Source organism: Seleniivibrio woodruffii (assembly GCF_004339245.1).
GTDB lineage: Bacteria > Chrysiogenota > Deferribacteres > Deferribacterales > Geovibrionaceae > Seleniivibrio > Seleniivibrio woodruffii.
In genome coordinates this window covers 575,857-689,611 of the sequence record NZ_SMGG01000003.1, presented here as the reverse complement: position 1 = coordinate 689,611, position 113,755 = coordinate 575,857, and the positions used below count along the sequence as shown (strand labels likewise).

Genomic DNA, 113,755 nt, shown 5'->3' with positions numbered 1-113,755 from the left:
TCGGCGGAGCGGGAGCCTATTCCGACGGTAAGCTGACCCTGACAACGGAATACGGCGGCTGGCTCACAGATTATATGCCCGAAGATGAGCTTGAAAAGCTGATAGACGAAGCTGACGACATGTGGAAGAACCTCAGCGAGGTTCTGGAGACCGAGTCAGGCTTCAACTACGAAACCACAAAAGACCTTGAATATCAGTGCAGCAGACACAAGCTGAAACTTATTCCCGCAAAGATACGCCATATGGGAACAGACAACTGCCTGCTCTTCGTCAAGCGCATCTCGGCAATGATAAAGCAATCGGACAATATAAAACTCCACTGCGAATCACCCGTAACAGATCTTATCGTCGAAGGCGGCGAGGTTAAGGGTATCGTTGTGCTTGAGAACGGCGAAGAGGTTAAAAAATACTACGACAAGGTCATCCTCGGTGTAGGCCGTTCAGGCAACGGCTGGATGCAGGATATCGTCCGCAAATACGGAATCGAGAACGGAATCAACCCAGTTGACATAGGTATCCGTGTGGAGGTTCCCCGCTCGGTGACCGACAGCTTCACCGACAACCTCTATGAATTTAAAATAAAATACTACACCAGCGAGTTCGAAGACGAAGTGCGCACCTTCTGCGTGAACCCCGGCGGCTTCATCTCCGTTGAGAAGAACACAGGCGGCCTGCTCACTGTTAACGGTCACAGCTACAAAAACAAAAAGAGCGACAACACCAACTTCGCCCTTCTGGTATCAACAAAGTTCACCGAGCCTTTTGACGAGCCTGTACAGTACGGACGCTACATAGCCAACCTTGCAAACCTGCTGAGCGGCAACAACGTTATCGTTCAGCGATACGGCGACTTCATCAGAGGCAGACGCTCAACAGAGAGCCGCATCCGCAAGAACTTCGTCGTGCCCACTCTGAAAACCGCCCTGCCCGGCGACCTGTCGTTCGTTCTGCCCTACAGATATCTCCACAACCTTAAGGAGACCATCGAACAATTGGACAAGGTCATGCCCGGAATGGCAGACCCCAACACCCTTATGTACGGAGTTGAGGTGAAATTCTATTCCGTCAGAATAAAGATCGACTCCAAAATGAGATGCGCCAGCCTCGACAACCTCTACTGTACAGGGGACGGAGCTGGGATCACCAGAGGCATAATTCAGGCTTCGGTATCCGGTCTGGTTGCGGCAAAAGATATAATTGAGAACAAATAAGGAGAATATACATGATAATAAGAGTCAGCGAGCTTCAGGCTCAGGAGATGGAGAAACCCAGAGGCGGCAAAGGCACTGCCATCAGACTTGCGTATGAAGCGGCCTGCGGTTTCAAAGGCGAAGTCACCAACTTTGCCATGATGTCCCTTCAGCCCAACAGCGCAATCGGCATGCATCAGCATCAGGGCGACATGGAGATCTACCTTATGCTGGACGGCAACGCAAAGACCATCGACAACGATGTGGAAGCGGTTCTGAACGCAGGCGACATGCTGGTGACAAAAGACGGCGAACAGCATTGCCTTGTGAATGAAGGCGACACGCCCATCACATTCCTTGCAATGATAATTAAGCATTAACAGCGGACAGATAATGATAGACGTACTCCTGTCTGCATATAACGGTGAAAAGTATCTGGCGGCACAGCTTGATTCGCTTCTTGACCAGACATATGCAGACATGCGTATCGTCATACGGGACGACGGTTCCAAAGACTCTACCCCTCAGATAATAGAATCATACAAAGATAAATACCCGCACAAAATATTCACTCCCGACATCCCGAAAGGGAACATGGGCGTTAAAAACAGTTTTTTTGCCCTTCTGGAATCCTCCACAGCGGAATATGCAATGTTCTGCGATCAGGACGATATCTGGCTTCCCGAAAAGACCGCAATAACACTGGCGAAGATGAAGGAGGCTGAGAACGGGAATACGGACATGCCCGTACTTGTCCACACCGACCTTGCGGTTGCGGCGGAAAATCTTGATATAATCGCAAAATCCATGTTCGCACACCAGAAACTCCGCCCCGAAAACGGCGAAGAATTAAATATACTCGCTTTGGAGAACGTTGTTACAGGCTGCACGGCGATGCTGAACAGGGCACTGGCCGACAGGCTGAAAAGCATTCCCGAAGAGGCTGTCATCCACGACTGGTGGGCGGCTCTGACCGCTCTGAAACACGGCGGCAAGGTTGTTTTTGTGCCTGAACCTACAATCCTTTACAGACAGCACGGCAAAAACACCATAGGTGCTGAAAAATTCGGAATTAAGTCGCTTTTCGGACGGCTGTCACGCATCAACGCACTGCTGGCCAATGCAGAAAAAGGCCGCAAACAGGCGGAGGCACTCGGTCTTCGTTATTCCTCTGCCGGATATATCATCAGAAAAGCCCTGCTTCTGGTCAAAAGACAGCTCTTCTCCTGACCTGCCCCTGTCAGGCCTCCTGCCTAATATAGATTGACAACCGTTTACCCGTTTGATAAAAATACATCATCTCTACAAAGGTATAAACCAACCTCATGCTCAATGCCAAAACAACGACCGATATTTTCGGCAGCTTCTACAAATCGCGCCGTCTTCTTGCCAAACTTGTACTGAACGACTTTAAATCCAAATATCTCGGTTCGTTCCTTGGTCTTCTCTGGGCTTTCATTCAGCCCTCGGTGACAATATTCATATTCTGGTTTGTATTCCACATAGGCTTCAAATCGCAGCCTGTTCAGAATGCGCCCTTTCTGCTCTGGCTTCTGGCGGGCATCATCCCGTGGTTTTTTTTTGCAGATGCTGTGAACAACGGAGCAAACTCCATAACGGATTTCAGCTATCTGGTAAAAAAGATCGTTTTCGACGTTAAACTGCTCCCTTTCATAAAGCTTTTTTCATCGCTGATAATCCACATATTCTTTATAATGATCCTCTTCGGTTTCACAGCCGGATACGGCATAAAGCCGTCCGCCCACTGGTTTCAGATTTTTTACTATCTTTTTGCGATGATTTTTCTTCTGACAGGAATATCGCTAATAACATGCTCCGTAACGGTTTTCCTGAAAGATATGGGGCAGATTGTGGGCATGCTGACCCAGATAGGCTTCTGGGGAACACCTATTTTCTGGTCGATCAACATAATTCCCGAAAAATATCACTGGCTTATAAAGCTTAATCCGGTTTTCTACATTACCGAGGGCTACAGAGCCTCCCTTATCTACAAGGAATGGTTCTGGGACAATATGAAACTGACGATCTATTTCTGGTGCGTATCGATAATTATCATGGCGGTGGGAGTTCTTGTTTTCCGTAAGCTCCGCCCCCATTTTGCGGATGTGCTGTGATGAACGAAATCGCCATCAGGGTTGAAAACCTTTCAAAGGTATACAGACTTTACAACAGACACGCAGACAGACTGAAAGAGGCTCTGCATCCGTTGCGCAGATGCTATCACAAAAACTTCTACGCACTGGACAACCTCTCTTTTGAAATAAAAAAGGGCGATACAGTAGGCATAATCGGAAAGAACGGAGCGGGAAAAAGTACCCTGCTGAAAATTCTGACCGGAGTGCTTACCCCCAGTTCCGGCAGTGTTTCAGTCAACGGTAAGGTATCGTCACTTCTGGAGCTTGGCGCAGGGTTTAACCCGCAGATGACCGGAATAGAGAACGTTTATCTGAACGGTGCCATAATGGGCTTCTCCACTGAGGAGATGGACGCCAAGATTGATGAGATACTCTCATTCGCCGATATCGGCGATTTCGTATATCAGCCCGTAAAAACCTACTCCAGCGGGATGTTCGCCCGTCTGGCCTTTGCTGTGGCTATCAATGTTGAGCCGGAGATTCTTATTGTCGACGAAGCACTCAGTGTCGGCGACGTATTTTTCCAGACCAAGTGTATGGCAAAGATGAAGGCTATGGTCAACAAAGGCATAACCGTTCTTTTCGTCACCCACGACATCCACGCTGTCAGAACCTTCTGTTCAAAAGCCATGTATCTGGAAAACGGACGGATAATCGGTTTCGGCGATGTGGAGCAGCTGACCTCGGACTATATGCGCATTCAGCGTGACAGTGCCAACTCGGCTCTGCAGAGTTCCGAACTTAAGATTTCGGATATGTCAGACCAGCCTGCGATAGAGACTCAGGAAGCGAAAAGCTCCGAATATTCCGGCATTCTAGACCTCTCGGGCAAAAAAGCACTTCAGGGTATCCACTCAGGAAACGGCAAGGCAACAATTCTGGACTTTGCCATTCTGGACAAAAACGGATTTCAGGTTTCGGAAATCGAATCCTGCGCTGAATATTCGATTCTCATGGGCATAAAGTTCCACGAGGATATGGACAGTTTCGCTGTTGTGGCTCCTGTAAGAAGCCTGAATGGCGAACAGCAGATAGGTGTTTCAAGCTCAGCCAGCAAAGCAGTATTTCCGCCCGTGAAAAAGGATTCGGTGTTCGTCGTCAGGATAAACTCCGTTATGAACATAAAGCAGGGCGCATACACCCTGACCCTTGCCGTTGAGCTTCCTATAATACTTAACGAGATACACGAGTTTCTTCATGTTATTGAGAACTGTGCGGCATTTAAAGTTGTCTGGGGCAGCCACAGATTCCCCACGACCTTCTTCACAGACGGCTCATTTGAAATTACTGCGGTGTCCTGATGGAAAATCAGAAAAATTCCGTATCAATGGTCAGAGCTTTAATCGAAGCCGTTAAGTCAATATACAGACTGCTTATCCCAAAACCTGTCAGAGCCAGATTTCTGGCACCGATAATCTTTGAGATCCGGCAATACAGAATAAAAAAGTCCATAAGAAAACTCCCGTCCTCCTGCCATCTGATAGTCTCCTGCGCTCAGGCCGGAGAATACGAAAACCTGCTTTATTCAAAAACCAACCGCAAAAGCACAATGGGTTCCCCTGTTCTGTGCGATCCGGAAAAGGGCGAGACAAGGCTCTCCTCTTTCACAGGAAGCGTGCCTGATGTTTTCGTTTACCGGTTTAAAAACGCCGAAGCGGTCGGTTCCACAGACAGCCTTATCTTCGGGGGTAAAGTTCTTCATTATGAACTCTCAATGTTCAGGGACAAACACGACCTGAAACGACCGGATATATTCAGTCTGTCCCCCGACAAAAAGTCGGCGGAAATTTTTTACACTTCGCTGAAAATCTATGACAATCCCGACACACTGTTCATACACGGGCTTAAGGAACATTCCATAAACTATTATCACTGGCTAACCGAAGAGATGCCCAGACTGATAACAATTTTCGATGCTCTGAAAACACCCGAAGGCAGGCAGATCTCTGGCGGAAAAAAGCTGACGGTGCTTCTGGATGAGGGAATGCCGCCTCAATGCATTGAAGCGCTGAAAATAGCCGTGGATGCGGATTTCAATATAGAATATGTGCCGAGAGGGGTCAGGGTTAGATGCCGTGAAATTATCTACTGCACCCCGTTCTGGCTCTCGCTGGACAACACAAGAAACGAACTTGAGCTTTACGAGTTTTTTGTGGACAGCGAAGCCGTAGCCATATCCAGAAACGCCGTGATGAAGCATTTTCCCCAATCCGGAAAACCTCACCGCAAAATATATATGAAGCGCAGAACGAACCAGATGCGCTCAATAATAAACAACGCAGAGGTCGAGAAGCTCATGGCCTCGCTGGGGTTCGAACTGGTGGAGACCGGAGGAATGAGCTTCAGAGAACAGGTGGAGCTGTTCTCTCAGGCAAAGATAATCGCAGGAGCATCCGGAGCGGCGTTCACCAACCTGCTCTTTATGAGGGATTCGTCTTCGGCTGTGAATTTTTACCCATCCCACAAATCCACCAACTATTATGTGTTTCAGCCTCTGGCAGAGTGCTCCGGCACAAAACTTATTCATTTTCTCACCACACCCGGAACAAAAGAAGACTCCGTTCATTCGGATTTCTATGTTAAACTGGACTATCTTGAGGAAAAAATAAAACAGACGGAAGGATGCCTGAATGACTGAACCGATCAGAACTTTTAAGATATTAGGCGATGAACGGGGTTCTCTCGTAGCTCTGGAAACGGGCAAAGAGATCCCTTTCGACATAAAAAGGGTCTATTACATTTTCGATACCCAGCAGGGGGTCGCCAGAGGTTTTCACGCCCACAAGGAGCTTCAGCAGATTCTGGTGTCGGTGAGCGGAAGCTGCAAGGTCAGTCTGGACAACGGTAAAGGCTCCAGAGAAGTATATGAACTGAACAGCCCCGACAAAGGGCTCTACATTGGGCCCGGATCATGGCGGGAAATGTTCGATTTTTCTCCTGACTGCGTGCTGATGGTCATCGCCAGCATGCTTTATGAAGAGGATGACTACATTCGTGACTACAGCAGATTTGTAGAATATGTAAACAACGGAAAAGACAGCATATGATAAGTTTTCTTGATCTCAAATCAATCAACGGAACATACGGCGAAGAGCTGAAAAAAGCAGCCGCAAGAGTTATCGACAGCGGCTGGTATATCCACGGAAAAGAACTGGAAGCGTTCGAAGCGGAGTTCGCATCCTATTGCGGAACAAAACACTGCATAGGGGTCGCAAACGGTCTGGACGCACTGATCCTTATATTCAGGGCATACATGGAAATGGGCATAATAAAACCCGGCGATGAGGTTCTTGTTCCTGCGAACACCTACATAGCTTCAATGCTTGCGGTTTCGGCAAACGGCCTCGTTCCCGTTCCTGTGGAGCCAAGAGCCGATACCTGTCTGCTCGATCCTTCAAAACTGAAAGAGAAAATAACCTCGAAGACCAAAGCAATTCTGCCCGTACACCTTTACGGACAGGTATGCGATATGGATGCAATAAACGCTGTTGCAGCTGAATACGGCCTCAAGGTTGTTGAAGACAGCGCACAGTCTCATGGGGCATACTGCGGAACAAAAAGGAGCGGAAACCTCGGCGATGCATCAGGCTTCAGCTTTTATCCCGGAAAAAATCTGGGAGCACTCGGCGACGGCGGAGCTGTCACCACCAACGACGACACACTGGCGGATATCGTCCGCACTGTCGGCAACTACGGAAGCAGAGAGAAATACATAAACACATATAAAGGGCTTAACAGCAGGCTGGACGAGATTCAGGCGGCCATGCTCAGGGTTAAGCTGGCGCATCTGGATGAGGAGATAGAGGACAGAAGGCGTATTGCCCATTTCTATCTGGAGAACATCAGAAACGAAAAGATAGTTCTGCCCACGCTCACAGCCAGAACCGCCCATGTCTGGCATCTTTTCACCATCAGAACAAAGGACAGGGACGGACTGCAGAAGTTCCTGAAAGACAGGGGCATAAACACCCTGATACACTACCCCGTTCCGCCCCACAGACAGGATGCATACAAAGAACTGGCGCATCTGGATCTTCCCATATGCGAGTCCATACATAAAGAGATTCTCAGCCTGCCCATGGGAAGCCACCTGTCGGATGAGAATATTCTGTACATAGCCAGAACGGTCAATGAATACTGACAGCAGACCCCTTGTCTCTGTCATTATTTCCGCATATAACCATGAGAATTTTGTGGTGCAGACCCTCGACAGTATCCTTGCGGACAGTTATCCGGACAAAGAGATCGTCATAATAGATGACGGCTCAACGGACAGAACCGCAGAACTTATAGCATCATGGGTTGAACTCAATTCCGGCAGAATTGCCATAGACTACATCTCAAGACCGAACAAAGGGCTTACAGGGACGCTGAACGAACTCATAGACAAGGCGAAAGGCAGATATATCCTGCCCATAGCCAGTGACGACTGTCTGATGAACGATACCCTAGGCGAAAGAATAGAAATTCTGGAAAAGAGCGATAAGCTGATACTGGTTTCGGATGCAGAAGTCATAGACGATAAAGGAAAAACAATCTCACCCAGCGGAATTTTTCAATATTACCGTGGGCAAAAGGATAACTATTTCACCGAAAACGGACTTGTTTCAGAAATTCTTTTCAACTGGTCTCTGGTTGGGCCTGTGTGCATCATGAAAAGAGAGGTCTATGACATCATAGGCCGATATGACACAACGCTTATTCAGGAGGACTGGGACTTCTTTTTCCGTGCCGCCGCCGCAGACTGTCTGATGTTTTATGACAGGATCGTTGCCGGATACCGTGTCCACGGTGCAAGCACGCACAAAAACAAGGCAAAGATCATCCGCCTGAAAAAGGACACCGCAAAGACAATAATAAAAAATATAGGACTTCTGAATTTCAGCAAAAGACTTCGGATGATATTGAAGCTGTGCAAGGTCTATATCTCTATTCTGAAGACCGCACTGGGGTTCTGATCACTCGGTTATCAGATAATCCGGAATCTTCGTTATAAACTTCGCAGGGTTGCCCGCAACCACTGAAAACGGTTTCACATTCTTCTTTACAACTGAACCTGCCGAAATGATTGAGTTTTCACCCAGAACAACAGAGGGCATAAGAATGCATGCCGCCCCCACAGACACGTTGTCGCACACGGTGGGTCCTGTTATCTCCCCTTCTGTGTATCCCGCACGCCCGATATTGTTGTCGTTGACGCTGACGACTCCGGCGCTGATGAACACGTTCCGGCCTATTTTGCAGTTTCCGGTGATATGGGTGTTGTCAAGAATCTTAGTTCCCTCGCCCACCGTAACGTTGTAGTTGAAAGTAACATTTCTGCTGATGAGGCATCTGTCGCCGATAACGGCACCTTCTCTGATAGAGGCATGGTCGCCTATGAGGCAGTTGCATCCGATTGTTACACCGGCATATATCACCGCTCCCGGAGAGATCACGCTTCCGCTGCCGATGACCACAGGCTCGAAATCCGAGCTGAGCTTTCTGGCTGTCACTCCGGCACTTTTGGGCAGTCTGCCTATCACGGCGAAGGAGAATATCTCTACGTTATCGCCTATGCTGACGTTATCTTTTATCACAGCGTAGTCGTGGATAACCACGTTTTCGCCTATCTCAACATCACAACCTATCTTAACAGTGTCTGCTATTTCAGCAGATGCCGCAATCCTGCTCATACAAGTGTCCCGCCGCCGTCAATTTTTATAAGTGAACCTGTCATCCATTTTGCTTTGTCCGAAAGAACGAAAGCAACCGTTTCCGCCACATCTTCCGGTTCGCCCATTCCCAAAGGATACTGAGCCTCCAGTCTGGCCAGAATCTCCTCTCCGTGCAGCTGAACCATCTCGTCCAGCATATCGGTTTTCACAAACCCCGGAAGAACTGCGTTCACCCTGATTCCTCTGGGCGCAAGTTCGCCCGCAAGGGAGACCGTAAGGGAGTTTACCGCTCCTTTTGAAGCGGCATATACCGCTCCGCCCGGAAATGCTTTTTCTGATGCTATTGAAGATATAAAAACAATACCGGAGCCTTTGCCGACACAGGCTTTCCTGTCGGAAAAGCCTCTGGCAAGCTCTGCACCCGCATGAAAATTCAGTTCGAAAAGCTCTTTATCCCTGTTTTTCAAAGATCCGAAACTGATGGTCTGCAAAATGCCTGCGCAATGCACCATTCCTTTCAGTTTGCCGCATTCGGCAGCTATCTTCTTCACAAGCGGGACTATTGATGCCGTATCCATGAGGTCGGCAGGATAGACGAAAACGTTCTCCGGTGCGGGAGATTCGTTTTTCATCTGTTCAAGACCTTCCGCACTTCTGGCGATGGCGGCAACCTTTGCCCCTTCCGCCAGCAGTTTATAAGCTATGGCCTTGCCGATGCTTCTGCTGGCTCCCGATACCAGAAAAATGTCTTCGGATGAAAAAAGGCTCAAGACAGCTTGCCTCTGACGAGATCAACGATATCCGAAACTTTTTTAAGAGCCATAAGAGCCGCTATGTTGGCCGAAAAATCGAACTCCTCCTTAAGGAAGGTGTGCAGAGACATAGCCGCAAGTGAATCCCATTCGTCTATATCGGCAAGCTCTGTGCCCGCTTCCACATCACACTCAGTGTCAAGTATGGATTTAAATTCATCCAGAAATTGCTGTTCGGTCATATCTAGCTCCTTAAACCCTGTTCAGAACGCCGGAAGCCCAGGAGAGCCCGACTCCGAAACCGGATATGTATATTTTTTTGATCTCTTCATTGTTCATTACTTTTTCAAGGAGAACGGGAATGCTGGAAGATACGGTGTTTCCGTAGTCCTCTATGTCAAATACCACCTTTTCCTGAGGCAGTCCCAGTTTTTTGCGAAGCGTATCAACGATGTATTTACTGCCCTGATGGAACATGAAACAGTCGATATCGTCTTTTGTTATGCCGTTTGCGGCGAGTGATTTTTCAAAATCCACCGGAACATAGCCGGAAGCGAAGTTGAAAATCTCAAAACCGTCCATGAAAAGAACGCCGTCACGGCATATCAGGTTTTCATATTTTTTGCCTATGGTTCCGAAAGACATTTTGCCGAGTGTATAGACCGGATCATCTGTGAAAAGTGTCACAGCGGCGGCATCGCCGAAAAGCAGAGATGTGTTTTTATCCTCAGGATCTATAACTCTGGAATACTGGTCGGATGTGAACAGCAGCCCTGTCCTGAAGCCGTTCTCCTCCATAAATGATTTGATCACGGACGCACCGTAGACAAATCCGGAACAGCCGAGGGATATATCGAAACAGGCACAGCTTTCGGGCATATCTAGCTTGCCGTGGACAATTGCCGACGTGTGGGGAATGTTGTAGTCAGGGTTCTGTGTTATTACGATGAGGCACTCAACAGTGCTCCTGTCCAGTTTTATCTTCTTTTCAAGGTTTTCGTAGGCCAGAACGCACATGTCAGAAGCGGAAATATTTTTGTCTGTAACTCTAACATTCTTTATGCCTATTTTTTTCTCGATGAAAGATTCGTTGATGCCGAACTTCTCCATCCTTTCATAATTGGAAACCCTGTCCGGCGCATAATATGAAGCGACTTCTTTTATTCCTATCACAAAATCACCTCTGATAAGCCCGCCTGAGCGGAATATGGATTAATATTACACTTTATAATTATCTCAATCAAGGGCAGATGTTTAAGCCGGAATCAGGATGAACCCAGCACGGAAATGAGCGATCTGTTGACGGACTTCCGTTCACTGTCGAACACCCAGCCCCACTTGTTGAAATATTTGATGGCGGAGTTGATGTGTATCATCCTCTGTTTGAAATATTTATAAGAGCCTCTGCCCCTGTGGTGATAAATGAATACCGAAGGTACGTAATAGCTCCCGGCGGCTGTGTTTATGCGTCTTGAAAAATCAATATCCTCCATGAGGATAAAAAATCTCTCGTCAAAAAATCCGGACTTCTTTAGAACTGATTTTCGAAGGAACATAAAACAGCCTGAAAGATTGCCTGTGCGCAGGCTTTTGTCGCCGCTGTAGTCCTGAAGCTCGTAAAGCCTGTTGAACCTTTCCACAAAGCTGTCGGGAAGATACTGGTGGAACATCCTCACAGCAAGATCGGCAGGGGTGGGCAGCAGTTTAGCGGCATACTGATTTTCTCCGTTAACCGAAAGAACCTTAGGAACGGCCAGCCCCGCATCCGGGTTTGAATCCATAAATACCGCAAGGTTTCGTGTCACATCACCGTCAAAATATACGTCGGGGTTGCAGATGAGGTGGTAATCACCCAGAATGTCATATCTGTCACGGATTATCAGGTTGTGCCCCGCTCCGAAACCTATGTTTCTGTCGGGTGTGATAATCTCTATCCTTCCGCCGTCGTCATACTGCGGAATTTCACCGCCGGAATTGTTTACAATGTAAATTCTCGAAACACAACTGCTGTTTAGAAGGCTGTTCACCGTTTCGGAAAAAACATTAAAATCAGTATCGTAATATACTATAGAAACCGTAATTTTATAATCCATTATATGCTCGCCTGAATTTCTGACGTCTGAATATACATGCCTTTAGAATATGTTATCACAGAAAAGTTCAGAAACTATTTAATTTGCGCAGATATTTCTTTGCGAAGGTGCTCTGTCAGCTTGGGAAGTGCCGCACTGACCTCCGGCGAAAGTGTCATATCCATCTCAATACTTTTCGTCTGAATGCCGTACAGCCGAACCTCTTTCGGGCGCACACCCATGAGAGCCGCCGTTGCCAGCATATCCTTCATACCCATCTGATGGGCTGAGAGTTTGTTTTCAAATACCGTATCGATGTCGTCACCATCAACACAGACTATCGTCCCCGCTTCCAGTCCGAAATCCACCGCATCGGCGATTATCAGCCTGTCCGCCCATTCAATATAAACAAGCAGATCAAGCCCCAGAGTTCCGCCGTCCATTATCCGCAGGGTCTCTGTCTCCTGAAACTCCTTCATAAGCTCCTGAACAGCCAGAACACCCGCTCCGTCGTCGTTCATCACCAGATTTCCGATGCCCAGAACAAGAAGTTTCATCAGCCCCTCCTGAAAACCAGCGCCGAAGCAAGGGCGGCTATGCCCTCCTCCCTGCCTGTAAATCCCATTTTTTCCGTTGTGGTGGCCTTTATGGTTATATCGTCAAACTCAAGTCCCATGACATCCGCAAGGGTCTTCCGCATCGCAGGGATATGTGGAGCCATCTTTGGTTTCTGCGCTATTATCTGCGCATCTACGTTGGAAATCTCGTATCCTGCAAGGCGTATCTCATCCACTGCTTTTTTAAGGAGGATCTTCGAATCTATGTCTTTGTAGGCTTTGTCGGTGTCGGGAAACAGATTGCCGATATCTCTGCCCAGAGCAGGTCCTGCAACCGCATCCACAATGGCGTGTATCAGAACGTCCGCATCGCTGTGGCCGTCAAGCCCCAGTTCATGCTCAATCTCAACCCCGCCTATGATGAGCTTCCGCCCGGCGGCGAACCTGTGCGCATCAAAACCTATCCCGCTCTTAATTTTCATCAGATCATCTCCATAACACATTCTATACATTTTAACGCAAAGATAAAACATTTTATGTTGATTAATAGCTTCATACGGATATTATTGACTGACGGGGGAAATTTTATATGCAGATACCGATTCTTGCCGACATCACCATCATATTCCTTTTTGCCGCCATAGCGCTTTTCATCTGCGGCAAGCTGAAGATACCTGAGATCATGGGCTACCTGTTTGCAGGCGTTCTGGTGGGACCTAACGGTCTCAGGCTGATACACGCCGTTGAGCAGGTGGAGATGATGGCGGAAATAGGTGTTGTTCTTCTGCTGTTCACCATCGGCATAACCTTCTCTCTGTCCACCCTGCTGTCGCTTAAGCGTCCGGCTCTTGCCGGCGGAGGTCTTCAGGTTGCGGGCTGTATCGCCGCCTTCACAGGTGCGGCATATCTGGGCGGATACGAGCTTAACACCGCAGTGGTAATAGGCATGATGGCCGCCGTTTCGGGTACGGCTATTATGCTGAACGTTTTTGCCGCCAGAGGCGAGGTCGACTCGCTCTACGGACGTATATCTCTGGCAGTATCCATCTTTCAGGATATCGCAGTGATCCCCATGATGCTCCTTGTTCCCCTTCTGGCAGGACAGGGCGGCAAATTTTCAGATGTGGGCATAATCCTCGGCAAGGCTGTTGTCGTTGTCGTGCTGCTGTTCGCTTTTGCAAGATTCCTCGTTCCGAAACTGCTCTATCAGGTTGCAGCCACCAGAAGCCGTGAGCTTTTCATGATAACCGTGGTTCTTGTTTGCCTCGGAGTTGCATGGATGACATCCAAAACAGGACTTTCGCTGGCTCTGGGAGCGTTTCTTGCCGGAATTGTGGTCAGCGAATCCGGATACGGTCAGCAGGCGCTTGGCGATGTTATCCCCTTTAAGGATGTCTTCGCAGGATTCTTCTTTGTTTCAATAGGCATGCTGCTCAACCCCGAAGTGGTGCTGAACGCACCCGTCCTCACTATAATCAGCCTTATTCTTCTCATTATAATAAAATTCGCCGTCACAGGCTTTGTGATAAACATAATCGGCTACCCTGTCCGAACCTCTGTTCTGGCGGGCTTGTCCCTTGCGCAGGTGAGTGAGTTCTCGTTCATCCTCGGCGCAGTGGGTGCGTCCACAGGTATTCTTACTTCCGATCAGTATTCTTTTTTCATAGCTGTGACCGTTCTTTCAATGGCCTCGACCCCGTTTCTCATCATCTCAGCCCCCCACGTGGCCGAACTGGTGACTAAACTGCCGATGCCCAGAGCTTTCAGGGGCGGCTACCTCTCAGAAGAGGAGAAGGAACCTGAAAAAGAACTCATAGATCACATAATTATAGCCGGATTCGGTATGAACGGACGAAACACCGCCCGTGCCGCCAGAGAGAAGGGCATCGAATACGTCGTTATCGAAATGAACCCCGACACTGTCAGAAGGGAGAAGCGGAACGGCACACCCATTTTCTTCGGCGATGCCTCTCAGGCAGCAGTTCTTGAGCACGCTGCGCTCAAAACGGCAAGAGTGATGGTCATAACCCTGCCCGACCCCATCGGCGTACGCAAGATAGTGGAGACCGCAAGGCGTGAGAACCCGACAATATACATAATTGCCCGAACAAGATACCTCACCGAGCTTGAACCTCTCAAGGCACTTGGTGCTAACGAGATTGTAGTGGAAGAATACGAAACGTCCATAGAGACATTCTCCAGAGTGCTGAAAAAATATTACATCTCTCACGATGAGATCGAGGCACTGGCAAACCAGATAAGAACGGAGATAATGGGCAGACCCGGCGAAATGATTTCAAACAGCACAGAAGGCACAACCTTTGCCGACATGAACATAATAAACATAACTGTGCCCGTAGGCTCACAGATAGCGGGAAAAACAGTCAGAGATGTTGATATAAGATTCAGATACAGGCTTAACCTGCTGGCAGTGAACAGAGGCACGGATACCATCTCCAACCCCGGAAGCGATTTTGCTATTCAGGAGCGGGATGAGCTGATGCTGATGGGTGAACAGAATGATGCAGATATTTTTATGCAGGCTATCCGCCAGAGGCAATAGAACAGGAAAAGGACATAGGCAGGTCTGTCTATGTCCTTTCTTTTATAGATTAATAGTCAATTCCGGCCGCCTGAACGTGGTCGGCACTGAAAGCATGGCAGGGCGTTACACCGTAAACCATTCCGCATTCGCATTTTGACTCGAATGTATACATCTGAAAATCTTTTCCGCAGTTTTCGCAGGTCATTTCAAGGGGAAGAGGCATAAGCCCTTCTGAAAATCCCATCACTCGAAGTTTATCAACCACCTGTTTTCCCGATTCGAAAGAACCGCTGCATCCTTCGTGCATAGTCTCCTCCTTATTTGTTTTTTGTTAAGATAGCGGATTTTCGGGAGATGAAATTGATGTCAGTCAAAAAACAGTGAAAAAAATGTCCAGAACCAAATAAGGCCTGTGATTATGAAGCTCATGAACACCAGCGCACTGCCCGCATCTTTGGCTCGCTTGGCCTTTTCGTCATACCGCATGGTCACCAGATCCACCGTGCGCTCGATTGCGCTGTTTGCAAGCTCTGCGGCGAGCGGAATGAGCATGGATGTGCTGAGTATACCTTTATGCAGAATCGGCAGAGGAGCGGCGATTATTCCGGCCAGAAGGGCAAGAACAATATAAACCTCTATCTTGAATGAGCTTTCATTCGTAAAGACCTCTTTAAGGCCTTGCAGGGCGAAGCCCCAGTTTCTGAAAAAGTTGAATTTCTGTTTGTTCAGCATGGAGATATTGTATCACAGATTTTAAATGGGGAAATAAAATTATGGTGAGAAGATTATCAGTTCACGTCACTGTTGTATTGTCACTCACTTCAAACTGAGACTCTTCACTTCGTTCAGAGTGACATATATTATACGTCATTGCGAACCCTGTAAGGGTGAAGCAATCTCATCATATGAAGGTTTCTGTAAAATTGTTTCAGATTTTTTTGCATGTTATGCGACTGCCACAGCACCTGCGGTGCTTCGCAGTGACGGGAGAATAGAGGACACAAAATGCAGCAAACAAAAAAGCCTGTCCGAAGACAGGCTTTTCGCTTTTTTAACAGGACGGGGACGAAGGGACTCGAACCCTCGACCTCTGACGTGACAGGCCAGCGTTCTAACCAACTGAACTACGCCCCCTGTTAAAAAAATGGGTAGTGCAGGGATCGAACCTGCGACCCTCGGCTTGTAAGGCCGATGCTCTCCCAGCTGAGCTAACCACCCGTATACTGTTTTTAAACATCTTTGTCAAAGAATTTCTCTGACGTTAAAGTGACTTTTGCAGTCGTTTAAAAGAAAGCGTCTCCAAGGGGATTCGAACCCCTGTCGTCGGCGTGAAAGGCCGATGTCCTAGGCCGGGCTAGACGATGGAGACGTTTTTACAAAAGTGAGCCATGTTGGACTTGAACCAACGACCCATTGCTTAAAAGGCAATTGCTCTACCGACTGAGCTAATGGCTCGTATCACTTTAGTTTTTCCTCTCAGGCACCTTTTCGGTGTTCCCTGCGAGAGGTAGGTTATACCAAAGTGACAAATCGATGTCAACTACTTTTTATCAAAAAAGTTCATTTAATTTTATTGTCTGCTCTCTGTCAGTTCCAAGGCTGATTATAGCATAGGGAACTTTCAGGAAATCGCTGATATATTGGATATATTTTTTAGCGTTCTCAGGCAGTTCATCATAGCTTTTAACGGTGGTGAGGTCCTCTTTCCATCCGTCGAATTCTTTATAAACGGGTACACAGCCGTCGAGATATTTAAGTTCTGCGGGGAATCTGTCCAGAACTTTGCCGTCATATTCGTATGCGGTGCACACTTTGATTTTTTCCATTCCGGAGAGCACATCCAGTTTCGTCAGGGCGATAAGGTTTATGCCGTTGATGGCAACTGAAAACTTAAGGGAAACGAGGTCGAGCCAGCCGCAGCGTCTGGGTCTGCCTGTTGTTGCGCCGAATTCGTGTCCTGCCTGACGCAGATCTTCGCCGTCCTGACCGAGAAGCTCAGTGGGGAAGGGACCGCCGCCGACACGGGTGGAATATGCCTTAACAACGCCGAGAACGTTGTCTATCTTGCGGGGAGAAAGGCCTGTGCCTGTGCATGCTCCGCCTGCGGAAGCGTTGCTGGATGTAACATAGGGGAATGTGCCGAAGTCAAGATCGAGCATTGTTCCCTGTGCACCTTCCATCATTATCTTTTTGCCTGCGTCATACAGCTCTGTGACCATTTCGGCCGTCTCTGCGACGAAAGGCTTAATATACTCAGCGTATTCTTTATACTGCTTAAAGATCCTTTCAGCGTCGATTTTATCCTGTTTAAAGAGGTGTTCCATAAGGTAGTTGACCTCACGGACGTTCTGCTCCAGTTTCTCACGGAAAACTTCATCATCGTAAAGGTCGCAGATTCTGATACCTGTTCTGGCGGCTTTATCGGCATATGTGGGTCCGATTCCTCTGCCTGTTGTACCTATCTTCTTCTTACCTTTAAGCTCTTCTCTGAGAAGATCCATTGTTTTGTGATAGGGCATGATAACGTGTGCACGTTTGCTGATGTAGAAGTTTTCATCGAAAACAACGCCCTGTTTCTTAAGGATCTCCATCTCTTCGATGAGCGCATCGGGAGCGATCACCACGCCGTTTCCGATGATGTTTATCTTTCCTCTGTGGATAATGCCCGAGGGAATAAGGTGGAGGATGTATTTTGTGTCGCCGACAACAACTGTGTGACCTGCGTTGTGACCGCCGGAATAGCGGACAACCACATCTGCATCAACCGTGCTGAGGTCTACGATCTTTCCTTTTCCTTCATCGCCCCACTGGGCGCCCAGAACTACTGTACAGCTCATTTTGCTACCTCACGAAAGTGTATTTAAGAAATTGTAACTCGTTTCAAGTTCGGATTTTTCAGCCGCATCCTCTGCAAAGAACACTGAAAACCCTTTGTCTCTAAGCTCCTCGCATCTGCCGAGGTTCTCTCTGCCCACCACCAGCCAGTCTATCTCTTTCAGGCTGATGTCGGTTTCGTCAACACTGTATATCTCTTCCACAAAAAAGACCATTCCGCATGCGAAGGCCTTTCTGCCGAAGTTTTCGGTCAGGTTGTCATAGCGGCCGCCCACTGCGAGGCTTTCGCCTATCTTAGCATGGAGGACGCTGAAGGTTATTCCGGTGTAATACTCCAGTCCTGCGGACTCGGAAGCATCGAAAACCAGAGATTTCGCATCGATGCCGAGGCTGATGAGCCTTTTGAACAGAGTGGAGATGTAGTCCACGCACTCCGCAAGCTCTTTGTCGAACCTGCTCACCTCTGCCAGTTTTTCAACGGTTTCAACGCCGCCGAATGCCTTTGGCAGATGCCTAAGGAATTTTTCGGGGTCGTTGTCGCCTGTGAAAAGGTTTGCCACAGCGGTGATGTTCTTAGCATCAAGATGTTTATGGTACTCGTCTTTATCCTTACCGGCAAGCTCAAGGGCTCTGCGGGTGAAGCCGCTGTGTCCGAAAACGTATTTGCATCCGTCAATGTTCAGCTTATCGAAGACCCTTCTGGCCATGAGGAGCATTTCGGTGTCCGCCTCAAGCTGGCTGTTGCCGAACAGCTCTGCGCCCACCTGAAGTTTTTCCGATTTAACGCCCTTGTCAAGATCCACGTTGCGGAACACCCTGCCGTTGTACGACAGACGGATGGGCAGAGGGAAATCGCTCATATAGTTGGCGAAATATCTTGCCACCTGGGGGGTGAAGTCCGGACGCAGAACAAGCGACTTGCCCGTGTTGCGGTCTATGAAACGGATGATGTTCTCATCACGGAAGTTATGCATGGTGTCTTTGAGCATGTCGTAATACTCGTATATGGGCAGAAAGATGTCCATATAGCCGTAACTCTGCACAACCTCTTTAATGGTTCTCTCGATGCGGTTCATTTTAACCGCTCTGCCGGGGGCAATGTTTCCGGCGGAGTTCGGCATCATGTTTCGTACCATTTATTCACCGATGTAGTTTTTCAGAATTTCCTGTGCGGCTGCAACGCCTGCACCCATCTGGAATTTAACGCCGAATCTGGACAGTCCCATCTCAAGGCCGCTTATGGCGACGATGGTGTCGAAGGCGTCGTGGTAGCCGAGGTGAGACACACGGACGATCCTGCCTTTAAGGTGATCCTGTCCGCCTGCGTAGGTTATGCCCACTTTCTCACGCATGAACTTGACAAACTTTCCGCCTTCAAAGCCTTCAGGCAGATAAAAACCTGTTGCGGCGTTTGAGGGGGTGCCCGTAGGCAGGAGTTTGAAGCCCATCGCCTGAACGGCCGCACGGGTGGCGTCGCCGTTTATCTGATGACGTTTGTAAACGTTTTCCAGTCCCTCTTCGAGCATCATGTCCAGAACGACTTTAAGTCCGTTGATGATGGTCACAGCGGGAGTGTATGCTGTGGTTGATTCAAGCTGGTTTTTAAGCTCACGCTTGAGGTCGAGGTAATATCTGGGAATTGTGGCCGTTTCGCAGAATTTCCACGCTTTTTCGCTGAGGGCGATGAAAGCGAGACCGGGGGGCAGCATGAAGGCTTTCTGAGAGCCTGTCACAGCCACGTCGATTCCCCATTCGTCCATTTTTGTCTCGTGTACGCCGATGGAGGTGATTCCGTCCACTATAAATATAGTGTCGGGTCTGGATGAGATTATTCTGCCGATGGCTTCAATGTCGTGGTATGCGGTGGTGGAGGTTTCGCTTCCCTGAATCATGACAGCCCTTGTGTCGGGGTTGCTTTTCAGGAAATTCTCAACCAGAGCGGGATCCACGGATGAACCCCATTCAAGCTCAATGACCTGAACGTCCATTCCGAAGGTTTTTGAGATGTTTTTCCATCGCTGGCCGAATTTGCCCGCATCAACGACAAGAACCTTGTCTCCGGGGTTCAGGGTGTTGATGATGGCAGCTTCCATGGCGGCGGTGCCGCTTCCGGCGAGCATCAGAACCTCATTTTTTGTATTGAATACCTTTTTAAGACCTGCGGAGGCCTCGGCAAAGGTTTTTGAAAATTCGTCTGTTCTGTGGTGGATCATGGGCTTCGCCATTTCCAGAAGCACTCTCTCAGGCACAGGTGTCGGCCCGGGAGCCATAAGGTATTTTTTCAGCATATATGCACCTTCAATTTGAGAAAATTACTTTTCACGATACTACAGTGCTGAAATATAGTCAATGGCGGGAAGACGGAAATATTAATTGCATATTGATGTTTTCCGCCCATTTATCGATATTGATTTTTATTATCAAAAATCTTTCAGAACACCTTGACCGCAGACTTTTCAGAACTATATTTTAATTATTGAGTGAACATATCCGGAGCGGCTGATTCCGGATACGCTTCTTCAGGATTCCTAAGCGGCATCATTATTATGTCAAGTATCATGTTTCAACCGTTATTGGAGGCAACAATGGGAAAGATTTACGAAGCACCGGGAAAAGTAGGAAGTATAGTATCACTAAAACCCCGTTACGATAACTTCATCGGCGGAGGGTGGGTAGCCCCCGTAGGCGGACAATATATGCCCGACATCAGCCCCGTTACGGGAAAAGTATTTTGCGAGGTTGCCAAGTCAACATCTGCGGATGTGGAGCTGGCTCTCGATGCTGCACATAAAGCAAAAGACGCATGGGGCAGCGCATCTCTGGCAGAGAGAGCGGCTGTTCTGAACAAAATAGCTGACGCCATCGAAGCGAATCTTGAAATGCTGGCTGTGGCCGAAAGCTGGGAGAACGGAAAACCCGTGCGAGAGACACTGGCGGCGGATATTCCTCTGGCAGTTGACCATTTTCGCTATTTCGCAGGAGCCGCAAGGTCTCTTGAAGGGACAGTGACCGAGATCGACAAGGACACCGTGGCATATCATTTCCACGAACCCCTCGGCGTTGTGGGACAGATAATCCCCTTTAACTTCCCCCTGCTGATGGCCGCATGGAAGATAGCCCCCGCACTGGCGGCAGGCAACTGTACCGTGCTGAAGCCCGCATCGCCCACGCCGTGGTCGATACTGAAACTGATGGAAGTTATCGCAGGGGTCGTACCCCCCGGCGTGATAAACGTTGTCACAGGTCCCGGCGGAGAGATAGGCAAAGCTCTGGCAACCAGCCCCAGAATAGCCAAAATAGGCTTCACCGGAGAGACAACCACCGGAAGGCTGATAATGCAGTATGCTGCGCAGAACCTGATACCGTCCACAACAGAGCTGGGCGGCAAGTCACCCAACATCTTCTTTGAAGACGTTATGGCGGCCGACGACGCATTTCTTGACAAAGCCATCGAAGGACTGGTGCTCTATGCTTTCAACAAGGGGGAAGTGTGCACATGTCCCTCCCGTGCGCTCATTCAGGAATCGATCTATGACAGATTCATGGAGCGGGCACTGAAACGCATTGAGCAGATAATTCAGGGCAACCCCCTCGACACATCCACCATGATCGGAGCTCAGGTTTCCGTTCAGCAGATGGAAAAGATAAGCGGATACGTTGATATCGGCAGACAGGAGGGTGCAAAGTGCCTCATCGGCGGCGAACGCAACGCAATGGGCGGCGAGCTTGCCGAAGGCTACTACTACAAACCCACAGTTCTGCAGGGCAACAACAAGATGCGTGTATTTCAGGAGGAAATCTTCGGCCCCGTTCTGGCTGTGACCACCTTCAAGGACGAAGCTGAAGCCCTGAGCATCGCAAACGACACCCTTTACGGTCTGGGCGCAGGAGTCTGGACGAGAAACGGCAGTCTGGCATACCGCATGGGACGAGCCATCAAGGCCGGACGTGTATGGACCAACTGTTACCATATGTACCCCGCCGGTGCGGCTTTCGGCGGATATAAGATATCAGGCGTCGGACGTGAAAACCACCGCATGATGCTTGAGCATTATACCCAGACGAAAAACCTGCTGGTGAGCTACAGCCCGGATCCTCTGGGATTCTTCTGAAAGGAGTTTAAAGATGAAAACGTCAACAGGCGAACCTGCGGTTGTTGCAACGCCTGCGGCTCTGGAAGCCATAGAGAACCTGCTTAAAGAACATGAATCCGTCATGTTTTATCAGTCCGGCGGATGCTGTGACGGCAGCCTGCCTCTGTGCTTCGGCAAGGACGAGTTCATCATAAGCGATAATGACGTTCTTCTGGGCGAGGTCGGCGGATGCCCGTTCTACATCGATTTCCGGCAGTATGAGGTGTGGAAGCACACCCAGCTGATTCTGGATGTAGGCGAAGGTTTTCCGGAAGGGTTTTCACTGCCCGCAGGGGAGAACGCTCACTTCATAACCAAATCGAGGGTATGCACCATACCTACATAAAACAAAAGGCAGACCTGCGGGTCTGCCTTTTTTAATTTCTTTATGTCACTCTGAGTGCAGCGAAGAGTCTCAGTTAAAACAGATCCTTCGCCAAGGCTCAGGATGACTCTGTAATCAGAGAACCTTAACCTTGCTTATCTCGACACCCTTTTCGTCGGTAACGTGTACGGCGCATGCCAGACACGGGTCGAAAGAGTGGATCGTGCGGAGAATCTCAAGGGGTTTGTTCGGATCGGCTATGGGCGTTCCGATGAGGGACTGCTCATATGGACCGTGGATGGCTCCCTTGTCCATAGGTCCTGCGTTCCATGTTGAAGGAACCACAGCCTGATAGTTCTTTATCTTGCCGTCCTCAATGACTATCCAGTGACCGAGCGCACCTCTGGGTGCTTCATGCCAGCCATAGCCCATGGCCTGTTTCGGCCATGTTTCAGGCTCCCATTTCTCGCCCGCATGGATGCTGTAGTCTCCGGCCTTTATGTTGCTGGCCAGATCGGCTATCCATCTGTCGATGCGGTTGACAATTACCAGTGTCTCAATGGCTCTTGCGGCTGTACGGCCGAGAGTTGAGAAAAGAGCCTCGGGGCCTGCTCCCAGTTTTGAAAGCACGGAATCCACAACCGGTTTTATCTCAGCATGGCCTTTCGCATATGCCACCAGCACCCTTGCCAGAGGACCTACCTCCATGGGCACGCCGTTGTAGCGTGGAGCCTTGACAAACGAGTAGTCCTTTTCAACGTCAAGGAACTCATAAGGCGGCTTGGGGCCTGTGTAGCGTTTTTCGCTGGCACCTTCAAAGGGGTGTTTTGAATCTTTGTCAACATACCACGAGTGAGCCGTATCCTCGGCTATCTTGCTCTGGTCGACCTCCATAACGTTTGAAAGGTCGCCCGCCATGATGATACCCGCAGGCAGCCACAGGTCATAGGGATAGCCCTTGTTGGTTTCGGGATATTCGCCGTACGACATATAATTTTTATGTCCGGCACCGATCCCTGCCCAGTCCAGATAGAAGGGAGCAACCGCAAGCACGTCGGGAATATAGACCTTTTCAACAAACTCTTTGGCCAGTTTGTTGTACTCCATGATCATGGCAATGCGGTCGGCATTCAACGCATTCTGGCTGTTTGGGTCTATGGGAAGAGACATACCGCCCACAAGGAACGTCTGCGGGTGGGGGTTCTTCGAACCGAGCACAGCATGAATTTTGATTATCTCCTTCTGAAGCTCAAGAGCCTGAAGATAATGCGCCGCAGCCATAAGGTTTGCCTCCGGCGGCAGTTTATATGCGCTGTGTCCCCAGTATGCATTTGCAAAGGGGCCGAGTCTGCCTGTGTTAACAAAGGCGGTCAGCCTGTCCTTTATAGATTTAAAATAGTCCTCACTGCTGTATTTCCAGTCGGATACCGCCTGCTGCAGCTGAGCTGTCTTTGCGGGATCGGCCTGAAGAGCGGAGGTTATATCCACCCAGTCCAGCGCATGGAGGTGATAAAAATGTATCACGTGATCCTGTACGCACTGGGAGCCCATTATTATATTGCGTATCAGCTCTGCGTTAAAAGGCACATGAATATTCAGTGCATTTTCGACAGCACGAACCGATGCGATGGCGTGTACCGTGGTGCAGACACCGCAGAATCTCTGGGTGATGTACCACGCATCCCTGGGGTCTCTCCCCTGAAGGATTTTTTCGATCCCTCTGAACATCGTGCCGCTGGAAAAGGCGTTCGTTATGACGCCGTTCTCAATCTTTGCCTCGATGCGCAGGTGACCCTCAATCCTGGTGATGGGGTCTACAACTATCCTGTCAGACATTATTTACCCCCTTCGCCTTTCTTTTCGGAGTTGTCAAGGTGTTTCGCCTCGACCCTCTTTACCATGCCCTTGTTGCGTATCATGTTGACGATTCCGTGTACGAAGAATACCGCTGTCACGGCGCCGACAAGTTTGATACCGATCTTGGTGGCCTGAGACTCAACGCCGAAACCAGGAATATCCGGCAGACGTTTGTAGAAGGGAGCCATAGTGTCCATAAAGCCCGGCTCCGCACAGCCGACACAGCCGTGTCCTGCCATTACGGGCCAGCTGAGACCGTCGTTATAGCGAATGGTCGGGCAGTTGTGGAAGGTTTCGGGGCCTTTGCATCCCATCTTATAGAGGCACCAGCCTCTCTTATGGGCATCGTCTCCCCATGCGTCAACATACTGACCTGCATCGAAATGACCTCTGCGTTCGCAGTTGTCGTGTATACGCTTGCCGAATGCGAATTTGGGGCGAAGGTGTCTGTCAACGGCCGGCAGGTCGCCGAACACGAGATAATGCACCACGAGAGCCGTGATGTTATCAGCATTGCAGGGACATCCGGGCAGGTTGACGACAGGTTTTCCGCTGAACAGGTCTTTAACCCCTTTTGCACCTGTGGGGTTCGGATGTCCTGCGGGTATTCCGCCGAAAGATGCGCAGTTGCCCACCGCAATAACAGCGGCGGCATTGGCTGCGGCCTTTTTGAGATGGTTAAGTGCGGTGTCGCCCGCAACACAGCAGTAAACTCCGCTGTCTTCCGTGGGCACTGCGCCCTCGATCACCAGCAGATATTTTCCCGCATTCTTTTCCATGGCCTGATTTTTTGCCTCTTCGGCAAGATGTCCCGATGCGGCCATTACCACTTCGTTGTAGTCGAGTGATATGACATCGAGTATCAAATCTCCAATCTTCGGACGACCCGAACGCAGAATCGCTTCTGAATCACCGGAGCAGCTCTGAAACTCCATCCATATCACGGACGGACGCTTGTCTTCATTTTCCAGAGCCTCGGCAATCTGCGGAGCGAATGTCTGCGGCAGCGCAAGGGTTGCACTGATGGCCGTGCAGTATTGCAGAAAATCTCTTCTGCTGACACCGCAGGTTCGCAGGACTTCTTTCAGACTCATCACAGACCTCCTGAAACGGTATTCTATATAATAACATTATAAACTCATTCTTGTGTTTTTGCACAACAGGATTAAAATAAATTTAAACTTTTGTCTAAAACACAGGTGGAAGAATGTACGATAAATCCAAAGGCTACAGGTTTTTGTTCGGACCCGTCCCCTCAAGGCGTCTGGGGCGTTCTCTGGGCATTGATATAGTTCCGTCGAAAGTGTGCTCATTAAACTGCGTTTACTGCGAAGTCGGGAAAACAACCCAATGCGCAATAACAAGACAGCGTTTTAATAACCCAAATGAGGTAATTTCAGAGTTTTCCGAACACTATCCGCCATTTGCACAAAAGCTCGATATCGTCACCATAACAGGTTCCGGCGAACCGACCCTATGTTCAGATTTAGGTTTGCTTATCAGCGAGATTAAGAAAATAAGCAGCATCCCAGTTGGCGTACTGACAAACAGTACACTTTTTACCGACCCGCAGGTGCGTGCCGAGCTTATGGAAGCGGACGTGGTCGTTCCCAGCATCGATGCTGCAACACCGGAGGTTTTCAGAAAAATCTGCATCCCCCACCCTTCTCTTGATATATCAGCGATAAACGAAGCCTTGGTGACCTTTTCAAACGAATATAAGGGCAGGCTTCTTATAGAAATTCTGCTTTGCGAAGGTATAAACGATAATTTTGAGGAGCTGGGAAAGATTGCGGACATCATTTCCAGATGCAGATACGAAAAGGTTCAGCTGAACACCGTCCACCGCCCGCCTGCATTTTCATCCGCAAGGTCTGTGGGCAGTGCGTTCCTGCTGGAGGCGGCACTGTTTCTCTCTCAGAGAGGCATCAGTGTTGAACCCGTCAGCAACTATATAAAGGACTTCTCAGGGGGCAGCATGACAAGGGCTGAGCTTGAAAGGCTCATCACCATGCGTCCGTGCAGTGTTAAGGATATTTCGATGGTGTTCGGGGTGCCCTCTTCCGAAGTGGAGGCGATTCTGGCGCAGATCCCCGCCGAAAGACTTGAGATACGGGATATGAGCGGCGAAAATTTCTATTTTATGAAGTGACGGCAGGATTCAAGAATTATTTCAGGTGCTTGATGGGCTGTGCTCCTGAATTCAGCAAAGGGAGATACTATTTCAACCTCTTCGGCATATTCCACCCTGTCCAGCTGTTGAAGAGAGCTACAGAGCACCACTAAATCATCCTGACAAATAAGCTCTTTGCCAAGCAGCAATTCTAAGCCTTCAGGATTTTTCTCCAGATAGACCGCAAGGTCAATTATATCTCTGGCAAAGTTATCCTCTTTTCTGTAAACAATCTTTTTCGATATGATGTTTTCCGCCGATTCCACATAAACAGTGTCATTAAAAACAAGCATGGAATCATCTTTAAAAAAGTCACCTGTATTGTTTTCAGAAATCAGAATATCTATTTTAATATTACCATTGAGATAAAGCACTCTGATATGATCCGACATATCCCTGTAGGTATCTTTATTAAATAAACTCGTGTTTTCCAGCCAATGCTTCGGGCTGAGATAGCTCATCACCTGACAGTCGGTAACAAAAAGGTCTATGTCAAAACTGAGACGGTGACGGAAATAATAAACAGCGAGTGCAGTGCCGCCGCCAAATCTTATCAGAGAATTGTCCCTATTCGGCAAAAATGGGTATGCATCGGTCATGAACTGATTCAATGCCTTGATCTGCAAATCATAATTGGCTCTGATAAAATCAATATTTTCCAAGTTTTTCATTTATTCTTTTTACAGGAATTTTGTAATATGAGGCAAAGTCTTTCAGTTCTGACGAAAGAGCTTCATTCTTTATTGTTTTCAAAGCATATTTCTCAAGCTGTGTAAGTTCAGTCTTTTTATAGAAGATTTTTTTAAGCGAAATCAGAGTAAAATGTTTCTTTTTATCGCCAATGGATGCATTCACAGTAGATAAAAGCATCAGAGGTTTAGGTTTCTTCGGCGGGGCGTTTAGAATTTTCTGCACATTTTCGGAATCAAGATTTTTCAGGAGTTTTGCCAACTGATTTTTCTGATTGCCAGGCTTGTTCCACTCAAAAAAAGTGGAAGGAGAAACACCCAGCATAGATTGGATATCTTTTGTCTTCATATTACAAATTATACGATTATCGGATAATTTATCAATATAAATTTATAAGAGGGCGGGTGGTCAGCCCGCCCTGTGTTATTGTAAAGCGATGGCCTTGGCCACATTAATAATGTTCGTTTCCCAGTTTTCGGCCAGAGGGTCGATAAAGACAACCCTTGCGCCTGTCTCTTTGGCGATGGTCTCAACCTCTTTTTTCGAGAACTGAGGCTGTGCGAATATCACTTTCAGTTTCTGCTTTTTTGCAGTGTCTATAAGCTTCGCAAGCTCGGCGGGCTTCGGTGACTTTCCTTCGACCTCAACCGCTATCTGCTGAATCTTATAGCGTGCGGCGAAATATCCCCATGAGGGATGAAACACCATGAATTTTTTGTTCTTAGAAGCCTGAGTGATGCGGGCGATATCCTTATCTATGGCTTTCAGCCTGTTGGTGAAGCCGTTCAGGTTTGCGGCGTAGAAGTTTTTATTCATGGGGTCGGCCTGCGCCAGCGCATCTGCGATTACCTTTGCCTGAGATATCACAAGCACCGGATCGAGCCAGATATGCGGATCGGGCATACCGTGGTCATGGTCGTCGTGCCCATGCTCTTCGTGACCGTGATGGTGCTCTTCCATCTCAAGTTTTTTTATTCCCCTGTCGGTCTGAATTATCCTGAGATTCTTGTTAACCGATGCCAGCTTTGAGAGCCATGCCTTTTCAGCGGGGTCGCCGACAGCAAAATATATTGAAGACTGAGCCAGATCGGCCATCTGTCTGGGTCTGGGCTCGTATGAATGCTGATTTGAACCGGGAGGAACCATTACGCCCACCTGCACCTTGTCTCCGGCTATCTGCTCCACAAAGTATTTCTGAGGGGCTATGGTGACAAAGACCTTCATCTGGGCAAAGGCCGGAACAGCCGCCAGAACGGCCATCATAAAAATAATCAGTTTCCGCATGTTTCACACCATCCTTTAAGAACAAGTTCCACCGACCTGACCTCTTTCTGCCTGCCCATTTTCATGAACAGAGCGGATTCGTCAAAGCCGTATGGTTTAAGGCACTCTATCTGCCCGCAGCCCTCGCAGACGAAATGGGGATGGGGCGGATTGTGCTCGCAGGATTTTTCATAAAAGCTGAGTCCGCCGTCGGTGTGCACCGGACGCACCAGACCTTTCTCTGTAAAAAGTTTCAGTGCACGGTATACGGTTGCGAGGTCTATGCCTCTGTCCCTAACCACAGAGTGCAACTCATTTGCGGACAGCGGGCGATCAGATTCGAGTATCATTCTCAGAATCGTCTCTCTGGCTTCGGTTCTTACGGTATTTGTTGTTTTCAGCAGGCTGTCTGCTTTACATTTTTCCATAGAAAACAGAATACATCTTTGCGAATGATTTGCAAGTATTTTCATTCAGGGTATCAGAAATTCTTCGGCTGTGCCTCACCATTAATTGTTGAATAGAATGACGTAAAATACACATCACTGCCAACCCTACACAGAACCTGCCAAAGCGGCGGGTTGACTTGAGTTGGAAGACTGCCACGGGCCAAAGCCCTCGCAGTGACGCACAATCGTCACTCTGAGCGAAGCGAAGAGTCTCATTATAATAGATTCTTCGAGGAAGGCATGCGGACCGGAGCGTTGGCGCATTTTCTCCAAGGATGGATGAAAAGGCAACGAACATAATTGGCATCTCCATTGCTTCTACACATTCCAGGAGCAAAAAATGAAGAAATTATTTCCCATTATGCTTGTGTTTCTGGTGCTAAGCGGATGCGTCGCAAAGGACGTCGGAAAGTCTGTCCTTAAGTCAAATCCTGTCACAGAGCCTCTGATAGAACTGATGAAGCCCAGTTCCGGACTTCTGATGTTTGCCATTGTCCTTGAGACCAACACAAACGTGTCCTCACTGCTCTATGACAAAACCAGAGAAAAGGCGGAGGACTACGCAAGCATAGCAACGGAAAAGCTCCAGCACGGAAGATTCATATATGTTGTGCCGCCAAGAATAACCCATTCCGACGGTACATATGAGTTCAACGATACGCTTAAAAGACAGATAAAAAACTTTCTGGCGGCAGGTGACTACGGAATCCCCGTGGACACCATCGCACAGGCTGAATACATAGTGGTTTTCAACGCCAAAGAATCTTTCAACAGAAACTACGGCACAAACGCTTCTCAGGTTTCGCTCTCCGTTATGAACAAACTGGATGAGCCGGTCTTTGCGGCCAGTCTCAGAATGGAGAGTAAATCCGACAAGAACTTCTGGTATTACTCGGAAAAAACCGCAATGCCCGTCAGAACACTGACAATGAAGGGACTTGCATATCTTATGGCAAACAGCCTTCCCGAAGCACACGGCGACAAGTCGAAGCTGAGGGAAGCCACAGACAAGATTCTGGCCAAAGCCGGAATGGCAAAGGAGGGCTAAGGGGATGCTGAACGGAATCTACACGGCAACAAGCGGACTGCTGGTTCAGCAGAGGCGGATGGATGTCATATCCAACAACCTCGCAAACGCGAACACAAAAGGCTACAAGACCGACACGGCGACCTTTTCGCAGTATCTGGCGAACGCCGGGAAGCATCCGGACGACGTTATCAGAAACAGCCTTTACAACAAGACCATAAACGCCACCGCAAGGCTGGACGGAATACAGACGGATTTCTCAATGGGAAGTATGCAGGAGACGGGACGGAGCATGGACTTTGCGCTGACCAACCCAAAATCATACTTCGCAGTGGACACCCCGTTCGGCATACGTTTCACCAGAAACGGCGATTTCACGGTGGATATGGACGGCGAGCTGACTACGCAGGAGGGCTACAAGGTGCTTTCAAACCTTACTGTGCCTCAGAACGTTCAGGTGCCTCAGGGCGGAGTGCCCTTTGTGGTGTCCGAGACAGGGGACATCCTTGTGAACGGCGTTGCGGCGGGCAGACTGGCCACAGCCGAATTTGACGACATGACCAAGCTGGAGAAGGTGGGAAGCAACCTCTTCGCCGCTGTGGACATGCTTCCCGCTGAGTCCGAGAACCCCGGTATTGAGCAGGGATTTCTGGAAGGGAGCAACGTCAACCCCGTTTCGGAGATGGTGCGTATGATCGAAGCGAACAGAAGTTTCGAGACATATCAGAAAGTAGTGCAGACGATAGACGAACTTAACAGCAAAGCAGCCAATTCTGTAGGCTCGATGAGCTAAGGAGCAGATAAATGTTCAGGACACTTTGGACAGCCGCCTCCGGTATGACGGCACAGCAGACAAACATTGATACCATTTCAAACAACCTTGCGAACGTTAACAACATCGGTTTTAAAAAATCGAGAGCGTTTTTTCAGGATCTGATATATCAGGAGATAAAGCCCGCAGGAGCGATCTCCGCCGCAGGACTCACCCACCCCACAGGCATTCAGGTGGGTCTGGGTACGAAAGTTTCAGCCATTGAAAAGGTTCACTCGCAGGGCAGTTTTCAGAACACCGACGTTGACCTTGACATCGCCATTGAAGGGGACGGATATTTCCAGTTCCAGCTTCCCAACGGCGACATAGGCTACACCCGTGCGGGTTCCCTTAAGGTCGATGCAAACGGCAACCTGACCAACGAAAACGGATATCTTCTTGAGCCGGCAGTAACAATTCCTGAAAACACCACCTCAATAGCCTTCGGCGAGGACGGAACCATCAGTGTAACCACTCCCGATCAGGAGGAGGCTCAGGAGATAGGCCAGATAGAGCTTGTGCGGTTCATCAACCCCGCAGGTCTCAAGTCCATAGGAAAAAACTTCTACATACCCTCCGGAGCCAGCGGTGAAGCCGTTGCGGGAGTTCCCGGCGAGGAGAACTTCGGTACGATAGCTCAGGGCGTTCTTGAAATGTCCAACGTAAGCGTCGTTGAGGATATGGTAAACATGATCACCGCCCAGAGAGCCTATGAGATAAATTCAAAGGCTATTCAGACGGCTGACGATATGCTTCAAGTTGTCAACAGCCTTAAAAGGTAATATGATATAGCCATGAGATTTTTTGCGCTGTTCATCCTTTTGCTGTTTTTTGCCAGAGCCGAGGCCAACGTTATCATTGTGGATTCGGAATGCATCACCCTTCGGGATATCTTTCCGAACCTTCCCATAAACGATAACGTTTTCTGCGGGCTGGACTACGGACAGGAAAAGGTCATCAACAGGCAGATGGCCGTATTCATAATCAACAAATACAAGATAGCCGGAGTCTCCCCCGGCGAGGCAACTTTCCGCAGAAAGGGTGCGGAGGTCAACACCGACAGGTTCAAAGAGGACATCAAAAATCAGCTGACGATTATGTATCCCGACATGGACGTTGAAGTTGAGGAGATACGCATGACCCGCCCGTTCTATGTGGCCGACAGCATGCAGTATAAAATTGACATTCCCGCCAACAGGTTCGGCAACGTCTCCATAGGCGTTGACAACGGCGTGCGCAAATACAGCTTCAGTGTTCTGCTGAAAGCCTACAAAGAGATATACGTCGCCTCCGGACTCATCAGAAAGGGCGAGGACGTGGCATCAAAATCAACCCTTATGCGCATGGACATGGGCAAGGTTCACGGGGATCCGGTCATGAAGCTTAAAGGCTACATTGCAACCATGAACATACCCGCAGGCCGCCCCATCACATCCGGCGTGATAGAGAAAGAACCCGACGCTCTTAAGGATTCCAACGTCACAATAGTCTATAAATCCGGAAATCTGGAGATAGTAGCTCAGGGCAGACTTATCGAGGATGCCTTCGAGGGAAAAATAGTCCGGGTGGAAAACATCTCCAGCGGCAAAATTATCCGCGGTGAATACGCCTCAGGCCGAAAAGTCATTGTAAATTCAAGATAACGCTTGACTGTCAACCCCTGCACATTCTCTTCATAATCTGGCACGCATTTTGTTATTACTGCTTTGACATTAATTTCCGGAGCAGAAAAATGATAAAAAATGCCCTTCTGATGCTGGTTCTTACAGCCCTCCTGACAGCAGGATGCGCCAAAAAACCCACATTCGAAAACGATGCTCTTGCCAACAGCTATAAAAAAGAGCTGGAAGACTATAAACGCATGCAGGAATCCAAAAGACCCACAGCCTCCCTGTGGACCGACACTGCATCACAGAGCAGTCTGTTTCTGGACTACAAGGGCAGACACATAGGCGACATCATAACGGTGAACATCGTGGAAAGCTCTTCTGCCACAAACTCAAACTCAACATCCACAGCTAAGTCACAGGCGGCATCGTCCACCCTGACAAACCTGATGGGTCTTTCCGCAAACCTCGGCGTAACCAACCTGCTGGGAACCGGAAACGCACTCAATCTGGACAACAGCCTCAACTCATCCAACACATTTCAGGGTAACGGAGCAAAATCCAAAACCGACAGGGTTACAGGAACCATCGCCGCAAGAGTGCTTGAGGTTCTTCCCTCCGGCAACCTTGTTATAGAGGGACACAGAGAGATAATCGTGGACAACGAGAAACAGACGATAACTCTGAGCGGAATCGTCCGCCAGAAAGACATAGCAGCCGACAACACAGTTGAATCCATCGCCATTGCCGATGCCAAGATAGCCTACAGCGGCTCGGGCATGCTTTCCGACGCAAACAAGCCCGGCTGGCTGATGACTCTTGTCAACTGGATAATGCCTTTCTAAGGGGGACATGATGAGGACAGTATTTTTAACACTTTTAATCGCAATATTCGCACAGAGCGCATTCGCACTGGTGAAAATAAGAGATATCTCAAACGTTGAAGGAATAAGAGACAACCAGCTCATAGGCTACGGTCTTGTGGTCGGTCTCAACGGAACAGGCGACAAAAGCGGAACCGAGTTCACCGTACAGTCGCTGGTAAACATGATGGAGCGGATGGGAATAACCGTGGACAAGAACGCCGTTAAGGTTAAGAACGTTGCGGCGGTAATGGTAACGGCGAAACTCCAGCCCTTCTCAAAGTCCGGCAGCAAGATGGACGTTATAGTCTCATCTGTGGGCGATGCAAAAAGCCTTGAGGGCGGAACGCTCCTTATGACCCCCCTTTCGGCGGCAAACGGTCAGGTTTTCGCAGTTGCGCAGGGACCGGTTTCCGTGGGCGGAATGAACGTTGCGGCATCCGGAGCGGGAACGGTTAAAAACCACCCCACAGTGGGCATGATACCCAACGGAGCCATCATCGAGCGTGAGATCCCCTTCAATATGGATGAAACCAACATCGTGCTCAACTTCAAAAACAACAACCTCTCCGACATGGTGAAGGCAAAGGATGCCATCAACAGAAGAGTGGGCGCAAACGTTGCGAAGATATCCTCACCCTCAACCATCGAAGTGGTTGTGCCCAGAGCACAGTCAGCCAACTACTATGTATATATGGACAACGTCCTTTCAGCGGAAATTGAACCCACGAACCTTGCCAGAGTGGTTGTTGACGAGAGAACGGGAACCATCGTAATGGGTGCGGACGTGCGCATAAACACAGTTGCCGTATCGCACGGCAACCTGACGATAAACATCAGCTCCACTGTTGAGGTTCAGAAAGATCAGAACTTCATAGGTCAGCAGGGGCAGAACAATCAGGCTCAGCAGCAGCAACAGCAGATAACAGTGACCGAAGAGGACGCAAAACTGATGATAGTCCCCGAGGGCGTTGCCATAAGCGACCTTGTCAAGGCTCTCAACTCAATAGGAGTGACCCCCAGAGACCTGATATCCATCCTTCAGGCAATAAAGTCAGCCGGAGCACTCCACGGCGAACTGCAGGTGATGTAATGAACACGGAAGTAATCGACAGCTCCATAAACTACACCAAAGACAAGACACAGAAGCTGAAAAAAGCCTGTGAGGATTTTGAAGCTCTGTTCGTGTCGAAAATGTTCGAAACAATGCGCAAGTCCGAAATAGAGGGCGGACTGGTGGAAAAGAATCAGGGGGAAGAGGTCTTCACCTCAATGCTTGATTCCGAGATAGCACAGCTTTCCGTAAAGGGCGGCGGCATGGGTCTCGGAAAGATGATGTTTGAGTCCCTCAGCAAATATCTCGATAACGACAAAGGAAATAATTTCCCCGCACAGGAAAAAACAGCCCCGACAGGGAGCGATATATTGAAATTAAGGCAGGAATTAAGTGGCACGGATGTTGCTTCTGATATAGCAGTCAGACAGTAACCCCTGACTATGAGTGCAGGAAACGGGAAACAGATTTTTTTACTGGAATAACCGGATCAAAACTGCTAAAGTTTTTAGAGGGAAGTCCGATTAGAGACTAGTACCGGAGGCTCAAAATGAGAATAGACGACAAAATGAGATTCGACCTGAACAAGGCGAACGAGGCTACAGCAAAAAAGAAAACAGCTTCTTCCTCATACGAGTCCGTCTCTGCGTCCGGCACAGACTCTGTCAGCTTCTCCGACAGCGCCAGACTCCTCTCGAGTGTCAAAAACGGCGTTAAATCTTCGCCCGATGTCAGAACCGATCTCGTGGCCGACCTGAAAAACAGAATCGAAAACGGAACATATAATGTTTCCGGACGTCAGGTTGCCGAGAAGATAGTTCAGAACTCGATAGAAGATCTCTTCTAAAAACTCAGGCAAATAATCCCGTTTAAGTTCCCTGCATCTCATTGCTGCCGAAACATTCGGAGGATGAGATGGAAAACATCAAAGCACTGCTTGAAATAATGGACTCTCAGAAAAAACTCTACAATGAGATGCTGTCCGTTCTTCAGGAAGAAAAAGAAGCCGCAATCAGATGGGACTCCGCCCGCACAAACGAGCTGGCGAAGACCAAGGACACCCTTACCTATAAGGAAAAGTTCATCAATGAGGCTTTTGTCAACTGTATCAAAAAGATAGAAAAAGAGCACGGCCTTGAGGGTCTGCGTGTTGAGATTATCGCGCGTGAACTGGCCGGGGAACACTCAACGGAGCTGATGGCAGTCCGCAACGAGCTGGTGTCCCTCACCAAAAAAGTGAACGATGCGAACACCTCGCTGAAGATTCTCTTTAAGACCAACATGACAATGATCGAAGGACTGTTCCAGAAACTGGGCGTTGCCGGAAGAAACACCTACGGCATCAGCAAACAGTTCAACACGGGAAAAACTTCCACCATCTGTCAGACAGGCTAAGTCGCCCAAAAAAAGGCGGGAGAGGGACATGGGAAATATCTTAGGCATACTGGGAACGGGCGTATCTGGGCTTTTTGCAGCTCAGGCACAGATTGACGTTGCCGGTAACAACATCACAAACGTAAACACCGAAGGCTACTCCAGACAGCGTGTAAGCCTTGTGACATCCAGCTCACAGGTAACGCAGTACGGAGTTTTCGGTCGTGGCGTAACCATCGAGAACATCGTTCAGATATACGACAGCGTTCTCGCAAACACCATCCGTAACGAAACTTCGGATCTGGCGTATTACACCACAACTCAGGATGCGCTGACAAACATCGAGATCTATTTCAACGAGCTTGAGGACGGTTCGGGGCTGGGCGAGGCCATGTCGGAATATTTTGCCGCATGGAGCGACCTTGCAAACACAGCCACCGATCAGTCGGACGAAGCACTCATAAAGAAACAGACCGTTGTTGAAAAAGCCGACCTGCTGGCAGAAAAGATAAGAGCCAGCTACACCGCTATGGAGCAGGTTAAGCAGCAGTCCAACAAAAACGTTAAAGATTACGTCGGCGAGATAAACACCATTTCCCAGAACATATCCTATCTTAACAGCCAGATAGCCATGGTTGAGGCCACAGGCCAGATGGCGAACGACCTGAGAGACAAGAGGGAGATACTCCTGAACGATCTTTCGGAACTGACCAACGTTTCTGTTGTTGAAAGAACATCAGGACAGATCGCAGTTTATGTGGGCGGAAACGCACTGGTGGACGAAGGGGCATATTATCAGCTCCGCACAGCTCAGACATCCGGCTCCGACAACGACTTCTCAATTTTCTGGGGAACACCCAGCTCTGTTGACAAACTGGGCGTGGATGTTACGGAATCTTTCAGCTCCGGCAAAATAGGCGGCGAGCTGACCATAAGAGATTCTGTTGTCCAGAGCTATATGGACTCGCTGAACGACCTTGCAGCCACGCTTATCGTAAAAACAAACGAACTGCACTCGGTGGGTCAGGGTTCGGACAAACTCACACAGATAACCTCATCCAGCGGCGTCAAAAACGCATCATATCCTCTGAGCGACCCTGCGGGCGCACTGCCCTCTGCTGTCACAGCCGGAGTAATGCGTATCACCATCTATGACAGCGACGGAAAGGTTGTCGACAACCTCGACATCGAGATCGATCCCAAGGTCGATACGATGAACTCCATCATAAGCAAGATATCCTATGCGGACGGCAACCCCAACGGAGGCATCATTCAGGCCTCGCTGTCCCAGAACAACACAATAAAAATATACTCCGAGTCCGGATACTCCTTCTCTTTTGCGGAGGATACATCAGGTTTCCTGACGGCATCCGGAACCTACGGTTTCTTCTCCGGTGAAAACGCTTCGAACATAGGCGTTTCATCGCTGATAAAAGAGAACATAAGCTATCTGGCCACATCCAAATCAGGCGCAGTGGGCGACAACCAGAACGCCAAAGCCATAGCCGATCTGAAAGGCTCAAAGGTCTTTTCCCAGAACGTTACTCTGGATGAATACTACGCTCTTTTCGTGGGCAAGATAGCCACCGACAAATCCACAGCGGACACATATGCGACCACAAAACTGCATCTGGTGACCGAATATTCCAAAAAACTGGAGAGCATCAAGGGTGTCTCTCTGGACGAGGAAATGGCTGAGATCATACGCTTTCAGAGGGCATATGAAGCCAGCGCAAGATTTATCAACGTTGTTGATGAGATGATCGACAAGATAGTGAACGGCCTGGGAACAGGCGGCAGGTAATAAGGGGCTGATATCATGAGAATCACTACAAATATGATACATATGACCTACACTTCGGGTAACGCAAAGAGTCTTTCAAACCTGCTGAACGCCAATGAAAGAGTGACCGCAGGCAGAAACATGCTGAACCCCGAGGACGATCCCACATACTACGTCACCGCATACAGCATGCAGATAATCTCCAATGAGGCCACACAGTTCAAAAGAAACGCAGAAAACGCCGTAACATGGCTGGATAACGAGGACAATCTGCTCCAGTCGGCTTATGACTATATATCAAAAGCAAGAAACGAACTCGCAGTTGCGGGAAGAAACGACAGCCAGAACGCAGAGAGCCGGAAGGCGCTTGCGGGCGACGTTCTCTCAATCCTCAATGCTATGAAAGATATAGGAAACAGTAAATATCTCGGCAGATACGTTTTCTCCGGATATCAGACCCAGACAGAACCTTTCGTCAGCGGCGACAGGCAGATATCCGCAGTGGTATCGAGCTATCCCGGAGCCGAGGCCATCACCAGAAAACTTTACGGCGATATGCCGGAGCTTTCCGAAGGCTCATACACAGCCAACATTAACGTTCAGGACGGGGTGGCATACATCTCCATGACCGATTCCAGAGGCAAGTCCGTTCTGATAGACAGCAACGCATCAGACGACACCACAACCGCAGGAAACATAACCACCACAACACTGGTGACAGACTACAACGGCGAAGGCGTCATAAACACAGGCGTGGGCGTGGGCATAAAGCTGCCGGCGGGCATAACCAGCGGCCAGAGCCTTAAGATGCAGTTTTACTACAAGCCCGGCAACGAGATAACCTATGTCGGCGATGACGGAAAGATAACTACCAAAATTGCCTCCAATCAGGAGGTTGCTATTAACGTGAGCGGCCGAGAGACCTTCATGGAGACCTACAGAACCACTAAAGGCACCATGAGAAACACGGTGAACGGTCTGCCCATAACCAACACAACAAAGTTCTCCCAGATAGACGGAGCCAACGCAAGCCTTGCGGATTCCATCTCCTTCACAGGGACAGACCACAACGGCTACAAGATAGGTACTGCCAGAGTGTCAGCCCCCGGCAACGTTACGCTGGACATGACCAAGGCATCCGTATCCGAAAGAACCATAACCGTGAACTACGCCAACAGGGACTATGACATAACCCTGCCTCAGAAAGGCTATTCCGATGTGGAAGAAATAATCTACGACATCAACAGAAGCCTGGACAACCATGGCATAGGCGGAGAAATGACCGCTGTCAGCGACGGCGACAAGATAATGTTCATCTCCAACAGAACCGGAGAGGGCGTTGAACTGTCGGTAACAGGTTCCCAGAACAACAAACTGGGCTTTAAGACAGTACCCGTTACAGCCACAGGAATGGATACCACATTTGAAACAGGATACAACAGCTTCGTGGGGCCCGTTACAACAACCCACAGCGACGTTCCCGTTTCAGCCGCATACACAGAGTTCTATGTTCAGGGGCAAAAGATAGGCTTCACACCCGCCGCAGGCGATGCGAACTCAATCCAGACGGCTCTGAATCAGGCTCTTATGGATGCAGGAATGGGCTTTGACGTATACGCAAGTGTCAGCGATGCGGCAGTGGCAGGCGAATATGACATCTCTTTTGAGCTGATGAACACTGAATACACCAACAGCACATCTCTGGCCACAAAGGTGGACACAGGCGCAGTTGATGAGTATCAGTTTTCGACACCCAGAGGGGTGAACTATCCCACAACGGACGAAAAACGTATCAGCGACATGCTGACGCACATAGAAGGACTCTACGGAAACGCTGTTGAGGCCACGGTTGTCGACGGCAAACTTCAGGTGAAAGACCTGAGAAGCGGAACAAGCAAGCTGACCTTCGGAGTGAACGAAAACAACTCCGGTATAGGATATCCTGAGGTTGAGCAGAATGTTAAATTCTCAGGCTACTATTCCTCCAAAAAGGACGACACATGGAATGTCACTGTCAGCGTAGACGCAACCGACATCTCTGTTCTGGTGAAGGATAAGCTGGGCAACGTCATCTTTGACAACACAGCCAACCCCATCCCCAAATCAACCTATAACGGCGACGCAATAGACATAGGCAACGGTGTGTCCATACAGCTTGGCGATATGGTCTCATCACCCGCCATTCCCATGGTCAACTCTTTCGAAGTTCAGATGAAGGCAAGCTCAAACCTGAGCTTCGGCGACCTGAACGTTACAGAAAAGGGTGAGAACGTTAACGTTTTCAAATCCCTTGAAAACCTCTACTTCGCACTGAACATGAACATTCCCGACTCAGGCATCGGCGCACCCAGCTCATGGAAAGACACGTTCAACTCCACGGCAGTGCCCTATCTTGACGGTGAGTTCAGAGGCAACTACAACGATCTGCTGAATTTCGAGGTGCAGTCCTCCGGACTTAAATCCGAATACTACATCCAGAAAAAGCAGGAGTGGACATCGGAAAAATTCAACAACCTGAACGTCGGCACAGTGGGCTTTGAGGTTGTGGTCAACACTCCGGACGGAAAACTGACCAGATCATACAGCTCGTCCGCAGGTTCCGCATCTGCAAAACTTGACGACTTCGTAAATCAGATAAACAACGACACCGCCCTTCAGCAGGCTGGTGTCAGAGCCTACAGCGAAGACGGAAAACTCAGGATCGACACGGGTTCCGGAGCCAACGAAATATCCGTCAATTATAACAACGATCTCTCAGCATATGTCATGGGCATGAATGATGCTTTCCCCGGAAACGGCGAAACACAGCCCACCCTCGACCTGAGCAAGCTGGGAACGGCAAACAGCACGCTGGACATAAACTATTACGACGGAGGAGCATGGCAAACGGCAACGGTCACAGTGCCCAACGCAACCTATGCCACAAACGCAGACCTGATCGCCGTGATATCCCCCCAGCTCCCTGCGGGAGTCAGCGTTGCAATGTCAGGCGATGTGCTTTCGTTTACAGGCCCCACATCAGATATCATAGTTTCCGGCGACCAGAACGCCGCACTGGGATTTCAGCATAAGGTTGGTGCAGACACTGTTGCCAGCTACGGCACCGTTACGATGGATCTCAGCCAGAAAACAGCTGCCGAAAGAACTCTCACTTTCTCATACAACGACGGTACCGACAAAAAAGTCAGTATCGAGGTTGACGCAGAGAACTTTATGACCTATGACGCCCTCGTTGCCAATATCAACTCCAAACTGGCTGCGGCAGGCATAGGCGGAGTGGTTTCCGCTGAAAAGGTCGGAGTGAACGGTCTTGGATTCTCCTTCAACGGAGTAACGGGAACGGCGGTTTCAGGCGATTATAACAGCACACTCGGTTTCTCAAAGGCCGGAGATGCAGTTAAGATAAAAGTTACCGGAACAGACGGCGAACTGGTCAACAGCTACTCCATGGACACTGCCGGCGAAAAATATTATGTGGCCGACGGTGTGTACCAATACTATGATCCCGGCTTCCTCTACGCAACGGATTCATTCTCTGCGGCGGTAGGCTCGGGGATAGAATATGAACTGGACGTGCTTCAGAAGGCCGAATCGCAGGTGCTCACTTCGCTTACAACAGTGGGCAACAACACCAGCAAAACAGAATCGGCCGTGACCTTTAACGCAAATCTGAAGCTGACCACGGAAGAGATGAAAGCCAAATATACAGGCTCAACCACCATCGACCAGACAAAGGCGGCGGCGGATCTTACGGTAGCCGAGACAGCTTACCAGTATGCATTGAAAACAACTTCTTTGCTTTTAAATGTAAGTCTGCTTGATTATCTGTAAAAAGTGCCGATTAAGTATATGACGCCGACAGAACAGAGGAGAAACACATGGGAGCAAATTCCGTTAAAATATGTGAGGATACAATGGAAGTCAAAAAAATAGTATCCGCTAAACTCGGGGAAATAACCTTCAATGAGAGCGACATAGTAACTCTGTCGTCCCCTATGCTGGGCTTTCCCGACCTGAACGACTTTATTATTATATCAAATGAAAAGTCATACCCTTTCCTTTGGTTCCAGTCTGTTCAGGATAGCGATGTGTGCTTCATTCTTGTTGAGCCTGAGCTTTTCGCTACAGATTATAACCCCAAGCTCAACAAACGTGAGATGAAGATTCTCGGAGCGGAAGAGGACGCAAAGCTGAAACTGTTCTGCATTGTTGTTGTTCCCGACCAGCCCAAAAACGCCACGATGAACCTTCGTGCGCCGCTGGTTATGAACACCGAGAAAAAACTTGCAAAACAGGTGATTCTGGAAGAAGATAAATGGCAGATTAAAACGCCCCTTTTCAATAAATAACCACAGGAAGGCAAATGCTTGTATTATCAAGGAAGATAAACGAAAGCATAATAATCGGTGACAATATCGAAGTGACCATAGTCGAGGTCGCCGGGCGCAACGTTAAGATAGGGATAGATGCGCCCAAAGATGTGAGCGTTCACCGGAAAGAGGTCTACGAGGCTATCAAGGAAGAGAACCTTCAGGCCGTTAAAAAAGAGAACCTCGTCTCACTTGTGGATTTCTTCAAACAGCAGAACAAATAAACATACAAAATACAGGATGAGACTCTTCGCTCCGCTCAGAGTGACAGCTACAGGTCACTGCGAGGGCTTTAGCCCGTGGCAGTCTTCCCACTCAAGTCAACCCGCCGCTCGGCAAATTCTATGTGGGTAATGCGAAGCGTTATAAAAACCAAACTCAATCCAGATTTTTCAGTATCTTGATATCTCTCCCCTGCACCTCTATATACCCCTCTTCCTGCAACTTCTTAAGCACTCTGGAAAAGGTTTCGGCTGTGGTTCCGAGCAGGAGCGCAAGCTCGCCCTTCGGCACAGGGAGCCTGACCACGGCGGATTCTTTCTTTTTCTGATTTCTCAGCCAGTTCACAAGCCTCGCACGGACATCGTTCACAGTAAGGCTCTCTATGAGATTAACGAAATATTTTATACGTTTGGCAAGTGCTCCGATGAGCCGCATGGACACCTTGGGGTCTTTTGAAATGACCTCCTCAAGCTTCATTGCGTCCATCTCCAGAAGGTCGCACTCCTCCAGTGTCATGGATGTCACGGGATATTTCAGCCCCAGCTGAAGAAGAATCTCGGCGAATATTTCGCCGGAACGCACGAAATGAACGACGGCCTCTCTGCCTTCGTCATTTGTTCTGAAAAGTTTTATACTGCCTTTCACAAGGAAATATACCGTGCTGCCCTCCTGCCCTTCAACGAACAGAATGGATTTTTTCTCCACTGTTCTGTGACGGCAGATGGTGTCCAGCACCTTTAAAAGTTCGGGATCGGCTGAGCCGAAGAACCCTGTTGCGAATAGTTTTACTGCTTCCTGTTTGTTCATACCTGCATTATACACATAAACTATTTAAAAGTAAATTTCAGGGTGTCCTCTTTTCTGTTGTCGGGGCAGATATCCACACAGTCGCCGCAGTTGTTGCAGTGGCTGGATGCCCCCATGGTCATGGGGTTTATCATCATGGGACAGGAGCGAACGCAGGAGAGGCAGTCCGAGCACTCGGAACGGACTTTTTCAACAGTCATGCCCTTTTTCCAGCGGAAGAACGACAGAAAGGTTCCTGTGGGACAGAAGAGCCTGCACCAGAACCTGAAATAAAACAGTTCCAGAACAAGCAGAACCAGAACGAAGACCAGTTCGAAGGTTACATAATGAAATTTCACTATAAGCATGGCCTGCGTGGAGATTATCCCCGGTGCGGAGATCAGGTTCAGAATAGGCACTCCGGCAATACACATCAGCACAAGCCCTATGAACAGAAAGATATATCTGAACTTCGACTGGCGGACAGGCACCGTATCCTTATAAACAGGCTTGTAGGGCTTCATCTTCAGCTTTTTTCTGAGCCATGTCATAAGCTCGGCGCAGAGATAATAAGGGCAGAACCAGCTGCACCACACACGCCCCAGAAGGAGCATCAGCACAACAGGAATTATAACGGAACCGAGCATATATTCGTTGACTCTGCCTGCGGCCAGCATGGACTGAAAAACAGCCAGCGGGTCTGCCATTGCGGCATCGCCTATATCCATGGAGATGAAAGTTCCCTTAACGAAATACAGCTCGTAAACGTTTAAAAGCGGTATGAAAAATATTGCAAACACGGTGAGTATCTGCGCCGTGCGTCTGTATGTTTTGATCTTCATGGCTTACCACTCGGTGTCGTAGGTTTCGGTGTTGTATTGGAAATCGGGCTTAACATCCGAGGAGTCTATCTTCTGCTTCTCCTCAAGGAGTTTTTCACCTTTCAGGATATCATTGCCCTTTTTGCGTTCCTCGCCGTGTATTTTGCTTCGTCTGCCGAAATAACCCTCGTTCTTGTCAACGGGCATTCCTTCAGGATAGATGGACATCGCCTTTTCGGGAGTTGCGGGGCACTTTTCGGCGCAGATTCCGCAGCCGGTGCATCTGTCCGTCACCACGGGCAGGATGAATTTTTCCATTACTATCGCTTCATCCGTGTAGGGGCAGACGTTGTAGCAGGTTCCGCAGAGCTGGGCGGTTCCTGTGGCGGATACACCGAGCATCTCATCCTTGTAGTAGAGGAAGTTGAGGCAGGTCTTTTCGTTTATGACCGCTATGCCCATACGAACTTTTCTGCCGTCGGTAAGTTTCGGGTCAAGTGCTCCCGTGGGGCAGACCTTCATACAGCGCATGCAGAGATAGCAGGCTTTTGTATCGGGAAATACATAGGGTGTGCCTATCTGAAGTTTCTCGAAAAGGTCGGCACGTTCGATGGAATCGTACGGACAAACCTCTATGCAGCGTGCACAGCGGATGCACAGCTCCATAAAGGTCTCCTCCGTTGCGGCGCCGGGGGGCCTCAGTCTGTTCTTTTTGTAGAAATTCTTGAACGGGTTGCTGTTCAGAAGCCCTTCAAACAGCTCCGTCAGCCTGTTCCTAGCCATTTAACTTGCGCTCTTCCTTCTTTTTACTTTTGAAAAATCCTTCCATCGAAGGTACTTTGCGTCCGGAGAGGATATCCTCGACATCGTCCTCGAAATGGAAAATATGGTGGGCAACCTCAAGTATCTCCGGATACTCACGCAGACCTGCGCATATCTGTTTCAGATGCTCTTCATCGTCGGCCTCTATTGCCACTATTATCTGGGTTTTGTCGTCGCTGACGGCAAATATCTCTATGTTCTCAACGGCAGATATTATGGTTCTTGCTTTTTCCAGATCCTCCGCCTGAGTGTAAACAACGCTTCCTGAATAAATCATAGCTGACCTTCCTTGTTTAATAAAAAAAGACGCCCCGCCTTAAAGCAGGGCGCCAAGAGGTGTATGTCGCTCCGTCTTAGGAGAATTTAGAGTTTACGTCTCTGATGATGAATTTCTCTGCCACGTTCTTGGGACCGGAGACCTTTTTGATCTTTACGGCCGCAATCTTGAACTCAGGCTCGAAAGACGTGTCGTCCACAGCATCGTTGCACACGAAGTTGATCATACGGACAAATGCCTGATCGTGCCAAGGAACGAACAGAACGCCGGGAAGAGTGCCGCTTACGATATGGGCGGGCATTACGCACTTGCCCCTCTTGCTGGCAACTTCAACCATATCGCCGGATGTGATTCCCGCTTTTTTGGCATCTTCTGGGTGGATCTCAAGGTATGCGTGTGAGTGCGCCCTTGCGATCTCAGGAATACGCATTGTCATTGTTCCGGTGTGCCACTGCTCGATAACACGGCCGGTTGTCAGATAGAACGGATAGTCCGCATCCGGAACCTCTGCCGCACCTGCGAAGGGACGCATGAATATGTTTGCCTTGCCCTCTTTCTTCGCATCGTTGTAGAAGTTTATCTTTCTGGCGGGGTCGAAGGTTATGCCGAATTTCGCCTTGAATCCCTCATGGTTGAACATGGGGTCAGAGCCTCTGACATATCTTCTCTCTGTGCCGGGGTGGTCAAGTGAAGGAATGGGCCACTGAAGACCTGCCTTCTCCTTCTTAAGTCTGGAATAGGTAGCTCCGGCAAGGGTGTGGTCTGTGTCTTTGATTATCTCACGATAGTCGTCCCAAGCCATTTCGTTGGCCTTCATGGAATCGTTTCCGTTCCAGGGGATGAGTTTTTCCATGCCCATGCGCTTCGCTATCTGAGCGGCGATCCAGAGGTCGGGTTTTGCCTGACCAACGGGTTCAACTGCTTTTTCAGTAAGCTGGCTTCTGCGCTCGGAACATCCGTAAATACCGCCCTTCTCATAAATGAAAGCGGCGGGCAGAATAACGTCTGCAAGCTGTGTTGTTCTGGTGGGGAAAATATCCAGCACCACAAGGAAGCTGTCCTGCATACCCTTTATATACTTGTGGAGGTTGGGGAGGGACTGTGCGGGGTTTGTAGTGGAGACCAGCATAGCCTTTATGGGTTTGGATGCATCCGCCTCGCCGCCGAGAGCATCGAACATTTTCATTGTATGGAAGCCGGGTTTGGGATCGATGGTGCCGGGTTCAACACCCCAGCATTTCTCAACGTGGGCTCTCCAACCATCGTTTGCAACGGGTTTTGTTCCGGGGAGCAGGTGAGAAAGTGCACCAGTCTCACGAACACCGCCGCATGCGTTGGGCTGACCTGTCAGCGAGAAAGGCTCTGCGCCGGGTCTGCATATCTGGCCTGTGAGCAGGTGGAGGTTGTGAACGAGGTTGTTCGCCCATACGCCCTTAACACGCTGGTTAAGTCCCATGCACCACAGAGACATTGTTGCGGGGCTGTTTGCGAACCACTCAGCCGCCTTTTTGATGTTCTCTGCGGGGCAGCGTGTGAGTTTCTCGACCTTCTCAAGGGTGAAGTCCTTAAGGAACTCTTTGTATTCCGCAATGGTCTTGACCTCTTTTCCGTTGGTTATCCTTGCATTCTGGGCTACAAACTTCTCATCATAGAGATCGTTGTCCAGAATGTATTTTATCATTGCGTTGAACACCGCAAGATCCGTTCCGGGGTCGCAGGGGAGCCACAGGTCGGCAATCTTGGTTGTGGAGGTTTTTCTGGGTTCGCATACGATTATCTTAACATCGGGATTGGTCAGCTTGTGGCGCATGATTCTGCGGAACAGAACAGGGTGGCACTCGCTGGTGTTTGAACCGGTAATGAAGAGACACTTTGATTTCTCAATGTCCGCATATGAGCCGACGGGTTCATCGGAACCGTATGTGCTGATGTAGCCTGCAACCGCTGAAGCCATGCAGAGACGGGGGTTTCCTTCAACCATGTTCGAACGGAAACCGCCTTTGAACAGCTTGTTGAAAGTGTATGTTTCCTCGGTGGTACACTGGCCTGAACCGTAGTAGGCCACTGCGTCCTTGCCGTAGGTCTGTCTTAAATACTTGAATTTGTCGGTCACATAGTCGAGAGCTGTATCCCATGAAACCTCTTTGAACTTGCCGTCCTTCTGGCGGATCATGGGGGCTTTCAGTCTGTCGGGGTGATACATGCATTTATACGCAAGGAAACCCTTTACGCAGAGGAATCCGAAGTTTGTCTTCGCATCGGGGTTACCCTTCATGGCAACTGCCTTGCCGCCCTTAACGCCCACATAAACACCGCAGCCTGTTCCACAGAAGCGGCAGGTGCCCTTTACCCATTTATCAACCGCTTCGGCCGCTTCAACCTCTTTGGGGAGTGTCACGCCGACAGATGCGGCGGCGGCGGTTGCCATTGCTGCTTTTATAAAATTTCTTCTGGTTAAATTCATCATAGTCTCAGTCCTTCCTTACTTAACATCGGTGGGGGTGTAACCCTTTTTGTGTACAGTGAAAGTGTGTGCCTTATGACAGCTTGCGCAGGATGTTTTGGGTGCTGCGTTCACTTCGGCCTGATGGTCGTGACAGCCGACGCAGGTTATTGTGAGAGGAACTTTTCTGAAGTTCTTCTCGTCGCCGTGGCATACCTGACATTTAACGCCTGTAAAGCTGTGTGCGCTGAGCTCCCACTGAGCTACAAGATCGGGCGTCACATCCTGATGGCAGGTGAGACAGTCCGTATCACCCATTTTTTCGGGATGCCCTTTCACTTTCGAACCCTTAGCCGATGCTGCGCCGAATGCCGCAAGCGTCAGCACCAGAATAAAAACTGCGAGCCTCTTGCCCATAATAAATTACCTCCGGTTCTTTTATATCTCTGCCGAAGACGCACTCAGGCCGCTTTCTGCGCGGCCTCTGGGGTTAGTATTGTCTGCGGCGGTTATTCACCCTTCAAGGTTAACGCTATTTTTGTAAAAGCGGGATTAAGGTTGTAAGCGTACTGTAAATTATGTAAATGCAGTCAACAGCCGGTATTTCTGCATTTTGATTTATTGATTATGGAGTTAGACAGGGGTATAGTGTGTTATAAAACATCAGGAGGATGTCATGGCTCATTTTGACTTTATTGTTGCGGGCAGCGGCGTGAGCGGCATGGTGTTTGCCCAGATAATGGCGGCAGAGGGGAAAAAAGTTCTGGTGCTCGAAAAATCCGAAAGAGCGGGCGGATGCCTCGCATCTGCAACATATGACAATTTCTGGCTGGAGCTGGGAGGACACACCGTCTATGCTTCATATGCCTCATACATAAGCGCAATGAAACACGCAGGGCTTGAAGAGAACTTTCTGCCCCGCAAAAAGGTTCCGTTCCGGATGCTCACATCCGCAGGACTTGTGCCCATCACAAAATGCCTCAACAAACTTGAGCTTGCGCTGAACGTTCCCTCCGCCTTCTTTACAAAAAAGGCCGGAAAGACCGTGCGTGAGTATTACACGAAAATTCTGGGCAGGGGCAACTACGAAAAGATGTTCAGACCCATGATAGCGGCGGTTATTTCGCAGGAAGGTTCGGACTTTCCCGCTGACATGATGCTGAAAAGCAGACCCAAAGATAAATCACTCCCCCGCAGCTTCACCCTGAAAGGCGGAATGACGGAATTCATAAACAAGGCCGCAAAACACGGCAACATAAACCTCAAGACCTCATGCGGGGTTGAGAGCGTGTCGCTCTCCGGCGGAGTATATTCTATCGTGGCGGGCGGCGAGACCTTCACCTCCGACAACTTCGTATCGGCAGTTTATCCTGCGGAAGCGGGCAGACTCCTTGCGGACGTTGCCCCCGAAGCATCAGAGATACTCATCCCCATCTCTTCCGCAAAGGTTGAGAGCATGGGCGTTATAATCAAAAAAGAGGACGTTGCGGTGGAGGAGCTGAGCTTCATCATAGCCGCAGACAGCGAGTTCACCTCCGTTGTCTCCCGTGACGTTGCCGAAGATTCGAAATACAGAGGCTTCGCATTCCATTTCAAACCGGACAGACTCACTTATGAACAAAAAATCGCTGTAGCGGAAAAGGTTTTGAAGACCGATAAGTCAAAATTTGCACACGTTGCCGAAACGGTTCACTTCTGCCCCACCCTTAAACTGGGACACGAGGAGCGCATGGACAGGCTGGACGAAATAATCCAAAAGGTCAAAGGACTTTATGTCACAGGCAACTGGTTCACAGGGCTTGCAATAGAGGACTGCGCATTCAGAAGCACGGCGGAAGCCAACAGGGCTTTCTAAACCATAGAATTATCAGGCTGTTCATACTCGGCGGAGGCGAAGATCTCTCTTCCGCCGAGGAATTCTTCATACTCAATTCCCCAGTCCTTCATCATGTTCAGAATAGGTATCAGCTTTTTGCCGATGTCAGTCAGGCGGTATTCCACCTTGGGCGGTATCTGGTTGTAAATATGGCGGCTGACAACCCCGTCAGCCTCAAGCTCACGAAGCTGTTTTGCCAGCATCCTCTCGGTTATGCCGTTCATCCCTTTGCGTATCTCGCTGAAACGCAGAACCTCTTCCCGTGCGATGTGATACAGTATGATAGCTTTCCATTTGCCGGAAAACACAGTCATGGTAAGCTCGAAATAGCAGTTGTACGATTTGCCGCATATCTCTTTTGTCTTGCAGTTGCCCATGGATGCCTCACTATACTTTTTGTAAGTACATGTATTTTTTTACCGTTCTTGCGTTTACTATAGTATGCGTTTATGATTTAAGCAACAGGAGGAGGAAAAATGTTCATAATTCATGTTAAGGCCACACTGAAAGAGGGTTACGCCGAAAAATTCCTGAACGGACTGCTCAATGTCCGCCCCGATGTTCTGAAAGAGGACGGCTGCAGGGAATATACCATAACAATTCTGGGCGACCAGGTCTTCTGTTTTGAAATATGGGAGAGCGATGCGCACCTTGATGCCCACATGAAACAGCCATATATGGTTGAGTTCTTTGAAAAGTCAAAAGACTGGCACGAAAAAGATATAGAAATTAAAAAATATGAGGTGGCTCAATGAAAGTTTTAGGTATCAACGGAAGTCCCAGAAAGGGCGGCAACACCGAAATAATCATCAACAGAGTTCTTGACGGGCTTAAAAAAAGAGGCTGGGAGACCGACTACGCACAGATAGGCGGACAGGTTTTCAGAGGATGCATAGCCTGTGGAGGCTGTTTTAAGAATCAGGACGGCAAATGCACCATTAAAGAGGACAGATTCAACGAGGTTTTCGCTAAAATGACTGAGGCCGATGCGATAATCATCGGTTCACCAACCTATTTTGCAGACGTTACCTCCGAAACAAAAGCACTGCTGGACAGAGCGGGCTACGTCGCCATTGCAAACGGCCACCTCCTGAAAGGCAAAATAGGCATGGCTGTTTCCGCTGTCCGCAGGGGCGGCTCTATCCACGTTATAGATACCATCAACCATTTCATGCACCTTTCACGCATGATAATGCCCGGCTCGACCTACTGGAACATGGTCTACGGACGCAACAAAGGCGAGGTTGAGGGCGATGAGGAAGGTCTGGCGAATATGGATCATCTGGCAGCCGTCACCGACTGGCTGGGAAGAGCAGTTAAACCTGTTCTCGATAGCTACCCGCTGACAGGAGCATCCTGCGCAGACTGATTTGACTTGATACGAGAGGGATTGGCATTTTTTAATGTTGATCCCTCTGAATTTTCCATTCAGAAACGCTGACTATAAAAAAATCTCACGCATGGAATCCACCGCACCGTCGGCTATTGCCGTATGGTCTTCGTCGGCGAACTCTTTCAGGAAATAGGTGAAAACGCCTGCCGATCTGGCGGATGTTATACCCACTCTGGAATCCTCAACAGCAAAACATTCTGCGGCTTCAATGTTAAGCCTGTTCTGCGCTAACAGATATGGCTCAGGATGAGGCTTTCCGTTCAGGAAATCATCGCATGTCACGATGGTATCGAACCTTGAAAAGTCCACAATATCCGAAAACACTTCGATCTCCGCCCAACTGCTTCCGGTTACGATTGCCTTAATCTCAACCCTTTCCATAAGCTCGTGAAATCCGTCAGCGATACGCACACCGTGCTTTGAGAAGAAATCACCTTTAATGGTTATAAACCTCTTATGGATGTATTCGGGTGAAACTTTGCCGTATTTGTTTGATATGTATTTGAAAATATCTTTCCATGAATTTCCGGTGAAATATATGAAATCATCCACACGCATGCCGTGGCCGTAGATGTCGTGCAGCACATCGTGGAAAGCTTTGAAGTTGCCCTGCTCCGTGCCGAGGATAGTGTTGTCAAAATCCAGCAATGCCGCTCTGTATCTCATTATTCACCAAATATATCTTTGACTGCCGACTCTTCGGCATCTATTTCAAGTGTTTTCAGCCTTGATGCATGACCCGAAACAAGCCTTACAGAGGATTTTGACAGCCCCAGAGTTTTTGCGACGAACCGTATAAGCTCTTCGTTCGCCGCCCCGTCCACAGGGGGTGCGTTCAGCCTTATTTTCGGCCTGCCGTCATGCATTCCGGAATGTTCGGTCTTCTTTGCGCCCGGCTGAACATATATCGACAGTTTCATCAATCCCTTCTGAGAGCTTCCACAGGGTCGAGTTTTGCCGACTGACGTGACGGATAAAGCCCAGCCAGATATGTTATCACCAGTGAACAGACGGTTATGACCACGAACGTCATGACCTCTATCTTAACGGGTATCCTGTCCATAAAATACACGTCCGCAGGCAGTGAGATTATTTTAAAATTAGCCAGTATAAGGCAGATTGCAAGCCCCAGAATGTTCCCGATAAGGGTTCCTGTGATGCCGATTATCATACCCTGACGCTTGAATATCCCGGAAATTGAGCTTTCGGATGCGCCCATGGCACGAAGGATGGCTATATCCCGCTTCTTATCCTTGACTGTAACGGTTATCATGCTGATAACGTTGAAAGAAGCCACTATGATTATCAGTGTCAGGATTATGAACATAGCATATTTTTCAAGCTTGAGAGCCGAAAAAAGGTTCTGGTTCATGCTTATCCAGTCCCTTGCCCAGAAAGGAAAATCAAGTTTATGCTGAATCTCTTTTGAGATGTCCACAGCAAGGTCGAAATTGCTCGTTCCCACACTGAATCCGGAAACAACGTCAGACAGCCCGAAAAACTCCTGAGCCGCCTTAATGTCTATATACGCCAGTGTGTTGTTGTATTCATACATTCCGGTGTCGAAAACACCGCATACCTGAAAATACTTCATCTTGGGGGTGATGCCGAAGGGGCCTTTCTTGCCCAGAGGCGAGACCATTGTCACCATATCACCGCTGAGAACACCGAGATTAGCCGCAAGTTCCTTGCCCAGAGCAATCTGCGGAGCACTGCCTTTTTTGCTCAGGTCGGCGAAAGAACCCTCTTTCATGAACTTGGATATGGTGGTGACCTTCATCTCATCCTGTGCGTTGACACCTCTGATAACAACGCCTGAAACGTTGTTGGGGCTGGTGAGAAGCACCTGACTGATGATGAACGGAGACACTCCGGTGACGTTCCTTACGGAGGCTATCTCCTTCTGAACATCCCGCCAGTTCTCGATGGGGCTGACGTCCACACGGTTTATCACTATGTGTGCGTTGGCTCCCAGAATCCTGTTTTTCAGGTTGTCCGAAAACCCGTTCATGACGCTGATGACCACGATAAGCGTGGCGACGCCGAGAACTATGCCCAGAACCGATACTCCCGAAATGAACGAGAGTATACGGTTGGACTTTCTGGATTTCAGATATCTTTTCGCTATAAAGCGTTCAAAGTTCAAGTAAAATTACTCCCACTCGATGGTTGCCGGCGGCTTTGAGCTTATGTCGTAGGCCACACGGTTGATGCCTCTGACCTCGTTGATTATCCTGTTGGATATCCTGCCCAGCACCTCATAAGGGATGTGCGCCCAGTCGGCGGTCATGCCGTCGGTTGATTCCACCGCACGGATTGCCACTGCGTTCTCATATGTTCTGTTGTCACCCATGACACCGACGGTGTTTACGGGGAGCAGAACTGTGAAAGCCTGCCATATCCTTCTGTAAAGCCCTGCCTTATGCAGTTCTTCCATGTATATTGCGTCCGCTTCACGCAGAACGTCGCATCTCTCTTTAGTTACCTCGCCGAGCACACGCACGCCCAGACCGGGGCCGGGGAAGGGGTGTCTCCAGATGAAGTTATCCGGAATGCCCAACGCCGCACCGACAGCACGAACCTCGTCCTTGAACAGTTCACGCAGAGGCTCAAGAAGTTTGAACTTCATGTCCTCGGGCAGACCGCCGACGTTGTGGTGTGTCTTTATGGTGACAGAGGGCCCACGGAATGATACGGATTCGATAACATCGGGATAGAGTGTCCCCTGTGCGAGGAAATCGAAGTCGCCCAGTTTTTTGGACTCCTCTTCAAATATTCTTACGAACAGGTTTCCTATGGCCTTTCTCTTTTTCTCAGGATCGGAAACGCCTTTCAGAGCCTCAAGGAATCTGTCCTCGGCGTTCACGGCGATAAGGTTCATGTGGAAGTGGTTGCGGAATGCCTCCTCAACCTGCTTTCCCTCGTCCTTGCGCAGAAGTCCGTTGTCCACGAAAACGCATGTCAGCCTGTCGCCGATGGCTCTGTGAATAAGCACCGCCGCAACGGATGAATCCACGCCGCCGGAAAGACCGCAAAGCACTCTTTTGTCTCCCACAAGCTCACGGATACGCTCAATTTCAGCCTCAACAAAGTTTGCAGGCGTCCATATCTGCTGGCATCCGCAGATCCCCACAACGAAGTTTTTAAGGATAGCCGCACCGTTGTCGGTGTGTGCCACTTCGGGGTGGAACTGGATGGTGTATATGGGTCTTGTGTGATGCTTCATCGCCGCAACAGGTGCGTTTTTGGTGTAGGCTATCACATCGAACCCTTCGGGCATCTTCTCCAGTCTGTCGCCGTGGCTCATCCAGACTGTGAAGGATTCCGTGTCTATTCCCTCAAAGAAGGGATCTTTTTTGCCGATGAAAAGCTCGGCTCTGCCGTATTCCCTGTGGTCTGCGGCGGCAACCTTTCCGCCGAAGTATTCACCTGTGAGCTGGTGTCCGTAGCAGATGCCCAGAACAGGTGCTCCGAGGTCATATATCTCTCTGGAAACTGTGGGAGCATCCTCATCATAAACAGATGCGGGGCCGCCCGACAGAATTATACCCTTTGCGCCGAAATTTCTAATCTTTTCGAAATCGGCGTTGCAGGGAAAGATTTCGCAGTAAACGTTCGCCTCACGCACACGCCTTGCGATGAGCTGGGTGTACTGTGAGCCGAAATCAAGTATCAATACCTTCTGGCTGTGTATGTCCAATTTAGCGTACCTCAGTATATTTTGGAAAATCCACCCCGACCCTCCTTTGATAAAGGAGGGAGTTTTAAGCCTCCCTTTTATAAAGGGAGGTTTGGAGGGATTTACATTATCTTTAACCGTACTTTATTCTGTTATGTTGTAACTCACTTCGAGAACTTCATCCTGAAGTTTTATTTTATCAGGTCGTAACCCAGTAGTTGGGTGCCTCTTTAGTGATTATAACGTCGTGAACGTGGCTCTCTTTGAGTCCCGCACCGGAAATTTTTACAAATTTCGCATATTTGCGCAGGTCTTCAATGCCTCTGCTGCCTGTATAACCCATGCCGGATTTAAGGCCGCCCACCAGCTGATAGATGGTTTCGCTCAGTTCACCTTTGTAATGAACCCTGCCCTCGATGCCTTCCGGCACATATTTCTGCTCGTTCATCACTTCATCCTGGAAGTATCTGTCCTTTGAGCCCTCTTTCATTGCGCCCACTGAACCCATACCTCTGTATACCTTATAGCTTCTTCCCTGATAAAGCTCTATGTCGCCGGGAGCCTCTTTTGTTCCTGCGAACATTGAACCCATCATAACACAGGCCGCACCGGCAGCGATGGCCTTCACCACGTCGCCGGAATATTTGATACCGCCGTCAGCTATGATCGGGATACCGTATTTGTCGCCTGCGGCTGAACAGTCCATGATAGCTGTTATCTGGGGAACGCCCACACCCGCAACAACACGGGTCGTACAGATCGATCCGGGGCCTATACCCACCTTAACGCAGTCAGCACCCGCTTTTGCAAGGTCTTCAACCGCTTCGCCTGTGGCAACGTTGCCCGCAACCACCTGAATATCAGGATATTCTTTCTTTATCCATCTGACCATGTCCAGAACTTTGAAAGAATGTCCGTGTGCAGTATCGACAACTATTACGTCAGCCTTTTTCGCAACCAGCCCGGCAACCCTTGCTTTCGCCTCTTCGCCGACACCCACAGCCGCTCCAACGAGCAGTCTGCCCATGTCGTCCTTGGCCGCATTGGGATATTTGATGCGCTTGTTTATGTCTTTAATGGTGATGAGACCTTTCAGCTGATAGTCGCTGTCCACCACAAGAAGTTTTTCTATTCTGTGCTCCTGAAGGTGTCTCATGGATTCTTCCAGAGACGTTCCCACTGGAACAGTGACCAGATTTTTGCTGGTCATATATTCGGATACCTTTGCGGTATATCTGTCAACAAAACGAAGGTCTCTGTTGGTGAGGATACCCACAAGTTTTTCATCCTTAACAACGGGCACGCCGCTGATCTTGTATCTGCCCATAAGGTTAAGCGCATCTTCGACTGTTCTGTCGGGGTCGATGGTTACGGGGTCAACTATCATTCCGCTTTCGGAACGTTTAACTTTGTCAACCTCGTCCGCCTGCGCCTCAATGGACATGTTTTTGTGGATGAAGCCTATTCCGCCTTCCTGCGCCATTGCTATCGCAAGTTTCGCCTCGGTAACGGTGTCCATCGCCGCACTCACCAGCGGGATATTCAGCCTTATCCGGTCAGTGAGTCTGGTTTTCGTGTCCACATCCTTGGGCAGGATCTCGCTCTTTCCGGGTACGATGAGCACGTCATCGAATGTGAGAGCGTCCTTAAGTATCTTCTCGTGGTACATTCAATCACCTCTATAGTGTTATGACTAATTGTTCAGTACAGCATAAAGGCACAGGGATGTGCCTCGCATATTTATGGAATCAATATCCCCAGTCCCTGCAATAGCGGAAGTCGCGGCCTATCGTCCGCTGGCTCACCTTTGCAATGACGGTCATATTCCTCTTAAACTGGTTTCTGCGGATACGCTCCGCAACCTTTTTAACAAATTCCTCTTCAAATCCCATGGAAATAAGCTCAGGGATCCGCCTGCGCTCGTCCACCATGGCATAGAGCAGGTCGTCCGCCTCTCTGTAGGTGAAGCCGAGTTCCTGTTCGTCGGTCTGGCCGACCCAGAGGCCTGCGGTGGGCGGTTTGTCCACCACCGACTGGGGGATGCCCAGATATTCCGAAAGCTCCCACACCTGCGTCTTGTAAAGATCGCCTATGGGGTTTATGGCACTTGCAAGGTCGCCGTACCATGTTCCGTAGCCCAGCAGAAGCTCCGTTTTGTTGCTTGTTCCCAGAACCAGTCCCGCTACCTTCGCAGACATATCGAACAGACATATCATCCTCTGGCGTGCCATAACGTTGCCCATGCGGAGTTTGCTGATATCCTCCTGCATCTCGAAGTACGGATCCACCATAGGGGTTATCTCAAGTACATCAAAATTCAGCCTGAAGGTCTCAGCCACCTTGATGGCATCCTTAAGGCTCTCCTCGCTGCTGAGTTTATAGGGCATGCAGTAGGCAAAAACCCTGTTGCCGCCCAGCGCCTTTGCGGCCAGAGCCGCACTGAGCGCCGAATCTATTCCGCCGGAAAGACCGAGCACGACGTGTTTCAGCCCTATCTTTTCGGTCTCTTCCTTTATAAAGTTCGTGAGTATATCAACCGTGAGGTCAAGGTCAAGCTTCATTTCCTGCCTCCTTCCTCGTTCAGAAAGTTTCTGACCAGAAAGCTCTTCTCATCTCTAAGAAAAGGTGTTTCTATCCTTGCCCTGCGCACACTGTCGATATCGATATCCACAGTGACTCCGGTCTCTTTGAACATATCCGCCGCCGCAAGCCTGCGCCCTCTGGCGTCGTATGCCTCGGAGCCGCCCCAGAAGGATACGCCGTCCTCAACGCCTACCCTGTTCACGAAAACAAGGTTTACCGTGAGCACTCCGGCAATGTATCTGTTCGAGGTCTGCCATGCGTTTGAAGCGTCGTGTCCAAGCTCAAGGTTGCCTCTGGCAGGACTGTTTGAAGGGATGATGATGTTCTGTGCGCCGGACTGGGAAAGAATATAAAGCGAGCTTAAATGGAAAACGTCTTCGCAGATGAGCAGTCCGCATCGGCCGAACTCTGTGTCGAAAGCCTGAATGCTGCTGCCAGCCGCAAAATATCTGCCCTCTTCAAAAAGGGTGTAGTCCGGCAGATAGACCTTTTTGTGTGTGTGTACGGTTTTTCCCCTGTGCACAAACGAGGCAGCATTATAAAAGAGTTTCTCTCTGGATTCGTAAACGTAGCCGAAAACGATGGCTATTTCGTTGGAATAGTCCAGAAACTTCTGGTAGACCGGATGGTTTTCATCCATCGCAACGTCATAGACAAGGTCGAGAAGATAGTAACCTGTGAGTGAGAGTTCGGGAAAAACAACAAGGTCGCAGCCCTCGCTCACAGCCTGCTCAATTATCTCAAAATGCTTCTGGGCATTCTTTTCCAGATTGCCCAGAACGGGTTTCATCTGCGCCAGATGTACTTTCATAAACGCCTCTATAAGAAAATCCACCCTTTTAACCTGAGTAACTCTTACATCCCCCTTTAATAAAGGGGGACTGGGGGGGATTTACATTCTATCGTTCCAACGTGATGAGACTGCCGCGTCAGCCTGAAGGCTTCCTCGCAGTGACGGCTCATAAATACACCGTAACTCTGAGTGCAACGAAGAGTCTCTCTTATGAGATCCTTCGGCTAAAGCCTCAGGATGACAATACTACTCTTCCCTGATATAAGTCCCGCTCTTGCCGCCCGTTTTTTTCATTACCCTGATTCCGCCGATGAGCATGTCTTTGTCCACAGCCTTGCACATGTCGTAGATGGTGAGAGCGGCAACGGAAACACCCGTAAGAGCTTCCATCTCAACTCCGGTCTTTCCGGCCATTTTCACAACAACCTGAATGTCCACCTGAGAGTTGGCTCTGTCCGTTTCAAAATACACGTCCACCTTTGTGATGAACAGCGGATGGCACATGGGGATGAGGTCGGATGTCCTTTTAACCCCCATCACTGCGGCCACACGGGCAACCTCGAAAACGTTTCTGCCCTTAGCCATTTTGCCCTCAATGAGCAGATCCATGGTTTCGGGCTTCATTTTTATGAATCCTGCGGCGATTGCTTCCCGCACGGTTTCGTTCTTATCGGTGACATCCACCATCCGGCTTCTGCCCTCTTCGTCAAAATGAGTCAGCGACACGTATTCCCCCCTATCTCGGATATTCTGCGAAAACATCGCCCAGTTTTCTTGTGGAGCGGACAACAGTCCAGAGGGATGTCGTTCCCTCTTTTATCTCCAGAAGCTCCTGAGCCGAGGGCTTCATCACAAGGTCGGCATAAACGGCCTCTCCCGCAACCTTTCCGCCCATTCCGTATGAAGGCACCATAACGGTAATCTTATATTCCGGTGCGGATGTTACTATCATCTTCCTGAAAATCAGGCTGATGAGCTCCCGCATGTTCTTAGCCAGAGGATTTTTCTTCAGAGACGGAATTTCGTCTCCGTTCTCATCCACTGCGGAATATCTCAGGACAACCTCCTGAGAACCCTTTGCTGAAATGAGTTTCAGCTTCGGATAGACCTTCTCTTTCTTCGCAAAATTCGATTTTTCTACTGTGCTGTTGAATTTATCGAGGATACGGTCAATATCCTTTCCCGTATCCCCGGTTTTTGCTTTTTCTTCGGTCTCTTTCGGTTTATCTTTCGACGTTCTGACTCCGCTGGCTTTAACATAGCCCGTTCCGCCCTCAAGCAGCTTTATTTTGTGCCAGCCGCTTCTGGTGGACAGAATCTCAACGGATGAACCCCTGCCCAGCAGACCAACAACCTCAGATTTTGAGGATGCCTTGGCATAGATGTTCAGTTTCGATGAGGTCACGCTTCCGTAGGTGGCCTTTGCAAAGGCCGAGCCGCAAAGAAGCACAAAAAGCAGGGTCAGAATTATTACAGTTTTATTAAACATTAAACCTGAAATAGATTATGTCTCCGTCCTGAACGATATATTCCTTACCTTCAAGACGCATTTTGCCCATCTCTTTGGCCTTCACCAGCGAGTTGAACTCTTTAAAGTCATTATACCCCGTCACCTCGGCACGGATAAAGCCTCTTTCGATATCGCTGTGGATTTTTCCGGCGGCTTTCTGTGCTGTGGTTCCACGGGTTATGGTCCATGCACGGACCTCTTTTTCGCCTGCTGTGAAATATGTTATAAGATCCAGCAGTTTATAGCCCTGTTCGGTCATTTCGGAAAGTCCTGAGCGTGTCAGCCCGAGACTGTCGAGAAACTCTCTCGCTTCCTCTTCGTCCAACTCAGAAATTTCCTGCTCTATCTTTCCGCAGATGCGGACGCACACTGCGCCCTCTTTCTCGGCAATTTTGCGCACTCTTGCGGCATATTCGTTGTCTTCGAGAATATTGTCCTCGTCAACGTTCATAACATACATCACAGGTTTAGCAGTGATGAATGAATATTCGGAAAGTTCGGCGGTTATCTCTTTATAACCTTCAATATTCCTGATGAGCGTGCCTTTTGCCACTTCCGCCTGAAGGATCTTCAGGTTTTCCAGCTTTTTCAGAAGTTCCTTGTCGCCGCCCTTGCTTCCTTTGGACGTTCTTTCAACGGCACGGTCGATAATCTCCATGTCGCTTAAGAGAAGCTCGGTGTTGATGATGTCGATGTCACGCTCTGGGTCTACGCCGCCTTCAACGTGGGTGATGTCGTTGCTGTCGAAACAGCGGACAACGTGTGCCACTGCGTCCACCTGACGGATGTTGGTGAGGAACTGGTTACCCAGACCCTCGCCCTTGCTTGCGCCTTTAACAAGTCCGGCAATGTCAACAAACTCAACAGTGGTTCTTACCACGGATTTCGGTTTGATGAACTGTATGATATAGTCCTGTCTTTCGTCCAGAACAGGCACGATTCCCTTGTTGGGGTCGATGGTGCAGAACGGATAGTTCGCACTCTCCGCTCCGGCTTTTGTAAGAGCGTTAAAAATTGTGGATTTGCCGACGTTGGGCAGTCCCACTATTCCGCAGTTGAATCCCATTAAAATCTCCGTTTATAAAATAAAGGTCTCCTGTGATGCGGAGACCTCCGGTTCACTCTAAAACAAAAAAGGCAGACACGCAAGTGTCCGCCTTCATTTTTTTTCAAACGCAGCGGTTGTTGTACCCGTTCATGGCTTTTTGCAGCCCTTCTTTGGCGATGCACATCGCCGCTTCCGCAGCCAGCTTTATGAAATGATCCAGCTTTTCGGCCTCGTCGGGTGCAAACTTGCCCAGAACGTGCCCCACTGTCTCCTTCCGCATATCCTTGCCGATGCCCATCTTGACCCTCGGAAACTCCTCGCCGCCCATATGCTGGACGATGGATTTTATCCCGTTGTGTCCGCCGGAGCTTCCGCCCCTGCGTATCTTCAGCTTGCCGAAGTCCATGTCCAGATCGTCGTGGACTGCTATGACATCGGAAAGGGGGATCTTATAAAATGCGCAGAGCGGCTGAACGCTCTCTCCGCTGAGGTTCATGTAGGTCATTGGTTTCAGGATGTAATGCTTGCTGCCGTCGATGGTGACATCGCAGAACTGACCTTTGAAACCGTCCCTGAAACTTCCGCCCAGCTTGTCCGCCAGATAGTCCGCAACCATGAAACCGAGGTTGTGGCGTGTGCGGTCATATTTTTCGCCCGGGTTGCCAAGTCCGACAATAAGCACTTATACCTGTCCTTTTGCAAACAGCGAGCTGATGGATTCTTTCTGCCAGATCCTTGTGATGGCCTCGGCAAAGAGACCTGCCACCGAAAGAACCTCTATCTTGCTGACAGCCTTCTCCTTTGCGAAGGGAACGGAATCAGTTACGAGCACTTTTTCAAGGGGAGACTGGATTATCCTTTCTATGGCGGGGCCGGAGAGGATACCGTGGGGAGCGGCCGCTATAACGGATTTTGCCCCGTGGTTGATACAGGCAACTGCGGCCTGAGTCAGGGTTCCCGCCGTGTCTATCATGTCGTCAACGATGATGACTTTTTTGCCGGAAACGTCGCCGATCACGTTCATTGCCTGAGCAACGTTCGCTTTCTCACGGCGTTTGTCAACGATGGCGAGGTTTGTTTCCAGAATCTTGCTGTAGGCTCTGGCTCTGGCAACACCGCCCGCATCGGGTGATACCACGATGTATTCGTCGCCCATCATTTTATTGATGTTAAAATATTTTTCAAAAACGGGAGAGGAATAGAGGTTGTCCACGGGGATATCGAAGAATCCCTGAATCTGTCCGGCGTGGAGGTTCATGGTTACCACTCTGTCGATGCCGGATTTTGTGAGCAGGTTTGCCACCAGTTTGGCAGTGATGGGCACACGGGGTTCGCTTGTTCTGTCCTGTCTGGCATAGCCGAAGTAGGGCATGATGGCTGTTACGCTGTTTGCAGATGCTCTTTTCAGTGCATCCACCATGATCATAAGCTCCATGAGGTTCTCTTCGGCGGGTTTGCAGGTGGACTGAACAACGAATACGTCACGTCCCCTTACGCTCTCGTTGATCCTGACGAAAATTTCGCCGTCGCTGAATTTGCGGATGTCCGCATCGCCGAGTCTCATCCCCAGCTTAGATACTATCTCCTGTGCCAGCGGACGGTTGGACGTCCCGGAAAAAACAAGATAATCCATTGTGTGCTCCTGCTGTTATAATAATTTGGTTAAAAAGCATTTCCAGTGCGGATTTGCACCCGCAATTTCAGAAAGGGCATGCTGTGCCCTGTCAAAGTCCCTGAACAACCCGAAAACGGTTGCCCCGCTGCCGCTCATCAGAGCAAAATCCGCCCCTGAGCGCATAACGGTCTCTTTTGCCTTCGCCACTTCCGGATAAAAAGGAAGCACCGCAGGCTCAAGCCCATTGTACAGCACTTTGCTGTATTCATCAAATTTTGCTATGTGCGGGATTCTATTCACTTCCGCCCTGTCAGTCAACTGCAAATTACCCGATGTAAAAACTTGTGCGGTTGAAACGTGCACCGCAGGGTTAACAAGCAGAACGTAAGCCTCCGGAAGGTTTCCGTATGGAGTGAGTATCTCGCCCCTGCCTTCGCCTGTCATCGGCTGGTCATACAGGAAGAACGCAGTGTCGGAACCGACCTGAGCCATTATCCTGACCTGCTCTTCAAGGGGCATTTCCACGTTTTCAAGTTCCAGCACAGCTTTCAGATAGACGGCTCCGTTGGAGCTTCCGCCGCCCAGTCCGCCGCCGTCAGGTATTCTTTTGACTATATCCACAGTGTGGTTCGTTTTGATACCGTATTCAGCGAGTATCTTTTTCACCTTGCTTACGATATTGCGTTCGTCCGTGGGTATGTCGGGGTTAGTGCATGTGATCTCAAATTTACCGGATTTTGTTACGGTGATTGTATCGGAGATGCCTATTGGAGCAAAAAGTGTGTAGAGTTCGTGAAAGCCGTCCGCCCTTTTGCCGAGCACATGGAGAAAAATATTGATTTTTGCTCTGCTCTCAAGGGTCAGGGAGGTCATTGCAGGCCTATGTAGATCGACTGCTTCGGCGTAACATATTCCAGCTGTTCCGCTTTGCCGCCGCTGTATTTATAGTTATAGGTTCCTTCGGGTGTCTTTATTGATTTTATGAGGTAGTCGGCTCCTGCCGTCACCACCACATCGTCTTTGGTCATGACATATTCGCCGTTCTTAACTTCCAGCTTATAGCTCCGGTCAACGTTGACGTATGGGTATCGGATAAGCTCCACCATTGTCTCAAGGCCTTTCTGTTTGCTGATGTACTGAGCCAGAAGTGAGATATCGCCCGTTCCGTCCATTGCGGATATCTTGCCGTCTTTGTACTCAACCCTCGCAAGGGTTATGCCTAACGGACCGAGAAGGGTAATGGTGAGGTCGTTGCTGCATTGTTTGTCCAGATAGCCTTTAAACCGCAGGTCCTGCTCTTTATAGACATAGCGCACAACCACTTTGCCCTTATATTCACAGACCACACGGTTGGCCTCTTCTATAAGACGGAGGGTGTCGCTGTCATAATCAGTTACCAGCGATTTGCTTACACAGCCTGTCGCCGCAAGCAGCAGAAGGAGGCAGAGACTAATTCTCTTTAATGACTTCATCTATGGTTTTCTTGATGCCAAGTTTTTTCATTATGGCTTTCATGTGCTCGACTATCTCCTGCTCTTCGGGAGCGAGTTTGACCGCTTTTTTCTGATAGACGTATGCATCTTTGTACTTGCCCTGTTTGTAGAGTATCCAGCCGAGGCTGTCCAGATATGCAGGCTCGTTGGGTTTTGCTGCCAGAGCCTTTCTGATGAGTTTTTCACCCTCTTTCAGGTTGATGCCCATTTCTGCATACATGTAGCCGAGGAAGTTGAGGAACGATTCGTTGTCAGGGTATATCTTAAGCCCCTGTTTCACCACCTCAACGGCTTTTGCCTTCTCTTTCTGACCGTCGTAGAGCACCGCAAGGTCGAGCCTGAGCTTTATGTCCTTGTCGTTCTCCGCCAGCGCCTTTACCAGAGTGTCCTCTGCGGCTTCAAAGTTTTCCTGCTGGGAATAGGCCTCAGCAAGTATCCTGTAAAAATCCACATCGGCATATTTTCTGTCGACACCCTTCAGAACTTCCACAGCGGCATCGGCTTTCTTTTCACGGATATAGATTATCGCCAGACGCTTTCTGGCATCAGCAAAATCGGGTCTTTTTGCAAGAATGGATTTATAGGCGGCCTCGGCCTCCATATCCATTTTTGCGGCTTCGGCCATCAGAGCCATTGAGTAGCCCGTCTGGATGTCCTTGTCTATCTCATAGGCACGTTTGAAATAATCATATGCCCTGTCGAATTTTCTTGCATTATAGCTCAGACTGCCCAGCTGTTTGAGCACATAGAGCTTTTCGTTCCCTTCAAGGTTGGTTAGTATGCTCTCATAGAGCGGGTAGGCGTCCCCTTCCTGTCCCTGCCTTTTCAATATCTCTGCAAGGCGGAACTGGGCGATTATGTTGCCGGGGTTCACCTGAATTATCATTTTCAGATATTTGACAGCGTTTTCAGTGTCGTTTTTGCCGAGATAATAGTCGGCCAGTCTTGAGGCCGCAAAGAAGTTGCTGTCAATGTCTGCGGCGGTGTGATAGTCGCTGAGTGATTCTTTGTCCAGCCCCAGACGGGCATACATTTTCGCCCGTCCGACGTAATACTCTGATTTTTTTTCGGTGGCTATAAGCTGGTTATAGGTGCTTATGGCGCTGTTGAAATCCTGCGTGTCCTCATAGACAGAGGCGATGGATTCCAGATATTTCTGGTCTTTGGAAATATCGTAAGCTTTTTTATAAAGCTCAAGGGATTTGGGAAGAGTGTCTTTGCTCATGCGGTAGATGTCGCCCATCAGACCGATAAGCTCCACAAAGTCGGGGTTTTTTTTAAGCCCCTTCTCAACGGTTATCTTAACGGACTGAAGGTCGTTCATCTTTATGTAGGCCTGAGCAAGCTTGAGATATATGTGCGCATTGTTGTCAGATGCCAGCAGGTGCTCATATATCTCAGCGGCTTCCTCATATTTCCCCTCATTATCATACATGGACGCACGCAGATAGAGTGCATCGTTTGTCAGGTCGGTGATGTTGGTGTCCGCAGAGGACATCAGACTGGTGAGAAACAGACCCGCCAGCAGGATAATGAGTTTTTTTCGCATCAGAAATACCTTTCTATAAATGCCGTGCTTATTTCGCCCTTGATAAACGCATGGTGCTCAAGGATGCGTTTGTGGAGCGGGATCGTGGTTTTGATACCCTCAACAACAAATTCGTCCAGCGCTCTCTGCATTCTGGCGATGGCCATCTCCCTGTTTTTGCCGAACACGATGAGCTTTGCTATCATGCTGTCATAATAGGGGAGAACCGTGTAGCCGTCATAGCATGCCGAATCCACTCTTGTTCCGAATCCGCCGGGGATGTTGTATCCGGTTATTGTGCCGGGACAGGGGCGGAAGGTTTCGGGGTCTTCAGCATTTATTCTGCATTCTATGGCATGACCTACGATACGGATGTCCTCCTGATTCAGGGTGAGGGGTTCGCCTGCGGCGATCCTCAGCTGAAGCTGAAGGAGGTCGATGTTGGTCATCATCTCCGTTACAGGGTGTTCCACCTGAATACGGGTGTTCATCTCCATAAAATAGAAGTTTTCATACTTGTCCACAAGGTATTCTATGGTTCCTGCATTTTCATACTGCAGAGACTGAACCGCCTTAACGGAGGTTTCGCCCATTTTTCTCCTTGTTTCAGCACTGATTCCGGTGCTGGGAGCTTCTTCCAGAAGTTTCTGGTGGCGGCGCTGAATGGAGCACTCCCTCTCGTAGAAATGGAGTCCCTTTCCCTTTCCGTCGCCGAAAACCTGAATCTCGACGTGTCTGGGCTCTTCGATGAACTTCTCAATATAGACCTCGTCGGAGCCGAAAGCGTTCGCTCCCTCAGCTCTGGCCATTTCGAATGCGTTCATGAAGCTCATTTCGTTGTGGGCAACACGCATACCCTTTCCGCCGCCTCCGGCCGCCGCCTTGATTATAACGGGGAAGCCGATGGACTTGGCGATCTCCAGTCCCTCTTTCACATCCGCAACGGAACCGTCACTGCCGGGAACAACAGGAACGCCGAACGCCTTCATGGCATCCTTTGCGGCGGACTTGTTACCCATCATTGCGATGTGCTTTGAGCTGGGGCCTATGAACTTAAATCCGCTCTCTTCGCAGATTGCGGCAAAGTCTTCGTTTTCAGCCAGAAAGCCGTATCCGGGGTGAATTGCGTCTGCATCGGCGATCTCCGCCGCTGCCATGATGCTCTTCACGTTCAGATAGCTGGCTCTGGACTGGGCAGGTCCGATGCACACGGCCTCATCGGCCATTGCAACATGGAGGCTGTCACGGTCTACGTCTGAATATACGGCAACCGTTTTGATTCCCAGTTCCTTACAGGCTCTTATAATTCTGAGGGCGATTTCGCCCCTGTTTGCTATCAGTACCTTATTAAACATGACACGCCCTTATATGGGTTCGACTATGAAGATCGTCTCTCCGTATTCAACGGGTTTGCCGTTCATGCCGACTCTCTTTTTAATAACGCAGTCAAACTCAGCCTCGATCTCGTTCATGATCTTCATGGCTTCGATGATGCAGAGTGTCTGGCCCTTTTTCACTGTTTCACCTTCGGAAGCAAAAGGAGCGGCGCCGGGTGAAGCTGCCTCATAGAATGTCCCCACGATGGGAGATTTTACCTCTGTGCCGGACACAGCGGGAGCAGCGGCAGCGGCAGGCGCAGCGGCAACAGCGGGTGCTGCGGCGGGAGCGGCGGCAACAGCGGGAGCAGCCGCATACTGCATGGGTGCGCCCTGTATTATCTGGGGAACGTCACCGTTCTTTGATATAAAAAGGCTCTCGGTTTCGTTTTCATACTGAAATTCTTTGATGTCTGATTTTTCAATAAACTTGATAAGTTCTTTAATCTCTCTGATGTCCATTTTCCACCCTCCTTATCTGGCGGTTCTGACTCTTTCCATGTATATCTGTTCTCTTGTGTCGATCTTAAGCACGTCGCCTATGTTTATGAACAGGGGCACGTTAACTGTTCCGCCTGTGCTGACGGTTGCGGGTTTGCTGCCGCCGGAAACGGTGTCGCCTTTAAGACCGGGGTCTGTTTCGGTGACTTCAAGCTCAACAAAGTTGGGCAGGTCTATGCCGATGGGCTGGCCGTTGAATATCTGTACGCTGACCATGATGTTCTCAGGCATGAAGAGGTAGTTGTCGCCGACGCCGTCAGTGCCTATCTCTATCTGCTCGTAGCTCTGTGTGTCCATGAAGTAGAACTTCTCGCCGTCGCTGTACATATACTGCATCTCTTTTTCTTCAAAGTCGGGCTGTTTGATCTTTTCGTCAGACTTGAAGGTTCTTTCGATTACAGCTCCTGTGCGAAGGCTCTTAACCTTTGTGCGGACGTTTGCTCCGCCTCTTCCGCATTTAATATGAAGATACTCGACAACTGCATAGGGTTCACCGTCGAGTTCGATTTTTGCTCCTCTCTTAAACTGGTTGGGAGTGATAACGCTCATAAAAAAAAACACCTCATATAGTTTTGTAAATGTATCTGTCAAAAACCGCTGTAAGGTTCTCGCATCCGTTTTCGGTGACCAGCACAGTGTCCTCAAGCCTGACACCGAGGCTGCCCGGCAGATATATGCCCGGCTCCACAGTGACTATCATTCCGGCTTTAAGCACAGTTTCGTCCCGTTTGTTCAGACTGGGTTTCTCGTGAACGTCGATGCCCACGCCGTGCCCCAGACTGTGGTTAAAATATTTTCCGTAGCCCTTTGACTCAATATAGTCTCTGGCCACAGCGTCCGCCTCTTTTGCGGTGACGCCCTCTCTGATAAAGTCAGAAGCCTTTTTCAGCGCAGTGTAGACGATGTCCGCTATCTTTTCGGCTTCGGCATTATCGCCTGTGATAACTAATCTGGTGACGTCGCTGCAATAGTTCAGCCTGCACCCGTAGTCCACCACCACAGCGTCGTTCTTTTCAACGACCTTGCGGGTGGCTATTCCATGGGGCAGTGCGCCTCTGGCTCCGGATGCCACTATGGTGTCAAATGAGACAGTTCTGGCACCGGAAAGTTTCATCTGCTTTTCAAGCTCCGCCGCCCAGTGATCTTCGGTGTTGCCTGAAACGAACACCGACAGGGAGTTTACAAACCCCGCATAGGCAGCGTCATACATAGCCCTTATCTGCGCCGTCTCTTCGGGACTTTTTATTATCCTCAGCGAACCGACGAGATTAGCCCTGTCCACATCGACCTCGCATCCCGCCCCTTTAAGGGTTTCGTAGTCCAGAAGACTGCACGCATAGGTCACATGTATCTTTTTATAGCGTCCGCCCACAGCGGCAACCGCTTCCTGATAGCTTGTTACGATGATTGTGTCAATATTTTCCGGCAGTTCGGATCTTATCTGCTCTTCGTATCTGCCGTCGGTAAGGAAAACAGCGGACTGTCTGTCCGCAAACAGAAGGGCAGTGCTTCCTGTGAAGCCTGTCAGATAATATATATCCGAAAGGGAGCTGATGAACAGGCAGTCTATGCCGCTCTTCGCAATGAGGCTCTGCAGTTTTCCGATTCTGTCCGTCAAGCAAGCTCTCCGAGAAACCAGTCAAGTGCAAGAAGGTATGATTTTGCGCCGAACCCGGCGATAACGCCTTTGGCGATGTCCGATATGTATGATTTGTGCCTGAAGCTTTCTCTGGCATAAACGTTTGAAAGATGAACCTCAACAATAGGCAGTGAGACCGAAAGCAGAGCATCACGGATTGCGATGCTGGTGTGCGTGTAGGCTCCTGCGTTGATGATTATCCCTGAGGCATCAGTTCTGTGTATCATATCTATAATGTCGCCTTCGTGGTTCGACTGAAAAAATTCCAGTTCACATCTGCCGTCCGCCAGCGCACGCATCTGTTCGCAGATAGAATCCAGAGTAACGTCGCCGTATATCCCCTTCTCCCTGCGCCCGAGCATATTCAGGTTCGGGCCGTTGACAACCAGAATCTTCATATCCGTCTCCTGCAAAATAATTCAGCTATTATATCAATTAGTATCTGCAAATCCAGCTATTATAAACGGCAAAGGAGCCGTTTGACCCTATTTTGAATTATTTTTTATAAGCTCCAATAGGTTTTCAAGCCTGTTCACTTGTTCATATGTCTCATCATCCAGATGCGCATACCCTATTTCTTTTTCAGACGGGGCATTTTCATCTGCATCAATGCTCATGTATTCATCCGTGTCCGAAGCGGTTTCCCTGTCCTCCATGGCATCCAGAGCGAACAGGGTAGCAAGCTCGTCTTCAAGGGCAACGTCTTTTGCTATCTCCTGCTGGATCTCTGAAACAAGCTCTTTCTCATCCGCAATAATGTCAGCGGGAATCTCTCCCGTGTCCTCTGCAGTATCCGCAAATGTTTCAGCCCGGGTATGTTCTTCCGCCTCGCTTATCTCTATAACAGGGCGCATGAAGTCTCTGTGGGCGATTATCTCGTCCGCACTTTCAACCTCAACCGCATCGGTTATCTCTTCTGTGGCGGCCTCATCAGGCATTTCTGCTGTTTCTTCTTCAACAGGCTGTTGTTCCAGAACGTCCTTAAGCGCCTCATCTATTCTTTCATCGGTGATTATCTCATCATATATCTCTTCTGCCAGATCAGCCTCAGGCTCCGGTTCGTCTTCCGGCATTTCCGCTTCCGGTTCGATAATATCATCAGTTTCAGCGGCTTCCTCAGCGGCAGGAACTTCATTCTCTTCAGCCGTTTCCTGAATTTCAGGTTCAGGTTCGTCTTCAATCTCCTGAACCTCTTCCTCAGCCGTTTCGGGCATCTTTTCAGGTTCATCTGCGGACACTTCTGACAGAATATCCGCCATGGCCTCCGCAAGGGCTTCGGACTCAAACTCTTCCGGCTGAATCTCTTCAGGCTCGTCAACCTGTTCAGGTTCTTCGGATACGGCAGTCTCAGCCTCTTCCTCTTCAACAACAGGTGCAGGAGCTATGACAACAGGAGCCATGTCCTGTCCGTCCTCCGTCACCGGAACAAAATCGAAAAGATCATCTATGGATGCGAGATGTTCTTCGGCTATCTCCTCAACATCTCCTGATTCATCAAATACGTCCTGCTCAACAACTATGCTGTCTTCAGCACTGGCAAGGAACTCGTCCTCTCCCTGCTCTGCATGCCATTCAGCCTCGTGAGTAGATTCATCGGTGGAATCTTCGGCAAAGACCTCCGCCTCGGATTTAAGCCCTTCCAGACCGAAATCGGCAGAGAGTTCAGCCGCCAGATCGCCTATATCCGCAGAAGGCGCAGTCTCCTCCGGCATGTCGTCCAGAGCGGAGAAGTAATCGTTCTGCTGTTCCTGAACAACCTTTGCGATGGATTCGTGGCTTTCGGTGGGAACAACTCTTTCGTCGGCATCGGCCAGCATCTCCTCTTCAATCTCGTCTGCCGCCTCCGCAGGAGAATCATCCTCTGTGAATCTATCCAGGCTGTCAGCTCCGAAGTCGGGTGACTGGCCTATGATATCCTCAACGGCATCCTTAACATCCATATCCGACAGATCGGGACGTTCTGCGGACGCACCGAGTTCGTTGCGAACCTCGTCCGCAAGTTCCTGTCCGATGGTATCCAGAAGCTCTTCATCTTCCATAAGGTTGCGTTCGTCACGCAGGTCGGAGAACTGCATTCCGCTTTCGGACAGAAGTTCCTCAATGGTCTCTTTCAGTTCAAGATCTTCCGGAGCCGTAAAGTATGCGTTTTTATATGAAACTATAGCTTTTTTATTTTCGCCTTCAGACTGGTAGATTTTTCCGAGGAGTTTTTCGGCAAGGTAGTTGTTCTGATCCAGCACTCTTATTTCGGTGAGCAGGCCTTTGGCCTCCTCAACCCGTCCCATTCCTATATAGCACTGAGCCAGAAGAGTTTTTGCTGTAGCGATATCCGGATTGGCGTCCAGCCCTTTCATCAGAACGTTCGCCGCTTCATCAAAGCGGGTCAGCTCAACGTAGGCCTTCGCCAGGGGCAGAAAAAGCATGGAGGTATGGTCTGCCTCCATCTTGGCAGAAAAATATTCGATGTCGCCCAAAAGTCCGGCTTTGGTTTTATCGTCCATATGGAGATATGTTACCCTGAATTAGAAAAAAGTCAAAGGATAAGACTTTGTGCGGTGGGTCAGATACTTTCGAAGTATTCTATAACCGATTGCAGGCTAATGTTTTTCACAATTCTTCCTGTGCCCGGTGCTGGTGCAATGGCAAGGGTCAGTCCCTTTCTGTCGGCCTTCTTGTCGGCTGTCATTGCAGTAAAGAAAAGGTCTTTGTCCACTATCTTATATTCCAGCGGAAAACCGTAAATTCTGAGAACTTTCCCGACTTCCGACAGAGCATCAGGAACCGCAAGCTTGTGCTTAACGGCATAATCCGTCTCCAGATACATGCCCGTGGCCACAGCGAAGCCATGTTTTACGACATGGTGGGAATCTGTCTCTATTGCGTGTGCAAAGGTGTGCCCGAAGTTAAGCAGTGCCCTTTCGCCCTGCTCCTTCTCGTCGACCTTGACCACCTGCGCTTTCAGCGCACAGCAGCGGGTGACCACATAGTCAAGCACCTCGGTATCCCTTGCCAGAACTTTGTCTTTGTTGTCACAGAGATATTGAAGAAACTCGGCATCGTACACAGCGCCGTATTTTATGACTTCCGCAACACCGTTAAGGTATTCCTCATCGGTGAGGGTTTTCAGGAAATCCATATCTATATAGACGTGTTTAGGCTGGCAGAATGCGCCCACATTGTTCTTTGCGCCTCTGAAATTGATTCCGGTCTTTCCGCCGACACTGGAATCCACCATTGAAAGCAGGGTTGTGGGTATCTGAACAAAGCTTATGCCCCGCATGTAGGTTGCGGCTACGAAACCGCCCACATCTCCTGTTATCCCGCCGCCCACAAGAATGAGCCTGCCGTCTCTGCGGCATTCGCCGCGAAACAGAAAACCGAGAACGGCAACAACAGATTCATGGGTTTTGTTGTGTTCGTCCGCACGGAAACGGTAGACACGGTCTTTAGGCATTATTCCGCTGTATAGGCTGAAAACGTTGTCATCCACCATGAAGAAATCACTTTCGGTGTTGAAGGATTTCAGAACATCGGCAACGAATCCGCTGCCGATGGTTATTTCGTAGGAATAGTCAACCTGCTTTTTCAGATCAACGAAAACTTTGCCCATGACACTCCCGTTATAAGGCTTATCAGCCCTGTATCTCCTGTCTCAGGATAGCGGTTATCTGGTCTGCCGCCTCCCTAGGAGTAATATCGGAAGTTTCTATGATATGATGAGCATTAATATAGAAAGCGGCTCTCTCAAAAAGCAGCCTTTTAATTTCATCAAGCGGTTCAGCAACTTCAAGCAGAGGCCTGCAGGTATCATCCGCTTTCAGTCTTTCGTGGATCGTGTGAGCATCGGCTATAAGGGTGAAAACATGGCCGGAGTTTTTCATGAGGTCAAGGTTGCCTCTGGTGACGACTATGCCGCCTCCTGTTGAGACTATCATGCCCTTCTCTTCGGTTATCTTCCTTAAAACCTCGGTCTCAAGTTTACGGAACTCTGCCTCGGAAGATTCCTCAAAAATCTCGCCGATGGTTCTGCCCGTCATCTCTTCCACCATTTTGTCGGTATCGACGAACTTCATTTTAAAGTCTTCCGCAAGAAGTCTTCCCACAGTGCTTTTGCCTGTGCCCATGAAGCCAATCAGGTAAATATTCTTCATCATTGCCCCTTCGTTGTGTTTTCGCTTTCCATTTTCTCGACTGCCGAGCGGACGCACGGCTCGGGAACGCTGTCTTCGGCAAAGGCTTCAATATAGACCTTTTTCGACTGACATGCACCACCCGTCACCACTCCGCTGTAACTGTCGGCTTCTTTAAATACAACACCCTGCGGAATATTCAAATCTATTTTTTGGCCTTCGCCCCATATTCTTTTCTGAAATGCAGCGACTACGGGTGCGGCAAGACTGCCACCCGTACCCTTCTCGCCCATGCTCCGGTTGTCGTCGAAACCCACCCATGCAACAATGGAATAGGGCGGAGCGATGGCCGCCGTCCATGCATCCTTATATTCGTTCGTTGTTCCCGTTTTTGCCGCAGTTCCAAGCAGGATGCCAGAGCCTCTGGCCGTTCCTATTCTGGGGCCGTCCTGAAGGATATGCATGACCTGATAGGCACTTACCGGAGAAACTATGGGGGTCGGTCTGCGCTTGGCATAGAAAACGGGATCGCCGTTTGTCTGCCTTATGTTAAGTATCAGCCCGCTGTCCTTCCGGATGCCCCCTGCGCCTATAACGGAATATACCTGAGCCAGATTCACCGCCGTCAGCGGGAAAATGCCCAGCGGCATCGCCAGATAGGGCTTAACATCGTATGCCATGCCCATATCCTTTGCGGTGTCTGCAACCTTGTTCAGTCCTGTCAGGGTGGCAAGGCGGATGGTGGCGTTGTTCAGAGAGAACACAAGCCCCTTTCTCAGAGGTATCACGCCCATGTAATAGTCGTCATAGTTCACCGGACTGTAGGGCTTGCCGTGGTTCTTATATTCATATCTTTTATCGTTTATCAGCTGATTCGGTCTGAAGCCATTCTCAAAGGCTGTCAGATAGACGACGGGTTTGAAAGTTGAACCTATCTGCCTTTTCATCTGCATTGTGCGGAAGCGGAAACGGTTGCTGGCCGCCAGTGCCTCTATGGAACCGTCCTCGGTGTTCACCACCGCAAGAACGATATTCGCACCCTCAGGCACCAGAGGCAGCCGCTCGGCTATGGCCTCCTGCGCCGCCTTTATGGTTGCAAGGCTCAGACCGGAGGTGACTGTCATCTCGCCGGAAGGCTGAACCCCTCTGCGCTCCATCTCCTCAAGGATAAGTGACGTATACTGGGGATATTCGTCCGTCATTGCCGTTATATTGTATTCAACAGGGGTACGCAGAGCATCCGAATATGCCTTGTTCCCGTCTTTCGTCATAAACTGAGCTAACTCACCGGTGCGCTTTACGAAGCTCTCTATGTCCTCATACGGCAGGATGTTCAGCGTCATAACTGTCATAAGCCAGAGTATCTGCGGCCTGTCCGCAAACTCCGCACTCTTTCCGAAATAGAAGAGCGAAGCGGACTCCAGCCCCCAGAGGTCGCTCTGCATGTAGACAGTCTGAAGATACGCATCATATATGCCCTGCATCCCGTGCATCTTTATCAGGTCTGCGGCGGTCTTCCACAGTACCAGATCATAGTGCGGGTCGTCCTTGTACATATAGGCGGCCTTCTCCGCCTGATACATAACTATGCAGTCGTCCAGCCCCCCGGCGGGTATCTCATATTTTTTCAGGAGTTTTATTTCATCTTCGGTGTCCGGTCTCTCGCAGGTATAGATGTTTCTGCCAGCATAGGACATGAGTGCATAGAAATCCGCAGGTATGACCGAGGGCATAACATCTGCCCGCTCGTATACCTTTTTATACATAAGAATGTTATCTTTGGAATAGATTGAAACTGTCTTGGTCTTTCTGTCGAAGTAGAACATCGCTCCCATATCGGGAGAATAGAGTTCCAGTTTTATCCTTACCTTTTCCAGATACCACATCGTGCCCGCCGCCCCTGCGGCACCCAACACAGCCAGTATCAGGAAAAGTTTCAGATATCTCATCATTTGTCCTGTTTGGAATCCAGATACTCTTTCAGAAGCTGAAGAGCCATGTTTCTGTGGCTGATGGCGTTCTTCTCTTCGTCCGTCAGCTCGGCCATGTGCCTGCCGTCGGGCAGAAGGAAGATGACATCGTATCCGAAGCCGCCTTCGCCTTTATAGTCTCTGGCAACCGCCCCTTCGCACATTCCGCCGAAGGTTCGCTCAACGTTTCCGCCCGCAGCAAGGGCGATAACGCAGATGTAGCTCGCTCCTCTGGCTTCGTCCGGAACCCTTTCCATTACAGCCAGAAGCTTATTGTTATTGTCCGCATCAGTGGCCTTTGAGCCTGCAAATCTTGCGCTGAAAACTCCAGGTGCGCCGTCCAGCGCATCCACGGAAATTCCCGAATCATCCGCAATGACGTACCCGTCAACCAGTTTTGAAAGCGCCTTAGCCTTTATTGAAGCGTTCTGCAGAAAGGTTCTGCCCGTCTCTTCAACGTCCATATCCTCTTCAATATAGTCGTATGCGCTGACAACCTCGAACCCGCTCAGTATCTGGCCTATCTCTTTCAGTTTATGCTGATTTTTTGTAGCGACATAGAGTCTCATGCAAGCCCCAGCAGTCTCTTCTGTGCCGCCAGAAGGTTTTCAATCCCCCTGACACCCAGATCGAGCATTCTGTCCAGCCCGTCCCTTGAAAAGGCCGCACCCTCTGCGCATCCCTGAATTTCGATGATATCGGCTCCGTTCTTCATGACGAGGTTCAAATCGACGTCAGCCGCACTGTCCTCGGTATATTGCAGATCCAGTAGATACTGCCCGTCCACTATGCCGATGCTCACAGCACCCACAAAGTCCTGCACGGGGTTCTCGGCCAGAACTCCTTTTTCAACCATCCTCTCTGCCGCTATGTAAAGTGCGCAGAATCCGCCTGTGATGGCCGCCGTGCGTGTTCCGCCGTCAGCCTGAAGCACATCGCAGTCTATGATTATGGTATTTTCGCCCAGCTTCTCAAAATCCACCGCCGCCCGCAGGCTCCGGCCTATCAGTCTGGATATCTCCATTGTACGGCCGTCCTCTTTGCCCCGTTTGGATTCCCTCTGGTTGCGGGTGTTTGTGGCTCTGGGAAGCATTGCATATTCCGCTGTGACCCAGCCTCTGCCGGAATCTTTCAGAAAAGGGGGAACCCCCTGACTGAAACTGGCGTTGCAAAGCACTTTTGTGTTTCCGAATTCGCAGAGCACCGAACCTTCGGGGTGCATAACATAATCTCTGGTAAGTGTTACCGGACGCATTCTGTCGCCGGGTCTGTCTGTTCTCATTTTATTCCTTATTCGCTTATTATCAGTGCATTGGGATAGGTTCCGACCTTGGAGTCCTTAAAGGTCACCGCATCCTCTCTCGTGGTAAACCCAACCACACGCACACGGAAATATTCCGTTCCGTTTATGATGGCAGGTTCAATGACAGCGTTTGCGATGCCGGCCGCAACCTCTTCGGCGTTCTGGCGGATTGAGAAGGAGGCGAGCTGAACCGAGAAGTTGCCCATCTCAGGTTCGTTGTCCTCTTCCGTTCCGTTTATGAGAGTTATATCAACCTTGGTAAGCCCCTTGCCTATCAGCTCAAGCTGGCTTGCCGCCGCATAGGACAGGTCTATTATTCTGCCGGGAACGTGGGGACCTCTGTCGTTCACACGAACAACAACCGTCTTTCCCGTCTCCGAACAGTCCACACGCACAAGACTGCCCAACGGCAGCTGTTTGTGTGCGGCGGTCATGTCGAACATGTTATATCTTTCGCCGCTGGAGGTTTTTTTACCGTGGTCGCCCTTGCCGTACCACGAGGCAAGACCCGACTGCTTAAAGCTCTGCACGGATTTCATTCTGTAATAGGTTATTCCCCTGACTGTATAGGGGCGATCGAAAACGGCTCCGAACATTTCCGCACCTGCGGGTGTCCGTGCGTCTGCGACTGCTATAGGTTTTTTTTCTTCGATGGCAGAGGCCATCTTTTTGTCTTCGGGGGCGGCCGCTTTCTGCTGTTCCTGCGGCTGCGTTTGGGGCTGAGCAGTCTCTCCGTCCGCAAAGGCGGGCAGTGCGCTCAGGATCAGAAGATTAAGTATCAGTATTTTCCAAATAAATCTGTTCAAGCTGTTTTCTCCCGTCTTCAATGTTCTCATACCTGATGACATAGTCTGGCTTCTCGGGTATTGACCGCATGTAGAGCGGGTCGTAATAGGACTCAAGCAGAATCTGCGTGAAGGTCTCGTAGTCTTTCTGGTTCAGAAGCCGTGCCAGTTCCTCCGTCTTCGCTGTTCCGATGTACTTTTTCAGGCGAAGTAATGAACACAGTATCTCATCTTTATACAGTTCGGGCTTGTAATTGTCCACCGTAAAGCGTATGCGGGCATCCAGAGACACCTCGGCAACAACGCTTTTCCCCTCCCTCATCCTGTTGAAAAGGCTTCTTGGGATTGACACTTTACCTATCTTCATGCTCTCGGCTTCTGCCAGATACACGCCCTCTTTCCCGCTATATAATTTATACCAGATTTTTGATTCAAAATTCTTCTGAGTAACATTTTTATAGTCCGGTTCGTCCACATCGCCGAAATTTGACCCCTTGTGGGCAGCAGCCTTTTCAAGGTCGAGAACTCTGGCTCCGCTCTCAAGGGCACGGAGAATTGCGGTCTTGCCGCATCCTGTGGGGCCGTACAGATTTATGAAAGAATAGTCGGGTGAAAAGTTCTGAAAAAATGAATTGATGTGATTTCTGAAATATTTGTAGCCGCCCTCAAGCCTGTGGACAACAAGCCCCGCCAGAGTGAGAAGCCCTGCCGTGCTCCCGCTGCGCAGGCCGCCCCGCCAGCAGTAGACCACCAGCATGCGGCTGTCTTTGATATCCATATACTGCCTGATAAGCTGAGGAAGTTTCGGGCTGACAATGTCAACACCCAGCAGTTTCGCCTCTCTGGGGCCGGTCTGAACATAACATGTTCCCACCCTCGCCCGTTCTTCGTTTTTCAGCAAAGGAATATTTAAAGCGGTGGGGATGCAGTCCTCTGCAAACTCACCCTCTGAGCGGACATCAACCAGATTAAAATGGCTGAGCCCCTTCTCCAGAATGTAGCTTAACGATATCTCTCTGCCGTCGGTCACTTAAACTTCAGAAGCGTATCTATGTAATGTTTCAGGAGTTTCTTGTTTGTCCTGTTTTTGCTGTATACAACGTATACCTCTTTTTCCACCACAAGGTCGGTGACGGGGATGGCTTTTATCGTGCCGTCGTTCTCGTCTGCCAGTGCCATTTCAGACATGAAAGCGATTCCCAGCTCCTTCTTAACCGCATTTTTAATGGAGAAGGTGGAGCTTAAGACAGCGACAATATTCAGGCTGTCAAAGTCGTAGCCCTTCTGCTTGAAACCGTGTTCAACGGAAGCTCTGGTGCCGGAGCCTATCTCACGGGTGATGAACTCCTCGGCAAGTATCTCTTCGATGAAAACGCTTCCTCTGGTATAGAACTTGTGGTTCTTGTGGACTATCAGGACTATCTTATCTTTCGTAAGAACTTTGTATTCAAGGTCTTTCTTGGGTATTTTCCTTGCGACCACGGCAAGATCGAGGATACCGTCGGAAAGTCTCTGGATTATCGTCTGAGTTCCTGCATTGTCGATGTTGAAGAAGGTTTTAGGGTAGTCCTCCTTAAACTTTTTAATGACCTCGGGCAGAATAAATTCTGCGGCAACAGTGCTATAGCCTATGTGCAGATTTCCGCTGACCTCGTTCAAAAACTCCTTAACGGCTTCGTGGGAACGCTCTCTCAGGTCGAGGATATCCACCGCATAGGGGAAGAATATCTGGCCTACCTCGGTGAGCACTACCTCTTTTGAAAGCCTGTCGAAAAGTTTAACGCCGAGCTGTTCCTCAAGGGTGCTGATGTGCGTGGATATGGCGGGCTGGCTCAAAAGCAGTTTTTCGGCAGCACGGGAAAAAGATTTGTATTTGGCAACAAACACGAAAGCTTCAATCTGTTTAAAATCCATATCCTACTCCATCAGTTTAATATTAGTTGAAAATAGCATAAACATAGAAAAAATCAATGGCGAAAAGTTCATTTCGTAATTTTTAAGGGGTAAGTGTTTTATTGACAGTGAGCTTTTGCTTTATACACAGCGATATATGGGTACTTGCGATTTTCCAGCTTAAAACAGCCTATATCGGAAGTACCAATAATAAACGATTTCCCAAAAAATGATTCATGTGTTTTATTGTTATAAATTGAAAAAAACATACCATTTTCCGTAATTTTCAAATCCGAATCGAGTCCATGTTCAATATTAGTGAAATCCAGTCCGTTCGCATTGAAATATCCGTGCAAACCTCCGGAAACGTTCATATCCTCCGTAAGCACCAGCCAGAGCGGTTTTTCATCATCAACTCTGCCTGCAAAAGGGTTAGGATCGGCTGATCTCATAAGCTCACGGGTTAATAACCAGCCCTCTTTGAACTGGCTGGCTCCGTCCGAAACCGTCCCCACGTTTTTCAGATACTGGAGCAGAAAACCGTAGTTCCAGTGAGAAACAACCACAGAACCTGCCGGAATATTCAGTTTTTCCATCTCTTCGAAGAGTTGTTTTGAAACGTAGGGAGCGGGTACAAAATACGGATGAATGAGCATTACGGAAATAAAAAGTGTACCTGCGCAGGAGAGCGCAAAACCGAACCGCCTCACCCGACCGAATACGAAAGCGGCCAGAACACCGAAGCCCATACCCGCAAACATCCCCAGATACATCCCGAATCTTTCCCCTTTGAAAAACATAAGGCATCCCAGCGCAAAAAGCGGCAGGAGCAGATACGTCCGCCGGAGTGTTGCCCCAAACAACAGAAGCCCCGCCAGAGCAGACCAGCCGTCTTTGGTGAGCATCCGCAGACTTTCGGCAAAGGTCATTCTCCTCAGCTCGTCAACAGCCGCCGGATAGCTTTTCGCCCCTTCTGAAAAGAAATCGAACAATCCTGTAAAACCGCTGTAAAACTGAAACGGTGAACAGAAAATTATAAAAACAAGAACACTATACAGGATGATATTTCCTTTTTTGCCCATAATTAGCAAATAAATCATAAGAAGTGTGAGCCAGACCGGAGCAAAACCGCTGTGCACGTACCATCTGTAATGAAACCAGCAGAAAAGCCCCGCCGCCGCCGACCAGAGCAGAGTTCTCCCCCTGCCCGCCAGATGAATGAACAGAATTATCGTCAGCGGGAAAAACAGGTTCAGCATATCCGTGTCCGGCTGGAATGCAGTGGTTCTCTGAAGATAAGCAAGACACAGCCCTCCGGTTATGCCGCCGCCGATACCCGCCGCAGGCATGCCCAGACGGTACATCAGAATACCGAGGGGAAATACAAACAGGCCGGAAAGAAAGACCGTGAGCAGGCTGGATGCGGTTTCCATATCAAGCCCTGACGCACCTGACAGCTTGCAGATCATAAAGCTTAAAGGGGGAGTGAACGGAAGCGGAGTGCCTGCAGACAGCGGATCTTTGCCGCTGACGAAAGTTCCCGCTGACATCTCCTTCGCATATCTGAGCCATCGGTAGGGGTCGTTAGCCGCCATAATAATGTGCCCCGCCGCCTCGTGGCTTATGCTCTGAGATATATCTATATGCTGACGGTATCGCACCGCAGTATTCAGCACATATACCAGAAGCAGAAGGATGATAAAAAAAAGGACATCCATGGCAAGATGTCCCTTAATTATTCTTCCAATCGATTCTGTATTAAGCCTCCCTTTCTCAAAGGGAGGTCTGGAGGGATTCTCTTTCAATAACAGGGAAATCCACCCTAACCCTCCTTTCCCAAAGTAGGGGATATGAAATCTTTTACGCATTCTCTGCGTAATGTACTTTTATGAATCTGTTCAGCAGCCTTATGCCGAATCCCGTTGCGTATTTGCCGAATATGGGGTGCTCTTCCTCTATGAATGAGGGGCCTGCAATATCAAGGTGTATCCACGGCCAGTTGTCCACAAACTCCTGCAGGAAGAGACCTGCGATGACAGAACCTGCCTCGCCCTTCTGCTTTGCGATGTTGCGCAGATCGGCAATGTCGCTTTTAACCCTTTTCTGATAGGACTCAAGCAGGGGAAGCTCCCAGATGTCCTCGGCAACGTCGTATGAAATGTCGGTGATGTTCTTCGCAAGGAATTTTCTGTTGGAGAAAAGTCCCGCACAATTTTTGCCCAGAGCTATGATACATGCGCCTGTCAGCGTCGCAACGTCGATTATGACCTCGGGGTCGGACTTTGTGGCGGTGTAAAGCGCATCCGCAAGGATAAGCCTGCCCTCTGCGTCCGTGTTGAGTATCTCAACCGTTTTGCCCATTGCGCTGGTGAGGATATCCCCCGGCTTATAGGAGCATGTGCCGATGATGTTCTCAACCATGGGGATATATGTTTTTATGTTTACCTTCATTCCGGTTTCGGCCGCAGTTTTTGTAACTGCATAAACAGCCGCCGCACCCGCCATGTCGGTTTTCATGTCTTCTATTGAACCTGTGGGTTTCAGGTTGTTTCCGCCGGAATCAAAGGTCACCCCTTTGCCCACGAGCGCTACGTGTTTCTCGCTCTGAGGATTTCCGTTGTATTCCAGCATAACCATGCGGGGAGGATTGCTGCTGCCTTTGCCCACCGCATAGACCATGGGGAATTTTTCAGCCAGTTCCGCCATGTCCTCAACAACGGTCACTTTCAGATTTTCAGTTCCGGCTTCCCTTATCTTATCAGCAAATATTGCAGGCGTAAGGTCGGCGGGAGGGGTGTTCACAAGGTCTTTAGCCAGATAGATATTTTCGAACTGGGTGTTCAGCCCTGCGGCGTTGTCGTCCATACTGCGTTTAAGCTTGGCGTATGAAGTGATCACCTCAACCTCGTCAAACTGCCATCCCTTCTCTTTCTTATATGCATCATAGCTGTACTGGCCGAAGAAAAATCCGTCCAGAAATGCCGCAGTGTACTGGGGATCCTTCTTGTCCATGTATACGTCTTCGAAGGCTATCATGGAAAAGGAGGATATCCTGTCCTTTTTCAGCAGTTTAGAATATGCAGAACCCAGCTCCATGTAATATCTGAGTTCCTGAGGATCTTTGGAGATGTTCACCAGATATATTTTTTTCAGCTTGCGGCCTATCTCGACATAGAAAGAGGTGAACTCCTTCTCATCATAAGAGAAATAGTCCGAGCCGATCATTTCGTTGATGGAATCCTCTATCTTTTTTCCCGTCAGTGACTTCAGGGGGCGCATATTGCGGTACACAGGAATCAGTATCGCATCCTTTTTGGAATTAAGCGCCGTTTTCTTCCTACAGGATATTTTCATGTCAACTACCTCTGGAGCATTTTATATTTCAGCTATTAAGCCGCTTTTTCCGCATAAATTCAAGCATAATCAGTACTGATAAAATTTTTTTTAAATTCCCCATTGACACACCCATATAAAACTGATATTGTTCGTTTCCCTTGACGCGGGGTAGAGCAGCTTGGTAGCTCGTCGGGCTCATAACCCGAAGGTCGTTGGTTCAAATCCAGCCCCCGCAACCAAAAAAATATAGCCCACCTTCTGGTGGGCTTTTTTGTTTTACCTATGTTTCTGCGTGGGGTATTTTTATGTCCGACATGCTCTTCTATATAATGATGGTTCTGGCTATGGTAAGCTGGGGCGAATCATGGGTCTCAGCCAAAGCGGTCGCAGGTTCAGCCAACACAGACATCCTTATGTTCTACCGCTTCCTCCTTACCTTTATAAGCTACATTCCGGTGGTCATTTTCATGAAAGAAACCTTCAGGATCAATCTGAAGGGGCTAGGGTTCACATTTCTGTGCTCAATGGTAATGATAGTTTATAACGAAATGTTCTTCACGGGTCTCAGATACGGCCTTGCAAGCATAGGCGGTCTTCTTGTGACAACCCTTATACCTGTCATGACCTTTCTGATAGTCAGCGTGGCAAACCGCAAAATTCCCGCCGGAAAGGATATTTTCGGACTGGTTCTGGGTATGTGCGGCGCAATGATAATCATGAAGATATGGAATGCTGACATCGATACGCTGTTTTCAAGCGGCAATATATTTTTCCTTGCGGCTTCGGTTGTCTGGGGATTTGTGACCTATCTCGGCGGATATGTGAGAAAATACACTACAGTGCTGACCAACGGATTTTACATGTATCTCTTCTGCACACTCATTGCAGGAGCGCTGGTACTGATCAAAGGCAGCAGCACGGCTGTTCCCCACACGTTCATGTTCTGGGGCAACATGGTGCTTCTGTCCGTGGCGGCAACAACATTCGGAACAACCCTTTTCTTTCTTGCGGCAACACGCCTTGGCTCACAAAAAACCAGCTCGTTCGTTTATCTTGTTCCTGTGAACGCACTGGTGATGAGCTGGCTGTTTCTCGGAGAGGAGATACACCTAAACACAATAGCAGGCGGTCTGCTGGCCTTCTGCGCAATCTATATCATCAACAAAAAGCCTAAACCAACCCTTTAACGGCTTTATAAAGGTGGATGTAGGCATCCGCTGATTTTTTCCAGCCGAAATCCTTTGCCATGGCACGTTTGCGCATGGCTTCTATATGTTTCGGGCGGTCGTAGTAGGTGCTGACTGCCCAGCCTATGGTATTGAAAAGTGCTTCCGCACTGATGGCCTCAAACTTAAATCCCGTTCCGCCGCCGGTTGACTCGTCATAGTTATCCACAGTATCGTCAAGCCCTCCGGTTGCACGGACAACAGGCAGAGTGCCGTATGCCAGACTGTACATCTGGTTCAGCCCGCAGGGTTCATAGAGAGACGGCATCACAAAGAAATCACTGCCCGCCTCCACAATATGCGCCAGTTCCTCGCTGTAGCCGATGAAAGCACCGACCCCGCCCGGATATCTGGCCGGAAGAGCGCTAAAAAACTCCTCGTATTCCTGTTCGCCTGAACCCACCACCACAAACTGGCAGACCATTTCGTTCATGGCACGCACACAGGCATCACGCAGAAGGTAAAGCCCCTTCTGGTCTGCAAACCTGCCTACGAAACCGAACAGAGCGATCTTCTCATCCTGTATCAGGCCGAACCTCTTCTGGAGTTCCAGCTTATTTTTCGTTTTATTTTCAAGTCTTTTCACATCAAACTGATAAGGTATATAGGTGTCCTTTGCAGGATTCCACACGCCGGTATCGATTCCGTTGAGTATCCCCGCAAGGTCGCTTCCCCTTGCATTCAGAAGCTCATGGAGCCCTGACGAGCCTATTGGCCCCCGGATCTCTTTCGCATAGGTGGGGCTGACGGTGGTTATCTTGTCCGCAAAGGCAAGCCCGCCTTTCAACAGGTTAACCGCTCCGAAGTTCTCAAACGCTCCTGCGTTGAAATCATCCTTAGCTATTCCCGCATATTCCATGAACTCAGTTCCGAATATCCCCTGATAGCCTATGTTATGTATGGTGATTATGCTTTTGGTATCCGCAAAGAAAGGGTCGCCCAGACGCTTTATATAATAAGGAACGAGAGACGTCTGCCAGTCGTTAACATGGGCTATGTCCGGTCTGAAATTCAGGTCTTTTGCAACCTGCAGAGCCGCCCGGCTGAGGAACGAGAAACGGAACGGGTTGTCGCCGTATTCCCCTGCCTTTGTGTGATATATCCCAGTGCGGTTAAAGTATTTATCGAACTCAAGGAAATAGAAGTCCACACCGTCAAGAACAGTGTGGTGCAGGGCATAGAACTCTTCGCAGTTGCCCATATGCACACAGCATCCGCCTGTTACAAGCTTTATTCCGTATTTTTCCCTGTTTATGGATGAATAGAGAGGGGAAACGACAATGACCTTGTTGCTGTCGGCCAGTGCCGCAGGAAGCGCACCGCTGACATCGCCCAGCCCGCCTGTTTTCGAAAAGGGTGCGGCTTCGCTGGTTACAAATAATATGTTAAATCCTGACATAGATATACCTCACACCCTATTGTACATTGGGCATGAGGCCATGTCCAATGATTATAAGACGAATCTGACCCCTATCACCGCCAGAATGAATGCGCCGAAGTATTCCGCATAGTGGCCGACATAGCCTCTGCTGCGTTTTCCGATGAACACGCCCAGAAAACTCATAAGGGCACAAACTATACCTATCACGCAGGATGCCCAGATTATACCGCCGTCCCACAGAGCAAGGGATATTCCTGCTCCCAGAGCGTCCATGCTGGTGGCAAGAGAGAGCATCAGAAGTGCAACGCCCACAGTTGGATCGCTAAGATAGACCTTACATTCCTTGTTCTTCCATGCCTCACGGAACATATGGAACGCAACATAGAAGAGGAACGCCGCCGCCAGATATTTTATGTTTCCGGTATACTTCATAAGAAGTCTGCCTGCGTAGGCTCCCGCCACAGGCATAATGAACTGGAAGAAGCCGAAAGCAGCGCCCAGTCTCATATAATTTGCTGGCTTATTATATTTCATACCGACGCATATGCACACGCAGAATGCATCGATGCTCATGGCAAGTGCTATCCCCAGAATGTCGTAGAAAGTAATCATGGTTCACCGTGTTGTTTCGTTAGGATGGAATAATATAGATAAACACTGAAAATTACAAGGCTGTAAAAATATCCGCTGTCAGCCTCTGACAAGCCCCTCACGGGTAAGATACATTATCTGTGCGCCCATTTTGTTCACAAACTCAAAGTCATGGGAGACTATAAGCATGCTCTTGTCGATGGATGCAAGAATGGATGCCAGCTGATTGACCGATTTTTCGTCCAGCCCCGCCGAAGGCTCGTCCAGAAGGAGGATATCGGGCTTCATCACCAGCACGGAAGCCAGTGTCACCAGTTTCTTTTCGCCGCCGGACAGATGCAGGGTTATCCTGTCACGCAGATGGGAGATTCCAAGCTCGTTCAGCATTGCCTCCGCCTGAGCCTCTGCCTCTGCGGGCTTCATCCTGCTGTTCAGCAGACCGAAAGCCACCTCCTCTATCACGGTAGGGGCGATTATCTGGTCGTCGCTGTCCTGAAAAACAAAGCCTATATGTCCTCTGGCCTTGCGGAAATCCTCTTCGGTGACAAGCTTATGGTGAAATATCTCAACTGTGCCCGACCTGACCCTGCAAAGTCCCACGATGGACTTTAACAGCGTCGTTTTACCCGCTCCGTTGTGCCCCATGACTGCTATCTTGTCCTTATGTCCGACGCTCAGCGTCACGTTTTCAAAAAGCACTTCGCCGTTTCTGGCAAGACTCAAATCTCTCAGGGTTATGGAACAGCTCATCGGGTCACTCCGTATGTAAGAAAAATCTGAAACACCAGCAGCGCCGCCGCCGCAACGTCCGCCGGAAAGAACGGGCGGAAGTTGAACGGATAGAGCCTGCCCGCAAATCCCCGCATCTTCATCGCCTCGGTCAGGGCATTCGCCCTGTCCATACTGCGCACCAGAAGCATACCCAGAAGATAGGCGAGGGTGCGGTAGGTGAATCTGTCGGTTCGGGGCTTGAAGTTGCGTATTCTGAGTGAAGTCCGCATCTTTTCGTATTCGTTTCCGATTATTTCGATGTATTTCACCGCAAAAAACAGCAGAACCGTGAATTTATGAGGAAGTTTCAGCGTATAAAAACCGTAGTAGAAATCAGTTGCGTTCATTCCGCAGAACATGGCGGCGGTGACGCAGACTATCAGGTTGTACCTGATGAATATCAGAATTGCGTGCGCAGAATCCTGCCCGAATATGTAAACCGTTGCGCTGATGAAGATTATCATAAGATTCAGCTTCGCTATGCGGAGGGCGTATTTCGGCAGACAGTTCCACCGCAGAGCCATGATCCCCGCCGCAAAAACGGCATCGAAGGGAGTTATGCTCTGTTTAAAGGCGATCACGAAAGAATATATGACGGCGCACAATATGCCTGCCGCAGGGGAAAATCTCATCTCTTCCTTACGAGCACTGCTATTCCGAATATTCCCAGAATATAGCCTATGCCTGCGATTATCTTATCAAGTCTGCTCTTTCCCTTGTCCATCTCAGCCTTAAGCTCCGCAGTCTGCTTCGAAAGCTCCTCACGGATCATCTGCCTGAGCTGTGTGTTGTCAGCAGGTGCGGCGGGTTCGTCCTCCGCTTTCACTTCGGAGGTCTCAGCGGCGGTTATCTTCTCTTCGCCCCTGTGTCCGGCTCCGGCATCAACGATGATGGTCATTTCGGCAGGTGTTTTTCCCGCCTGAAAGAACTCACCCTTTTTGTCCAGCCTGCCCTCGGCAAATACTTTGCCGTCAGAGCCTATGACCTGAAAAGCGCACTCCTGACAGGGCGAGCCGTCGGCGAAATATGCGTTTATGGAAAGGGTGTCGTTCTCCGCAAAGCCAAGGATGTTCAGCTTGTGGGCACTCGCATTAGACGTCAGCCCAATCAATAACATCGCAGCCAAAAGAATTTTAGTTTTCATGGTTTTTACTCAAAAAGTCGGGATAGACCTTGTTTAAAAAATTAAATAAATACATCGAAACCAGCCCCTCTGTCACAACCACGGGGATGTTCATCAGGAAAATAGCTTTTGCTGTATCATACAGCCTGCTGCCGCTGAATGCAAGAACGGCGGAGAGCAGAGCCGCAGACAAAAGCACGGGTACTGCACCCGTAAGATAGTAAAGCAGCCATCTCATTCTGCCGGAGCTTTTCGAACCGAGCGCAAACAGAAAATATCCCGCCAGTGCGGGGAGAGCCATCACCAGAACGTTTGTTCCCAGCGTGGTGAATCCTCCGAACTGAAAAAGAAGCGCCTGAAGCACCAGAGCGATGAGTATCGCAGGAAAGGCGCAGAACCCCAGAACCGCCCCCACCAGTCCGTTCAGCACAAGGTGGACGCTGGCAGGCCCCACGGGAATGTGGATGAAAGAGCCAACAAAAAACAGGCTGGACATAAGAGCCGTTCTGGCCATCATGTCCGCCTTCATCCTGTAAAATCCGTATACTGTTAAAACGGCTCCTGCCGTTCCCGTGGCAACAAGCACAGGAACGGACAGTACGCCTTCGGAGATATGCATAGATTACTTACCGTATGTTTTTACCCAGATAAGAGCACCAAGCTCAACAGGGTATTGTTTTCCGTCTTTTTTCAGCTTCACATCATCCTCGATGAGTGCCGCAAAACCCCACCATCCGGTGAAAGGCATGGCATAGGTGAACACACCGTTTCCGTCGGCCTTCACCACCTGAGTGATATGAGTGCCTGTGGGAGCTTTAACCTTTGAGCCTGCGTTGTAATACTCAACCTCAACTTCAGCATAGGGAACCGCCTTGCCCTTGTAAAGCACCTTTCCGGTGAAAACGTTGCCGGTGTAAAGCCCGTAGGGGCGAGTCAGCGGAACTATCTCGGCCTTAAGTCCGACCGGGGTGTCCCAGCCCTCTTCCATGCCGAAACCGTTCACAACCGTTTTTGTTATATGCTGAATGAACACTGATTCCGCAGGTTCGAAGTAGTAGTCAGGTGTCACCACAAAAATATGGTCGCCGGGCTTTTTCATCTGATATGAGAACTCCCATGCGGATTTCCCCGATCTTTTAACCTGCTTTATGCCGCCCATGAGATTCTCTTTTTTACCGTTCAGATAGAGATCAACCGCCTTGGGCTTCACCATCTCCATCATGGGACCCTGCTCAAAGGGGTGTGTGAAGAACATATCGAACTTGATGTTTCTGTTCTGCTGTGTGGCCGCATCTGTGTTCGGCATCAGAACCTGAAAGTGTGCATGAGCGCAAAACGCTGTCAGCACAAGCATTAGTGTGAGAATTTTTTTCATAATACCCTCCGTTATTCTGAAATCAATGACGGATAGTAGCACAGAATAAGTAATAATAAAACACAAAAAGTATTACGTTCTTATTTTTTCGAACTTTTTATGATATACAGTTTTCGATGATATAATATATCAGACAAATATCAAGGGTTATCAGCATGAAGGGACGCACGCTTTCAATTATTTCTCTGGGTATCCTGACAGCATTTTCATCTGCATATGCAACTCTGCCGAAGTATGCGGACGTTGCGGCTGTCATCAAAAAACCTGTTGACGATGCGCCTGTGGTTTTTCAGGGCTACATAATCAGAAAACTGGACAGCAGTACCTTTGTTTTCTCCGACGGAACAGCGGACATTAAGATTCAGGTGGACAGAGAGGTCTATCCGGATGTGAAGGTCGATCCGATGGTTCGGGTCGAGATTCGGGGCGAAGTTGAAAAAGACGAAATTGACGAGGTTGAGATCGACGTCGGCGGAATGACCGTTCTCGGAGAATAAAAAGGCGGGAGCGAAAACCCCCGCCATATGTTTTAAGTCATTCTGAATGCGATACTTCGACTCTGCCTCAGTATGACGATTATACGCCCAGATATGCTTCTTTGATGTGGGGATCTTTCAAAAGTTCCTGAGCCGTTCCCTCGATAACTATCTGCCCCTGCTCCATAACGTATGCCCTGTCGCTGATTGCCAGCGAGTTCATAACGTCCTGCTCAACAAGAACAATCGTTGTGCCGTATTCAACGGCGATTCTCTTCACCGCAGCAAAGATATCCTTTTTAAGAACCGGAGCCAGACCAAGAGAAGGCTCGTCGAACATCATTACCTTCGGGCTGGACATTATGCCCCTGCCGATGGCAACCATCTGCTGTTCGCCGCCTGAAAGGGTTCCCGCAAGCTGTTTGCCACGCTCTGCGAGTCTGGGAAAAAGCTTATGCACGTCCTCCAGATTCTTTTTGAAATCCTTCTGAGCATGTTTGCTGAATGCCCCCATCTCAAGGTTCTCATAAACCGTCATAAGGCTGAACAGTCTTCTGCCTTCGGGCACATGGACAAGTCCCCGCTCAACTATCTCATCGGCGGGAAGCTGAGTTATGTTCTCGCCGTTGAAGGTTATTGTTCCTGCTGTGGGGCGGATAAGACCGGACATGGCTTTCAGCAGACTTGATTTTCCTGCGCCGTTTGCTCCGATGATACTCACCACCTCGCCCGCCTCCACACGCATGGAGACGTCGAAAAGAACGCCTATCTCGCCGTATCCGGCACTAAGATTCTCAATGGCTATTAGCGACATATTCATCCCCCAGATAGGCTTTGATAACCTCTTCCTCGGCAACCACCTTGTGAGGGTCGCCCTCGGCTATCTTTTTACCGAAATTGATAACGTAGACCTTTTCAGACAGGTTCATAATGGCCTGCATGATGTGCTCGACAATGATGATCGACACGCCCACGGAGTTTATCTTGCGGATAACGGGAAGCATCTCCGAAACCTCCGAAGGGCGGAGACCCGCCATAACCTCGTCAAGAAGCAGAAGTTTTGGCTCCGTGGCCAGTGCTCTGGCCAGTTCCAGCCTCTTGCGCTCGGGCAGGGTAAGGTTTTTCGCCGGAATATCCTTCTTGTCATAAAGGTCGATGAGCTTAAGAACCTCCATAGCCTTCTCTTCGGCTTTGTCCAGCAGGTTGGTCTTCGCAAATGCACCCACTGTGGTGTTATAGAGCACCGTCTTGTTTGCAAAGGGTTTTACCACCTGAAAGGTTCTGGTTACGCCCAGTTTGCATATATCATAGGGCTTTTTGCCCGCTATTTCTGTTCCGTTGAATTTTATGCTGCCCTTTGTGGGAACGTGTGAACCCGCAATACAGCTGAACAGGGTGGTTTTTCCAGCACCGTTGGGGCCGATGATACCGACTATCTGGCCTTCGTGCACTTCCATGTCCACACTGTTCACGGCTGTCAGGCCGCCGAACTGTTTTGTTACGTTTTTAACTTCCAAAAGTGCCATGCTTATGCCCTCCCTCTGTTCTCAATGCGGTCGAAAAGAGCCTTGAGCCACTTGGAAACAGGCTCCACAAGACCACGGGGCTGATAGCGCATTACGATGATAAGCACCAGACCGAAGATGATAAGGTGAAGACCGGGCAGTGTGTCGCCCAGATATATTCTGGTAAGCTCGCCAACGGGACGAAGCAGAAACGCTCCGAGCACAGGGCCAAGAATTGTGCTTCTGCCGCCGATAAGGGCTATAAAGGCTATTTCATATGACATATCCAGTCCCATGATGGATTTCGGATAGAAATAGAGCACCAGCTGAGCGTAGAAAGTCCCGCCCAGAGCTGTCAGGAAACAGCTGATTGCCATTGCGATGAGCTTATATTTTGAAACTTTGATACCCAGAGCTTCCGCCGCTTCCGGCTCTTCACCGCCAGCCGCCAGATAGTAGCCCACTTTGGAGCGCATCATGAAGAAGGTCAGTATCAGAACCAGAACAAGCATCGTCAGGATTATATAGTAGTAAGGCACCTTACTGAGGAACTGGAAATCCACAAAAGAGTTGCCCACAAGGTTGATAAGCAGACCTTTGGGGCCTCTTATCTCGAAAGGGCCTATCTTTTCAAGGTTTTCCACAAGCACCCTGAGACCTTCGGCAAAGGCTATGGTTGCCAGTGCGAAATACGCACCCCGCAGTTTCAGAGTGGGAATACCTATCAGAAGCCCGAAGAACACAGCCACTATACCGCCCGCTATCATACCGATCCACGGGCTGATGTTGTATGTCAGGTAGAGAAGCGTTGAAGTGTATGCTCCCAGACCCACAAAGGCAGAGTGACCCAGAGGCAGAACCCCTGCGAAACCGCCTACAAAGTTCCATGAAGAAGTCAGATACGCATAAAAGAAAATAAGGATGAATATCTGAAGCATAACAGGGCTTTTGATGAATATCGGCAGAGCGTAGAGCACTGCGAGCACAAGAGCCGCAAAAACTTTATGTGTTGTTGATACGTTGCTTAGAAATTTCATTGGTCAGCCCCCTTAATAGTCCTGTTTGAGGCCGAAAAGACCCGATGGTTTAACAAACAGAACCACGAGGAAGAATGCGTAGATAAGCATTTCCGTCCAGGTGGCCGCCATGAACTGCGCACCCACTGTCTCGATGATTCCGATGATTATTCCGCCCAGAATCGCTCCGGGGATACTTCCCAGTCCCCCGAGAACCACGATAACGAACGCTTTGATGTCAAAAGGCACACCGACTGTAGGGTAAACATAATAGAAGGGAACAAGAACACATGCCGCAACACCGCAGCAGGCGCATCCCATTCCGAATACCACGTTGTAAATCCGGCTCTGCTTGATGCCCATAAGGGTTGCCGCCTCTCTGTCCAGACTGGTGGCTCTGACCGCCTTGCCCATTCTGGAGTGTTTGAGGAACCAGTAGAGATATGCACCCAGAAGCAGTGTCAGCCCCAGCCCGATCAGCTTTGCCAGAGGGAAATACATCTCTGCGATCTCAACCATCTTTCCCGTTACGGAAGTTTCAGCCACACGGAACTCGGCACCGAAAACCAGCAGTGCGAGGTTATCCAGAACATACCAGATACCCGTTGTTACAATGATGACAGTGATAGGCTCTCTGACATGCTTCTCAGCCTCAAAGATGGGTTTGATGACTATTTTCTGCATATAATAACCGAAGAAATAGAGCATAGGAACCACAACGAAAAGCGCCAGATAGGGGTTGAACCCTGTCAGCTTAATAAACCAGTATGCAGCAAACATCCCCACCATGAGGATTGAGCCGTGAGCAAAGTTTACCACCTTCATCACCCCGAAGATCAGGGTAAGCCCCACCGCAGTGAGCCCGTATATCGAGCCCATGAGTATGCCGTTGATGACGGATTCTATATAGCCGATCATAATAATAACTCCCTTTTAAAGAGTGGCCGGAAGCCTGAACCTCCGGCCTTTATCTTTCTGAGAAATCCCAATGTACGAACAGATAACCAAAGAATGAGATAGCCACGTCACTTCGTTCCTCGCTATGACGTCACTGCGAGCGCAGCGTGGCAGTCTCAACCGGTAAGCCTGCTGTACTTTTTTCTAAATACAATGCACAGACTGCTGTGCTTTAATTATTTACCAGGCTGGGGAAATACCACTTTGTATCCGGCTCTTCTGACGTTCTTGGGCCAAACGGAGATTCTGTCCATTTTGCCGTCTTTGCCGGTTCTGACCTGAACAACAACAAGGCTTGCGTTCTTGTTCTGTCCCGTCTGGTCGAACTGGATGCTGTCATAAGCCAGCAGACCTGTTTTGCCGCCTTTCAGGTTTGTTGCAGCCAGAGCCGCACGCAGAGCGTTGGGGTCTGTTGATTTTGCTCTTTCAAGAACATCCTTGATAAGATACATAGCTGCATAAGCATCAACCGCTTCACCTGTCAGGTTGTAGCCGTAGAGTTTTTTGAACTTGTCGTTGGTCTCTTTAAGGCCGGGTCTGTTAAGGTCTGTTTCCCACTCAACGATATCGAACAGGTATTCAGCGTTTTTGCCGACAGCTTCAAGATATGAAGGATCTGCGTGGCCGCCGCCTGATGTTACGATGGCTTTAACGTTGACCTTAAGGTCTGTCATTGTTTTTGTAAGGAGGATAGCATCCGCCGCATTGGAGGTCATGAAGACCACGTCGGGGTTGGATCTTTTAAGTTTCAGCACAACGGGAGTCAGGTCGCTTGCTGTGCTGGGATAGGGTTCGTCAAGAACTACCTGATAGCCGGCAGCTTTTGCAAGTCCGCGCCATTTTTCTGCAAAACCTGTTCCCCAGTCGCCGTTTTCATAAACGAAAGCAACTTTTTTGATGGGGGTTTTAAACTCTTTCTGCATGTCGGCGAGGAAACGGAACTGGTCACGTGTCCACCATGAATCTTTCGCAGCGATACGGAATACGTTTTTGAATCCTCTCTCTGTTATGGTGTCGCGAACGGAAACTTCAACAACGAAAGGAATGCCGTATCTCTCTGCAACCTGAGTTGCGGGATATGTTACGGATGAGTTCCAAGCACCGGTAAGGATGCTTACTTTCTCTGTGTTGATGAAACGTTCTGTCTCTGTAACACCTGTTGTGGGGTCGCCTTTGCTGTCAGCAAAAAGAAGCTTCAGCTTTGCGCCGCCCAGAGCCTTGATACCGCCGGCTTTGTTGATCTCGTCAACAGCCATTTCTCTTGCCTGTTTGCCCTGAATGCCCACAGAGGCAGAGGGACCGGACAGGGGAAGTATGTTACCGATTTTTACAACTTTTTCTGCAGCGTAAGCGGAAAAAGATGCTGTTCCCATTGCCAGAACTATGGCAGGAACTATGAATTTCTTCAGATTCATAAAATACCCTCCTTATTGTTCACTGCCGTTAGGCAGAGAGCTTCATTTAGTATTGCTATTTTGCCGTCATCCTGAGGTCTTCGCCGAAGGATCTCAGTTCAGAGATTCTTTGCAAAGCTCAGAATGACAAATATTTACTTGCTGAGGACCTTGCGCACTGCGCTCTCGAAAATGCCCATAGCCTGCTCAAACTGTGCATCCGTCAGCACCACAGGAGGGAGCATACGGATAACGTTGCCGAATATGCCTGCTCCGATAAGAAGCAGACCCTCTTTGCGGCACTCTTCGATGATTGCGGTTACACTGTATTTGTCGGGTTCCTTTGTTGCTGTGTCTTTGATGAACTCGATGCCTATCATGCTGCCCAGATTGCGGATGTCGCCGATAACAGGGAAGTCGGCCTGAAGTTTTCCGACTCTTGCTACGATCTTTTCGCCGAGATCGGCGGATTTGTCAGCCAGCTTATTATCTTCCATGTATTTGATGGTGGCCAGTGCAGCCCTGCATGCAACGGGGTTACCGCCGTAGGTTCCTCCGATACGTCCTGCGCCCACAGAATCCATAACCTCTTTGCGGCCGACGACTGCGGAAAGGGGCATACCCGATGCGATTGACTTCGCCATTGTGATCAGGTCAGCGGACACATCGTAGTGCTCCATTGCAAACATCCTGCCCGTACGGCAGAAACCAGTCTGCACTTCGTCGGCAATAAGCAGGATGCCGTGTTTGTCGCAAAGCTCTCTGAGGCCTTTCATGTATTCTTTGGGAGTAACGTTGAAGCCGCCCTCGCCCTGAACAGGTTCAATGATGATGGCCGCTATGTGAGAGGGATCGACCTCTGCGGCGAAAAATCTTTCGAAATAGTCAAGATAAGCTTTGACAGCGTCCTCTTTGCCGACGTGGAGCTGGCCTCTGTAGAGGTTGGGGAAGGGAACTTTGTATATTTCGGGAGCGTAGGGGCCGAAACCGTATTTGTAGGGTTTAACCTTGCTCGTGAGAGACATTGTCAGCAGAGTACGGCCGTGGAAACCTGATTCGAAGCACACGATGCCCTGTCTGCCTGTGTAGGCTCTGGCTATTTTCACTGCGTTCTCAACAGCCTCTGCGCCGCTGTTAACCAGCATCGCTTTCTTGTCGAAGCTGCCGGGAGCTATTTCGGTAAGCTTTTTGGAAAGCTCAACGTATGAATCGTACATGGAAACCATGAAACATGAGTGGAGCAGATTTTCAGCCTGCTCCTTTATGGCGTCAACAACGGGTTCCGGGCAGTGCCCCGCTGTGGTGACACCGATCCCTGCATAAAAATCTATGTAGCGGTTGCCGTCGATGTCTTCAATGACAGCACCCTTGGCCTGTTTGATGAAGATCGGCACCGATGCGGAAATTCCCGATGCAACATACGCTTCCTTTTTCAGAAGCAGTTCTTTAGTCTTTTCACTTTGAGGTGCAGATATCTGCGCCAGTTCATCGCCTTTCAGCATAGCTATCCTCCGGGGATTTGATGTTATTTACCACTTTAAAGCAACAGCTGTGCCACATAACAAACCACTGATAAACAAGACCTTTGCTTTTTAACCAACATGGATGTCAATTTTTATTGAAGAGAGCGTCAACAATTATTGACCCTCCCATCCGCTGATAATCGAAAATTGACAAAAAAAGCCCCGCACAATGTACGGGGCAAGGAGCACGGGTTGACTCGTGCGTTATGAGTTGCTCTTTTATAGTCTATAAAATCTTTTTTGCAGTATCTACGTTCCGGCTTTTCAGCCGTTAACGCATCAGTTTCTGTTTATCATCACCATTTTGATGCTTAGCATATCTTCCATTGCGAACTTAACGCCCTCACGGCCGAGACCTGAAAGTTTGTTTCCGCCATAGGGAAGGTGGTCAACTCTGTAGGTGGCTGTGTCGTTTATCATTACGCCGCCCACTTCAAGGTCTTCCACCGCTTCGAGTATCTTGTTGATATCTTTAGTGTACACACCAGCCTGAAGGCCGAAGTCGGAATGGTTGACACGCTGGATAACCTCGCTGAAATCATCGTAAGCAACGATTGAAACAACGGGAGCAAACGTCTCCATGCACATAACTTTCATGTCTTCGGTAACGTTCGTGAGCACAGTGGGTTCGAAAACGTTGCCGACGACTTTTCCGCCTGCGGCAAGAACTGCGCCCTGAGCCACAGCCTCCTGAACCCATTCATCGATACGCTTAAGCTCTTTTCCGTCGATCATGGGGCCAACGTCGCATTTGGGATCCATAGGGTCGCCTACAACGAGAGCCTTTGTCTTCTCAACGAATACCTTTGAGAACTCATCGGCTATAGCTCTGTTCACATATATCCTCTGGAGTGAGATACATACCTGACCTGAGTTTGAGAATGCGCTTACAACGCATCTTGCAGCGGCTTTTTCAACATCCGCATCGGCTTCGATGATGGTTGCGGAGTTGTTGCCAAGTTCAAGAGTGACCTTTTTTATGCCAGCTTTTTTGATTATCTGATCGCCCACGCCGGGTGAACCGGTAAAAGTGATCTTTTTGCATTTGGGGCTCGCCACGATGGTGTCGCCCACTGTTCCGCCGGAGCCTATAACAACATTAAGAACGCCTGCGGGAAGCCCTGCCTCTTCCATTATCTCCGCAAGGATGATTGAAGACAAAGGCGTGCTGGATGCGGGTTTCAGAACCACAGTGTTACCTGTTGCGATTGCGGGTGCAACCTTGTGAGCAACGAGGTTCAGAGGGAAGTTGAAAGGAGTGATGGCTCCTATAACGCCCAGAGGCTCTTTTATGTAGTAGCCCACACGGTTTTCACCGAATGCGCTGGCATCCACAGGAATGGTTTCACCATGCACTCTTTTTGCCTCTTCAGCGGCAAATTTGAAGGTTTCCGCACTGCGGTAGACCTCGTTCATGGAGAATTTCCATGCTTTTCCTGCTTCTTTTGATATGATCTCGGCAATCTCCTCTTTTCTTCTGAGGATAATGTCGGATGTTTTTTCAAGTATTTCCGATCTCTTGTGCGCAGGGCATTTTCTGAAGGTTTTGAAAGCCTCTTCAGCAATGTCTATGGCTCTCTGCGTCTCTTTTTCATCGGCAACGGGAACTGCGGCGAAGACTTCGTTATTGTATTTGTTCTTCACCTCCAGCGTCTTGGCCGACTCGACCCATTCCCCTCCGATCAAGGTTTTATACTGCTTCATCGCTCACCTCGTGAAATCTTATGGGCTTAGCGGACGCAAGAACAGTGCCAGAAAATACTATGGATTTAGACGGATTATCGGCAGTTATGGTTGACGGGGGTCAACTTTTGTTGACCACGTTGATTGACACACAAAAGAGACTCTTCGCATCGCTCAGAGTGACTTCCCTGTCATTCTGAACGGAGTGAAGAATCTCTGCGTAAAGAATTCTATCTTCCCCGCTTCTGGATACGCTTGTTAAGAGCCTGTTTTGAGATACCCAGAAGTTTTGCCGCCTGCGACTGGTTATTGTTGGCGGATTTCATAGCCGATGTAACTGCATACTGGGTTATCTCCTCCAGAGTGGGGAAATGACCGAATATCTGCTCCAGAGGCTCGCCGGAGATTATCTGAACCGTCTGCTCACGGGTCAGCTCACCCAGACGCTCCGCAATGAACCTGTCCTCCATGATGTCACCACTGCATCTTGCAACCGCATCATAGATATAGGTTTTAAGCTCTCTGATGTTTCCGGGGAAATCATGTGCCATCAGCATACGCATCGCCTGCGGGCTGAACACCGGAACGGGCTTGCCCATCCCAATGGCGGCTTCCTCCGCAAGATATTCAGTCAGAAGCGGAATATCCTCTTTGCGCTCACGCAGGGAGGGCAGTTTTATAAGATGGGTGCTGAGTCTGTAGTAAAGGTCACGGCGGAAGCTTCCCCCCGTGATCGTCATTGCGTTCAGGTCTTTATTGGTGGCGGCCACTATCCTCGCCTGACACTGTTTCGGTTTGTCCGAACCCAGCGGATAATATATCCGCTCCTGCATCAGCCGGAGCAGTTTTACCTGAGACGTTTCGTTCAGATCGCCTATCTCATCCAGAAAGATGGTTCCGCCCGCCGCACGCTCCACAAGCCCCGGACGGTTGCTATCCGCCCCTGTGTATGCGCCCTTGGCGTGACCGAAAAGGGTGTCGGAGAAGAGTGAGTCGTCAAGACCCGAAACATCCACAGCCACAAACTCGCCTTTAAGCCCGCTGGAATCATGGATGGCTTTGGCAACAAGTTCCTTTCCCGCTCCCGTTTCTCCCAGAACCAGCACAGGCTGGCCGCTTTTGGCTATGGATTCTATGTAATGAAAGATCCCTTCCATGGTACTGTTCTGAGTCACCATGCTCTTGAAATTTTCAGGATTCTTAAGTCCGGTCTCCACTCCTATCCGCTTTAGCGACAGAAGCTCCGAGCGGAGCGAGCCTATCTCGCTGGCGTTTCTGAGTGCCGAGCCGAACGTGCTCATGCTGATGGGTTTTACCAGATAGTCGTGTGCGCCCAGTTTAAGGCATTGCACTGCTGTTTCAAGGTCGCTGTTTGCAGTGCAGATTATCACCGGAACATGGGGCATCTGAGCCTTTATCTCTTTCAGAACCTCTTTTCCGCTCTTTTTCGGCATGTTCAGATCGAGAAAAACAACGGGAGCGTCAAGCTGTTCAAGGGTTTCCAGAACATTCCTGCTGTCGTCCAATATGGTTATGTCCTTAAGTCCCATTGACTCAAGGAGAAATTTATATGCGTGCAGTTCCTCTTTCTCGTCGTCAACAATAAGTATCGATGGATTAAGACCTGTCAGATCAAACAATTTTCAGTCCTCTTTTGCTATCTTCGGCAGAGTTATTGTGAACACGGCTCCGTGTTCATAGTTCTGGGCTGTCAGTGTTCCCTGCATTTCGCTCTCGATTATCATTCGGGACATATACAGACCGATTCCCGTGCCTGATGCATAGGTCTTTGTTGAAAAATACGGATTGAATATCTTCGGCATGATGTGCGCCGCAATCTTACATCCGGTATCCTTCACCTTTATAATAACATTGCTGTCGTCATGTTCAATAACTATATAAACGTCCTTCGGTTCGTCGCTTTCCTGATTTTTCTCCATGATGGCATCCCGTGCGTTTGCCAGCAGGTTCAGCACCACATGCACGAACTCGCTCCGGCAGCCGCTGACAACCAGAGGATATTTCTCCTGCGGGCGGATTATGGTCAGTTCTATGCCGCAATCTTTATAGTTAGGCGAAATAAGGCGTGCCGCACTCTCAATACCCTCGATGGAGTCGAAAGGCTCCTTGCTTTTTGATGGTTTGAAGAAGTGCCGGAAGTCGTCAATAGTCTTCGACATGAACTGAATCTGGCTGTCGGCTCCGCTCACCACCTTGTCAACAAACTCCCTGCTCACCATATTGTTATAGTAAGCCGACTGAACACTTGCGATATAGGTTGAAAGGATGTTCAGAGGCTGACGCCACTGGTGGGCTATGGCTCCCACCATCTCGCCCATTGCGGCCATCTTCTGCGCCTGTCTCAGCTGCTGCTCGGCGTTGACACGCTTTGATATATCTCTGATGCTCAAAAGAATAAGCTGTTCGTTGTTCAGTCTGAGCTTTTTTAGGCTCACTTCGGCGGGAAACTCAGTTCCGTCGCTGCGCAGGAAGTTCCAGTTAAAAAACTGCTGTTCGCCCTTTTCGGCCTCAGATATTATTTTCAGTGCTTTTTCATGACTGCGCACCCCGTCCGGCTGATGTGCGGGGGACAGATCGAGCATATTGTTGCCCAGAATTCCGTAGTGGCTCAGTCCGAAAAGCTCGTTTGCCTTCTCATTGCAGTCAACGAATATCATGCTTTTCAGAACCATTATGGCATCGTTGGCCACGTTGAAAAGGGTCTGATAGTGGGTTTCCAGCTCTTTCCTGCGGGTAATGTTCCACTTAAGGTCTTCGTTCATGCCGGAGATCTGCACCTGCTGTTTCTGCATAGCATTGACAAACCTGCGGTTATACAGATAGAGAACCAGTGCGCTCCCACCCACTCCGAACATGGTAACAACCACCAAAATCCCCAGCACCTTGAGCACCGATTCTGTAGCCAGAAGCATCGACGCACGACCGGAAAGTTCATAGGCGTTGGCACGGGTCATAGTTGTGCAAAGATACCAGTCAACGTTCTCAACCTTCTGATAAGCAAGGATGTATTCCTTACCGTTCTGAGCGTATGAAAAAGAGCCGGACTCCTTGCCCTTCATAACTTTAAGAATATTCTCAAGGCTGGGATCGGCATCCTGAACCTTCTGCCGCATAAGCAGATTTTTGTCAGGGTGCATGATTATGGTTCCGCCCTGCCCCACAACGAAAGTATAGCCGCCTCTGGCTGCCCTTGCGTTGACAACGTTTTTCATAAGCATATCGAGGTTGGTATCTGCGCTGAGAACCCCTTTGATTTGACGTCCGGATGTGATGGGCATAGATAATGCAATGACCATCTGTTTGGTGGTCATATCTATGTAAGGATATGAAAATCCTATGGTTTCCGTCTTCTGCGCACGCATGTACCAAGGGCGGATTCTTGGGTCGTATCCCTGCGGGGGTATCCACTCCGCACCGTCAATCATCTTGCCGTCGGCAAGACCTATGTAAACATCGCTGAAATCCCCGGCCTCCATGGTCATTTTCAGAATATTCATGGTCTGAACCATGTTGTCTTCCGGTTCTGATCCCAGAGATTTTGCCGCAGAGCTCAGGATCTTTATCTGCTGCTGAACCCACATGCTGGTGGTTGCGGCGGCCTGTGCGGCGATATTCTGCTGATGGTTCATGACTGTGCGGTCGATTATCACCCTTGTGCTGTGATATGTCACACCGATAAGGCTTAATATCCCCACAAGAAGCAGGGTCATGGTTATTAACGAATTTTTTACTTTGAATGTCATCTCGGCCCCGTTCGGGTCGTATATTTTACCGAGCAGAACATGCAAAGGGCGTGCCAGTTTCTTCAGCAAAGACCACCCTTGTTTATAAATCTTGACATTTTTATTTTAATAAACCTACTCTCATAAGCGGAGTATATATGAAAACACTGATATTTTTTCTGACTGTATTTACTGCCTTTCCGGCTTTAGCTTTCGATAACGACACGGCTGGAACATCAGGCGATGTTCTGCGTATTCTTCTGCCTGCCGCCGCATATTCGGCAACGGTTGTAAACAACGATAAGGAGGGCGCGAAGGAGTTTCTGAAATCTTTTTCAGCCAATATCGCCGCAACCTATTCCCTGAAAGAGTTTATAAAAAAGGACAGACCGGACGGCTCCGGCGACGATTCCTTCCCTTCCGGCCATGCTTCCATGGCTTTCCAGGCGGCGTCTTTCCTTCAGGAGCGATACGGCAGGATGTACGGCATGCCCGCTTATGCTCTGGCCGCATACACCTCATGGACAAGGCTCGCCGTTGACGAACACGACATCGAAGACGTTTCAGTGGGTGCGGCACTGGGTATCGCATCGGGACTTATATTCACATCACCGTCAGGTAAGGCCGTGCTTTTTCCGCTCATCGGCAGGCACACTTTCGGCCTGAGCTTCTCAGCCCGCTGGTGATTATTTGAAAAGGCTGAAGTAGTCCACCCTTTCAAAAACTTCCAGCTTGCCTCCGGCCGTAGCATTACGAATTTTTCCGCCGGCACGTTCGAAGAACTTGCCCGCTTTGGCATATCCCTGCTCCATTCTGTCCACCATCGGGTCGTGCCATCTCTTGCCCTTGCCGAAGTAGTCCGGATGGAAGTGGTTGGGGTCGTCCCCAGTTGAGGTTATCTTAAGCCCCTCAACCTCCGCCTCCTGCGGAATGATGTAGTGGTGGTCGAAACCTATGAGATAAAGCTCACGGATTCCAAAGTAGTAAGCCAGCTGCATACATACATATGTAACCGAACCGCCGGTGAACACCTGACGTGCGGCATTTGTTGAAAAATAGGGGAAATCGGGGTAGTTGTCATATCTCATACGGACGTTCAGCCAGTTTGTGCAGTCGTCGGGTTTCAGACAGTAGCGCAGGTAGTTTCCGAACCATTTCTGGGTTCCTTTCAGCCTGTTTATCTCGTCCGCCCTGTCCTCCGCCACAAAGTTGTCCTCGACGACATAGTGAGTAGGCAGAAATCCCATCTTCTCATAGTTCAGATATATGCTGTTAACGCCGATAGTTACTTCATCTTTCAAAAGTGTCAGATCAAGTTTGTTAAGACTGGGGCCGTTGCCTATAAGGAAAGCCCTTTTGCCCTTGTGTGCGTTCTGATATTTCAGAATATTGCGGTGGTTCTCTGTGAGACCTATTCCCCTTCCGGCCATCTTGTATCCGAAGGTCTCCACCATAAGATCCATTGCGGGCGAGTCATACTTGTCCTTATAGGGTCTGGTGTAGCCGTCGATAAGTTTTGAGCGCAGCTTTCTGTAGGCTCTGTAGGGAAGGGAATTTTTAATCAGTTCTTTCATTTGCCACCTGCAATTTCCTTATATATCTTCTCATAGTTAGCCGCCATAACATCCTCTGCAAAATATTTTTCTACAAAGGGACGGCAGTTGGGTTCTATCGTTTTTATTTCTGCTCTGTTTTCGCAGAGATATTTTATCTTATCTGAAAGTCCTTTGACATCATACGGATCGAACAGCCAGCCAGTCCGGCCTTCAATGACCATTTCAGGGATTCCGCCGGTTTTTGCCCCCAGAACGGGAGTTCCGCAGGCAAAGCTTTCCAGAACTGTGTTGGGCAGATTGTCCACAATTGAAGGGATACAGAACACGTCCGCACAGCTGTAATATCTGCTGAGGGCTTCGGTTCCTGTCACGGAACCTTTCAGCACCAGTCTGGGGTCACGTTTGTCGGTCTTTGCCACACTGCCCACCACAACCGCCTGAAGATCAAGTTCGGGAACCAGTTTCAAAGCCTCTATGACAGCGTCAACGTTCTTGCGTTTCCATGCGCCTGTTCCCGCCAGAAACAGCAGTGTGAATTTATCAGGATCGATGCCGACATATTCGCAGGCTTCCGCCTTGTCCACATGGATAAGTGAGCCGAGCGGGATGCCGTTGTTCACCTTAACAGCCTTTTTGCGCCCCTTGAGCACAGCATCGGCAAGGTCTGTAAGCCACTGCGAAGGGGGAGTGAAAACTATCTTCGCATCTTTAGCCCCTGCGATGTCCTCTGGGTTATAAAGGTGTCTGCGCCACGGCTCAACAGGGCAATAGGTGACCTCTTCGCCGTCCAGAGCGGTTATTTTGTAGTTATATTTATACAGTGCGAACTGATCGTGCATCGTCCACACCACCGGAAACTCGGAAGCAAGCAGAGCTATCTGTTTCTGGGTGAAATAGCAGTTGTGCAGATGGATGACATCCGGCCTGAACTGTCTGGCCTGTCTCAGAAAAACAGAAAAGATGAGATTCCTGTTTATCTCGGTACGGGTATATTTTGCGGCAAGACGGGCGAGTTTATACACAATTTTTTTCGGGAGCGAATAGCTTCTGCCAAGATGCCACGGGCGTATCCCCGTGTTTTTGTACAGCGAATAGTCGTTCTTCTGCTTTTCGAAAACATACATGACCTCGTGGGTCTTTGCCGCCGCAGCGGCGAGACGGAATGCGGCTATTGACGCACCGCAGCCGTAGTCGTTCTCGCTGTATATTATGAGTTTCAACCGAAATACCTCTTATAGTATTTTTCAAAGATGTGCCTGATGCCCCGATAGCTCTTCATTTTTGCACGGACATCTGTATATGGCGTTTTGAAGTACACGTCAAGGGTCTCCATCAGTTCCGTTGCAACTTTCTTTTCTCCCTCGTGCCAGCGGCGGGCAATGTCGCCCCTCTCCTTCTCTGCATCGTGCCAGCGGGAGAATTTCTCGGCCTCGGCTTTTTCGTGGTCGTGCCAGCGGTGAACGGTTGCCAGATCATCTTTCAGGTTAGCCCTTATGGTGCTGAAATTTTCTATTCCTTCTCTGAGAAACGTCCGGCTGAAAACCAGACCTTGCAGATATGACATTATATATGAATAGTTTGAACTCGCATCAACAGCTTTTGCGGTTTCCGACGGTCTGAAAACCGCCTCGGCCTTTTCGTTGGCAGTGAGTGTTTCGAAACCGCATAAAGCCAGAATCGCAGTCAGCGAAGTTTTGTTGAAGTTATACATGTGCGCATGGATAACATATTCGAGGAAATCGAAATTGTAAGTGGCAATATTGCCTATGTTGCATAACCCCGGCACTTCGATATAGAGAAGCCCCTGCGGGTTAAGGAGTTTTTTTACTTTAGAAAGTTCATCTTTCAGGTCGATGAAATGCTCGAAAACGTGGCTGAGAATTATAAGATCGAACCTGCCGCCCTGCTCAAGCATGGTGTTCAGGTCACCGTAGACAATGTTGATGCCCGATCTGCGGCATTCCTCTATGCAGTCGGTGCTGTATTCCGTGCCCGATGCATGAACCGTAATCCCCTCTTTGGCCGCTTCGGCAACAACCTCGGTCAGAACGTTTCCGGTTCCTGCTCCTATCTCAAGCACCGATATCTCTTTAACATCAGCCAGAAACGGGCGCACCATGCGGAATATCTTGCTGCCCTGCCACAGTCTGAAGAGTGCCTGCTGTTCATGGACGTGGAGATGTCCGTAGTTAAGTATATGATAGAATTTGTCGTAGTATTCTGGGAGTGATTCCGCACAGATTCGGGGCGAGGTTACCACCAGTCCGCAATCCCTGCATATCAGCGAGCCGAATGGCAGACCGAAACGGTCTATCTCGGCTATTTTTTCAAGGGATTCTGAACCGCACTGGCAGGCAGAAACCTTTTCGGTCTTTATTTTCCCGCTGCGGACATGTTCAAGAAACAGCAGACGCTGCTGTTCGGCGTTTTCGTTAAGCTTTCTGGGGATCCTGTCTTTTTCAAGAAGAATTTCACGAAACTGAGGAAAGTTGATGTCACTCATATGTCTCCCATTTCTGTCCGACAGTAACAAATCCGAAAACCCTCTCCTGCGGCAGAACGCAGAAGCCGCCGTTGAGCTGTCTGTAGAGGAACTCCCGTCCGTCAACAACGGCGATAACGGAAATATAATCCGCCGGGTTGAACACACAGGGTACCCTTAATCTACCTTTTACCACATTATTTGCGTTATCAAAATGGAATTTTGAGGTGTCCGTGTTAAAGGCGGTGACAAGGGTTCCCTCCGCAGTATACAGCGGGATTCCTATTATCAGGTTCTTCGGTTCGAAATGCAGACGGAATGAGAACTCGAAAATCATGTCCTCGCCCAGCCTGTACTGTTCTTTATCCCAGAAATGGGTAACGTCGCTGATTTTTCCTTCATTGTGGAAAATGTCGCCATAGAAGGGACGAACCGGCTCGGCCGTGCCCTTCTGCTCCTGACTGCTCAGATAAAGCTCTATCCCCTCGTCGGTGTTGCCGTTGAAAACAGCCTCTCCGTTGCGGATGACCATCACCTTGTCGCAGAACATTTTGACATCGTTCATTGAGTGGGAAACGAATATCACCGACATCCGCTCCCGCATGGAATTTATCTTTGAGAGGCACTTCTGACGGAAAACAAAATCCCCCACCGCAAGCACCTCGTCCAGAATCAGAATATCGGGATCAACAGAGGTGGCGATGCCGAACCCCAGACGGGATTTCATGCCGCTGCTGTAGGTTTTCACAGGCTGATTGATGTGCTCTTTCAACTCCGCAAAGGCTATGACCTCGTCCGATTTTGCTTTGAGAATATCTCCGGTGAACCCGTTTATCTTAAGGTTCAGGATGATGTTCTCCATTCCGGTCAGCTCTGGCTTAAGGCCTGAGGTAACCTCCAGAATGGCCGCCACCCTGCCCCGCTTGTGCACTGTGCCGTATGTGGGCTGAATGACACCCGCTATTATCTTAAGCAGTGTTGATTTGCCGTGGCCGTTGCGGCCGATGATCCCCAGAGTCTCGCCCCGTTTCAGTTCCAGCGAAACGCCTTTCAGCGCATGAAACTCTTTATGCTTCGGTTTTCCTGTGGGGCTGAAAACCTCCAGAACCCTGTCGAAAGGTTTTGCATAGAGCCTGTAGACTTTGCCGATGTTCTCCGCACGGACAACAGTTACCCTGCTCACTACAGCACCTCCGCAAAATGGGGGCGCAGTTTCTTAAAGGTGACAACACCGATGAGCAGAAAAATGAGCGCAAAGAACAGGAAGAACAAAAGCGCATTTATATCCGCAAAGAACCATTTATTATAGATGAAGGTATTTCTATAACCTTCAACGATATACACCATGGGATTGATATAAAGGAACACTCTGTATTTTTCAGGAACGGAGGAAACCTGCCAGAAGATGGGGGTTATCCAGAATCCCGTCTGGAGGATCACGCTGACAACCTGACTCATGTCCTTGGTGAAAACACGGATAGCTCCTGTGAACCATCCGAGACCGAGGGTTATCAGAAATATACAGAACAGATAGAACGGAAGCTGGAGCCAGTAGACGGTGGGGTAATACCCTTTATAAATAGCTATAGCCGCTATGATAAGCAGAAAAATAAGATGCAGAAAGAAAGACGAAATTATTTTGACCAGAGGCAGGATACTCACACGGAAGTCAACCTTTTTCACCAGATGCCTGTTGTTCACAACAGCGTTCATTCCGCCGTTGACGCAGTCAGCAAAATATACCCACGGGGCATAGCCGCAGACAAGATAGAGCAGGAACGGCACATGGTCGCTGCCAATCCGCTTGAAGCCCACGGAAAAAACCAGCCAGATGGTGGCAACGAACAGGAGAGGGCGGAAAAGCGCCCAGAGCAGACCCAGATATGACCCCAGATACTGCTGGCGGAAATCGTCCACCGAAAGCGCAAGCACAAGCGCCCGCTCTTTGTAGATATTCTGAATAAATTCCAGAGAACCCCTGATTATGCTTAACAAATAAAACCCCGTCAGCCCAGAAACCTTTCGGCAAATGAGCCGTAATCGTCTATGTAAAAATCGGAAATTTTTCTCAAACGTTCGCCGTTGTAGCCGCAGAATATCAGTCCGCTGGCTCTTGCGGCATCATGATCCGCTGTGGAATCACCTATCATGACCACTTTTGCAGGGTCATAGCAGTTTTCGGCGATGATGTCCGCCACCAGCCTGTCCTTGGGCGCAGGTGAACCGTAAATTGAGCCGAAAAACTGAGTAAGTCCCTGACATTGGCAGATATATCTCAGCTCGTTCTGCTCTGTGCCCGATGCGACGTGCATGGGGACTCTGCCGCTGTATTCTTTAATGAAATCAAGTGTTTCGTCTATTATATACTTAGGACTGGTCAGCTCCGCCAGCATCAGCTTCGAATACCTTTCGGCATACTCGCTGACACCTTCGTCGGTTATGCTTTGTCCCAGAATATTCTCAAACATATGGCGTATCTTGACAAATCTGGATATACCGCCGTTCTCCCTGTGGAAAGCCAGAAGTTTTCCGACGGAAACCTCGTCGAACTCCGCAAAAAGAAGCTCAAATCCTCTGTCTTTAACAGGCATGGAATCCAGCACCACACCGTCGAAATCGAAAATTATGCTCTGTATCATGCTGTCTCGCCCACCACTGTGCAGGGCAATCCGTCACCTTGGTCAACCCGCAGAGGCAATATAATAAGTCTGCTTATTTTATAAATATCAGGATCGTCCAGTTTCATATCCTCAAGGAGTATCAGCGGGCTTTCAGGATTCAGAAAAGCCCTGTGCGCCTTTCTGCCCTCCATCCTGTCCTGAAAAGAGGAAACCGAAAGGGTATCCATTCCGAACAGTCTGACAGACCTGTATTTTTTCCGTATATAGTCCGCCACCGATTCGTGGAAACCGAAGTTTTTATCCGCCATGTTTTCGTCTGAACGGTCAAAACCCGTGCGGACGATGATGCAGTCATATCCTTTGTCTTCGATGGTGTCGAGCTTGCCAAGCAGTTCATCATTTATAACATAGCCCGCAGGCTCAACGCACACGAAAAGAGGCTTTTCAAAGAACCAGAAATCCGCACCGTAAGAGCTGATGTCCTGCCCGTCTGCAAAGAAATGCAGGGGCATGTCCAGATGGGTTCCCGTGTGCAGACTCATGCTCAGACGAGTATTGTTGGCAGTGTCGCCCTTTGCCATGTCGGAAGTGCGCTCAAGCTCAACCTGTTTTTTTCCGCCGTATGCGGGGGTTTCAGAATTTATTGTGTGGGAAAGAAAGATACGCTTAATCGCCGTGCTCCCTCTCGTGTATCTCACGGATACAGTCAAGAATCCCCTGTCCCATATCTATGAACGGGTTGGGTACAAGTTTTTTACAGACGCTGGGATGGAACGAATAGGGCGTGAGCTTATAGTGGTGGTCGTTCACCTCTTTGTTCAGCACAATCTCCACATCGTTGCCCAGAATCTCTTTTATCATTACGAACAGATCCACCCTCGGCATCCGCTCGATGCCCGTCAGGATTATGTGTCCGTTGGAGAATTTTTCATCCTCAATGATATCCACCGACATTGTGGCGGCATCCTGTGCGTGGATGTACTCCCGAACCTCCTGCCCGTCCCTGTCGTGGACTATCTTCTTCTCGGTTATTGCGCTTTTCAGCACCGAATAGAGATAGTTGTTGCCGTATGCCCTCTCGCCGTATACCGAACCGTAGCGGATGATGGTAAATTTCAGTCCGAACGCTCTGTAATATTCCTCGGTGAGTTTTTCCGATGCCAGTTTGCTGACACCGTAAAACGAGCCTCTGTCGCTGAGAGCGTAAGCGCTTGATGCGTAAATATATCTTTTGATATTTTTATTTTTGCTGGCTTCCAGAATGTTCAGGTTGCCCATTATGTTGGACTCGATGGTCTCAACGGGGTGCGCAACAGCCATATCCAGATTTGCCATGCCGGCAAAGTTGTAGACATAGGACACATCAGAAGTGATAAGCTGACTTACCGCATGCCTGTCCATAATATCACACTGAACAAATTCGCATGCTTCCGGAAGATATTCGCTCTTTCTGATATCAGCCGCAGTGACCCTGTAGCCCCTTTTCAGAAGCTCCTCCACCACATAACATCCCAGAAACCCCGCCCCTCCGAAAACAATAACCTTTTCATTCATTGGAGAAAACCTCGTTCTTAAGTTTCTGCCCCGTAAGGAAGCGCACCGCCTCCTGAACGGATTCAACCTCCATATCGGTGCGGCTGGCCGTTGTGGCTGCGCCCATGTGGCAGGTGAATATCATGTTCTCCAGTTCAAGAAGCTTGCCTTTGTACGGTTCGTCCACGAAAACATCTGCCGCAGAACCGGCTATCACACCGTTTTTCAGCGCATCGTACAGATCATCCTCGTTCACAATTCCGCCTCTGGCGGTGTTTATCAGAAATGCATGTTTCTGCATCATGGAAAACTCTTTTGCCGTTATAAAGTTTCTTGTGTCCTTTTTCAGCGGCAGATTAATACTCACTATGTCGCTGTTTCTGAGCACCGTCTCTTTATCCGTATAGGTTATGCGCTCGTTGCGCCCGAAGATTATATCGGGGTTGATGTCGTGCGCCAGAATTTTAACGTTGAAGCCTGAAAGCATATGCGCAAGGCTCTTGCCTATGCGTCCCATGCCGAATATGCCCACTGTGCGGCTGTGGAGCAGAAGCCCCATGTGCCTTGCCCAGCCGCCTTTGCGCATGAGCTTGTCCGATTCGGTTATCTTTCTCGCCAGATCGAGCATCATGCCCACGCAGAGTTCCGCAACAGCCGTTGTGGGTGCTTCGGGGGTGTATGCCACCTGTACGCCGTATTTTCTGCAAAGCTCAAAATCCACACCGTCAAGCCCCACTCCAACACGGGAGATGAGTTTAAGGTTCGGCGCATTTTTGAAGACTTCCTCGGTTATGTTCTCTGTACCCGCAACCAGAACCACTGCATCCCTGATGTCCTCTGCCAGTTCGGCGGAGGTCAGCTTGCGGCCTCTTGAGTTCAGACGGTATTCTATCCCGTTGTCCTCAAGGAGCTTTTTAGGCACGGGAGACGTTTCGAAAAAAGGATGGGTGGAGATGAATACCTTCATTATTTATGCCTTCCCATCTCTTCACGGGCCTTCTGCCCCAGAAACAGAAAATCGAGGCTGAATGCGAGAAATGTATATCCGAGATCTATCTTCTCTTTCAGTTTGTCATAATCCGGCTGGATAACATGGAAACCCAGAGGAAAGTTAGCCGCCTTACAAGCCTTTTCAACGGCAAGGAGGGCTTCCTTAACTTCGGGACGGTCATACTCACCCGGCACGTTCATTGAGCCTGAAAGGTCATAGGGACCGACTATTATGCCGTCTATTCCGGGTGTCGTGATGATGTCGTTTATGTTGCGCACAGAATCAATATGCTCCACCTGAGCTATTATTACCGCTTCATCGTTGAGCCAGCCTTTGTATTCGTCGAACCCGATGCCGTATTTCTGAGCACGGGCGAGACCAACGCCCCTTTTGCCTATGGGCGGATATTTCGCATAGCGCACTGCCTGTTCTGCGTCCTCACGGCTGTTCACCATGGGAACGATGATTCCGTCAGCTCCAGCGTCCATAACACGCTTAATGACCACCTCTTCGTTCTTACCAACTCTGACAAGGGCTTTCATGCCCGCCGCCTGAATGTGGCCGATGAGGTTCTGCGCCGCCGCAAGCTCTATCACGCTGTGTTCCATATCTATTGTCAGCCACTCGAATCCGGCGGAAGCCATTATCTCAACCACCGACTGGTGGCCGATGGTGACCCATGAACCGAGTGTGAGTTCGTTGTTTTGCAGTTTCTTTTTAAGAGACATTCTTTACTCCGTTATACCTTGCGGAGATGCTCCGCAGATAAGATTCATTCAGCGATATGTATTTTTTGCCCCTGCCCTCGCCGTATGCGAAGAGGGACTCCATTAATTCATCATGTCCGTTCTGATATTGTACATAATTTCTGTCACGGAAAAAAGAGGGATGTGCGTCCACCACCTTTTGCATCAGCCCGTCATACTGAACAGTGCTGTTATGTTTCCAGAACATGCTGTCGGCGGGGCTTCTGCCGTTTGCCCCCAGAACATAAATCTCATCGGCAAATGCGGATGCGGCGGGGAGCATAAGATAGGTCAGGATGTTATCCGTTGACCTTGCCGATAGATCATCCGCCGAGGGGAAGTTCCAATCAGCACTGCGGCCTATGCCAATTATTCTGTCGGTCAGCTGAGGATAATGCGCCAGCATCAGGGCTACCATGTTCTCAGGGATCATCACATACACATCGTATTTTTCAACAGCCTTGAGCACGTCTTTGCGGAAGTTTTCGGAATATTCATTCCAGCTGAAATGGTAGACCGGATCCGCAAAACAGAGAATATCCGGCTTAAGCCATTCGAGAAAAACGTCGTTTTTCACCACGCTGTTGCATATGACCTTAACCATATCCCTTGTCTCTGGGTGCTTTTCGTAATCTGAAAAGGACTCTCCCGTCAGAAAACAGCAGGCCTGCCTTTTCCCGTGGAGTTTTTTTGACAACGCTTCAAAATTCTTTGCTGAGAGTTCCTTGTGGTTCTTCTGCGAAAAACCGCCGTAGAGATAGCTCCATGCGGTGCACTCTTCCGTTGAGTAAAAATTTTCATCGGTCACAGCGCATTTATGCAGTCTGAAAAAATTGATGAAGATAAGCCGCCAGTCGGCAATAAGGTAATAGTCCGCACTTCCGGAAACAAACCGGAAGGTGTCCGGCGCATACCATGCGGCCTTTTTGTCAAAATCCGGATCCTTTCCGCCCAGAACCGCTATTGTTCTGACGGTTTCCGGTGTGCCGAAAAGAGTTTTGCACAGCTTGCGGAACAGTCTGAAAAAATACCATGCCATACGGCGCAGGGTCATCACTTATTCCTTTTGGTGTAAAGAAGTTCCGCCAGTTCAAAGTCCTCAGGCTCGTCAATGTCGACAGCTTCCAGCTTGTTCATCTCGAACATGGCGGGTTTAAGCCCTATGCGCTTGTTGCCTGCGGCGGCAAAAGAGGCTTTGCTGAATACGAAAAAGTTGCTGTTCTCCTCGTATACAGGGGGAAGATCCTGTGTGCGCAGAAGTTCTGCGGGGTTGTGGTTAACGGGGCTGCCGTCCGCCCAGTAAAGGCGTGTCTGCAAACGGGTAACCGAGAAGACTGAGTCATATTTATTAAGATTTTCAAAGAAATATTCGATTGCCTTGTCTATTGTCTCCGGGCTGACCAGCGGATTTGTGCTGTGGGTCTGGAGGAAATATTCGCCGTCCAGTTTCGACAGGTCATAGGCTATGATATCGTTCATGGCCACAAAATCACCCTGAATCTCAACGGGTCTGTCGATAACCTGAACACGGTCGAAATTTTTCAGCGCATCATTTTTTATTATTTCGCTGTCGGTGTTTATGACCACCCTGTCGATGTTCCTGCATTTAAGGAGCACGCTCATCACGGCGTGATAGAGCGGCTTCCCGCCGAAATCACGCATATTCTTGTTCTTAACCCTTTCGGAATTGCCTTTCATGGGGAGCAGTGCCGTTACTTTCATATTACCGCCTCGTAATTAGTTAATAAGGGCATTCTGTTTATGGCAGATCGCCGCGTCGCTTCGCTCCTCGCGAAGACAAACAGTCGTCTCTGCGAGGGCTTCAGCCCGTGGCAGTCTTCCACATTCAATCCGCCGATATCTCATAGTCAGATGTTTGTTAATAATCCTGCTTTAAGCTAACTGCAACAGATTTTTATTGATATTTGCCGCCACAGGTGGAATATATACCCATGTGAGGTGAAAAATGGCTATTGTGACCGTTCTGGACGAACTTATAAACGCCTGTGCCGATGAGACCGTAAAAAAATATCTGCTGTCGCTTAAAGATGAAAAATCCGATGCGGTCCGCAGGATACGCTCCTTTTCTCAGCCCACGTTTGAAAGATTTCAGATAACAGACAGCATCTTCGCCATCGAGCAGTCTTTTGACACCAAGGACCGGGAACTCTGCTTTTTCGAATCACACAGGAACTACATCGATATACAGATAATAATTGACGGAAGCGAACAGATGGAACTGTGCCGCATTGAAAAACTGGAGACGGACGTTCCGTTTGATGCGGGAAAGGATCTCATTAAATATAAACTGACAGACAACGCATCAAAACTTGCGTTCTCAGGATTCGACTGCGCAGTATATTTCCCCGCCGATGCCCACCTCTGCGTGGCAAAGCTCGGCGAAACCTCAACTGTTTACAAAACTGTGCTGAAAGTCCCCGCTGACGGAACTTTTCAGGCTATTTTCCCCAACACTTTCGCATAGAAGGATTTTGTCTCTTCGAAGCATCTGTCCCATGAAAAATTTGCGGAATGGGCAAAGCCTCTGGCGATAAGCTCGTCCCTGCGGTCTTTCAGGCTGTCCATGGCCTCGGCATAGCCTTCAGGCGTCATGTTTTTAACCAGTATGCCCGCATCCCCCGCCGCCTCCGGCAGAGAGGAGCAGTCGGACGCAACCACAGGGCATCCACAGCGCATGGCTTCCAGAACAGGCAGTCCGAACCCTTCATAAAGCGAAGGATAGAGCAGGCAGTCCGCCGCAGAAAAAACCTCGCATATCTGCCCGTTTGTCATATATCCGAATATCTTATATCTGTCTTTCAGACAGGTTTTCAGCAGTTCTTTTTCATCATCGGTCACAGGTTTTCCGCCCATCACAAGCAGAAAATGTCCGCTGAGTGCGCATGCCCTTACTGCGGCATCAAAGTTTTTATATCTTCCCCTGTCTCCCAGAAAAACTGCATACTTATCATCTTTCAGCCCGAAAGCCTCAAAAATAGCCTCTTTCGGCTTATCAGAAGGTCTGAAATCCTCGCCTACGCCGTTGTGTACCACAGTGATCTTTGATTCGTCAATTTCAGGAAAAAAACTCAGGAGGTCACGTCTGGTGTTCTCCGAAATGCAGATAACGCCGTCAGCAGCCCGCACCGCATGGCGCTTCTGGGCGGTATGCACAGTCTTTTTAAGCCCCTTGACATAAAGCTCATAGGTCATATCGTGGACAGTGACGATCTTTGCCGAACGGGGCGCATTTATGTCCCTGTAATAGCTGGAATGAAACACCGAAAGCTCTTTCAGCTTCGCCCTCACGTTCAGATATCTTGCGATCTGAAGCGGCAGCCTCCTTTCGTAAAGCATATTGCTCATATGTAGCGCTTCACGGAAGCGGTTTTCGCATGGGCGCTGCTGTTCGATGAAGGTTATTTCGCTGTCCGAATCGGCTATAAAGCGCATGGCAAGCTCCTGCCAGTATCTTGAGATACCGCCGGAACGCTGCAGCCAGAAAACTATGTTGTCATAGTATATGTTCATACTCCGGATACTAGCATATACTGCGAGAGGTGTTAAGTTTTTTTGGCTCTGCGCAGTCTATTGACATGCGGACGGGTTTCGTTTAAATATGGCAGATTAAACTATATTCAGGAATTTCCGTGAAAAACAAAACCATGGTCAAAAAGACCGACTGTGTTCTGGTGGC

At 49.3% G+C, this 113,755-nt stretch carries 119 protein-coding genes and 5 tRNA genes (2 of these 124 running past the window's edge); 35 read left to right on the top strand and 89 right to left on the bottom strand.

From position 1 onward, the window contains the following. The 9 genes from C8D98_RS03245 to C8D98_RS03205 form a co-directional block, all read left to right on the top strand. On the top strand, positions 1-1,211 hold the 3' portion of the coding sequence (locus C8D98_RS03245; RefSeq protein ID WP_132871989.1) for an NAD(P)/FAD-dependent oxidoreductase. It extends 142 nt beyond the left edge of the window; the window shows 1,211 of its 1,353 coding nt (coding positions 143-1,353); its start codon lies off the left edge, out of view; the stop codon is at positions 1,209-1,211. 11 nt (positions 1,212-1,222) lie between these two features. Next, positions 1,223-1,570: a cupin domain-containing protein gene (locus C8D98_RS03240; protein ID WP_132871987.1), complete on the top strand. Its 348-nt coding sequence runs from the start codon at positions 1,223-1,225 to the stop codon at positions 1,568-1,570. Between the two features lie 13 nt (positions 1,571-1,583). Then, entirely contained in the window at positions 1,584-2,420 is an 837-nt protein-coding gene (locus C8D98_RS03235) for a glycosyltransferase family 2 protein (protein WP_132871985.1), read from the top strand. Positions 2,421-2,515: 95 nt separating this feature from the next. Beyond that, positions 2,516-3,325, top strand: coding sequence for an ABC transporter permease (locus tag C8D98_RS03230; RefSeq protein WP_132871983.1), 810 nt, complete (start codon positions 2,516-2,518; stop codon positions 3,323-3,325). After that, positions 3,325-4,647: an ABC transporter ATP-binding protein gene (locus C8D98_RS03225; RefSeq protein WP_132871981.1), complete on the top strand. Its 1,323-nt coding sequence runs from the start codon at positions 3,325-3,327 to the stop codon at positions 4,645-4,647. Before C8D98_RS03230 ends, C8D98_RS03225 begins: the two co-directional genes overlap by 1 nt. Beyond that, the gene (locus tag C8D98_RS03220; RefSeq protein WP_132871979.1) at positions 4,647-5,984 is read left to right on the top strand and encodes a glycosyltransferase family 61 protein; all 1,338 of its coding nucleotides are present in this window, start codon (positions 4,647-4,649) and stop codon (positions 5,982-5,984) included. Before C8D98_RS03225 ends, C8D98_RS03220 begins: the two co-directional genes overlap by 1 nt. Then, positions 5,977-6,393 carry a sugar 3,4-ketoisomerase gene (locus tag C8D98_RS03215; RefSeq protein WP_132871977.1) on the top strand — a complete coding sequence of 139 codons (417 nt, stop codon included), beginning with the start codon at positions 5,977-5,979 and terminating at the stop codon, positions 6,391-6,393. Before C8D98_RS03220 ends, C8D98_RS03215 begins: the two co-directional genes overlap by 8 nt. After that, positions 6,390-7,487 (top strand): DegT/DnrJ/EryC1/StrS family aminotransferase, encoded by a 1,098-nt coding sequence (locus C8D98_RS03210; protein WP_132871975.1) that lies wholly within the window; start codon positions 6,390-6,392, stop codon positions 7,485-7,487. Before C8D98_RS03215 ends, C8D98_RS03210 begins: the two co-directional genes overlap by 4 nt. Continuing rightward, positions 7,477-8,304, top strand: coding sequence for a glycosyltransferase (locus tag C8D98_RS03205; protein ID WP_132871973.1), 828 nt, complete (start codon positions 7,477-7,479; stop codon positions 8,302-8,304). Before C8D98_RS03210 ends, C8D98_RS03205 begins: the two co-directional genes overlap by 11 nt. Here the strand turns inward: C8D98_RS03205 and C8D98_RS03200 are convergent, their stop codons facing one another. From C8D98_RS03200 to ispF, 7 genes are all read right to left on the bottom strand, one after another. Then, positions 8,305-9,021, bottom strand: coding sequence for an N-acetyltransferase (locus tag C8D98_RS03200; RefSeq protein WP_132871971.1), 717 nt, complete (start codon positions 9,019-9,021; stop codon positions 8,305-8,307). Beyond that, the gene (locus tag C8D98_RS03195) at positions 9,018-9,773 is read right to left on the bottom strand and encodes an SDR family NAD(P)-dependent oxidoreductase (RefSeq protein WP_132871969.1); all 756 of its coding nucleotides are present in this window, start codon (positions 9,771-9,773) and stop codon (positions 9,018-9,020) included. Before C8D98_RS03195 ends, C8D98_RS03200 begins: the two co-directional genes overlap by 4 nt. After that, positions 9,770-9,997, bottom strand: coding sequence for an acyl carrier protein (locus tag C8D98_RS03190; RefSeq protein WP_132871967.1), 228 nt, complete (start codon positions 9,995-9,997; stop codon positions 9,770-9,772). Before C8D98_RS03190 ends, C8D98_RS03195 begins: the two co-directional genes overlap by 4 nt. A gap of 10 nt (positions 9,998-10,007) precedes the next feature. Then, positions 10,008-10,928, bottom strand: a complete 921-nt coding sequence (locus tag C8D98_RS03185) for a ketoacyl-ACP synthase III (protein WP_132871965.1) — start codon at positions 10,926-10,928, stop codon at positions 10,008-10,010. A 92-nt stretch (positions 10,929-11,020) separates the two neighbouring features. Continuing rightward, the gene (locus C8D98_RS03180; protein WP_132871963.1) at positions 11,021-11,848 is read right to left on the bottom strand and encodes a glycosyltransferase family protein; all 828 of its coding nucleotides are present in this window, start codon (positions 11,846-11,848) and stop codon (positions 11,021-11,023) included. A gap of 74 nt (positions 11,849-11,922) precedes the next feature. Further along, entirely contained in the window at positions 11,923-12,384 is a 462-nt protein-coding gene (locus C8D98_RS03175) for a HyaD/HybD family hydrogenase maturation endopeptidase (protein WP_132871961.1), read from the bottom strand. After that, complete coding sequence (gene ispF / locus C8D98_RS03170; protein WP_132871959.1) at positions 12,384-12,866, bottom strand: 2-C-methyl-D-erythritol 2,4-cyclodiphosphate synthase; 483 nt, start codon at positions 12,864-12,866, stop codon at positions 12,384-12,386. Before ispF ends, C8D98_RS03175 begins: the two co-directional genes overlap by 1 nt. Positions 12,867-12,973: 107 nt before the next feature. On the opposite strand from ispF, the gene C8D98_RS03165 reads away from it, so the two are divergent. Further along, a complete protein-coding gene (locus tag C8D98_RS03165) occupies positions 12,974-14,947 on the top strand; it encodes a monovalent cation:proton antiporter family protein (protein ID WP_132871957.1) in 1,974 nt (657 codons plus the stop codon). Positions 14,948-14,996: 49 nt separating this feature from the next. On the opposite strand, the gene C8D98_RS03160 is transcribed toward C8D98_RS03165, so the two are convergent. The 9 genes from C8D98_RS03160 to C8D98_RS03120 all read right to left on the bottom strand — a co-directional run bounded on the left by C8D98_RS03160 (position 14,997) and on the right by C8D98_RS03120 (position 20,052). Beyond that, on the bottom strand, positions 14,997-15,236 hold the full coding sequence (locus tag C8D98_RS03160) for a hypothetical protein (protein WP_132871955.1): 240 nt from the start codon (positions 15,234-15,236) through the stop codon (positions 14,997-14,999). 59 nt (positions 15,237-15,295) lie between these two features. Then, complete coding sequence (locus C8D98_RS03155) at positions 15,296-15,661, bottom strand: diacylglycerol kinase (RefSeq protein WP_132871953.1); 366 nt, start codon at positions 15,659-15,661, stop codon at positions 15,296-15,298. Positions 15,662-15,989: 328 nt separating this feature from the next. Continuing rightward, positions 15,990-16,063, bottom strand: a tRNA-Asp gene (locus C8D98_RS03150). Positions 16,064-16,074: 11 nt separating this feature from the next. Beyond that, positions 16,075-16,147, bottom strand: a tRNA-Val gene (locus C8D98_RS03145). Positions 16,148-16,223: 76 nt separating this feature from the next. Next, positions 16,224-16,298, bottom strand: a tRNA-Glu gene (locus C8D98_RS03140). A 13-nt stretch (positions 16,299-16,311) separates the two neighbouring features. Next, positions 16,312-16,384, bottom strand: a tRNA-Lys gene (locus C8D98_RS03135). A 95-nt stretch (positions 16,385-16,479) separates the two neighbouring features. Then, the gene (locus C8D98_RS03130) at positions 16,480-17,766 is read right to left on the bottom strand and encodes an adenylosuccinate synthase (protein WP_132871951.1); all 1,287 of its coding nucleotides are present in this window, start codon (positions 17,764-17,766) and stop codon (positions 16,480-16,482) included. Positions 17,767-17,775: 9 nt separating this feature from the next. Beyond that, positions 17,776-18,900, bottom strand: a complete 1,125-nt coding sequence (locus tag C8D98_RS03125; RefSeq protein ID WP_132871949.1) for an ATP phosphoribosyltransferase regulatory subunit — start codon at positions 18,898-18,900, stop codon at positions 17,776-17,778. Next, entirely contained in the window at positions 18,901-20,052 is a 1,152-nt protein-coding gene (locus C8D98_RS03120; RefSeq protein ID WP_132871947.1) for a pyridoxal-phosphate-dependent aminotransferase family protein, read from the bottom strand. It lies immediately after the preceding gene. A gap of 297 nt (positions 20,053-20,349) precedes the next feature. On the opposite strand from C8D98_RS03120, the gene exaC reads away from it, so the two are divergent. Together exaC and C8D98_RS03110 are read left to right on the top strand one after the other, a co-directional pair. Then, positions 20,350-21,876 carry an acetaldehyde dehydrogenase ExaC gene (exaC, locus tag C8D98_RS03115; RefSeq protein WP_132871945.1) on the top strand — a complete coding sequence of 509 codons (1,527 nt, stop codon included), beginning with the start codon at positions 20,350-20,352 and terminating at the stop codon, positions 21,874-21,876. 13 nt (positions 21,877-21,889) lie between these two features. Then, positions 21,890-22,243: a DUF779 domain-containing protein gene (locus tag C8D98_RS03110; RefSeq protein WP_132871943.1), complete on the top strand. Its 354-nt coding sequence runs from the start codon at positions 21,890-21,892 to the stop codon at positions 22,241-22,243. Positions 22,244-22,357: 114 nt separating this feature from the next. Here C8D98_RS03110 and C8D98_RS03105 read toward each other — a convergent pair whose 3' ends face one another. Beyond that, entirely contained in the window at positions 22,358-24,058 is a 1,701-nt protein-coding gene (locus C8D98_RS03105; RefSeq protein ID WP_132871941.1) for a nickel-dependent hydrogenase large subunit, read from the bottom strand. Beyond that, positions 24,058-25,173 carry a hydrogenase small subunit gene (locus tag C8D98_RS03100; protein WP_132871939.1) on the bottom strand — a complete coding sequence of 372 codons (1,116 nt, stop codon included), beginning with the start codon at positions 25,171-25,173 and terminating at the stop codon, positions 24,058-24,060. The genes C8D98_RS03105 and C8D98_RS03100 overlap by 1 nt, the downstream gene beginning before the upstream one ends. 113 nt (positions 25,174-25,286) lie before the next feature. On the opposite strand from C8D98_RS03100, the gene C8D98_RS03095 reads away from it, so the two are divergent. Further along, positions 25,287-26,231 (top strand): radical SAM protein, encoded by a 945-nt coding sequence (locus tag C8D98_RS03095; RefSeq protein ID WP_132871937.1) that lies wholly within the window; start codon positions 25,287-25,289, stop codon positions 26,229-26,231. Here C8D98_RS03095 and C8D98_RS03090 read toward each other — a convergent pair. The 4 genes from C8D98_RS03090 to C8D98_RS03075 form a co-directional block, all read right to left on the bottom strand. Continuing rightward, entirely contained in the window at positions 26,216-26,923 is a 708-nt protein-coding gene (locus tag C8D98_RS03090; RefSeq protein ID WP_132871936.1) for a nucleotidyl transferase AbiEii/AbiGii toxin family protein, read from the bottom strand. The two genes, C8D98_RS03095 and C8D98_RS03090, sit on opposite strands and share 16 nt — an antisense overlap. Continuing rightward, positions 26,901-27,290, bottom strand: a complete 390-nt coding sequence (locus tag C8D98_RS03085) for a hypothetical protein (protein WP_132871934.1) — start codon at positions 27,288-27,290, stop codon at positions 26,901-26,903. The genes C8D98_RS03090 and C8D98_RS03085 overlap by 23 nt, the downstream gene beginning before the upstream one ends. A gap of 75 nt (positions 27,291-27,365) precedes the next feature. Then, entirely contained in the window at positions 27,366-28,226 is an 861-nt protein-coding gene (locus C8D98_RS03080; protein WP_132871932.1) for a metal ABC transporter solute-binding protein, Zn/Mn family, read from the bottom strand. Beyond that, positions 28,214-28,633: a Fur family transcriptional regulator gene (locus tag C8D98_RS03075; protein WP_165871169.1), complete on the bottom strand. Its 420-nt coding sequence runs from the start codon at positions 28,631-28,633 to the stop codon at positions 28,214-28,216. Before C8D98_RS03075 ends, C8D98_RS03080 begins: the two co-directional genes overlap by 13 nt. Positions 28,634-28,994: 361 nt before the next feature. On the opposite strand from C8D98_RS03075, the gene C8D98_RS03070 reads away from it, so the two are divergent. The 13 genes from C8D98_RS03070 (at position 28,995) to csrA (ending at position 41,767) form a co-directional block, all read left to right on the top strand. Next, complete coding sequence (locus C8D98_RS03070) at positions 28,995-29,702, top strand: hypothetical protein (protein WP_132871928.1); 708 nt, start codon at positions 28,995-28,997, stop codon at positions 29,700-29,702. A 4-nt stretch (positions 29,703-29,706) separates the two neighbouring features. Further along, on the top strand, positions 29,707-30,474 hold the full coding sequence (gene flgF, locus C8D98_RS03065) for a flagellar basal-body rod protein FlgF (protein WP_132871926.1): 768 nt from the start codon (positions 29,707-29,709) through the stop codon (positions 30,472-30,474). Positions 30,475-30,485: 11 nt separating this feature from the next. Continuing rightward, on the top strand, positions 30,486-31,274 hold the full coding sequence (gene flgG, locus C8D98_RS03060) for a flagellar basal-body rod protein FlgG (RefSeq protein WP_132871924.1): 789 nt from the start codon (positions 30,486-30,488) through the stop codon (positions 31,272-31,274). Positions 31,275-31,286: 12 nt separating this feature from the next. Further along, positions 31,287-32,135, top strand: coding sequence for a flagellar basal body P-ring formation chaperone FlgA (flgA, locus tag C8D98_RS03055; RefSeq protein ID WP_132871922.1), 849 nt, complete (start codon positions 31,287-31,289; stop codon positions 32,133-32,135). Positions 32,136-32,224: 89 nt separating this feature from the next. After that, the gene (locus C8D98_RS03050; RefSeq protein ID WP_132871920.1) at positions 32,225-32,944 is read left to right on the top strand and encodes a flagellar basal body L-ring protein FlgH; all 720 of its coding nucleotides are present in this window, start codon (positions 32,225-32,227) and stop codon (positions 32,942-32,944) included. Between the two features lie 10 nt (positions 32,945-32,954). Continuing rightward, entirely contained in the window at positions 32,955-34,055 is a 1,101-nt protein-coding gene (locus tag C8D98_RS03045; protein WP_243640902.1) for a flagellar basal body P-ring protein FlgI, read from the top strand. After that, entirely contained in the window at positions 34,055-34,450 is a 396-nt protein-coding gene (locus C8D98_RS03040; protein ID WP_132871916.1) for a rod-binding protein, read from the top strand. The genes C8D98_RS03045 and C8D98_RS03040 overlap by 1 nt, the downstream gene beginning before the upstream one ends. Positions 34,451-34,566: 116 nt before the next feature. Continuing rightward, positions 34,567-34,863 carry a flagellar biosynthesis anti-sigma factor FlgM gene (gene flgM, locus C8D98_RS03035; RefSeq protein WP_132871914.1) on the top strand — a complete coding sequence of 99 codons (297 nt, stop codon included), beginning with the start codon at positions 34,567-34,569 and terminating at the stop codon, positions 34,861-34,863. Positions 34,864-34,931: 68 nt separating this feature from the next. Then, the gene (flgN, locus tag C8D98_RS03030; protein WP_132871912.1) at positions 34,932-35,411 is read left to right on the top strand and encodes a flagellar export chaperone FlgN; all 480 of its coding nucleotides are present in this window, start codon (positions 34,932-34,934) and stop codon (positions 35,409-35,411) included. 28 nt (positions 35,412-35,439) lie between these two features. Continuing rightward, positions 35,440-37,194 (top strand): flagellar hook-associated protein FlgK, encoded by a 1,755-nt coding sequence (gene flgK / locus C8D98_RS03025; protein WP_132871910.1) that lies wholly within the window; start codon positions 35,440-35,442, stop codon positions 37,192-37,194. Between the two features lie 15 nt (positions 37,195-37,209). After that, positions 37,210-41,004 carry a flagellin gene (locus tag C8D98_RS03020; protein ID WP_132871908.1) on the top strand — a complete coding sequence of 1,265 codons (3,795 nt, stop codon included), beginning with the start codon at positions 37,210-37,212 and terminating at the stop codon, positions 41,002-41,004. An 83-nt stretch (positions 41,005-41,087) separates the two neighbouring features. Beyond that, positions 41,088-41,522, top strand: coding sequence for a flagellar assembly protein FliW (gene fliW, locus C8D98_RS03015; protein WP_132871906.1), 435 nt, complete (start codon positions 41,088-41,090; stop codon positions 41,520-41,522). Between the two features lie 14 nt (positions 41,523-41,536). Then, entirely contained in the window at positions 41,537-41,767 is a 231-nt protein-coding gene (gene csrA / locus C8D98_RS03010; RefSeq protein WP_132871904.1) for a carbon storage regulator CsrA, read from the top strand. Between the two features lie 154 nt (positions 41,768-41,921). Here csrA and C8D98_RS03005 read toward each other — a convergent pair whose 3' ends face one another. The 6 genes from C8D98_RS03005 to C8D98_RS02980 all read right to left on the bottom strand — a co-directional run bounded on the left by C8D98_RS03005 (position 41,922) and on the right by C8D98_RS02980 (position 47,331). Next, positions 41,922-42,572, bottom strand: coding sequence for a Crp/Fnr family transcriptional regulator (locus C8D98_RS03005; RefSeq protein WP_132871902.1), 651 nt, complete (start codon positions 42,570-42,572; stop codon positions 41,922-41,924). Between the two features lie 20 nt (positions 42,573-42,592). Next, a complete protein-coding gene (locus tag C8D98_RS03000; RefSeq protein ID WP_132871900.1) occupies positions 42,593-43,393 on the bottom strand; it encodes a 4Fe-4S binding protein in 801 nt (266 codons plus the stop codon). 3 nt (positions 43,394-43,396) lie between these two features. Then, positions 43,397-44,155 carry a 4Fe-4S dicluster domain-containing protein gene (locus C8D98_RS02995; protein ID WP_132871898.1) on the bottom strand — a complete coding sequence of 253 codons (759 nt, stop codon included), beginning with the start codon at positions 44,153-44,155 and terminating at the stop codon, positions 43,397-43,399. Beyond that, complete coding sequence (locus tag C8D98_RS02990) at positions 44,148-44,471, bottom strand: chaperone NapD (RefSeq protein ID WP_132871896.1); 324 nt, start codon at positions 44,469-44,471, stop codon at positions 44,148-44,150. Before C8D98_RS02990 ends, C8D98_RS02995 begins: the two co-directional genes overlap by 8 nt. A 76-nt stretch (positions 44,472-44,547) precedes the next feature. After that, positions 44,548-46,935 (bottom strand): molybdopterin oxidoreductase family protein, encoded by a 2,388-nt coding sequence (locus C8D98_RS02985; protein ID WP_132871894.1) that lies wholly within the window; start codon positions 46,933-46,935, stop codon positions 44,548-44,550. A gap of 18 nt (positions 46,936-46,953) precedes the next feature. Beyond that, entirely contained in the window at positions 46,954-47,331 is a 378-nt protein-coding gene (locus C8D98_RS02980) for a cytochrome c3 family protein (protein WP_132871892.1), read from the bottom strand. Positions 47,332-47,590: 259 nt separating this feature from the next. On the opposite strand from C8D98_RS02980, the gene C8D98_RS02975 reads away from it, so the two are divergent. Then, on the top strand, positions 47,591-48,769 hold the full coding sequence (locus C8D98_RS02975) for a protoporphyrinogen/coproporphyrinogen oxidase (RefSeq protein WP_132871890.1): 1,179 nt from the start codon (positions 47,591-47,593) through the stop codon (positions 48,767-48,769). Here the strand turns inward: C8D98_RS02975 and C8D98_RS02970 are convergent. Continuing rightward, positions 48,766-49,167, bottom strand: coding sequence for a winged helix-turn-helix transcriptional regulator (locus C8D98_RS02970; protein WP_132871888.1), 402 nt, complete (start codon positions 49,165-49,167; stop codon positions 48,766-48,768). The two genes, C8D98_RS02975 and C8D98_RS02970, sit on opposite strands and share 4 nt — an antisense overlap. A gap of 99 nt (positions 49,168-49,266) precedes the next feature. On the opposite strand from C8D98_RS02970, the gene C8D98_RS02965 reads away from it, so the two are divergent. Together C8D98_RS02965 and C8D98_RS02960 are read left to right on the top strand one after the other, a co-directional pair. Next, positions 49,267-49,545, top strand: a complete 279-nt coding sequence (locus C8D98_RS02965) for a putative quinol monooxygenase (protein WP_132871886.1) — start codon at positions 49,267-49,269, stop codon at positions 49,543-49,545. After that, a complete protein-coding gene (locus C8D98_RS02960; protein WP_132871884.1) occupies positions 49,542-50,159 on the top strand; it encodes a flavodoxin family protein in 618 nt (205 codons plus the stop codon). The genes C8D98_RS02965 and C8D98_RS02960 overlap by 4 nt, the downstream gene beginning before the upstream one ends. A gap of 72 nt (positions 50,160-50,231) precedes the next feature. Here C8D98_RS02960 and C8D98_RS02955 read toward each other — a convergent pair whose 3' ends face one another. From C8D98_RS02955 to C8D98_RS02805, 31 genes are all read right to left on the bottom strand, one after another. Then, positions 50,232-50,849 carry an HAD family hydrolase gene (locus C8D98_RS02955; protein WP_132871882.1) on the bottom strand — a complete coding sequence of 206 codons (618 nt, stop codon included), beginning with the start codon at positions 50,847-50,849 and terminating at the stop codon, positions 50,232-50,234. Continuing rightward, positions 50,849-51,103, bottom strand: coding sequence for a DUF167 domain-containing protein (locus C8D98_RS02950; RefSeq protein WP_132871880.1), 255 nt, complete (start codon positions 51,101-51,103; stop codon positions 50,849-50,851). The genes C8D98_RS02955 and C8D98_RS02950 overlap by 1 nt, the downstream gene beginning before the upstream one ends. Continuing rightward, positions 51,103-52,329, bottom strand: coding sequence for a lipoprotein-releasing ABC transporter permease subunit (locus tag C8D98_RS02945; RefSeq protein WP_132871878.1), 1,227 nt, complete (start codon positions 52,327-52,329; stop codon positions 51,103-51,105). The genes C8D98_RS02950 and C8D98_RS02945 overlap by 1 nt, the downstream gene beginning before the upstream one ends. A gap of 6 nt (positions 52,330-52,335) precedes the next feature. Then, positions 52,336-53,883, bottom strand: a complete 1,548-nt coding sequence (gene guaA, locus C8D98_RS02940; protein WP_132871876.1) for a glutamine-hydrolyzing GMP synthase — start codon at positions 53,881-53,883, stop codon at positions 52,336-52,338. Between the two features lie 178 nt (positions 53,884-54,061). Beyond that, positions 54,062-55,531, bottom strand: coding sequence for an IMP dehydrogenase (guaB, locus tag C8D98_RS02935; protein WP_132871874.1), 1,470 nt, complete (start codon positions 55,529-55,531; stop codon positions 54,062-54,064). Between the two features lie 79 nt (positions 55,532-55,610). Next, positions 55,611-56,423: an NAD+ synthase gene (locus tag C8D98_RS02930; protein ID WP_132871872.1), complete on the bottom strand. Its 813-nt coding sequence runs from the start codon at positions 56,421-56,423 to the stop codon at positions 55,611-55,613. Further along, the gene (locus C8D98_RS02925) at positions 56,420-57,256 is read right to left on the bottom strand and encodes a nitrilase-related carbon-nitrogen hydrolase (RefSeq protein ID WP_132871870.1); all 837 of its coding nucleotides are present in this window, start codon (positions 57,254-57,256) and stop codon (positions 56,420-56,422) included. Before C8D98_RS02925 ends, C8D98_RS02930 begins: the two co-directional genes overlap by 4 nt. Positions 57,257-57,484: 228 nt before the next feature. Then, on the bottom strand, positions 57,485-57,964 hold the full coding sequence (gene moaC / locus C8D98_RS02920) for a cyclic pyranopterin monophosphate synthase MoaC (RefSeq protein WP_283805547.1): 480 nt from the start codon (positions 57,962-57,964) through the stop codon (positions 57,485-57,487). 10 nt (positions 57,965-57,974) lie between these two features. Further along, positions 57,975-58,727, bottom strand: coding sequence for an SH3 domain-containing protein (locus tag C8D98_RS02915; protein WP_132871866.1), 753 nt, complete (start codon positions 58,725-58,727; stop codon positions 57,975-57,977). Further along, positions 58,720-59,814: a redox-regulated ATPase YchF gene (gene ychF / locus C8D98_RS02910; protein WP_132871864.1), complete on the bottom strand. Its 1,095-nt coding sequence runs from the start codon at positions 59,812-59,814 to the stop codon at positions 58,720-58,722. The genes C8D98_RS02915 and ychF overlap by 8 nt, the downstream gene beginning before the upstream one ends. 103 nt (positions 59,815-59,917) lie before the next feature. Continuing rightward, entirely contained in the window at positions 59,918-60,478 is a 561-nt protein-coding gene (pth, locus tag C8D98_RS02905; RefSeq protein WP_132871862.1) for an aminoacyl-tRNA hydrolase, read from the bottom strand. Then, positions 60,479-61,429 carry a ribose-phosphate pyrophosphokinase gene (locus tag C8D98_RS02900; protein WP_132871860.1) on the bottom strand — a complete coding sequence of 317 codons (951 nt, stop codon included), beginning with the start codon at positions 61,427-61,429 and terminating at the stop codon, positions 60,479-60,481. It abuts the gene before it with no gap. A 15-nt stretch (positions 61,430-61,444) separates the two neighbouring features. Next, positions 61,445-62,284, bottom strand: a complete 840-nt coding sequence (gene ispE, locus C8D98_RS02895) for a 4-(cytidine 5'-diphospho)-2-C-methyl-D-erythritol kinase (RefSeq protein ID WP_132871858.1) — start codon at positions 62,282-62,284, stop codon at positions 61,445-61,447. Next, on the bottom strand, positions 62,281-62,883 hold the full coding sequence (locus C8D98_RS02890; protein ID WP_132871856.1) for a hypothetical protein: 603 nt from the start codon (positions 62,881-62,883) through the stop codon (positions 62,281-62,283). The genes ispE and C8D98_RS02890 overlap by 4 nt, the downstream gene beginning before the upstream one ends. Next, on the bottom strand, positions 62,861-64,453 hold the full coding sequence (locus C8D98_RS02885; protein ID WP_132871854.1) for a tetratricopeptide repeat protein: 1,593 nt from the start codon (positions 64,451-64,453) through the stop codon (positions 62,861-62,863). The genes C8D98_RS02890 and C8D98_RS02885 overlap by 23 nt, the downstream gene beginning before the upstream one ends. Beyond that, the gene (gene accC, locus C8D98_RS02880) at positions 64,453-65,787 is read right to left on the bottom strand and encodes an acetyl-CoA carboxylase biotin carboxylase subunit (protein ID WP_132871852.1); all 1,335 of its coding nucleotides are present in this window, start codon (positions 65,785-65,787) and stop codon (positions 64,453-64,455) included. Before accC ends, C8D98_RS02885 begins: the two co-directional genes overlap by 1 nt. Before the next feature lie 9 nt (positions 65,788-65,796). Then, on the bottom strand, positions 65,797-66,270 hold the full coding sequence (accB, locus tag C8D98_RS02875; protein WP_132871850.1) for an acetyl-CoA carboxylase biotin carboxyl carrier protein: 474 nt from the start codon (positions 66,268-66,270) through the stop codon (positions 65,797-65,799). A gap of 12 nt (positions 66,271-66,282) precedes the next feature. Further along, the gene (gene efp / locus C8D98_RS02870) at positions 66,283-66,858 is read right to left on the bottom strand and encodes an elongation factor P (RefSeq protein ID WP_132871848.1); all 576 of its coding nucleotides are present in this window, start codon (positions 66,856-66,858) and stop codon (positions 66,283-66,285) included. A gap of 13 nt (positions 66,859-66,871) precedes the next feature. Continuing rightward, entirely contained in the window at positions 66,872-67,927 is a 1,056-nt protein-coding gene (locus C8D98_RS02865) for a M24 family metallopeptidase (protein WP_132871846.1), read from the bottom strand. Then, positions 67,924-68,346, bottom strand: a complete 423-nt coding sequence (aroQ, locus tag C8D98_RS02860) for a type II 3-dehydroquinate dehydratase (RefSeq protein ID WP_132871845.1) — start codon at positions 68,344-68,346, stop codon at positions 67,924-67,926. Before aroQ ends, C8D98_RS02865 begins: the two co-directional genes overlap by 4 nt. A gap of 87 nt (positions 68,347-68,433) precedes the next feature. Beyond that, a complete protein-coding gene (locus C8D98_RS02855) occupies positions 68,434-70,449 on the bottom strand; it encodes a tetratricopeptide repeat protein (protein WP_132871843.1) in 2,016 nt (671 codons plus the stop codon). A gap of 59 nt (positions 70,450-70,508) precedes the next feature. Then, positions 70,509-71,558 carry a 3-dehydroquinate synthase gene (gene aroB / locus C8D98_RS02850; protein WP_132871841.1) on the bottom strand — a complete coding sequence of 350 codons (1,050 nt, stop codon included), beginning with the start codon at positions 71,556-71,558 and terminating at the stop codon, positions 70,509-70,511. 22 nt (positions 71,559-71,580) lie between these two features. Continuing rightward, the gene (locus C8D98_RS02845) at positions 71,581-72,102 is read right to left on the bottom strand and encodes a shikimate kinase (RefSeq protein ID WP_243640901.1); all 522 of its coding nucleotides are present in this window, start codon (positions 72,100-72,102) and stop codon (positions 71,581-71,583) included. Then, positions 72,099-74,030, bottom strand: a complete 1,932-nt coding sequence (locus C8D98_RS02840; RefSeq protein ID WP_132871837.1) for a transglycosylase domain-containing protein — start codon at positions 74,028-74,030, stop codon at positions 72,099-72,101. Before C8D98_RS02840 ends, C8D98_RS02845 begins: the two co-directional genes overlap by 4 nt. Continuing rightward, positions 74,027-74,617 carry an RdgB/HAM1 family non-canonical purine NTP pyrophosphatase gene (rdgB, locus tag C8D98_RS02835; RefSeq protein WP_132871835.1) on the bottom strand — a complete coding sequence of 197 codons (591 nt, stop codon included), beginning with the start codon at positions 74,615-74,617 and terminating at the stop codon, positions 74,027-74,029. Before rdgB ends, C8D98_RS02840 begins: the two co-directional genes overlap by 4 nt. Further along, complete coding sequence (gene rph / locus C8D98_RS02830; RefSeq protein WP_132871833.1) at positions 74,614-75,330, bottom strand: ribonuclease PH; 717 nt, start codon at positions 75,328-75,330, stop codon at positions 74,614-74,616. The genes rdgB and rph overlap by 4 nt, the downstream gene beginning before the upstream one ends. Positions 75,331-75,338: 8 nt before the next feature. Beyond that, on the bottom strand, positions 75,339-76,157 hold the full coding sequence (locus C8D98_RS02825) for a septal ring lytic transglycosylase RlpA family protein (RefSeq protein WP_165871168.1): 819 nt from the start codon (positions 76,155-76,157) through the stop codon (positions 75,339-75,341). Then, entirely contained in the window at positions 76,123-77,166 is a 1,044-nt protein-coding gene (gene mnmH, locus C8D98_RS02820; RefSeq protein ID WP_132871829.1) for a tRNA 2-selenouridine(34) synthase MnmH, read from the bottom strand. The genes C8D98_RS02825 and mnmH overlap by 35 nt, the downstream gene beginning before the upstream one ends. Continuing rightward, on the bottom strand, positions 77,163-78,050 hold the full coding sequence (locus tag C8D98_RS02815; protein ID WP_132871828.1) for a selenium metabolism-associated LysR family transcriptional regulator: 888 nt from the start codon (positions 78,048-78,050) through the stop codon (positions 77,163-77,165). The genes mnmH and C8D98_RS02815 overlap by 4 nt, the downstream gene beginning before the upstream one ends. 98 nt (positions 78,051-78,148) lie before the next feature. Next, positions 78,149-79,747 (bottom strand): STT3 domain-containing protein, encoded by a 1,599-nt coding sequence (locus C8D98_RS02810; RefSeq protein WP_132871826.1) that lies wholly within the window; start codon positions 79,745-79,747, stop codon positions 78,149-78,151. 142 nt (positions 79,748-79,889) lie between these two features. Further along, positions 79,890-81,383: a leucyl aminopeptidase family protein gene (locus C8D98_RS02805; RefSeq protein ID WP_132871824.1), complete on the bottom strand. Its 1,494-nt coding sequence runs from the start codon at positions 81,381-81,383 to the stop codon at positions 79,890-79,892. A gap of 144 nt (positions 81,384-81,527) precedes the next feature. Here C8D98_RS02805 and C8D98_RS02800 point away from each other — a divergent pair. Further along, positions 81,528-81,604, top strand: a tRNA-Met gene (locus tag C8D98_RS02800). Positions 81,605-81,670: 66 nt separating this feature from the next. Next, positions 81,671-82,552, top strand: coding sequence for a DMT family transporter (locus C8D98_RS02795; protein WP_132871823.1), 882 nt, complete (start codon positions 81,671-81,673; stop codon positions 82,550-82,552). On the opposite strand, the gene glgA is transcribed toward C8D98_RS02795, so the two are convergent. The 7 genes from glgA to C8D98_RS02760 form a co-directional block, all read right to left on the bottom strand. Next, entirely contained in the window at positions 82,536-83,990 is a 1,455-nt protein-coding gene (glgA, locus tag C8D98_RS02790) for a glycogen synthase GlgA (protein ID WP_132871821.1), read from the bottom strand. The genes C8D98_RS02795 and glgA overlap by 17 nt on opposite strands. A gap of 51 nt (positions 83,991-84,041) precedes the next feature. Continuing rightward, positions 84,042-84,584: a manganese efflux pump MntP gene (locus tag C8D98_RS02785; protein ID WP_132871820.1), complete on the bottom strand. Its 543-nt coding sequence runs from the start codon at positions 84,582-84,584 to the stop codon at positions 84,042-84,044. 78 nt (positions 84,585-84,662) lie between these two features. Continuing rightward, positions 84,663-85,313, bottom strand: coding sequence for an energy-coupling factor ABC transporter ATP-binding protein (locus tag C8D98_RS02780; protein ID WP_132871818.1), 651 nt, complete (start codon positions 85,311-85,313; stop codon positions 84,663-84,665). Then, positions 85,310-85,966, bottom strand: a complete 657-nt coding sequence (locus C8D98_RS02775) for an energy-coupling factor transporter transmembrane component T family protein (protein ID WP_132871817.1) — start codon at positions 85,964-85,966, stop codon at positions 85,310-85,312. The genes C8D98_RS02780 and C8D98_RS02775 overlap by 4 nt, the downstream gene beginning before the upstream one ends. Beyond that, positions 85,963-86,478, bottom strand: coding sequence for a hypothetical protein (locus C8D98_RS02770; RefSeq protein ID WP_132871815.1), 516 nt, complete (start codon positions 86,476-86,478; stop codon positions 85,963-85,965). Before C8D98_RS02770 ends, C8D98_RS02775 begins: the two co-directional genes overlap by 4 nt. Continuing rightward, complete coding sequence (cbiM, locus tag C8D98_RS02765; protein WP_132871814.1) at positions 86,468-87,076, bottom strand: cobalt transporter CbiM; 609 nt, start codon at positions 87,074-87,076, stop codon at positions 86,468-86,470. Before cbiM ends, C8D98_RS02770 begins: the two co-directional genes overlap by 11 nt. Positions 87,077-87,079: 3 nt before the next feature. Continuing rightward, positions 87,080-87,832, bottom strand: a complete 753-nt coding sequence (locus C8D98_RS02760; protein ID WP_132871812.1) for a DUF4198 domain-containing protein — start codon at positions 87,830-87,832, stop codon at positions 87,080-87,082. 155 nt (positions 87,833-87,987) lie between these two features. Between C8D98_RS02760 and C8D98_RS02755 the strand changes: the two genes are divergently transcribed. Further along, the gene (locus C8D98_RS02755) at positions 87,988-88,329 is read left to right on the top strand and encodes a YgiW/YdeI family stress tolerance OB fold protein (RefSeq protein WP_132871810.1); all 342 of its coding nucleotides are present in this window, start codon (positions 87,988-87,990) and stop codon (positions 88,327-88,329) included. 79 nt (positions 88,330-88,408) lie between these two features. Here C8D98_RS02755 and C8D98_RS02750 read toward each other — a convergent pair whose 3' ends face one another. The 9 genes from C8D98_RS02750 to C8D98_RS02710 all read right to left on the bottom strand — a co-directional run bounded on the left by C8D98_RS02750 (position 88,409) and on the right by C8D98_RS02710 (position 100,150). Continuing rightward, positions 88,409-89,122, bottom strand: coding sequence for an ABC transporter ATP-binding protein (locus C8D98_RS02750; RefSeq protein ID WP_132871809.1), 714 nt, complete (start codon positions 89,120-89,122; stop codon positions 88,409-88,411). Further along, positions 89,103-89,834, bottom strand: coding sequence for an ABC transporter ATP-binding protein (locus C8D98_RS02745; protein WP_132871807.1), 732 nt, complete (start codon positions 89,832-89,834; stop codon positions 89,103-89,105). Before C8D98_RS02745 ends, C8D98_RS02750 begins: the two co-directional genes overlap by 20 nt. 2 nt (positions 89,835-89,836) lie before the next feature. After that, entirely contained in the window at positions 89,837-90,850 is a 1,014-nt protein-coding gene (locus C8D98_RS02740) for a branched-chain amino acid ABC transporter permease (RefSeq protein ID WP_132871806.1), read from the bottom strand. A gap of 12 nt (positions 90,851-90,862) precedes the next feature. Further along, the gene (locus C8D98_RS02735; protein WP_132871804.1) at positions 90,863-91,747 is read right to left on the bottom strand and encodes a branched-chain amino acid ABC transporter permease; all 885 of its coding nucleotides are present in this window, start codon (positions 91,745-91,747) and stop codon (positions 90,863-90,865) included. Between the two features lie 215 nt (positions 91,748-91,962). Then, entirely contained in the window at positions 91,963-93,201 is a 1,239-nt protein-coding gene (locus C8D98_RS02730; RefSeq protein WP_132871802.1) for an ABC transporter substrate-binding protein, read from the bottom strand. Between the two features lie 134 nt (positions 93,202-93,335). After that, on the bottom strand, positions 93,336-94,682 hold the full coding sequence (gene gabT / locus C8D98_RS02725; protein WP_132871800.1) for a 4-aminobutyrate--2-oxoglutarate transaminase: 1,347 nt from the start codon (positions 94,680-94,682) through the stop codon (positions 93,336-93,338). A gap of 300 nt (positions 94,683-94,982) precedes the next feature. Beyond that, on the bottom strand, positions 94,983-96,407 hold the full coding sequence (locus C8D98_RS02720) for an aldehyde dehydrogenase family protein (RefSeq protein WP_132871798.1): 1,425 nt from the start codon (positions 96,405-96,407) through the stop codon (positions 94,983-94,985). A gap of 209 nt (positions 96,408-96,616) precedes the next feature. After that, positions 96,617-98,026 carry a sigma-54-dependent transcriptional regulator gene (locus C8D98_RS02715; protein WP_207891232.1) on the bottom strand — a complete coding sequence of 470 codons (1,410 nt, stop codon included), beginning with the start codon at positions 98,024-98,026 and terminating at the stop codon, positions 96,617-96,619. 3 nt (positions 98,027-98,029) lie between these two features. Further along, complete coding sequence (locus C8D98_RS02710) at positions 98,030-100,150, bottom strand: sensor histidine kinase (protein ID WP_132871797.1); 2,121 nt, start codon at positions 100,148-100,150, stop codon at positions 98,030-98,032. Positions 100,151-100,287: 137 nt separating this feature from the next. Here C8D98_RS02710 and C8D98_RS02705 point away from each other — a divergent pair, with 137 nt between their 5' ends. After that, a complete protein-coding gene (locus C8D98_RS02705) occupies positions 100,288-100,815 on the top strand; it encodes a phosphatase PAP2 family protein (RefSeq protein WP_132871795.1) in 528 nt (175 codons plus the stop codon). On the opposite strand, the gene C8D98_RS02700 is transcribed toward C8D98_RS02705, so the two are convergent. From C8D98_RS02700 to C8D98_RS02645, 12 genes are read right to left on the bottom strand one after another with little or no spacing between them, the layout of a single operon-like run. Next, positions 100,816-101,703 (bottom strand): 6-hydroxymethylpterin diphosphokinase MptE-like protein, encoded by an 888-nt coding sequence (locus C8D98_RS02700; RefSeq protein WP_132871793.1) that lies wholly within the window; start codon positions 101,701-101,703, stop codon positions 100,816-100,818. Then, complete coding sequence (locus tag C8D98_RS02695; protein ID WP_132871792.1) at positions 101,700-102,905, bottom strand: glycosyltransferase; 1,206 nt, start codon at positions 102,903-102,905, stop codon at positions 101,700-101,702. The genes C8D98_RS02700 and C8D98_RS02695 overlap by 4 nt, the downstream gene beginning before the upstream one ends. Next, on the bottom strand, positions 102,902-104,188 hold the full coding sequence (locus C8D98_RS02690) for a class I SAM-dependent methyltransferase (RefSeq protein ID WP_132871790.1): 1,287 nt from the start codon (positions 104,186-104,188) through the stop codon (positions 102,902-102,904). The genes C8D98_RS02695 and C8D98_RS02690 overlap by 4 nt, the downstream gene beginning before the upstream one ends. Then, positions 104,181-105,350, bottom strand: coding sequence for an ABC transporter ATP-binding protein (locus C8D98_RS02685; RefSeq protein WP_132871788.1), 1,170 nt, complete (start codon positions 105,348-105,350; stop codon positions 104,181-104,183). The genes C8D98_RS02690 and C8D98_RS02685 overlap by 8 nt, the downstream gene beginning before the upstream one ends. Further along, the gene (locus C8D98_RS02680; protein ID WP_165871167.1) at positions 105,350-106,162 is read right to left on the bottom strand and encodes an ABC transporter permease; all 813 of its coding nucleotides are present in this window, start codon (positions 106,160-106,162) and stop codon (positions 105,350-105,352) included. The genes C8D98_RS02685 and C8D98_RS02680 overlap by 1 nt, the downstream gene beginning before the upstream one ends. Before the next feature lie 11 nt (positions 106,163-106,173). Then, positions 106,174-106,806 (bottom strand): HAD family hydrolase, encoded by a 633-nt coding sequence (locus C8D98_RS02675; protein ID WP_132871785.1) that lies wholly within the window; start codon positions 106,804-106,806, stop codon positions 106,174-106,176. Continuing rightward, a complete protein-coding gene (locus tag C8D98_RS02670; protein ID WP_186434595.1) occupies positions 106,803-107,498 on the bottom strand; it encodes a cyclase family protein in 696 nt (231 codons plus the stop codon). Before C8D98_RS02670 ends, C8D98_RS02675 begins: the two co-directional genes overlap by 4 nt. Next, complete coding sequence (locus C8D98_RS02665; protein WP_132871781.1) at positions 107,455-108,342, bottom strand: NAD-dependent epimerase/dehydratase family protein; 888 nt, start codon at positions 108,340-108,342, stop codon at positions 107,455-107,457. The genes C8D98_RS02670 and C8D98_RS02665 overlap by 44 nt, the downstream gene beginning before the upstream one ends. Further along, complete coding sequence (locus C8D98_RS02660) at positions 108,335-109,288, bottom strand: phosphoglycerate dehydrogenase (protein ID WP_132871780.1); 954 nt, start codon at positions 109,286-109,288, stop codon at positions 108,335-108,337. The genes C8D98_RS02665 and C8D98_RS02660 overlap by 8 nt, the downstream gene beginning before the upstream one ends. Then, positions 109,288-110,040 (bottom strand): HpcH/HpaI aldolase family protein, encoded by a 753-nt coding sequence (locus C8D98_RS02655; protein ID WP_132871778.1) that lies wholly within the window; start codon positions 110,038-110,040, stop codon positions 109,288-109,290. The genes C8D98_RS02660 and C8D98_RS02655 overlap by 1 nt, the downstream gene beginning before the upstream one ends. Continuing rightward, a complete protein-coding gene (locus C8D98_RS02650; RefSeq protein ID WP_207891231.1) occupies positions 110,030-111,115 on the bottom strand; it encodes a hypothetical protein in 1,086 nt (361 codons plus the stop codon). Before C8D98_RS02650 ends, C8D98_RS02655 begins: the two co-directional genes overlap by 11 nt. Continuing rightward, a complete protein-coding gene (locus C8D98_RS02645) occupies positions 111,112-111,780 on the bottom strand; it encodes an acylneuraminate cytidylyltransferase family protein (protein WP_132871775.1) in 669 nt (222 codons plus the stop codon). Before C8D98_RS02645 ends, C8D98_RS02650 begins: the two co-directional genes overlap by 4 nt. Before the next feature lie 244 nt (positions 111,781-112,024). On the opposite strand from C8D98_RS02645, the gene C8D98_RS02640 reads away from it, so the two are divergent. After that, a complete protein-coding gene (locus tag C8D98_RS02640) occupies positions 112,025-112,543 on the top strand; it encodes a NanQ anomerase/TabA/YiaL family protein (protein WP_132871774.1) in 519 nt (172 codons plus the stop codon). On the opposite strand, the gene C8D98_RS02635 is transcribed toward C8D98_RS02640, so the two are convergent. Beyond that, on the bottom strand, positions 112,513-113,589 hold the full coding sequence (locus tag C8D98_RS02635) for a glycosyltransferase family 4 protein (protein ID WP_132871772.1): 1,077 nt from the start codon (positions 113,587-113,589) through the stop codon (positions 112,513-112,515). The genes C8D98_RS02640 and C8D98_RS02635 overlap by 31 nt on opposite strands. A gap of 119 nt (positions 113,590-113,708) precedes the next feature. Here C8D98_RS02635 and C8D98_RS02630 point away from each other — a divergent pair, with 119 nt between their 5' ends. Further along, positions 113,709-113,755, top strand: partial view of a GDP-L-fucose synthase family protein gene (locus C8D98_RS02630; protein ID WP_243640900.1) — the 5' portion only. Its footprint extends 1,111 nt past the window's final position; the window shows 47 of its 1,158 coding nt (coding positions 1-47); it begins with the start codon at positions 113,709-113,711; its stop codon lies beyond the right edge, outside the window.

Excerpts from the sequence above, each read along its gene's own strand:
- C8D98_RS03240 (WP_132871987.1), top strand. The coding sequence starts at position 1,223 with ATGATAATAAGAGTCAGCGAGCTTCAGGCTCAGGAGATGGAGAAACCC.
- C8D98_RS03235 (WP_132871985.1), top strand. The coding sequence starts at position 1,584 with ATGATAGACGTACTCCTGTCTGCATATAACGGTGAAAAGTATCTGGCG.
- C8D98_RS03230 (WP_132871983.1), top strand. The coding sequence starts at position 2,516 with ATGCTCAATGCCAAAACAACGACCGATATTTTCGGCAGCTTCTACAAA.
- C8D98_RS03225 (WP_132871981.1), top strand. The coding sequence starts at position 3,325 with ATGAACGAAATCGCCATCAGGGTTGAAAACCTTTCAAAGGTATACAGA.
- C8D98_RS03220 (WP_132871979.1), top strand. The coding sequence starts at position 4,647 with ATGGAAAATCAGAAAAATTCCGTATCAATGGTCAGAGCTTTAATCGAA.
- C8D98_RS03215 (WP_132871977.1), top strand. The coding sequence starts at position 5,977 with ATGACTGAACCGATCAGAACTTTTAAGATATTAGGCGATGAACGGGGT.
- C8D98_RS03210 (WP_132871975.1), top strand. The coding sequence starts at position 6,390 with ATGATAAGTTTTCTTGATCTCAAATCAATCAACGGAACATACGGCGAA.
- C8D98_RS03205 (WP_132871973.1), top strand. The coding sequence starts at position 7,477 with ATGAATACTGACAGCAGACCCCTTGTCTCTGTCATTATTTCCGCATAT.
- C8D98_RS03200 (WP_132871971.1), bottom strand. The coding sequence starts at position 9,021 with ATGAGCAGGATTGCGGCATCTGCTGAAATAGCAGACACTGTTAAGATA.
- C8D98_RS03190 (WP_132871967.1), bottom strand. The coding sequence starts at position 9,997 with ATGACCGAACAGCAATTTCTGGATGAATTTAAATCCATACTTGACACT.
- C8D98_RS03180 (WP_132871963.1), bottom strand. The coding sequence starts at position 11,848 with ATGGATTATAAAATTACGGTTTCTATAGTATATTACGATACTGATTTT.
- C8D98_RS03175 (WP_132871961.1), bottom strand. The coding sequence starts at position 12,384 with ATGAAACTTCTTGTTCTGGGCATCGGAAATCTGGTGATGAACGACGAC.
- ispF (WP_132871959.1), bottom strand. The coding sequence starts at position 12,866 with ATGAAAATTAAGAGCGGGATAGGTTTTGATGCGCACAGGTTCGCCGCC.
- C8D98_RS03165 (WP_132871957.1), top strand. The coding sequence starts at position 12,974 with ATGCAGATACCGATTCTTGCCGACATCACCATCATATTCCTTTTTGCC.
- C8D98_RS03160 (WP_132871955.1), bottom strand. The coding sequence starts at position 15,236 with ATGCACGAAGGATGCAGCGGTTCTTTCGAATCGGGAAAACAGGTGGTT.
- C8D98_RS03155 (WP_132871953.1), bottom strand. The coding sequence starts at position 15,661 with ATGCTGAACAAACAGAAATTCAACTTTTTCAGAAACTGGGGCTTCGCC.
- C8D98_RS03130 (WP_132871951.1), bottom strand. The coding sequence starts at position 17,766 with ATGAGCTGTACAGTAGTTCTGGGCGCCCAGTGGGGCGATGAAGGAAAA.
- C8D98_RS03125 (WP_132871949.1), bottom strand. The coding sequence starts at position 18,900 with ATGGTACGAAACATGATGCCGAACTCCGCCGGAAACATTGCCCCCGGC.
- C8D98_RS03120 (WP_132871947.1), bottom strand. The coding sequence starts at position 20,052 with ATGCTGAAAAAATACCTTATGGCTCCCGGGCCGACACCTGTGCCTGAG.
- exaC (WP_132871945.1), top strand. The coding sequence starts at position 20,350 with ATGGGAAAGATTTACGAAGCACCGGGAAAAGTAGGAAGTATAGTATCA.
- C8D98_RS03110 (WP_132871943.1), top strand. The coding sequence starts at position 21,890 with ATGAAAACGTCAACAGGCGAACCTGCGGTTGTTGCAACGCCTGCGGCT.
- C8D98_RS03105 (WP_132871941.1), bottom strand. The coding sequence starts at position 24,058 with ATGTCTGACAGGATAGTTGTAGACCCCATCACCAGGATTGAGGGTCAC.
- C8D98_RS03100 (WP_132871939.1), bottom strand. The coding sequence starts at position 25,173 with ATGAGTCTGAAAGAAGTCCTGCGAACCTGCGGTGTCAGCAGAAGAGAT.
- C8D98_RS03095 (WP_132871937.1), top strand. The coding sequence starts at position 25,287 with ATGTACGATAAATCCAAAGGCTACAGGTTTTTGTTCGGACCCGTCCCC.
- C8D98_RS03090 (WP_132871936.1), bottom strand. The coding sequence starts at position 26,923 with ATGAAAAACTTGGAAAATATTGATTTTATCAGAGCCAATTATGATTTG.
- C8D98_RS03085 (WP_132871934.1), bottom strand. The coding sequence starts at position 27,290 with ATGAAGACAAAAGATATCCAATCTATGCTGGGTGTTTCTCCTTCCACT.
- C8D98_RS03080 (WP_132871932.1), bottom strand. The coding sequence starts at position 28,226 with ATGCGGAAACTGATTATTTTTATGATGGCCGTTCTGGCGGCTGTTCCG.
- C8D98_RS03075 (WP_165871169.1), bottom strand. The coding sequence starts at position 28,633 with ATGGAAAAATGTAAAGCAGACAGCCTGCTGAAAACAACAAATACCGTA.
- C8D98_RS03070 (WP_132871928.1), top strand. The coding sequence starts at position 28,995 with ATGAAGAAATTATTTCCCATTATGCTTGTGTTTCTGGTGCTAAGCGGA.
- flgF (WP_132871926.1), top strand. The coding sequence starts at position 29,707 with ATGCTGAACGGAATCTACACGGCAACAAGCGGACTGCTGGTTCAGCAG.
- flgG (WP_132871924.1), top strand. The coding sequence starts at position 30,486 with ATGTTCAGGACACTTTGGACAGCCGCCTCCGGTATGACGGCACAGCAG.
- flgA (WP_132871922.1), top strand. The coding sequence starts at position 31,287 with ATGAGATTTTTTGCGCTGTTCATCCTTTTGCTGTTTTTTGCCAGAGCC.
- C8D98_RS03050 (WP_132871920.1), top strand. The coding sequence starts at position 32,225 with ATGATAAAAAATGCCCTTCTGATGCTGGTTCTTACAGCCCTCCTGACA.
- C8D98_RS03045 (WP_243640902.1), top strand. The coding sequence starts at position 32,955 with ATGAGGACAGTATTTTTAACACTTTTAATCGCAATATTCGCACAGAGC.
- C8D98_RS03040 (WP_132871916.1), top strand. The coding sequence starts at position 34,055 with ATGAACACGGAAGTAATCGACAGCTCCATAAACTACACCAAAGACAAG.
- flgM (WP_132871914.1), top strand. The coding sequence starts at position 34,567 with ATGAGAATAGACGACAAAATGAGATTCGACCTGAACAAGGCGAACGAG.
- flgN (WP_132871912.1), top strand. The coding sequence starts at position 34,932 with ATGGAAAACATCAAAGCACTGCTTGAAATAATGGACTCTCAGAAAAAA.
- flgK (WP_132871910.1), top strand. The coding sequence starts at position 35,440 with ATGGGAAATATCTTAGGCATACTGGGAACGGGCGTATCTGGGCTTTTT.
- C8D98_RS03020 (WP_132871908.1), top strand. The coding sequence starts at position 37,210 with ATGAGAATCACTACAAATATGATACATATGACCTACACTTCGGGTAAC.
- fliW (WP_132871906.1), top strand. The coding sequence starts at position 41,088 with ATGGAAGTCAAAAAAATAGTATCCGCTAAACTCGGGGAAATAACCTTC.
- csrA (WP_132871904.1), top strand. The coding sequence starts at position 41,537 with ATGCTTGTATTATCAAGGAAGATAAACGAAAGCATAATAATCGGTGAC.
- C8D98_RS03005 (WP_132871902.1), bottom strand. The coding sequence starts at position 42,572 with ATGAACAAACAGGAAGCAGTAAAACTATTCGCAACAGGGTTCTTCGGC.
- C8D98_RS03000 (WP_132871900.1), bottom strand. The coding sequence starts at position 43,393 with ATGAAGATCAAAACATACAGACGCACGGCGCAGATACTCACCGTGTTT.
- C8D98_RS02995 (WP_132871898.1), bottom strand. The coding sequence starts at position 44,155 with ATGGCTAGGAACAGGCTGACGGAGCTGTTTGAAGGGCTTCTGAACAGC.
- C8D98_RS02990 (WP_132871896.1), bottom strand. The coding sequence starts at position 44,471 with ATGATTTATTCAGGAAGCGTTGTTTACACTCAGGCGGAGGATCTGGAA.
- C8D98_RS02985 (WP_132871894.1), bottom strand. The coding sequence starts at position 46,935 with ATGAATTTAACCAGAAGAAATTTTATAAAAGCAGCAATGGCAACCGCC.
- C8D98_RS02980 (WP_132871892.1), bottom strand. The coding sequence starts at position 47,331 with ATGGGCAAGAGGCTCGCAGTTTTTATTCTGGTGCTGACGCTTGCGGCA.
- C8D98_RS02975 (WP_132871890.1), top strand. The coding sequence starts at position 47,591 with ATGGCTCATTTTGACTTTATTGTTGCGGGCAGCGGCGTGAGCGGCATG.
- C8D98_RS02970 (WP_132871888.1), bottom strand. The coding sequence starts at position 49,167 with ATGGGCAACTGCAAGACAAAAGAGATATGCGGCAAATCGTACAACTGC.
- C8D98_RS02965 (WP_132871886.1), top strand. The coding sequence starts at position 49,267 with ATGTTCATAATTCATGTTAAGGCCACACTGAAAGAGGGTTACGCCGAA.
- C8D98_RS02960 (WP_132871884.1), top strand. The coding sequence starts at position 49,542 with ATGAAAGTTTTAGGTATCAACGGAAGTCCCAGAAAGGGCGGCAACACC.
- C8D98_RS02955 (WP_132871882.1), bottom strand. The coding sequence starts at position 50,849 with ATGAGATACAGAGCGGCATTGCTGGATTTTGACAACACTATCCTCGGC.
- C8D98_RS02950 (WP_132871880.1), bottom strand. The coding sequence starts at position 51,103 with ATGAAACTGTCGATATATGTTCAGCCGGGCGCAAAGAAGACCGAACAT.
- guaB (WP_132871874.1), bottom strand. The coding sequence starts at position 55,531 with ATGTACCACGAGAAGATACTTAAGGACGCTCTCACATTCGATGACGTG.
- C8D98_RS02930 (WP_132871872.1), bottom strand. The coding sequence starts at position 56,423 with ATGAAGCTTGACCTTGACCTCACGGTTGATATACTCACGAACTTTATA.
- C8D98_RS02925 (WP_132871870.1), bottom strand. The coding sequence starts at position 57,256 with ATGAAAGTACATCTGGCGCAGATGAAACCCGTTCTGGGCAATCTGGAA.
- C8D98_RS02915 (WP_132871866.1), bottom strand. The coding sequence starts at position 58,727 with ATGTTTAATAAAACTGTAATAATTCTGACCCTGCTTTTTGTGCTTCTT.
- ychF (WP_132871864.1), bottom strand. The coding sequence starts at position 59,814 with ATGGGATTCAACTGCGGAATAGTGGGACTGCCCAACGTCGGCAAATCC.
- C8D98_RS02900 (WP_132871860.1), bottom strand. The coding sequence starts at position 61,429 with ATGGATTATCTTGTTTTTTCCGGGACGTCCAACCGTCCGCTGGCACAG.
- ispE (WP_132871858.1), bottom strand. The coding sequence starts at position 62,284 with ATGACCTCCCTGACCCTTGAGAGCAGAGCAAAAATCAATATTTTTCTC.
- C8D98_RS02890 (WP_132871856.1), bottom strand. The coding sequence starts at position 62,883 with ATGAAGTCATTAAAGAGAATTAGTCTCTGCCTCCTTCTGCTGCTTGCG.
- C8D98_RS02885 (WP_132871854.1), bottom strand. The coding sequence starts at position 64,453 with ATGCGAAAAAAACTCATTATCCTGCTGGCGGGTCTGTTTCTCACCAGT.
- accC (WP_132871852.1), bottom strand. The coding sequence starts at position 65,787 with ATGTTTAATAAGGTACTGATAGCAAACAGGGGCGAAATCGCCCTCAGA.
- accB (WP_132871850.1), bottom strand. The coding sequence starts at position 66,270 with ATGGACATCAGAGAGATTAAAGAACTTATCAAGTTTATTGAAAAATCA.
- efp (WP_132871848.1), bottom strand. The coding sequence starts at position 66,858 with ATGAGCGTTATCACTCCCAACCAGTTTAAGAGAGGAGCAAAAATCGAA.
- aroQ (WP_132871845.1), bottom strand. The coding sequence starts at position 68,346 with ATGAAGATTCTGGTTGTCAACGGCCCGAACCTGAATATGCTCGGGCGC.
- C8D98_RS02855 (WP_132871843.1), bottom strand. The coding sequence starts at position 70,449 with ATGGACGATAAAACCAAAGCCGGACTTTTGGGCGACATCGAATATTTT.
- aroB (WP_132871841.1), bottom strand. The coding sequence starts at position 71,558 with ATGGGCAAAGTTTTCGTTGATCTGAAAAAGCAGGTTGACTATTCCTAC.
- C8D98_RS02845 (WP_243640901.1), bottom strand. The coding sequence starts at position 72,102 with ATGATGAAGAATATTTACCTGATTGGCTTCATGGGCACAGGCAAAAGC.
- C8D98_RS02840 (WP_132871837.1), bottom strand. The coding sequence starts at position 74,030 with ATGATGAGATATCTGAAACTTTTCCTGATACTGGCTGTGTTGGGTGCC.
- rdgB (WP_132871835.1), bottom strand. The coding sequence starts at position 74,617 with ATGAGACTCTATGTCGCTACAAAAAATCAGCATAAACTGAAAGAGATA.
- rph (WP_132871833.1), bottom strand. The coding sequence starts at position 75,330 with ATGAGAACAGACAGACCCGGCGACAGAATGCGTCCGGTAACACTTACC.
- C8D98_RS02815 (WP_132871828.1), bottom strand. The coding sequence starts at position 78,050 with ATGGATTTTAAACAGATTGAAGCTTTCGTGTTTGTTGCCAAATACAAA.
- C8D98_RS02810 (WP_132871826.1), bottom strand. The coding sequence starts at position 79,747 with ATGGATGTCCTTTTTTTTATCATCCTTCTGCTTCTGGTATATGTGCTG.
- C8D98_RS02805 (WP_132871824.1), bottom strand. The coding sequence starts at position 81,383 with ATGAAAATATCCTGTAGGAAGAAAACGGCGCTTAATTCCAAAAAGGAT.
- C8D98_RS02795 (WP_132871823.1), top strand. The coding sequence starts at position 81,671 with ATGTCCGACATGCTCTTCTATATAATGATGGTTCTGGCTATGGTAAGC.
- glgA (WP_132871821.1), bottom strand. The coding sequence starts at position 83,990 with ATGTCAGGATTTAACATATTATTTGTAACCAGCGAAGCCGCACCCTTT.
- C8D98_RS02785 (WP_132871820.1), bottom strand. The coding sequence starts at position 84,584 with ATGATTACTTTCTACGACATTCTGGGGATAGCACTTGCCATGAGCATC.
- C8D98_RS02780 (WP_132871818.1), bottom strand. The coding sequence starts at position 85,313 with ATGAGCTGTTCCATAACCCTGAGAGATTTGAGTCTTGCCAGAAACGGC.
- C8D98_RS02775 (WP_132871817.1), bottom strand. The coding sequence starts at position 85,966 with ATGAGATTTTCCCCTGCGGCAGGCATATTGTGCGCCGTCATATATTCT.
- C8D98_RS02770 (WP_132871815.1), bottom strand. The coding sequence starts at position 86,478 with ATGAAAACTAAAATTCTTTTGGCTGCGATGTTATTGATTGGGCTGACG.
- cbiM (WP_132871814.1), bottom strand. The coding sequence starts at position 87,076 with ATGCATATCTCCGAAGGCGTACTGTCCGTTCCTGTGCTTGTTGCCACG.
- C8D98_RS02760 (WP_132871812.1), bottom strand. The coding sequence starts at position 87,832 with ATGAAAAAAATTCTCACACTAATGCTTGTGCTGACAGCGTTTTGCGCT.
- C8D98_RS02755 (WP_132871810.1), top strand. The coding sequence starts at position 87,988 with ATGAAGGGACGCACGCTTTCAATTATTTCTCTGGGTATCCTGACAGCA.
- C8D98_RS02750 (WP_132871809.1), bottom strand. The coding sequence starts at position 89,122 with ATGTCGCTAATAGCCATTGAGAATCTTAGTGCCGGATACGGCGAGATA.
- C8D98_RS02745 (WP_132871807.1), bottom strand. The coding sequence starts at position 89,834 with ATGGCACTTTTGGAAGTTAAAAACGTAACAAAACAGTTCGGCGGCCTG.
- C8D98_RS02740 (WP_132871806.1), bottom strand. The coding sequence starts at position 90,850 with ATGAAATTTCTAAGCAACGTATCAACAACACATAAAGTTTTTGCGGCT.
- C8D98_RS02735 (WP_132871804.1), bottom strand. The coding sequence starts at position 91,747 with ATGATCGGCTATATAGAATCCGTCATCAACGGCATACTCATGGGCTCG.
- C8D98_RS02730 (WP_132871802.1), bottom strand. The coding sequence starts at position 93,201 with ATGAATCTGAAGAAATTCATAGTTCCTGCCATAGTTCTGGCAATGGGA.
- gabT (WP_132871800.1), bottom strand. The coding sequence starts at position 94,682 with ATGCTGAAAGGCGATGAACTGGCGCAGATATCTGCACCTCAAAGTGAA.
- C8D98_RS02720 (WP_132871798.1), bottom strand. The coding sequence starts at position 96,407 with ATGAAGCAGTATAAAACCTTGATCGGAGGGGAATGGGTCGAGTCGGCC.
- C8D98_RS02710 (WP_132871797.1), bottom strand. The coding sequence starts at position 100,150 with ATGACATTCAAAGTAAAAAATTCGTTAATAACCATGACCCTGCTTCTT.
- C8D98_RS02705 (WP_132871795.1), top strand. The coding sequence starts at position 100,288 with ATGAAAACACTGATATTTTTTCTGACTGTATTTACTGCCTTTCCGGCT.
- C8D98_RS02700 (WP_132871793.1), bottom strand. The coding sequence starts at position 101,703 with ATGAAAGAACTGATTAAAAATTCCCTTCCCTACAGAGCCTACAGAAAG.
- C8D98_RS02690 (WP_132871790.1), bottom strand. The coding sequence starts at position 104,188 with ATGAGTGACATCAACTTTCCTCAGTTTCGTGAAATTCTTCTTGAAAAA.
- C8D98_RS02675 (WP_132871785.1), bottom strand. The coding sequence starts at position 106,806 with ATGATACAGAGCATAATTTTCGATTTCGACGGTGTGGTGCTGGATTCC.
- C8D98_RS02665 (WP_132871781.1), bottom strand. The coding sequence starts at position 108,342 with ATGAATGAAAAGGTTATTGTTTTCGGAGGGGCGGGGTTTCTGGGATGT.
- C8D98_RS02660 (WP_132871780.1), bottom strand. The coding sequence starts at position 109,288 with ATGAAGGTATTCATCTCCACCCATCCTTTTTTCGAAACGTCTCCCGTG.
- C8D98_RS02655 (WP_132871778.1), bottom strand. The coding sequence starts at position 110,040 with ATGTCTCTTAAAAAGAAACTGCAAAACAACGAACTCACACTCGGTTCA.
- C8D98_RS02645 (WP_132871775.1), bottom strand. The coding sequence starts at position 111,780 with ATGAAAGTAACGGCACTGCTCCCCATGAAAGGCAATTCCGAAAGGGTT.
- C8D98_RS02640 (WP_132871774.1), top strand. The coding sequence starts at position 112,025 with ATGGCTATTGTGACCGTTCTGGACGAACTTATAAACGCCTGTGCCGAT.
- C8D98_RS02635 (WP_132871772.1), bottom strand. The coding sequence starts at position 113,589 with ATGAACATATACTATGACAACATAGTTTTCTGGCTGCAGCGTTCCGGC.